The 114,209-nt window shown below is 73.1% G+C and carries 100 protein-coding genes and 2 pseudogenes (1 of these 102 running past the window's edge); 41 read left to right on the top strand and 61 right to left on the bottom strand.

Annotated features, from left to right (window positions below):
• Together ABGB21_RS22530 and ABGB21_RS22525 are read right to left on the bottom strand one after the other, a co-directional pair.
• Positions 1 to 1,164 carry the 5' portion of an aspartate aminotransferase family protein gene (locus tag ABGB21_RS22530; protein WP_347679387.1) on the bottom strand. It extends 321 nt beyond the left edge of the window, so the window shows 1,164 of its 1,485 coding nt (coding positions 1-1,164); it begins with the start codon at positions 1,162 to 1,164; its stop codon lies off the left edge, out of view.
• An 80-nt stretch (positions 1,165 to 1,244) separates the two neighbouring features.
• Positions 1,245 to 2,693 carry an MFS transporter gene (locus tag ABGB21_RS22525; protein ID WP_347654196.1) on the bottom strand — a complete coding sequence of 483 codons (1,449 nt, stop codon included), beginning with the start codon at positions 2,691 to 2,693 and terminating at the stop codon, positions 1,245 to 1,247.
• Between the two features lie 226 nt (positions 2,694 to 2,919).
• On the opposite strand from ABGB21_RS22525, the gene ABGB21_RS22520 reads away from it, so the two are divergent.
• Together ABGB21_RS22520 and ABGB21_RS22515 are read left to right on the top strand one after the other, a co-directional pair.
• Positions 2,920 to 3,576 (top strand): response regulator transcription factor, encoded by a 657-nt coding sequence (locus tag ABGB21_RS22520; protein ID WP_347679385.1) that lies wholly within the window; start codon positions 2,920 to 2,922, stop codon positions 3,574 to 3,576.
• A gap of 12 nt (positions 3,577 to 3,588) precedes the next feature.
• On the top strand, positions 3,589 to 4,953 hold the full coding sequence (locus ABGB21_RS22515) for a HAMP domain-containing sensor histidine kinase (protein ID WP_347679383.1): 1,365 nt from the start codon (positions 3,589 to 3,591) through the stop codon (positions 4,951 to 4,953).
• 12 nt (positions 4,954 to 4,965) lie between these two features.
• Here the strand turns inward: ABGB21_RS22515 and ABGB21_RS22510 are convergent, their stop codons facing one another.
• Entirely contained in the window at positions 4,966 to 5,898 is a 933-nt protein-coding gene (locus ABGB21_RS22510; RefSeq protein ID WP_347654199.1) for a TAXI family TRAP transporter solute-binding subunit, read from the bottom strand.
• 218 nt (positions 5,899 to 6,116) lie between these two features.
• Here ABGB21_RS22510 and ABGB21_RS22505 point away from each other — a divergent pair, with 218 nt between their 5' ends.
• The gene (locus ABGB21_RS22505) at positions 6,117 to 6,722 is read left to right on the top strand and encodes a hypothetical protein (RefSeq protein WP_347654200.1); all 606 of its coding nucleotides are present in this window, start codon (positions 6,117 to 6,119) and stop codon (positions 6,720 to 6,722) included.
• A 41-nt stretch (positions 6,723 to 6,763) separates the two neighbouring features.
• Here the strand turns inward: ABGB21_RS22505 and ABGB21_RS22500 are convergent, their stop codons facing one another.
• Entirely contained in the window at positions 6,764 to 7,072 is a 309-nt protein-coding gene (locus tag ABGB21_RS22500) for an MGMT family protein (protein WP_347654201.1), read from the bottom strand.
• 71 nt (positions 7,073 to 7,143) lie between these two features.
• On the opposite strand from ABGB21_RS22500, the gene proB reads away from it, so the two are divergent.
• Both proB and ABGB21_RS22490 read left to right on the top strand, forming a co-directional pair.
• Positions 7,144 to 8,319, top strand: a complete 1,176-nt coding sequence (gene proB / locus ABGB21_RS22495; RefSeq protein ID WP_347654202.1) for a glutamate 5-kinase — start codon at positions 7,144 to 7,146, stop codon at positions 8,317 to 8,319.
• Positions 8,320 to 8,419: 100 nt separating this feature from the next.
• Positions 8,420 to 9,688, top strand: a complete 1,269-nt coding sequence (locus ABGB21_RS22490) for a glutamate-5-semialdehyde dehydrogenase (RefSeq protein WP_347654203.1) — start codon at positions 8,420 to 8,422, stop codon at positions 9,686 to 9,688.
• A 42-nt stretch (positions 9,689 to 9,730) separates the two neighbouring features.
• On the opposite strand, the gene ABGB21_RS22485 is transcribed toward ABGB21_RS22490, so the two are convergent.
• The 3 genes from ABGB21_RS22485 to ABGB21_RS22475 all read right to left on the bottom strand — a co-directional run bounded on the left by ABGB21_RS22485 (position 9,731) and on the right by ABGB21_RS22475 (position 11,765).
• Complete coding sequence (locus ABGB21_RS22485) at positions 9,731 to 10,075, bottom strand: hypothetical protein (RefSeq protein ID WP_347654204.1); 345 nt, start codon at positions 10,073 to 10,075, stop codon at positions 9,731 to 9,733.
• Entirely contained in the window at positions 10,062 to 10,874 is an 813-nt protein-coding gene (locus ABGB21_RS22480; protein WP_347654296.1) for a prenyltransferase/squalene oxidase repeat-containing protein, read from the bottom strand. Before ABGB21_RS22480 ends, ABGB21_RS22485 begins: the two co-directional genes overlap by 14 nt.
• Before the next feature lie 129 nt (positions 10,875 to 11,003).
• Positions 11,004 to 11,765 (bottom strand): SDR family oxidoreductase, encoded by a 762-nt coding sequence (locus ABGB21_RS22475; RefSeq protein ID WP_347654205.1) that lies wholly within the window; start codon positions 11,763 to 11,765, stop codon positions 11,004 to 11,006.
• Between the two features lie 161 nt (positions 11,766 to 11,926).
• Between ABGB21_RS22475 and ABGB21_RS22470 the strand changes: the two genes are divergently transcribed.
• Positions 11,927 to 12,835, top strand: a complete 909-nt coding sequence (locus tag ABGB21_RS22470) for an AraC family transcriptional regulator (RefSeq protein WP_347654206.1) — start codon at positions 11,927 to 11,929, stop codon at positions 12,833 to 12,835.
• Positions 12,836 to 12,872: 37 nt separating this feature from the next.
• Here ABGB21_RS22470 and ABGB21_RS22465 read toward each other — a convergent pair whose 3' ends face one another.
• The 8 genes from ABGB21_RS22465 to ABGB21_RS22430 form a co-directional block, all read right to left on the bottom strand.
• Positions 12,873 to 13,118 (bottom strand): helix-turn-helix transcriptional regulator, encoded by a 246-nt coding sequence (locus ABGB21_RS22465; protein ID WP_347654207.1) that lies wholly within the window; start codon positions 13,116 to 13,118, stop codon positions 12,873 to 12,875.
• Positions 13,118 to 13,969, bottom strand: a complete 852-nt coding sequence (locus ABGB21_RS22460) for an ABC transporter permease (protein ID WP_347654208.1) — start codon at positions 13,967 to 13,969, stop codon at positions 13,118 to 13,120. The genes ABGB21_RS22465 and ABGB21_RS22460 overlap by 1 nt, the downstream gene beginning before the upstream one ends.
• Complete coding sequence (locus tag ABGB21_RS22455) at positions 13,966 to 14,850, bottom strand: ABC transporter ATP-binding protein (RefSeq protein ID WP_347654297.1); 885 nt, start codon at positions 14,848 to 14,850, stop codon at positions 13,966 to 13,968. Before ABGB21_RS22455 ends, ABGB21_RS22460 begins: the two co-directional genes overlap by 4 nt.
• A gap of 305 nt (positions 14,851 to 15,155) precedes the next feature.
• Positions 15,156 to 16,337, bottom strand: coding sequence for an adenylyltransferase/sulfurtransferase MoeZ (moeZ, locus tag ABGB21_RS22450; RefSeq protein ID WP_347654209.1), 1,182 nt, complete (start codon positions 16,335 to 16,337; stop codon positions 15,156 to 15,158).
• A 164-nt stretch (positions 16,338 to 16,501) separates the two neighbouring features.
• Positions 16,502 to 17,530: a DUF3152 domain-containing protein gene (locus ABGB21_RS22445; protein WP_347654210.1), complete on the bottom strand. Its 1,029-nt coding sequence runs from the start codon at positions 17,528 to 17,530 to the stop codon at positions 16,502 to 16,504.
• A 102-nt stretch (positions 17,531 to 17,632) separates the two neighbouring features.
• Positions 17,633 to 18,598, bottom strand: a complete 966-nt coding sequence (locus tag ABGB21_RS22440; protein WP_347654211.1) for a DUF3152 domain-containing protein — start codon at positions 18,596 to 18,598, stop codon at positions 17,633 to 17,635.
• 14 nt (positions 18,599 to 18,612) lie between these two features.
• Positions 18,613 to 19,728: an alpha/beta hydrolase gene (locus ABGB21_RS22435; RefSeq protein WP_347654212.1), complete on the bottom strand. Its 1,116-nt coding sequence runs from the start codon at positions 19,726 to 19,728 to the stop codon at positions 18,613 to 18,615.
• Between the two features lie 135 nt (positions 19,729 to 19,863).
• A complete protein-coding gene (locus tag ABGB21_RS22430; protein ID WP_347679380.1) occupies positions 19,864 to 22,857 on the bottom strand; it encodes a hypothetical protein in 2,994 nt (997 codons plus the stop codon).
• A 161-nt stretch (positions 22,858 to 23,018) separates the two neighbouring features.
• On the opposite strand from ABGB21_RS22430, the gene ABGB21_RS22425 reads away from it, so the two are divergent.
• Complete coding sequence (locus ABGB21_RS22425) at positions 23,019 to 23,657, top strand: TetR/AcrR family transcriptional regulator (protein ID WP_347654298.1); 639 nt, start codon at positions 23,019 to 23,021, stop codon at positions 23,655 to 23,657.
• A 66-nt stretch (positions 23,658 to 23,723) separates the two neighbouring features.
• Positions 23,724 to 23,954 carry a DUF3107 domain-containing protein gene (locus tag ABGB21_RS22420; RefSeq protein ID WP_347654214.1) on the top strand — a complete coding sequence of 77 codons (231 nt, stop codon included), beginning with the start codon at positions 23,724 to 23,726 and terminating at the stop codon, positions 23,952 to 23,954.
• Between the two features lie 87 nt (positions 23,955 to 24,041).
• Here the strand turns inward: ABGB21_RS22420 and ABGB21_RS22415 are convergent, their stop codons facing one another.
• On the bottom strand, positions 24,042 to 24,791 hold the full coding sequence (locus tag ABGB21_RS22415; RefSeq protein WP_347654215.1) for a ferritin-like fold-containing protein: 750 nt from the start codon (positions 24,789 to 24,791) through the stop codon (positions 24,042 to 24,044).
• A gap of 463 nt (positions 24,792 to 25,254) precedes the next feature.
• Between ABGB21_RS22415 and ABGB21_RS22410 the strand changes: the two genes are divergently transcribed.
• The 3 genes from ABGB21_RS22410 (at position 25,255) to ABGB21_RS22400 (ending at position 29,004) form a co-directional block, all read left to right on the top strand.
• Positions 25,255 to 27,003: a DEAD/DEAH box helicase gene (locus ABGB21_RS22410; RefSeq protein WP_347679378.1), complete on the top strand. Its 1,749-nt coding sequence runs from the start codon at positions 25,255 to 25,257 to the stop codon at positions 27,001 to 27,003.
• A gap of 185 nt (positions 27,004 to 27,188) precedes the next feature.
• Positions 27,189 to 28,448: an SAM-dependent methyltransferase gene (locus ABGB21_RS22405; RefSeq protein WP_347679376.1), complete on the top strand. Its 1,260-nt coding sequence runs from the start codon at positions 27,189 to 27,191 to the stop codon at positions 28,446 to 28,448.
• Between the two features lie 130 nt (positions 28,449 to 28,578).
• On the top strand, positions 28,579 to 29,004 hold the full coding sequence (locus ABGB21_RS22400) for a helix-turn-helix domain-containing protein (protein WP_347654299.1): 426 nt from the start codon (positions 28,579 to 28,581) through the stop codon (positions 29,002 to 29,004).
• An 18-nt stretch (positions 29,005 to 29,022) separates the two neighbouring features.
• Here ABGB21_RS22400 and ABGB21_RS22395 read toward each other — a convergent pair whose 3' ends face one another.
• Entirely contained in the window at positions 29,023 to 30,057 is a 1,035-nt protein-coding gene (locus ABGB21_RS22395; protein WP_347679374.1) for a hypothetical protein, read from the bottom strand.
• A 115-nt stretch (positions 30,058 to 30,172) separates the two neighbouring features.
• On the opposite strand from ABGB21_RS22395, the gene ABGB21_RS22390 reads away from it, so the two are divergent.
• A complete protein-coding gene (locus ABGB21_RS22390) occupies positions 30,173 to 31,129 on the top strand; it encodes an NlpC/P60 family protein (RefSeq protein ID WP_347679372.1) in 957 nt (318 codons plus the stop codon).
• 25 nt (positions 31,130 to 31,154) lie between these two features.
• On the opposite strand, the gene ABGB21_RS22385 is transcribed toward ABGB21_RS22390, so the two are convergent.
• Positions 31,155 to 33,320, bottom strand: a complete 2,166-nt coding sequence (locus tag ABGB21_RS22385; protein ID WP_347679370.1) for a DEAD/DEAH box helicase — start codon at positions 33,318 to 33,320, stop codon at positions 31,155 to 31,157.
• A gap of 34 nt (positions 33,321 to 33,354) precedes the next feature.
• The gene (locus ABGB21_RS22380; protein WP_347679368.1) at positions 33,355 to 35,217 is read right to left on the bottom strand and encodes a BTAD domain-containing putative transcriptional regulator; all 1,863 of its coding nucleotides are present in this window, start codon (positions 35,215 to 35,217) and stop codon (positions 33,355 to 33,357) included.
• 196 nt (positions 35,218 to 35,413) lie between these two features.
• Between ABGB21_RS22380 and ABGB21_RS22375 the strand changes: the two genes are divergently transcribed.
• A complete protein-coding gene (locus ABGB21_RS22375; RefSeq protein WP_347679366.1) occupies positions 35,414 to 36,211 on the top strand; it encodes a hypothetical protein in 798 nt (265 codons plus the stop codon).
• A gap of 84 nt (positions 36,212 to 36,295) precedes the next feature.
• On the opposite strand, the gene ABGB21_RS22370 is transcribed toward ABGB21_RS22375, so the two are convergent.
• Together ABGB21_RS22370 and ABGB21_RS22365 are read right to left on the bottom strand one after the other, a co-directional pair.
• Positions 36,296 to 37,042 carry an SDR family oxidoreductase gene (locus tag ABGB21_RS22370; protein ID WP_347679364.1) on the bottom strand — a complete coding sequence of 249 codons (747 nt, stop codon included), beginning with the start codon at positions 37,040 to 37,042 and terminating at the stop codon, positions 36,296 to 36,298.
• 88 nt (positions 37,043 to 37,130) lie between these two features.
• Positions 37,131 to 37,703, bottom strand: coding sequence for a TetR/AcrR family transcriptional regulator (locus tag ABGB21_RS22365; RefSeq protein WP_347654224.1), 573 nt, complete (start codon positions 37,701 to 37,703; stop codon positions 37,131 to 37,133).
• A gap of 97 nt (positions 37,704 to 37,800) precedes the next feature.
• Between ABGB21_RS22365 and ABGB21_RS22360 the strand changes: the two genes are divergently transcribed.
• On the top strand, positions 37,801 to 39,261 hold the full coding sequence (locus ABGB21_RS22360; RefSeq protein ID WP_347679362.1) for a DHA2 family efflux MFS transporter permease subunit: 1,461 nt from the start codon (positions 37,801 to 37,803) through the stop codon (positions 39,259 to 39,261).
• 89 nt (positions 39,262 to 39,350) lie between these two features.
• Entirely contained in the window at positions 39,351 to 42,167 is a 2,817-nt protein-coding gene (locus ABGB21_RS22355) for a hypothetical protein (protein WP_347679360.1), read from the top strand.
• Between the two features lie 76 nt (positions 42,168 to 42,243).
• On the opposite strand, the gene ABGB21_RS22350 is transcribed toward ABGB21_RS22355, so the two are convergent.
• From ABGB21_RS22350 to ABGB21_RS22290, 13 genes are all read right to left on the bottom strand, one after another.
• Positions 42,244 to 43,245, bottom strand: coding sequence for a type IV toxin-antitoxin system AbiEi family antitoxin domain-containing protein (locus tag ABGB21_RS22350; RefSeq protein ID WP_347654227.1), 1,002 nt, complete (start codon positions 43,243 to 43,245; stop codon positions 42,244 to 42,246).
• Between the two features lie 179 nt (positions 43,246 to 43,424).
• Positions 43,425 to 44,468, bottom strand: coding sequence for a branched-chain amino acid ABC transporter permease (locus tag ABGB21_RS22345; protein ID WP_347679407.1), 1,044 nt, complete (start codon positions 44,466 to 44,468; stop codon positions 43,425 to 43,427).
• Between the two features lie 200 nt (positions 44,469 to 44,668).
• Complete coding sequence (locus tag ABGB21_RS22340; protein ID WP_347654228.1) at positions 44,669 to 45,559, bottom strand: branched-chain amino acid ABC transporter permease; 891 nt, start codon at positions 45,557 to 45,559, stop codon at positions 44,669 to 44,671.
• A complete protein-coding gene (locus ABGB21_RS22335; RefSeq protein ID WP_347654229.1) occupies positions 45,556 to 46,314 on the bottom strand; it encodes an ATP-binding cassette domain-containing protein in 759 nt (252 codons plus the stop codon). The genes ABGB21_RS22340 and ABGB21_RS22335 overlap by 4 nt, the downstream gene beginning before the upstream one ends.
• Positions 46,311 to 47,054, bottom strand: coding sequence for an ABC transporter ATP-binding protein (locus tag ABGB21_RS22330; RefSeq protein ID WP_347654230.1), 744 nt, complete (start codon positions 47,052 to 47,054; stop codon positions 46,311 to 46,313). The genes ABGB21_RS22335 and ABGB21_RS22330 overlap by 4 nt, the downstream gene beginning before the upstream one ends.
• A gap of 4 nt (positions 47,055 to 47,058) precedes the next feature.
• Complete coding sequence (locus tag ABGB21_RS22325) at positions 47,059 to 48,264, bottom strand: substrate-binding domain-containing protein (RefSeq protein WP_347654231.1); 1,206 nt, start codon at positions 48,262 to 48,264, stop codon at positions 47,059 to 47,061.
• Between the two features lie 208 nt (positions 48,265 to 48,472).
• A complete protein-coding gene (locus tag ABGB21_RS22320; protein ID WP_347654232.1) occupies positions 48,473 to 50,065 on the bottom strand; it encodes a fused MFS/spermidine synthase in 1,593 nt (530 codons plus the stop codon).
• Positions 50,066 to 50,101: 36 nt separating this feature from the next.
• Positions 50,102 to 51,055, bottom strand: coding sequence for a hypothetical protein (locus tag ABGB21_RS22315; RefSeq protein WP_347654301.1), 954 nt, complete (start codon positions 51,053 to 51,055; stop codon positions 50,102 to 50,104).
• Positions 51,056 to 51,391: 336 nt separating this feature from the next.
• Positions 51,392 to 52,201, bottom strand: coding sequence for an inositol monophosphatase family protein (locus tag ABGB21_RS22310; protein WP_347654233.1), 810 nt, complete (start codon positions 52,199 to 52,201; stop codon positions 51,392 to 51,394).
• Complete coding sequence (locus tag ABGB21_RS22305) at positions 52,194 to 52,646, bottom strand: response regulator (RefSeq protein ID WP_347654234.1); 453 nt, start codon at positions 52,644 to 52,646, stop codon at positions 52,194 to 52,196. Before ABGB21_RS22305 ends, ABGB21_RS22310 begins: the two co-directional genes overlap by 8 nt.
• A gap of 28 nt (positions 52,647 to 52,674) precedes the next feature.
• Positions 52,675 to 54,471: a CHASE3 domain-containing protein gene (locus ABGB21_RS22300; protein WP_347679358.1), complete on the bottom strand. Its 1,797-nt coding sequence runs from the start codon at positions 54,469 to 54,471 to the stop codon at positions 52,675 to 52,677.
• Entirely contained in the window at positions 54,468 to 55,676 is a 1,209-nt protein-coding gene (locus ABGB21_RS22295; RefSeq protein WP_347654302.1) for a SpoIIE family protein phosphatase, read from the bottom strand. Before ABGB21_RS22295 ends, ABGB21_RS22300 begins: the two co-directional genes overlap by 4 nt.
• Before the next feature lie 210 nt (positions 55,677 to 55,886).
• Positions 55,887 to 56,243, bottom strand: a complete 357-nt coding sequence (locus tag ABGB21_RS22290; RefSeq protein ID WP_347679356.1) for a hypothetical protein — start codon at positions 56,241 to 56,243, stop codon at positions 55,887 to 55,889.
• 256 nt (positions 56,244 to 56,499) lie between these two features.
• On the opposite strand from ABGB21_RS22290, the gene ABGB21_RS22285 reads away from it, so the two are divergent.
• The 4 genes from ABGB21_RS22285 to ABGB21_RS22270 all read left to right on the top strand — a co-directional run bounded on the left by ABGB21_RS22285 (position 56,500) and on the right by ABGB21_RS22270 (position 62,800).
• Complete coding sequence (locus ABGB21_RS22285) at positions 56,500 to 58,872, top strand: M28 family peptidase (protein WP_347679405.1); 2,373 nt, start codon at positions 56,500 to 56,502, stop codon at positions 58,870 to 58,872.
• Between the two features lie 146 nt (positions 58,873 to 59,018).
• Positions 59,019 to 60,044 (top strand): hypothetical protein, encoded by a 1,026-nt coding sequence (locus ABGB21_RS22280; protein WP_347679354.1) that lies wholly within the window; start codon positions 59,019 to 59,021, stop codon positions 60,042 to 60,044.
• Between the two features lie 60 nt (positions 60,045 to 60,104).
• Positions 60,105 to 60,512, top strand: coding sequence for a hypothetical protein (locus ABGB21_RS22275; protein ID WP_347679352.1), 408 nt, complete (start codon positions 60,105 to 60,107; stop codon positions 60,510 to 60,512).
• Positions 60,513 to 60,517: 5 nt separating this feature from the next.
• Positions 60,518 to 62,800, top strand: a complete 2,283-nt coding sequence (locus tag ABGB21_RS22270; protein ID WP_347679350.1) for a bifunctional polysaccharide deacetylase/glycosyltransferase family 2 protein — start codon at positions 60,518 to 60,520, stop codon at positions 62,798 to 62,800.
• 54 nt (positions 62,801 to 62,854) lie between these two features.
• On the opposite strand, the gene ABGB21_RS22265 is transcribed toward ABGB21_RS22270, so the two are convergent.
• Positions 62,855 to 65,305: a glycoside hydrolase family 9 protein gene (locus ABGB21_RS22265; protein WP_347679348.1), complete on the bottom strand. Its 2,451-nt coding sequence runs from the start codon at positions 65,303 to 65,305 to the stop codon at positions 62,855 to 62,857.
• Between the two features lie 197 nt (positions 65,306 to 65,502).
• Here ABGB21_RS22265 and ABGB21_RS22260 point away from each other — a divergent pair, with 197 nt between their 5' ends.
• Positions 65,503 to 65,898, top strand: a complete 396-nt coding sequence (locus ABGB21_RS22260) for a hypothetical protein (protein ID WP_347654242.1) — start codon at positions 65,503 to 65,505, stop codon at positions 65,896 to 65,898.
• Positions 65,899 to 65,933: 35 nt separating this feature from the next.
• Here the strand turns inward: ABGB21_RS22260 and ABGB21_RS22255 are convergent, their stop codons facing one another.
• The 3 genes from ABGB21_RS22255 to ABGB21_RS22245 form a co-directional block, all read right to left on the bottom strand.
• Entirely contained in the window at positions 65,934 to 66,188 is a 255-nt protein-coding gene (locus ABGB21_RS22255; RefSeq protein WP_275032160.1) for a Smr/MutS family protein, read from the bottom strand.
• Between the two features lie 118 nt (positions 66,189 to 66,306).
• Complete coding sequence (locus tag ABGB21_RS22250; protein WP_347679346.1) at positions 66,307 to 66,675, bottom strand: tetratricopeptide repeat protein; 369 nt, start codon at positions 66,673 to 66,675, stop codon at positions 66,307 to 66,309.
• A gap of 125 nt (positions 66,676 to 66,800) precedes the next feature.
• Positions 66,801 to 67,553, bottom strand: coding sequence for an ROK family protein (locus ABGB21_RS22245; RefSeq protein WP_347679344.1), 753 nt, complete (start codon positions 67,551 to 67,553; stop codon positions 66,801 to 66,803).
• A gap of 107 nt (positions 67,554 to 67,660) precedes the next feature.
• Between ABGB21_RS22245 and ABGB21_RS22240 the strand changes: the two genes are divergently transcribed.
• From ABGB21_RS22240 to ABGB21_RS22225, 4 genes and pseudogenes are all read left to right on the top strand, one after another.
• A complete protein-coding gene (locus ABGB21_RS22240) occupies positions 67,661 to 69,298 on the top strand; it encodes an ABC-F family ATP-binding cassette domain-containing protein (protein ID WP_347679342.1) in 1,638 nt (545 codons plus the stop codon).
• Positions 69,299 to 69,409: 111 nt separating this feature from the next.
• A pseudogene (locus ABGB21_RS22235) lies at positions 69,410 to 69,661 on the top strand (hypothetical protein); the annotation flags it as partial.
• Between the two features lie 213 nt (positions 69,662 to 69,874).
• Positions 69,875 to 70,597, top strand: coding sequence for a BON domain-containing class I SAM-dependent methyltransferase (locus ABGB21_RS22230; RefSeq protein WP_347654246.1), 723 nt, complete (start codon positions 69,875 to 69,877; stop codon positions 70,595 to 70,597).
• 107 nt (positions 70,598 to 70,704) lie between these two features.
• Positions 70,705 to 71,640 carry an NADP-dependent oxidoreductase gene (locus ABGB21_RS22225; protein ID WP_347654247.1) on the top strand — a complete coding sequence of 312 codons (936 nt, stop codon included), beginning with the start codon at positions 70,705 to 70,707 and terminating at the stop codon, positions 71,638 to 71,640.
• Between the two features lie 115 nt (positions 71,641 to 71,755).
• On the opposite strand, the gene ABGB21_RS22220 is transcribed toward ABGB21_RS22225, so the two are convergent.
• Positions 71,756 to 72,433 (bottom strand): Crp/Fnr family transcriptional regulator, encoded by a 678-nt coding sequence (locus ABGB21_RS22220; protein WP_347679340.1) that lies wholly within the window; start codon positions 72,431 to 72,433, stop codon positions 71,756 to 71,758.
• A gap of 116 nt (positions 72,434 to 72,549) precedes the next feature.
• On the opposite strand from ABGB21_RS22220, the gene ABGB21_RS22215 reads away from it, so the two are divergent.
• On the top strand, positions 72,550 to 72,828 hold the full coding sequence (locus tag ABGB21_RS22215) for a YciI family protein (RefSeq protein WP_347679338.1): 279 nt from the start codon (positions 72,550 to 72,552) through the stop codon (positions 72,826 to 72,828).
• Between the two features lie 16 nt (positions 72,829 to 72,844).
• Here the strand turns inward: ABGB21_RS22215 and ABGB21_RS22210 are convergent, their stop codons facing one another.
• The 3 genes from ABGB21_RS22210 to ABGB21_RS22200 all read right to left on the bottom strand — a co-directional run bounded on the left by ABGB21_RS22210 (position 72,845) and on the right by ABGB21_RS22200 (position 75,746).
• On the bottom strand, positions 72,845 to 73,690 hold the full coding sequence (locus tag ABGB21_RS22210) for an alpha/beta hydrolase (RefSeq protein ID WP_347679336.1): 846 nt from the start codon (positions 73,688 to 73,690) through the stop codon (positions 72,845 to 72,847).
• A 125-nt stretch (positions 73,691 to 73,815) separates the two neighbouring features.
• Positions 73,816 to 74,643: an ABC transporter permease gene (locus ABGB21_RS22205; protein WP_347679334.1), complete on the bottom strand. Its 828-nt coding sequence runs from the start codon at positions 74,641 to 74,643 to the stop codon at positions 73,816 to 73,818.
• Positions 74,640 to 75,746 (bottom strand): ATP-binding cassette domain-containing protein, encoded by a 1,107-nt coding sequence (locus tag ABGB21_RS22200; protein ID WP_347679332.1) that lies wholly within the window; start codon positions 75,744 to 75,746, stop codon positions 74,640 to 74,642. The genes ABGB21_RS22205 and ABGB21_RS22200 overlap by 4 nt, the downstream gene beginning before the upstream one ends.
• A 97-nt stretch (positions 75,747 to 75,843) precedes the next feature.
• On the opposite strand from ABGB21_RS22200, the gene ABGB21_RS22195 reads away from it, so the two are divergent.
• The 5 genes from ABGB21_RS22195 (at position 75,844) to ABGB21_RS22175 (ending at position 80,785) form a co-directional block, all read left to right on the top strand.
• Complete coding sequence (locus ABGB21_RS22195; protein WP_347679330.1) at positions 75,844 to 76,638, top strand: TetR/AcrR family transcriptional regulator; 795 nt, start codon at positions 75,844 to 75,846, stop codon at positions 76,636 to 76,638.
• Between the two features lie 144 nt (positions 76,639 to 76,782).
• A complete protein-coding gene (locus tag ABGB21_RS22190) occupies positions 76,783 to 77,550 on the top strand; it encodes a DUF6071 family protein (RefSeq protein WP_347679328.1) in 768 nt (255 codons plus the stop codon).
• Positions 77,547 to 78,467, top strand: coding sequence for a glycosyltransferase family A protein (locus ABGB21_RS22185; protein WP_347654255.1), 921 nt, complete (start codon positions 77,547 to 77,549; stop codon positions 78,465 to 78,467). Before ABGB21_RS22190 ends, ABGB21_RS22185 begins: the two co-directional genes overlap by 4 nt.
• A gap of 84 nt (positions 78,468 to 78,551) precedes the next feature.
• Complete coding sequence (locus tag ABGB21_RS22180) at positions 78,552 to 79,598, top strand: hypothetical protein (protein WP_347679326.1); 1,047 nt, start codon at positions 78,552 to 78,554, stop codon at positions 79,596 to 79,598.
• On the top strand, positions 79,595 to 80,785 hold the full coding sequence (locus tag ABGB21_RS22175; protein ID WP_347679324.1) for an amidohydrolase family protein: 1,191 nt from the start codon (positions 79,595 to 79,597) through the stop codon (positions 80,783 to 80,785). The genes ABGB21_RS22180 and ABGB21_RS22175 overlap by 4 nt, the downstream gene beginning before the upstream one ends.
• A 58-nt stretch (positions 80,786 to 80,843) precedes the next feature.
• On the opposite strand, the gene ABGB21_RS22170 is transcribed toward ABGB21_RS22175, so the two are convergent.
• From ABGB21_RS22170 to ABGB21_RS22145, 6 genes are read right to left on the bottom strand one after another with little or no spacing between them, the layout of a single operon-like run.
• A complete protein-coding gene (locus tag ABGB21_RS22170; protein WP_347679322.1) occupies positions 80,844 to 81,863 on the bottom strand; it encodes a Gfo/Idh/MocA family oxidoreductase in 1,020 nt (339 codons plus the stop codon).
• Complete coding sequence (locus ABGB21_RS22165; RefSeq protein ID WP_347679320.1) at positions 81,860 to 82,861, bottom strand: sugar phosphate isomerase/epimerase family protein; 1,002 nt, start codon at positions 82,859 to 82,861, stop codon at positions 81,860 to 81,862. Before ABGB21_RS22165 ends, ABGB21_RS22170 begins: the two co-directional genes overlap by 4 nt.
• Positions 82,858 to 83,868, bottom strand: coding sequence for a Gfo/Idh/MocA family oxidoreductase (locus ABGB21_RS22160; RefSeq protein WP_347679318.1), 1,011 nt, complete (start codon positions 83,866 to 83,868; stop codon positions 82,858 to 82,860). Before ABGB21_RS22160 ends, ABGB21_RS22165 begins: the two co-directional genes overlap by 4 nt.
• On the bottom strand, positions 83,865 to 85,511 hold the full coding sequence (locus ABGB21_RS22155) for a hypothetical protein (protein WP_347679316.1): 1,647 nt from the start codon (positions 85,509 to 85,511) through the stop codon (positions 83,865 to 83,867). The genes ABGB21_RS22160 and ABGB21_RS22155 overlap by 4 nt, the downstream gene beginning before the upstream one ends.
• Positions 85,508 to 87,898 carry an ROK family protein gene (locus tag ABGB21_RS22150; RefSeq protein WP_347679314.1) on the bottom strand — a complete coding sequence of 797 codons (2,391 nt, stop codon included), beginning with the start codon at positions 87,896 to 87,898 and terminating at the stop codon, positions 85,508 to 85,510. Before ABGB21_RS22150 ends, ABGB21_RS22155 begins: the two co-directional genes overlap by 4 nt.
• Positions 87,899 to 87,903: 5 nt before the next feature.
• Positions 87,904 to 89,265, bottom strand: coding sequence for a cellulase family glycosylhydrolase (locus ABGB21_RS22145; protein WP_347679312.1), 1,362 nt, complete (start codon positions 89,263 to 89,265; stop codon positions 87,904 to 87,906).
• 922 nt (positions 89,266 to 90,187) lie between these two features.
• On the opposite strand from ABGB21_RS22145, the gene ABGB21_RS22140 reads away from it, so the two are divergent.
• Positions 90,188 to 90,871 carry a sigma-70 family RNA polymerase sigma factor gene (locus tag ABGB21_RS22140; protein ID WP_347679310.1) on the top strand — a complete coding sequence of 228 codons (684 nt, stop codon included), beginning with the start codon at positions 90,188 to 90,190 and terminating at the stop codon, positions 90,869 to 90,871.
• A 76-nt stretch (positions 90,872 to 90,947) separates the two neighbouring features.
• Positions 90,948 to 91,778, top strand: coding sequence for a hypothetical protein (locus ABGB21_RS22135; protein ID WP_347679308.1), 831 nt, complete (start codon positions 90,948 to 90,950; stop codon positions 91,776 to 91,778).
• A gap of 54 nt (positions 91,779 to 91,832) precedes the next feature.
• Here ABGB21_RS22135 and ABGB21_RS22130 read toward each other — a convergent pair whose 3' ends face one another.
• Positions 91,833 to 92,492, bottom strand: a complete 660-nt coding sequence (locus ABGB21_RS22130; RefSeq protein WP_347679306.1) for a hypothetical protein — start codon at positions 92,490 to 92,492, stop codon at positions 91,833 to 91,835.
• Positions 92,493 to 93,092: 600 nt separating this feature from the next.
• On the opposite strand from ABGB21_RS22130, the gene ABGB21_RS22125 reads away from it, so the two are divergent.
• Positions 93,093 to 93,584: an Hsp20/alpha crystallin family protein gene (locus tag ABGB21_RS22125; RefSeq protein ID WP_347679304.1), complete on the top strand. Its 492-nt coding sequence runs from the start codon at positions 93,093 to 93,095 to the stop codon at positions 93,582 to 93,584.
• A 477-nt stretch (positions 93,585 to 94,061) separates the two neighbouring features.
• Here ABGB21_RS22125 and ABGB21_RS22120 read toward each other — a convergent pair whose 3' ends face one another.
• Both ABGB21_RS22120 and ABGB21_RS22115 read right to left on the bottom strand, forming a co-directional pair.
• The gene (locus ABGB21_RS22120; RefSeq protein WP_347679302.1) at positions 94,062 to 95,114 is read right to left on the bottom strand and encodes an amidohydrolase family protein; all 1,053 of its coding nucleotides are present in this window, start codon (positions 95,112 to 95,114) and stop codon (positions 94,062 to 94,064) included.
• Positions 95,115 to 95,160: 46 nt separating this feature from the next.
• On the bottom strand, positions 95,161 to 96,453 hold the full coding sequence (locus tag ABGB21_RS22115) for a helix-turn-helix transcriptional regulator (protein ID WP_347679300.1): 1,293 nt from the start codon (positions 96,451 to 96,453) through the stop codon (positions 95,161 to 95,163).
• 251 nt (positions 96,454 to 96,704) lie between these two features.
• On the opposite strand from ABGB21_RS22115, the gene ABGB21_RS22110 reads away from it, so the two are divergent.
• A complete protein-coding gene (locus ABGB21_RS22110; protein ID WP_347679298.1) occupies positions 96,705 to 96,962 on the top strand; it encodes a DivIVA domain-containing protein in 258 nt (85 codons plus the stop codon).
• Positions 96,959 to 97,177: a hypothetical protein gene (locus ABGB21_RS22105; RefSeq protein WP_347654270.1), complete on the top strand. Its 219-nt coding sequence runs from the start codon at positions 96,959 to 96,961 to the stop codon at positions 97,175 to 97,177. Before ABGB21_RS22110 ends, ABGB21_RS22105 begins: the two co-directional genes overlap by 4 nt.
• Positions 97,178 to 97,507: 330 nt before the next feature.
• On the opposite strand, the gene ABGB21_RS22100 is transcribed toward ABGB21_RS22105, so the two are convergent.
• Positions 97,508 to 97,738 carry a hypothetical protein gene (locus ABGB21_RS22100; protein ID WP_347654305.1) on the bottom strand — a complete coding sequence of 77 codons (231 nt, stop codon included), beginning with the start codon at positions 97,736 to 97,738 and terminating at the stop codon, positions 97,508 to 97,510.
• A gap of 66 nt (positions 97,739 to 97,804) precedes the next feature.
• Here ABGB21_RS22100 and ABGB21_RS22095 point away from each other — a divergent pair, with 66 nt between their 5' ends.
• Complete coding sequence (locus ABGB21_RS22095; protein ID WP_347679296.1) at positions 97,805 to 98,530, top strand: helix-turn-helix domain-containing protein; 726 nt, start codon at positions 97,805 to 97,807, stop codon at positions 98,528 to 98,530.
• A gap of 16 nt (positions 98,531 to 98,546) precedes the next feature.
• Here ABGB21_RS22095 and ABGB21_RS22090 read toward each other — a convergent pair whose 3' ends face one another.
• Entirely contained in the window at positions 98,547 to 99,188 is a 642-nt protein-coding gene (locus tag ABGB21_RS22090) for an ABATE domain-containing protein (protein WP_347679294.1), read from the bottom strand.
• Between the two features lie 64 nt (positions 99,189 to 99,252).
• Between ABGB21_RS22090 and ABGB21_RS22085 the strand changes: the two genes are divergently transcribed.
• On the top strand, positions 99,253 to 100,032 hold the full coding sequence (locus ABGB21_RS22085; RefSeq protein ID WP_347679292.1) for a metallophosphoesterase: 780 nt from the start codon (positions 99,253 to 99,255) through the stop codon (positions 100,030 to 100,032).
• Positions 100,032 to 100,679 (top strand): LysE family translocator, encoded by a 648-nt coding sequence (locus ABGB21_RS22080; protein WP_347654274.1) that lies wholly within the window; start codon positions 100,032 to 100,034, stop codon positions 100,677 to 100,679. The genes ABGB21_RS22085 and ABGB21_RS22080 overlap by 1 nt, the downstream gene beginning before the upstream one ends.
• 62 nt (positions 100,680 to 100,741) lie before the next feature.
• Here ABGB21_RS22080 and ABGB21_RS22075 read toward each other — a convergent pair whose 3' ends face one another.
• The 6 genes from ABGB21_RS22075 to ABGB21_RS22050 all read right to left on the bottom strand — a co-directional run bounded on the left by ABGB21_RS22075 (position 100,742) and on the right by ABGB21_RS22050 (position 108,240).
• Positions 100,742 to 101,728 carry an ADP-ribosylglycohydrolase family protein gene (locus ABGB21_RS22075; protein ID WP_347679290.1) on the bottom strand — a complete coding sequence of 329 codons (987 nt, stop codon included), beginning with the start codon at positions 101,726 to 101,728 and terminating at the stop codon, positions 100,742 to 100,744.
• Between the two features lie 52 nt (positions 101,729 to 101,780).
• Positions 101,781 to 102,440, bottom strand: coding sequence for a M15 family metallopeptidase (locus ABGB21_RS22070; protein ID WP_347679288.1), 660 nt, complete (start codon positions 102,438 to 102,440; stop codon positions 101,781 to 101,783).
• Positions 102,437 to 104,647, bottom strand: coding sequence for a pyridoxal-phosphate dependent enzyme (locus tag ABGB21_RS22065; protein ID WP_347679286.1), 2,211 nt, complete (start codon positions 104,645 to 104,647; stop codon positions 102,437 to 102,439). Before ABGB21_RS22065 ends, ABGB21_RS22070 begins: the two co-directional genes overlap by 4 nt.
• A 137-nt stretch (positions 104,648 to 104,784) precedes the next feature.
• Entirely contained in the window at positions 104,785 to 105,852 is a 1,068-nt protein-coding gene (locus tag ABGB21_RS22060) for a HAMP domain-containing sensor histidine kinase (protein WP_347679284.1), read from the bottom strand.
• A gap of 3 nt (positions 105,853 to 105,855) precedes the next feature.
• Positions 105,856 to 106,515, bottom strand: coding sequence for a response regulator transcription factor (locus ABGB21_RS22055; RefSeq protein WP_347679403.1), 660 nt, complete (start codon positions 106,513 to 106,515; stop codon positions 105,856 to 105,858).
• A 309-nt stretch (positions 106,516 to 106,824) separates the two neighbouring features.
• On the bottom strand, positions 106,825 to 108,240 hold the full coding sequence (locus ABGB21_RS22050; protein WP_347679282.1) for a PLP-dependent aminotransferase family protein: 1,416 nt from the start codon (positions 108,238 to 108,240) through the stop codon (positions 106,825 to 106,827).
• Positions 108,241 to 108,287: 47 nt separating this feature from the next.
• Here ABGB21_RS22050 and ABGB21_RS22045 point away from each other — a divergent pair, with 47 nt between their 5' ends.
• Entirely contained in the window at positions 108,288 to 109,229 is a 942-nt protein-coding gene (locus ABGB21_RS22045; protein WP_347679280.1) for an aldo/keto reductase, read from the top strand.
• Positions 109,230 to 109,307: 78 nt separating this feature from the next.
• Here the strand turns inward: ABGB21_RS22045 and ABGB21_RS22040 are convergent.
• Positions 109,308 to 109,535, bottom strand: a pseudogene (locus ABGB21_RS22040) (two-component sensor histidine kinase); the annotation flags it as partial.
• Between ABGB21_RS22040 and ABGB21_RS22035 the strand changes: the two are divergent.
• The gene (locus ABGB21_RS22035; protein ID WP_347679409.1) at positions 109,503 to 109,811 is read left to right on the top strand and encodes a hypothetical protein; all 309 of its coding nucleotides are present in this window, start codon (positions 109,503 to 109,505) and stop codon (positions 109,809 to 109,811) included. The pseudogene ABGB21_RS22040 and the gene ABGB21_RS22035 overlap by 33 nt on opposite strands.
• A 154-nt stretch (positions 109,812 to 109,965) precedes the next feature.
• Here ABGB21_RS22035 and ABGB21_RS22030 read toward each other — a convergent pair whose 3' ends face one another.
• Entirely contained in the window at positions 109,966 to 113,295 is a 3,330-nt protein-coding gene (locus ABGB21_RS22030) for a S8 family serine peptidase (protein ID WP_347679278.1), read from the bottom strand.
• 209 nt (positions 113,296 to 113,504) lie between these two features.
• Here ABGB21_RS22030 and ABGB21_RS22025 point away from each other — a divergent pair, with 209 nt between their 5' ends.
• Positions 113,505 to 113,912, top strand: a complete 408-nt coding sequence (locus tag ABGB21_RS22025; protein ID WP_347679276.1) for a hypothetical protein — start codon at positions 113,505 to 113,507, stop codon at positions 113,910 to 113,912.
• Positions 113,913 to 114,209: the final 297 nt, after the last annotated feature.

Here is a 114,209-nt window from a genome sequence, read left to right as displayed (position 1 = left end):
CGCGGCCACCGACAGGTGGATGCTGGCCGGCAGGCCGGCGTACGACAACTGGGGCTGGCAGTGCCAACCACGCACGGCCAACTCGTCGGCGAGGACAAAAAGGTCCGGCCCGGACCCGGTGCTGGTGAAGCAGACCACCGTCGACTCCGGTTCGGCGAGCAGCCGCAGACCGTCCACCTCGGACACCGCGGCGGCGAGTCCGCGTACCCCGGCCAGGACCTGCTCGGCCAGCCGGAGGTATCCGTCGTCGCCGACGTGCCGCAGGGTGGCGTACGCGGCGGCGATCGGGCCACCGGAGCGGGTGGAGGAGATCACCGGGTTCACCATGGTGTAGCCCGGCCAGCCGGCGAACGCGAAGTACTGCGGCCGGCGCAGGTCCGCGTCCCGGTGCAGCAGCACCGAGACACCCTTCGGGGTGTACGCGTACTTGTGCAGGTCGACCGAGATCGAGGTGACCCCGGGGACGGTGAGGTCGAACGGCGGCACCGGTACGCCGAGCCGACGCAGGTACGGCAGGGTCCAGCCGCCGAAACAGGCGTCCACGTGGCACCGTACCCCGGCCGACGCCGCCACCTCGGCGATCTGTGCCACCGGGTCCACCACCCCGTGCGCGTACGACGGAGCGGAGCAGGCGACCAGCACCGTCTCCGGCCCGATCGCGGCCCGGACGTCGTCGACCGACGGCCGCAACGTCTCCGCCGACACCGGCACCTGGTCGAGGGCGACCCCCAGGTAGTGCGCCGCCTTGGCGAACGCGGCGTGCCCGGTGGCCGGCACCACCAGCCGGGGCCGCGTCACCTCGGGCCGGGCGTCCCGGGCCGCCTTCACCGCCAGGATCAGCGACTCGGTGCCGCCGCCGGTGACACTGCCGACCACGTCCGGCGCGGCGGTGCCGGGACCACCGCCGAGCAGTCGGGCCGCCGCCCCGACCAGGGCGTTCTCCATCGTCAGCAGGGACGGGAACGCGGTCGGGTCGAGCCCGTTGACGTGCGCCGACCGGGCGTACGCGGTCGTCGCCAACTCGTCCAGACCGGGTATCGCCGGGTCGTAGACGTAGGCGAAGAGCCGGCCACCGTGCGTCGGCAGATCCGCCGCCCGCAGGTCACCCAACTCGGCCAGGATCTGATCCGCGGGTACGCCCTTCGCCGGCAGCGCCTCGACCATGGCGGCCACCGTAGGCGCCGATCCGGGGCACGGTCAACGTCGCGGCCGGCGCCCCGTCGTCCGTCGTGCCGCCCCGCTGGTCACCGCCCGGCCCCGTCCCGCCCGTCGGCCGGCGCACCGACGGCGGCCAGCCGCTGCGGGGTGAGGTCGTAGCCGCGTACCGTCAGCAGCGCCAGCCCGATCAGCAACGCCGGCAGCACCGTGAACCCGAGCAGCACCCCGAGCCGGGCGCTGTCCGGCTGCGCCGCCGCCGTACCGGTCGACGAGGAGACGTAGCCGGACACCTGCAGGACCAGGCCGTAGATGCCGGGCCCGAGCGCCAACCCGAACGTCTCGCCCGCCGTCCAGAGCCCGGTGAAGACCCCGGCCTGCCGCCGCCCGGTCCGCGCGGTGTCGTACGCGATGCAGTCCGGCAGCATCGCCAGCGCGAACACCTGCTGACCGGCGTAGCCGCCGCCGATCACCGCCACCACCAGGTAGACCAGCCAGGCCGGCAGCACCGGCGCGGCGACCAGCAGCAGCGTGCCCAGCGCCAGCAGCAGCGACGCGAGGCCGAACGCCCGGATCTTGCCCAGCCGGGCGCCGGCCCGACTCCACAGTGGCATCACCAGCAGGGCCGGGCCGACAAAACAGGCGAAGAGCAGCGTCGGGCCGGTCCCCGGATCCCGCAGGATCTGCTCGGCGAAGTAGTTCACCCCGGCCAACACCGTCGCGACGCCGGCCGACTGGACGACAAAACAGCTCAGCAGCAGCCGGAACGGCCGGTTCCCGGCCGCGACCGCGAGCTGCGCCCGCAGGGTCGGTTCACTCGCCGCCACGGCGTCCGCCGGCGCCGAGCGGGTGCCGAGGAACGCCCCGACCGCACCGGCCACGATCAGCACCGCAACGAAGAGTCCCAGCCAACGGTGCCCGGCGACACCGTCACCACCGGCGTCGACCACCAGCGGCGCGGCCGCGCCGGAGACCAGGATCGCCACCGCCAGTACGGCGACCCGCCAGGTCATCAGCCGGGTCCGCTCCTGGTAGTCCGAGGTCAGCTCGGCCGGCATCGCCACGTACGGGACCTGGAAGAAGGCGTACGCGGTCGCGGTGAGCAGGAACGCCACCGCGACGTACCCGGCGGCGGCCGGACCGGGGGTGGCGCCGCCGGCCGGGTCGGCGGAGAACGGGGCGGCGAAGATGGCCGCGAAGAGCACCGCCAGGGCGAGCCCGCCGAACAGCAGGTACGGCCGCCGGGCACCCCACCGGGAACGGGTCCGGTCGGAGATCCGGCCGGCGACCGGGTTCACCAGCACGTCCCACGCCTTCGGCAGCAGCACGAGCAGGGCCGCCACCCCGGCGGCCACCCCCAGGGTGTCGGTCAGGTACGGCAGCAGCACCAGGCCGGGCACCGTACCGAAGGCGCCGGTGGCCAACGAGCCGAGCGCGTAGCCGGCGTGCACCCGCCGGGGCAGACCGGCCAGCGAGGACGGACCGGACCGGGAGACCGGGCGGATGGTCGATCGGCTACCGGTGCGCGGGGCATCCATGCGCCGGAATGTTATCCGCCGCGATCTTGGATCCGGTCTCCCGCGAACGTGCCGACCTGCCGGCCGATCGGCGTACCCGACCCGGGACCACCGTCGCACCGGAATTGAGCCAAAATTGAGGATCGGGCTCCTTACACCCCGGTGCGCCCGGCGTGTCGGATGCGCGATGATCGCAGGGCCGCGACCCGCGGCACGAGGGTACCCACCCGGACGAGGAGCGAGCCGGATGCGCATCCTGTTGGTCGAGGACGACGCCCTGGTCGCCGGTGCGATGGCCTCCGCGCTGTCCCGACGCGGGTACGACGTGGAACGTGCCGGCACCGCCGCCGCCGCGCTCGCCGCCGCCCCGTGTGACCTGGTGCTGCTCGACCTCACCCTGCCCGACGGCGACGGGGTGGAGGTCTGCCGGGCCCTGCGGCAGCGCAGCGCCCAGCTCGGCATCATCGCGGTCACCGCCCGGGGCGAGGAACGGGACCGGGTCCTGGGCCTGCGGATGGGCGCCGACGACTACGTGGTGAAGCCGTTCTCCATGGCCGAACTGGAGGCCCGGATCGTCGCCGTACTCCGCCGGTCCAGTTCCGGCACCCCCCGCGCCGAGATCATCGAGGTCGGCCCGGTCTGGGTCGACGTGGCCGCCCGGCTGGTCACCGTACGCGGCCAGTCCGTCGCGTTGACCCGCAAGGAGTTCGACATCCTGGTGTCGCTGGCCCGGCAGCCGGGTGCGGTGGTGCCGCACGAGCGCATCCTGCTGGACGTCTGGCCGACCACCGGTGCCGCCCGGCACACCGTGGAGGTGCACGTCGGCTCGCTGCGCGCCAAGCTCGGCGACCCCGACCTGGTCCGGACGGTACGCGGCGTCGGGTACCGGCTCTGCGCCGAGTAGACCGGAACCGACATGCGCCGCCGTCTGGTCTTCAGCTACTCCCTGCTGATGATCCTGGTCCTGCTCGCTCTGGAGACCCCGCTCGCGGTCACCCTGGCGAACCGGGAGACCGAGCGGATCCGCGCGGACCGGCTGGCCGACGCGAACCGGTTCGCCTCCCTCTCCGGTCCCGCGCTGCGCAGCGGCGCGGTCGGCGCCGTCGACGACGAGTTCCAGCACTACCACGAGCTGTACGGAATCACCGCCGCCCTGATCGACCGGGAACGCCGGCCGGTGGTGGCGACCGAGGACTTCGTCAGCTCGGAGCCGATCGGGACCGCGGTCTTCGGTGCCCTGGCCGGCCGGCAGATGACCATCCCGGAGGTGATCTGGCCCTGGCAGGCGGCGCCGCTGGTGGTGGCCGTACCGGTCAGCGACGGCGGGGAGGTGATCGGCACCGTCGTCACGGTCTCCACCACCGACCGGGTACGCCGCAGCGTCACCGTCTGGTGGACCGCGCTCGCCGCGATCGGGCTGTTGGCGGTCTCCGCCGGGGTGATGACCGCATTCCGGCTGGCCGGCTGGGTACTGCGGCCGGTGACCGTACTCGACGTGGTGACCCATGACATCGCGGCCGGCGACGGTACCGCCCGGGTGCCGACCCAGCAGGGTCCACCCGAGCTGCGCCGACTCGCCACCAGCTTCAACGAGATGGCGGACGCGGTCGCCGACGCCCTGGAACGGCAGCGGGCGTTCGTCGCGCACGCCAGCCACCAACTGCGCAACCCGTTGACCGCGCTGCGGCTGCGGGTCGAGGAACTCGGTCCGAGCCTGACCGACGAGTACGGCCGTGCCGAGCACCGGCTCGCCCTGGAGGAGACCGACCGGCTGGCCCAGGTCCTCGACGGGCTGCTCACCCTGGCCCGGACCGAACGGGCTGAGCACACCATGGTGGTGGTCGACGCGGCCGCGGTCGCCGCCTCCCGGGTCGCCGCCTGGCAGCCACTCGCCACCCACCGGGGCGTCACGCTGCACCTGCGGCCGACCGACGGGCCACATCCGGCCCGGGCGGTACGCACCGCGATCGACCAGGTCCTCGACGCGCTGATCGACAACGCGGTCAAGTTCAACCACCCCGGCGGCCGTGTCGAGGTCTCCGTCTCCCGCCGCGACGACGGGATCGTCGTCCAGGTCACCGACGACGGCCCCGGCATGACCGCACCCCAGCTCGAATCGTCCACCGAGCGCTTCTGGCGGGCGCCGGACACCCAGAACATCGACGGCGCCGGCCTGGGCCTGACCATCGTGGCGGTCCTCGTCGACGCCTCCGGCGGCCGGCTCAGCATGCGCCCCGCCGAACCGACCGGCCTCACCGCCGAAGCCTGGTTCCGGGTGTGAGGCCGGGCCCGCTCAGGGCTTGTGGGACTGGTAGTAGCGGGCCGCTCCCGGGTGCAGGACGAGCGGGGTGGTGGTGATCGCCGACTGGGGGTTCAGCCGGGCGGCCGCCGGATGGGCGGCGCTGAGCTCGTCCCGCCGCTGCATCAGCAGCCGGGTGATGTCGTAGACGAGTTGCTCGGGCAGGTCCGAGGCGACCACCAGGTAGTTCGGCACCGCCACCGTGGTCACCGGTTCCGTTCCGTACGCCGAGGTGGGAATGTCGCGTCCGACGTACACCTCCCGATAGGACTTCCGCAGTGGCTCGACCCACGCGCCGAGGTCGACGAACCGGGCCGGGGTCTCGGCGGCGAAGTCGGCGACGGCCTTGACCGGCAGCCCGCCGGAGAAGAAGAACGCGTCGATCTGGCCGGCCCGCATCGCGGCCACCGCGTCGTCGATGCCGAGCGCCAGCGTCTCCGCCAGTCCACTCCGTACGTTGGCGACGTTGAGCAGCCGGTTCGCGGTGACCGCCGTACCGGAGCCCGGTGCGCCGACCGCCACCCGGCGGCCCCGCAGGTCCTCCAAACGGTGGATCGGTCCCTGTGCCCGGGTGACCAGGTGCAGCAGGTCGTCGTAGACCCGGGCGACGGCACTCAGCCCGGATCCGGCGGGCGGCTGCGTCGGCAGGATGTCGGCCTGGGTGAAGCCGAGTTCGGCCCGCCCGCCGGAGACGAGTTTGACGTTCTCCTCGGACGCGGCGGTGACCAGCACGGTGGCGGCCATGTCGGGCAGTTCCCGGTTGAGGATGGTGGCCAGGGACTGACCGACCGCGTAGTAGACAGCGGTCGCGCTGCCGGTGGCGATCCGGAGCCGACGGGTCTCCGACTTCGGCGACGTGCAGGCGCCGACCGGCATCGACGTGGTGACCAGCAGCAGCACCGTGGCAAGAGTGGTGACCCGTCGCACGGTCGGCCTGCCGCCCGCACGCCGGCCCGCACCTGTCCCGGCCACCCCACCACCACCCCGGCGACGCTCCCGCTCAGCGCAAATTTTGCTCAAGCCTTCAACCGATGTCTACCGTCCGACCGTTTCAAAGGCCACCGTTGAGGTAGCTGTTCGTCGCGAGTACGGGGGGCGACCGAATGATCTGGGGCACCGCGACCTACCCCGCAAGGCGGCCGTCCGTGCGGCCCACCGCCGGTACCAAGCCACTGGACCGGGTTTCGCTGGCGGACGCCTTCGAGGCGGCATGCCTGGTCCGGTGCACCCGCGCGGGGAGCGTGCGGCAGTCGACGAACCTCTTGGCCGAATTCAGTTCGGAGGCTGCCGCCGCCCGCCTGGCGGCACTGCTGACCCGGCTCGGCAGTGCACCCCGGCCGGAGCGGATCACCGCCGGGGTCCGCCGCCGCTACGAACTGCACCGGCTGCACGTCGTCGAGCCGGGCCAGCCGACCCTGCTGGCCACCGGTTGGCAACAGGGCCGGACCGCGCTGCTGGACCCGTCGGTGATCGGTGCCTCGACCCCCCGGCACGCCCGTCGGCAGGCGTTGGCCGCCGCCGCGTGGCGGGCCGCGCTGCTGGCCGCCGGCCGGCACGTCCGGACCACCATCCTCGGGGTACGGATCGCCGACACGGAACTCGCGGCGGTGCTGGTACGCAGCGCCCACCTGCTCGGCTCGACCGCCACCGTGGCCCGCCGCTCGGGCTGTCTGCTGGTGACCGTGCCCGGCGGCGCGGAGAAGGACCGCATCCTGCGCCACAGCGCCCGCCCGATCTCGCTGGCCAGCTGACCCGCCCGGGGCCGACCGACCCGCCCCACACCGTCGCCGAATCAGTCCTCCGGCCACCAGGCGGCCGACCTCAGGTCGACCCCGGCACCCCGCAGCGGTGTCCCCTCGGCGACCAGCCGCTCCCGGGCCGTCCGCTCGTGGCCCGGCGGCAGCCGGCCGGCGGCGTTCACCACCCGGTGCCAGGGCACGCCACCGCCGTGTCGGGCCAGTACCGAGCCGACCAGCCGGGCCGAGGCGCGACCGGACCGGTCGGCCAGGTAGTCGGCGATCGCCCCGTACGACATCACCCGTCCCGGCGGGATCCGCTCGACCACCGACAGCACCTCTTCGACGTACTCCTCCGGGGTCACAAGCTGCCACGATATGGGAGTACGGGGAGACCGGTCCGGCCGGCCCGGAGCAGCACCGGGAGAATGGGCGGGTGCGGGAAGCAGTTACCTCAGCACGCCGGATCGTGGTGAAGGTCGGCTCGTCGTCGCTGACCACCGCCGCCGGCGGGTTGGACGCGGATCGGGTCGACGCCCTCGCCGACGTACTCGCCGGTTGGCTGGCCAACGGCGGGCCCGGCCCGGACGGCCGACCGACTGGGCCGGCCGCCGACGGGCGCCGCCGCTCCGCCGACCGTCGGGAGCTGGTCCTGGTCTCCTCCGGGGCGATCGCCGCCGGCCTGGCCCCGCTCGGCCTGTCCCGCCGTCCCCGCGACCTGGCCACCCAGCAGGCTGCGGCGAGCGTCGGCCAGGGACTGCTGATCGCCCACTACACCAGCGGTTTCGCCCGGCACGGCCGGACCGTCGGGCAGGTGCTGCTCACCGTCGACGACGTGACCCGGCGGGCCCACTACCGCAACGCCTACCGCACCCTGCGCAAGCTACTCGACCTCGGTGCGGTGCCGATCGTCAACGAGAACGACACGGTCGCCACCGACGAGATCCGGTTCGGTGACAACGACCGGCTGGCCGCGCTGGTGGCCGCGCTGGTCGACGCCGACCTGCTGGTCCTGCTCTCCGACGTCGACGCCCTCTACACCGGCGACCCGGCCCGCCCGGGCACGGTCCGGATCGCCGAGGTCCGTGACGAGCGGGACCTGGCCGAGGTGGTGGTCGGCCGGGCCGGCCGGGCCGGGGTCGGCACCGGCGGCATGGTCACCAAGGTCGAGGCGGCCCGGATCGCCACCGGCTTCGGTATCCCGGTGGTGCTGACCGCCACCGGACTGGCCACCGGCGCACTCGCCGGCGAGTCGGTGGGCACGCTCTTCCACCGGGTACGCCAGCGGCCGGCGGCCCGGCTCTTCTGGCTGGCCCACGCCACCTCGCCCCGGGGGCGGCTGCACCTGGACCCGGGTGCGGTGCAGGCCGTGGTGGCCCGCCGCAAGTCGCTGCTGCCGGCCGGGATCACCGCGGTGGACGGCACGTTCACCGCCGGCGACCCGGTCGACCTGGTCGACGACGCGGGGGCGGCGGTCGCCCGGGGGCTGGTCAACTACGACGCGGTGGAGTTGCCCGGCCTGCTCGGCCGCTCCACCTCCGAACTCGCCGCCGCGCTCGGCCCGGGCTACGAGCGCGAGGTCGTGCACCGCGACGATCTGGTGCTGCTCTGATCTGACCGGACGGGCCGGTCCAAGGCCGCTGCGGCGGCCGGCCGTCTCGCTGGGCGAACAGCACACCGGGCGACGCCTCCCGGGTGGTTACAGTGTGCAGATGTCGACCCAGAACTCCCCTGCCACCGGGACCGTGGAGGCGGCGAAGCGTGCCCGCGTCGCAGCGGCCACCCTGGCCACCGTCAACCGGGCGACCAAGGACGCGGCCCTGCACGCGATGGCGGACGCGCTGGTCGCCCGTACGCCGGAGATCCTGGCCGCGAACGAGGCCGACCTGACCGCCGGGCGCGACAACGGTCTCTCGGCGGCGATCCTGGACCGGCTCGCCCTCACCAGCGAGCGGGTCGCGGCGATCGCCGACGCGTTGCGCCAGATGGCCGCGCTCGCCGACCCGGTCGGCGAGGTCGTCCGCGGCGGCACCCTGCCGAACGGGCTGGAGTTGCGGCAGATCCGGGTCCCGTTCGGGGTGGTCGGGATCATCTACGAGGGCCGCCCGAACGTCACCGTGGACGCGGCCGGCATCTGCCTCAAGTCCGGCAACGCCGCGCTGCTGCGCGGCTCGTCGTCGGCGATCCACTCGAACACCGCTCTGGTCGCGGTGCTGCGGGACGCGGTGGCCGGTGCCGGGCTGCCGGCGGACGCGCTCCAACTGCTGGACGCCTCCTCCCGCGACTCGGTCAAGGAGCTGATGCGGGCCCGTGGCCTGGTCGACGTGTTGATCCCGCGCGGCGGGGCGTCACTGATCCGGGCGGTGGTCGAGGAGTCGACCGTACCGGTGATCGAGACCGGGGTGGGCAACTGCCACGTGTACGTCGACGCCGCCGCCGACCTCGACAAGGCGCTGGCGATCGTGCTCAACTCCAAGACCCAGCGGCTGTCGACCTGCAACACCGCCGAGTCGCTGCTGGTGCACGCCGACGTCGCGGAGGCGTTCCTGCCGCGGGTGCTGGCCGCGTTGCACGAGGCCGGGGTCACCGTGCACGGCTCGCCGGAGGTGGCGGCGTACTCGGCGGAGGTGGTGCCGGCCACCGACGAGGACTTCGGCACCGAGTACCTCTCCGCGGACATCTCGGCCGCCGTCGTCGACTCGCTCGACGCCGCGGTCGCGCACATCACCCGGTACGGCACCCAGCACACCGAGGCGATCGTCACCGAGTCGGTGGCGGCGGCCCGGGAGTTCGTGGCCCGGGTCGACTCGGCGGCGGTGATGGTGAACGCCTCCACCCGGTTCACCGACGGCGGCGAGTTCGGTTTCGGGGCCGAGATCGGCATCTCGACCCAGAAGCTGCACGCCCGGGGCCCGATGGGCCTGCCCGAGCTGACCTCCACCAAGTACGTCGTCACCGGTGACGGCCACCTGCGCGGCTGACTCCCCGGCGGTCTCCGGAGGGCTGGGCCGCCCGAACCCTGGTCACTTCCGGCGTCGGCGTCGTGACCGCCGCGCGCGTGGGCGGGACCGGGCCGGGCGGTGGGACTCGCGCTCGCCGCGCGACCGGCGCCGGCCCCGGCGACCGCCGTGCGGGGGCAGCGCACCCTCGGCCCAGTAGAACAGGGCCAGGATGCCGATGCTGGCCACGAGGATCAGCGCGCCCTGCACCAGGCTGTTCTCCAGCCACCACAGGTCCCAGCGGTGCCAGGCGGCGATCCCGCCGCCACCGAGCCCGACGAACAGGGCGGTGCCCACCAGTCCCTGGTGCCGTCCGATGAAGGCGCGGACCGGCTGGCGGCGCGGCTCCGGTGGCTCAGCGGCAGGCACGGATCGCCGCCAGGGTCGTGTGCACCTCGAACATCGCACCGTCGTCGCTGGGCCAGCCGCCGTCGCTGCGTTGGGTCTCGGCGAGCCGACGCCGGGCGGCGGCCAGCAGCCAGCCGGCGGCCGCGACCCCGACCCGGCGCAGCGCCGACGCCATCCAGGCCACGTCGGCCGGGGACATCTCCGGCAGTCGGACGGCGAGTACGGACTGGATCCGGGCGGATTCGCCGAACAACCCCCGCCCGTGCAGCACCGCCGCCGCCAACCAACCGGTGGCCAGGTACGACGGCCAGGTCCCGTCGGGTCGCAGTTGGCCCGCCAGCGCCTGCGCGGCGGCCTGCACCACACCCGCGTACGCCCCGCCGACCCGGGTGTCCAGCGGGCCGGCGGGGCGGGCGTCCAGGCCGGCGACGGTGAGCCAGTAGCCGGCGTTGGCGGTGAGGTAGAGGGTCGCCTCCGGGTCACCGGGGCGGGCCCACGGCGGTGCCTCGGCGGCGAGCGACGGATCCTCCTCCCAGGTGCCGTCCGCCCGTTGCCGGCTGACCAGCCAGTCCAGCGCTCTGCGGGCGGCGTCCCGGCCGAGCGCCCCCAGGTCGTCGAGTTCGGCGAGTCGGAAGCAGGTGGCGTCGACCGAGCCGACCTCGGCCGCCCAGCTCGCCGGCCAGCCGCCGTCCGGAGCCGGTCCGACCTCCGCCTCGGCGAGCAGTTCCGGCGCCGGTGCCGTCCCGGTCCGTAGTCGCTGCAGCCGGGCGCGGTCCACCGCGTCCCCGTGCGCGACCACGAACCCGATCGCGGCGTCCATGTCGACCACGGCGCAGAACGCTACCGGTGGGAACGTGGTTCCACCTCGGTAGGTCGGCCGGGGTCGGGCCACCGGTCGATCGATGGCGGACCGGCGCGGATGGCGCTGCGCTCCGGGGGACGGGGTCGGTCAGAGGTTCTGGCCGCCGGAGACCTCGATGTTCTGTGCGGTGATCCAGCGGCCCTCCTCGCCGAGCAGGGCGCTGATCACCAGGCCGACGTCGTCGGGCTCACCGATCCGGCCGAGCGCGATCGTCGCGGCGGCGGCCGGGATCGCCTCCGGGAACCGTTCGAAGGCGTTGTCGGCGATCCGGGTACGGGTGGTGCCGGGCGCGACGGAGTTGACCCGGATGCCGCGGATGCTGAACTCCTTGGCCATGTACCGGGTCAGGACGGTGAGTCCGCCCTTCATCGTGCCGTAGGCGGAGTAGCCGGGGGTCAGCCCGGACGCCTGCGCCGAGTTGCTGGTCACGTTGACGATGGCGCCGCCGTCGACGATCAGCGGCAGCAGGGACTGGGTCAGGAAGTACGGCCCCTTGAGCAGGACCCGCATCAGCCGGTCGAAGAACTCCTCGGAGGTTTCCTCGAACCTGGTCGCCTCGTGCCCGAACCCGGCGTTGTTGACCAGGTGGTCGAAGGTGTCCCGCTGCCAGGTGTCGCGCAGCGCCGCGACGACGGAGTCGCGGAAGGCCGGGAAGGTCTCGCTCCGGCCGACGTCGAGCGGCAGCGCGACCGCCGTGCCGCCCTCCCGCTCGATGCCCGCGACCGTCTCCAGTGCGCCGGCATGGTTGCGGCCGTAGGTGAGGATCACTCCCGCGCCGCGCCGGGCGAGCTGGACGGCTGTGCTCTGCCCGATGCCGGAGCTGGCACCGGTGACGATAGCGACCCGCATGGTCGGTCCACCTGTTCAATCATGGAGGCTGTCTGCGCTCCCCGCGAATCTGATCCTCCTATCGAAGCATCGGAACCTGCTCAAACTTTAGAACGGATCTCCTGAATGCTTGCCTGATCCTCTCGTTGTACGGAGCATCGGCCAGGTGGTTCAATCGCCACATGCACCGCCTGGAGGAACTGCGCGACCTGGTGGCCCGGCACGCCCGGCCGGACACGACCACCGCCATCGACGACGTCCTGGTCTCCCGGGTGGACCACACCGAGCCGCCCTCGACCTCGATGTCCGGTACGGTCTTCGCGCTCATCGCCCAGGGGGCGAAACGGCTGGCGCTCGGCGACCGCGTCTACGAGTACCGCGCCGGGCAGTATCTCGTCGCCTCGGTCGACCTGCCGGTCACCGGGCATTTCACCGAGGCCGAGCCGGAGCGGCCGGCACTGGGACTCGGCCTGGTCCTGCGCCCGGCCGAGGTCGCGGAACTGCTGCTGCACGCCGCCCCCGGTGACATCCCGCCCAGCACCGGCGGTACACCCTCCGGACTGGCGGTCAGCGACGCACCCGAGGAACTGCTCGACGCGGCGATCCGGCTGTTGCGTCTGCTCGACCGGCCGCGTGACGTCACCGTGCTGGCGCCACTGGTCAAACGGGAGATCCTCTGGCGGATCATCACCGGCGACCAGGGCGCCGTCGTACGCCAACTCGGCCTCGCGGACAGCAGCCTGACCCACATCGCCCGCGCCGTCCGCTGGATCCGCGACAACTACGCCCAGGCCTTCCGGGTGGAGGACGTGGCCCGGCTGTCCGGGATGAGTGTCTCCGCCTTCTACCGCAACTTCCAGGCGGTCACCGCGATGAGCCCGATCCAGTTCCAGAAGCAGATCCGGCTCCAGGAGGCCCGGCTGCTGCTCGCCACCCACCCCGGCGACGTCACCGGCGTCGGGCACCGGGTCGGCTACGACAGCCCGTCACAGTTCAGCCGCGAGTACCGCCGCCAGTTCGGCGCGCCGCCGAGCCAGGACGCCGCCCGGCTCCGCGCCCCGGTGGGCGACGTCGCCCCGGCCCTGCCGTGACCGGAGACTGGACCGGTGCGGCCCGCACCGACCGGGTTCAGGCAACCACCCGGTCGGGGGCGCCGATCCGGGGGAAGGGCTCGGTGGAGAAGACCACCTCCACCGGCACCTCGAAGAACCGGGCGATCCGCAGCGCCAGGTGCAGGCTCGGGTTGTACTCCCCCCGTTCCAGGTAGCCGACCGTCTGGTAGTGCACCCCGAGCGCGTCGGCGAGGTCCCGGCGCGAGATCCCCCGCTCCGCCCGCAGGACCGCGATGCGGTTGTAGATGGACTCGCTACTCATCAGGTGGTCCTCTGCATCGCCTTCACCCTGCGGGCAGCCACGCTGGAGCCCGACTCCCGCCGGGCCATCCGGCGCAACACCACCGGCGCGACCAGCAGCCCGACCACGGCCCAGGCACCGAGCATCCCGAACGTCTCCAGGTGCCGCCAGGAGCCGCCGAGTTCCGCCGCCGCCAACTCGTCCGGCAGCAGTGCCGAGCGGGTGCCCAGCCCGAGCCAGTAGATCGGGAACGCCTGGCCGATCCACTGCAGGAAGACCGGGTAGTTGTTGATCGGGTAGAAGATGCTGGAGGTGCCGACCAGCCCCATGATAGGCAGCATGATCACCCCGGCGTTACGCGGATTGTCGAACAGCGATCCGAAGATCGCGCCGAGCGGCAGACAGGCGACCAGGCCGAGCAGCACCACGCCGGCCAGCATCAGCCAGCGGCCGGGCCCCCCGGGCGCGAGCCCGTCCACCAGCAGCAGTCCCGGGACCACCAGGATGAGCGCGCTGACCGCACTCATCCCGGCCACCTGCACCACCTTGCCGACCAGGTAACCGAGCATGCCGTGCGGGATCGCCTTGGCCCGCAGCAGGGTGCCGTCCTCCCGCTCGATGATGAGCGTCATCATCATCGTCACCATGGCGCCGAAGGCCAGCCCGCCGCCGATCATGCTCGGCAGGTTGCGGGCGCCGAGCGAGAAATCCGTGCCGGGCACCGTCGAGTTCCGCATGAAGAACAGGACCACCGTGAAGACGACGTTGGGGAATATGTAGTTCCACAGGTCCTGACCGTTGGTCAGGGTGTGCCGGACCTCGATCCCGCCCCGCACCAGCCCGGCCCGCGCCGCCATCAGCATCGGACTCACCGATCCACCTCCTGGAAGTTGCGCAGGGCGGCGCCGCTGCGCCCGGACTCGAACTCACGGACCAGTGCCATGTAGGTGTCCTCCAGGCTGGCCCGGCGGATCTCCAGATCGGTGACGCTGTCGCCGTACTGCCCGAACAGTTCGCGGACGAACCGGGTGGCGTCGGCGGCGACGTGGACGAACCGCTCGCCGTCCCGGCTCCACTTCACCTCCGCGTCCGACGGCATCCGCCGGGCGAGCTGCTCCGCCGAGCCGTTCGCGATGATCGAACCACCGGCCAGGATCAGGATCCGGTCGGCGAGTTTCTCCGCCTCGTCCAGGTCGTGGGTGGTCAGCAGGATGGTGGTCTGCTCCAGGTCGGCCAGCCGGTGTACCAGGTCGTGGAACTCCCGCCGGGCCTCCGGGTCGAACCCGGCCGTCGGCTCGTCGAGGAAGAGCAGCTCGGGACGGCCGACGATGCCGATCGCGACGTCCAGTCGGCGCCGCTGCCCGCCGGAGAGCTGGCTGACCCGCTTGTGGGCGTGCGGGTTGAGCCCGACCGCGTCCACCAGCTCGTCGATGTCCCACGGTCGCCGTACCTGGTCGGTGGCGTACGACGTGTAGTACGACCCGAGGTGCTGGAGCAGCTCACGTACCCGCCACTTGGCGTGGTCGCGCCAGGACTGGAGCACCACGCCCAGCCGGGCCCGCCACCGCTCGTCGCCGTGCGCCGGGTCCACGCCGAGCACCGAAACGTCGCCGGCCGACCGCATCCGGAACCCCTCGAGGATCTCGATGGTCGTGGTCTTGCCCGCGCCGTTCGGGCCGAGCAGCGCCACCACCTCGCCGGGCTGGGCGGTGAAGGTGACCCCGGTGAGCACGTCGGTCCGGCCGTAGCGCATCCGCAGGTCACGTACGTCGATCACGGGCGGCGGGCCCGGCTCGCCGACCGGCTTCGGCGGCCGGCCCGCCTCCTCGACCAGGCCCGATCCCTCAACCAGGCCCGATCCCTCGGTCATAGTCATAGACCTGCCCCCTATCATCCAAGGTCTACGAGCGACGATAGTACATGTACTACATGTCGGCGGGGGACTCCTCGGACAGAAAACCGACGGGGCGGCTCCGGAAACCGGAGCCGCCCCGTCGTGGCGAACTGGGTGGATCAGCCGTGGCGGACTGGGTGGACCAGCCTTGGCGGACTGGCGGATCAGTAGCTGGGCAGCGAGGGGTCGACCGTCTTGACCCAGGAGAGCACCCCACCCTGGACGTGCACCGCGTCCCGGAACCCGGCGGCCTTCACCGCGGCGAGCGCCTCGGCGGACCGTACGCCGGACTTGCAGTGCAGCACGATCTGCCGGTCCTGCGGCAGCTGGGCGAGTGCCGCGCCGGAGAGAATGTCGCCCTTCGGGATCAGCGTGGCGCCGGGGATCCGGACGATCTCGTACTCGGCCGGCTCCCGGACGTCGACCAGGAAGACGTCCTTGCCGGCGTCCTGCCACTCCTTCAGCTCCCGGGCGGTGATGGTCGAGTCGACCACCGCCTCCTCCGCCTCCGCCGACACCGCGCCGCAGAAGTCCTCGTAGTCCTCCAGCAGCGCGGTGACGGTCGGGTTCTCGCCGCAGAGCGCGCAGTTCGGGTCCTTGCGGACCTTGATCTTCCGGTACGACATCTCCAGCGCGTCGTAGACCATCAGCCGGCCGACCAGCGGCTCGCCGATCCCGGTCAACAGCTTGATCGCCTCGGTCACCTGGATCGAGCCGATCGACGCGCAGAGCACACCGAGCACCCCGCCCTCGGCGCAGGACGGCACCATTCCGGGCGGCGGCGGCTCCGGGTAGAGGCAGCGGTAGCAGGGGCCGTGCTCGGCCCAGAAGACCGACGCCTGGCCGTCGAACCGGTAGATCGACCCCCAGACGTACGGCTTGCCGAGCAGCACCGCCGCGTCGTTGACCATGTACCGGGTGGCGAAGTTGTCGGTCCCGTCGACGATCAGGTCGTACTGGCCGAAGATCTCCAGCACGTTGTCCCGGTCCAGGGCGGTGTTGTGGATCACCACGTTGACCAGCGGGTTGATCTCCCGGATGCTGGCCGCGGCGGACTCCGCCTTCGGCCGGCCGACGTCGGAGACGCCGTGGATGACCTGCCGCTGCAGGTTGGACTCGTCGACGACGTCGAAGTCGATGATCCCGAGCGTGCCGACCCCGGCGGCGGCCAGGTACAGCAGCGCGGGCGAGCCGAGACCGCCGGCCCCGACACAGAGCACCCGGGCGTTCTTCAGCCGCTTCTGCCCCTCGACCCCGACGTCCGGGATGATCAGGTGGCGCGAGTAGCGACGGATCTCGTCAACGGTCAGCTCGGCGGCGGGTTCGACGAGCGGGGGCAGTGACACGATGGACTCCCCGGTTCCGATCCTCGCTCAGCGGACGGCTGAGCGCATCGACAGTGGCATGTCGGGCCATTGTCGCTCGCCGGGGCCGATATCGGCCATGAGGTGGAACACCTGCCCGGAATCCGGGAGCGGGAATAACCGGGCACCGGGTGACCACCGGCACGCTACGGCAGCACCGGGCCGACGTGGCGGCGCCCGTCGACGTACGGCCAGCCGTTCGGCGCGCAGCCGCGCAGCCCGTACGTCTGCAGCTGCATGACCGGAGCCGGGGCGCCCGTCCGGGGACACGCCTGGTGCCGCTCCCCCAACTCGTGCCCGACCTCGTGGTTGAGCGCGTACGCCTGGTAGACGTCGAGCGGGGCGCCGTAGTCCGGTACCGCGGTCAGCCAGCGGGCGATGTTCAGGACCACCTCGCCGGGGACGTGGCACGAGCCGTACCGCTCGGTGTGCAGGCCAGCCTCGGCACACATCCGTTCCGACGTTCCCGGAGTGGCGAGGAAGACGGTGAACTGGGCCTTCGCCGTCCGGCCGACCCGTTGGAAGCGGACCTTCCCCGAGGCCGTCCAGCCGCGTGGATCGCCGAGGACCGTGTCGACGGCGCGGGCGAAGCCGTTGGTGTCCTGCCCCATCCCCTGCTCCACCGCGACCCGGAAACGACGCAGGTCACCGGTGGTGCCGACGACGTCACCGCCGCCGGCGTACCCGAAGGTGCCGGGACCGGTGGTCGGATAGTCGGCGGGCTGCCCGTCGGACCGCCCGGAGGCCGTGCCGTCCGGCGCTCCGGCGGCGTCTCCGGACGGGCCGGCACCGCGCGCCGGGCCACCGGCGACCACTCCGTCGGCACTCCCGGCCGCCACCGGCGCACCGTCCGGCGGGCCACCGTGCACCAGCCCGACCAGCACCAGGCCGGCGGTGGTCGACAGCAGCGCGAGCGCGACGGCACGTCGGCGACGGCGGCGGGCCCGGGCCATCGCCAGCCGGTGCCGGCCGCGCCGGCCGCCCGGCGGTGCCGCGTCGACCGGGTCGTCGGTACGGGCATCGTCAGGTCGAGCATCGCCAGGTCGGACTCGGTCGGCCCGGTCGTCGGTACGGTCCTCCGGCCACATCTCGCCCGCCGGGTCGCCGGTACGGTCGCCCGGAGTCGACAGCTCCGGGAGACGGACGGGATCGGTGTGCGCGGCCGGCCCTTGCATGGCGGGCCCACTGTGCCACGCGGCGGCCGGCCCGCACCAGCCGCCGCACCGACGCCCGGCCGGACCGGCGGACCGTCAGCGCGGCGGACCGTCAGCCGCCGGTCAGAGCGGCGGTCCGGTGTACCGCTCCCCGTCCAGGTACGGCCACGGGTTCGCCTTGCAGCCGTTGAGGAAGAGCGTCTGCTGCATCATCACCGGGGCGGGCCGCCCGTCGCGGGGACAGCGCTCGTGCCGGTGGCCCAGCTCGTGCCCCACCTCGTGGTTGACCACGTAACTGCGGTACGTCTCCAACGGCACCTTGGCCCGGACGAAGTGCGGCACCGAGAGCCGCCAGCGGTCCAGGTTGAGGATGACCCGCCCGGCGCCCCGGCACGAGGTGTACGGCCTGCCGTCGACCCGGATGTCCACACCGGACTCGGCGCACATCCGCCGGGCGGTACCGGCGGTGACCAGGTAGACGGTGAAGTCGTGGCCGGCGTTGTCCGGCACCCGTTGCAACCGCAGCCGTCCGCTGCCGATCCAGCTGCGGCGGTCGGCCAGCGCGGCGTCCACCTTCGCGGCGAACTCGTCGAGGTCCTCGTCGGTGCCGCGTTCCAGCGCCACCCGGTACTTCCGCAGCGTCCCCGCCCGGCCGAGCACCTCGCCGCGTCCCTTGGCGTAGCTGAACGTCCCCGGCCCGGTGGACGGCCCCGGACCGTCGAGCTTCAACACCGGCGGTGGTGGTGGCGCCGACGGCGTGGCACTCGCGGTCGGGCTCGGTGTCGCGGGCCCGGTCGGTCCGGCCGCCCCGGTCGGGGCGCCGGCCGGGCCGTCGTCGGCCACCAGCCGGTCCGCCGGCGGCACCAGGATCCCGACCACGGCGACCGCACCCGCCACCGCCAGCAGGCCCACCGCCAGCCAGCCGGACCGGCGGACCGGCGGACGACGTGCCCGTCCCCGGTAGGCGCCCCGGCCGTCCGGGCGCGGCCGGGCGGTGTCCCGGCCCTCCCGAGGCGGCCGACCGGACGACAGGGCCGGCCCGGGTTCGACACGCTCGGACGGGGGCTGGGGGCGCCGACTTTTCCGCACGCCTACATCAGACGTCAGCGGAGCGAATTCTGCTGCCCCGTGAGATCAACTCCGACCGGCCGGCCGGTGCCGGACTCCGCCAGCCGGCCAGAACCGATACCGGACTCCGCCAGCCGGCCAGAACCGATACCGGACTCCGCCAGCCGGCCAGAACCGGTACCGGGCTCGGACAGCCGGCCAGAACCGGTACCGGGCTCGGACAGCAGGGCGAGGGCGGCCCGGGCGACCGTACGCGGCACCTCCAGCTGCGGCACGTGTCCCACCCCGTCCAGCATCAGCAGCCGGCTGTCCGGGATCAGCCGGGCCACCTGGGCCGGCACCCGTACGTCGACCAGCCGGTCCTGCCAGCCGCCGATGACCAGGGTCGGCGCGGTGATCGTGGCGGCGAGCCGCCACAGCGACCCGGCACCGGGCAGGTACGCCCGCAGGAAACTCCCCACCAGGCCACGCAGCGTACGAAGATAGGCGCTCGCGTAGTGCTCCGCCGTGTAGCGGATCCTGATCTCCTCGATCGCCTCCTGCCGCCGCTGGTCGCAGATCCGGCTGGTGTCGGCGACGCAGGCCTCCATCACCTGGCGGGCCATCTCCTCCGGCGGCAGCTGGGTCAGCAGGCGGGCGGCTAGCCGCTCCGCGCCGGGTACCGCCAGCAGCGGCACCATCCTGCCCTGCAGCGAGCGCCGTGGGTCGAGGAACGGCATCGCCGGCGAGACCAGCGTCAGGGTGCGGACCAGGTCGGGGCGGAGCCCGGCGACCCGTACCGAGATCGCCCCGCCGAGCGAGTTGCCGAACAGGTGCACCGGACCCCGGCCGGAGTGTTCGAGGTAGCGGATCACCCGGTCGGCCAGGGCCGGGACGGTGTACCGCGGGGCCGGGCCGCTCAGCCCGAAGCCGGGCAGGTCGATCGCCTGCCCGTCGAGCCGGTGCGCGAGCAGGCCGGCAAGGTCCGTCCAGTTCTGCGCGGATCCGCCCAGTCCGTGCACATAGAGCGCCGGTTCGGCGTCCGGGGAGGTGGCCGGGGTGTCCCGGACGTGGGTGAGCAGACCGTCGATCCGTACCGTCCGGCCGGGCCACGGCGGCGGCACCTCGTCGCGGACGACCAGCTCGTCCGCCTCCAGCAACGCGCGCTTCATCAGTCAAGTGTGTCGCTGTCCGTCGGCTCGCGCCCACGCTCCGTGCAGGACGGCCGCCGGCGGCCCGACCGGGGCGGGGACGTCTGCCCCGTCCCCTCCCCGGTCGTCACGCTCTGCCGGATTCCGGTGGCCGGGTCAGGTGAGCAACGCCTCAAGCCGCCGGTTGACCGCGGACAGGGTGGCCCGGACAACGGCCTGGCGTGGATCACCGGCGACCAGTGCCGAGCCGGCGAGCTGCTCCACCCAGCCGTCGCAGACCAGCAGGACCACCACGGTCGCCACCTCACAGCTGCCGAACGGCACCACGGCGGCGTGTTCGACAAAACACCGGCCGCGCTCGGTGACCCGGGTGGAGGAGCTGAGCAGCTCGTCGATCGCGGCGGCCGCCGCGACGGCGCAGAGCCGCAGCACGTACCCGTCGACCGCCGGCCCGGTGGCCAGCCCGGCCGCCGGCTGGTCGCCGGCGGCCAGCCGGACCTCGACCGTGGCGTCCAGCCCGAAGGTGCTCACCTGCACGTGGTCGATGATCACCCGTGGTCCCGGCGGTGAGCCCGGGTTGAGCGGCCGGGACGGCGCGCTCTCCGTGGTGGTGACCGGGCTGCCGGAGTACGAGGTGCCGACGGTCGTGGCGCCGAGCCCGCCACTCCGGCCGGTCTCCGTCGGGGTGGCCCCCTCCGGCTGTTCCGCGCTGGCCCGTCCCCGGGCCGGGGCCGGGCGGCGCCGACGGGCCCCCTCCGTCGCGGTGCCGTACGTGCCCGGGCCGGTCGGCCCGCCGAACGCCCCGGGTGCGGGTGTGGGCGCGGGCGCGCCGTACGTGCCCGGCTGCCGGGGCGCGGCGGTCGGCACCTGCCGGGGCGGTGCCCCCGGGGCGGACGCCCCGGAGCCGGGCCACCCCGGACGGGTCGGGTCGACCGGTGCGGTGTCGGGCAGGTTCTGCGGGGCCGCCGCGAGCCCCATCCGTTCCTGGAGCAGCCGGGCCACCTGCCGGCTGACCTCGGCCGGGTCGGCACCGTCGGCGAGGTCCAGCCGCAGGCTGTGGGCTCCGGCCGGGGTGGTCCGGACGGAGGCGTCCCGAACCCCGGGTACACCCTGTACCGCCGCCACGATCGCCTCGACGTCGAACCCGTCCGGCCGCTCGCGTGGCTGCACCGGTCCGTCCTCCCGACGCAGGTGGGTCGCGATTCGGGCGAGTTCCGGCGTCTCGGCGGGGGGCTCCACGGCTGGCGGCTCCGGCACGGTGGGCACGTCTGGCTCAGCGGGAATGCGTTGGGGTAGCGCGTCCAAACCCTGCTCGGCGGGGCGGGGCACGGATCCGGGTTCGGCCGCCGACAGCGACGGAGGCTGGTGCGGGTACGCCGGACCGGCGACGCTGGACGAGGTCGGCAGGGCGAGCGCCTCGCGGTGCGGTGGATGACCGGTCGGCTCGCCGGCCCGGGCGGAGCGCAGGCCACCCGGCCCGGGCAGGTAACCCGGCGCCTCGGGATGCTGGGCCGGCACCGGTCCGACCGGACCGTGCTGCCCGGGATCTTCCGGCCCCACGCGGTGGCTGCCCGGATCGGCGCCCGAGGGCCCCGCCGGGCCGACCGGGTGTCCCACCCGCTGGGCGTGCTCGTCGTACGCCGTCCGGAAACGCTGGCCGTGCTCGTCGTAGCCGCGCGGCTCGCCGCGGTCGTCGTACCCGGAACGCTGGCCCTGGTCGTCGTATCCGCCGGACTGGCCGCGGTCGTCGTAGCCCGCCGGCTGGGGTTGGTCGTCCCGGTGGCCGACCTCGCGGACGGCGGTCAGCGGGGACTCGGCGGGCGGCCGCTGCACGGGCAGCCGCTGCACCCGCTGGTTCGCCCAGCCCGGCGGGGACCAGCCCTGGTCCGGGGCGGGCTCGACGTCGCGGCGGTGTCCGCCGTCCCGGAACTCGCCCGCCGGCTCGGCCTGGTCGCCCCCGTGGCCAAGGCCGGCGGCGTGCGGCGCGGCGGCGGGACCGCCGACGCCGGGCCCGGCCGGGGCGGAGGTGGCGGGCGGACCGACCGGCCCGGGTCCTTCCGGATGCGGGTCGAGGGACGCGGGACCGGCGGTGTGCGGGCCGACCGGTCCATGACCGGCGGGCTGGGGGTCGAGCACGCCGTGACCGGCGGGCTGCGGGTCGACCGGATTCGCGCTGGTCGGCGTGGGGCTCGGCGCCGCCCACGGCGGTGCCCACCCGGACGACCAGGCACCGTCCGGCTCACCGGCACCGCCCTGCGGCGTACCGGGCTCACCGGGTGGATATCCCGGGCCGGCCGGCGCGGCGCCCGGGCCGCTCGGCAGCGCGCCACGGTCGACCGGATGTGCCGCCGGCCAGGCGCCCGACGGCGTTCCGGTCTGACCGTGCCCCGACGGGCCGCCCTGGCCCGGGACACGGTCGGCCGGTCGGGGTACGGCGGGCATCAACGCGGTCCGCTCCCGCACCATCCGGTCGGGGTTGGCCGGCGGTACGGAGATCTGGGCCGGCGGCCCGGAGACCTGCATCGGCGGCGCCGAGGCCGGCACCGGCGGCCCGGAGACGGCGGCGGCCGGCGGCCCGGAGATCGGTCCGGGGTGGCCGGGATAGCCGGACTCCCCCCACCGTGGCGGTTGCCCCGCCGGCAGGGTGCCACCCGGTTCCCGTTCGGAGTACGCGTGCCGGGCCGGTTCAGCCGGTGCCGCCCCGTCGGGCGACTGCGCGGTCAGCGGGCCGGTCGGGTACTCCTCCGGCGGCCCCGCCGGCAGTTCCGGTACCGGCGACCGTCGCACGTACGGGTCGGTCGGCTCCGGCCCGTACGGGTAGCCCGGCTCGCCACGTCCACCGGCCCAGCCCCGCTCCGCCTCGGCCGCCTCGCCCAGGTGTACGCCGTTGACCGGCTGCCGGTGCTCCGCCGCAGTGCCCGGGAACGGCTGCGTCGGGTACGACGTCGACCGGTCTCCCCAGCCCTGGCTCAGCACCGGCTCCGCCGGCTGCCGCCACTGCCGCCCGGACGCGTCGCCGCCGTTCTCGGCGCCGGGCCAGCCCGCGTCGGCCGCCCAGCCGTTGATCGGGCGGGCCTGGTCGCCCTGCGGACCTGCCCCGTTACCGTTGTCTCCCGGTGTGGGGGCTCCGGGTTGCCCTGTTTCGTCCACCGTGCGCTCCTTGGTCGCCCCCGCTGAGGCTACCGTGTGGTGGCAGTGCCGATAAGTTACAGCGGCAGGCTAATTGTGCGGTCGGGCGAGGAGGATGGACCCGACCCGGGACGAGGATCGGATCGAGGATCGGTGACGTGCGAGGCGAAGCGGAGGTGACCGTGTCCCAGCTGGGCAACGGCGCGCAGACTGCCGGCCGACCAACGCGGCTACCGCGCTCGGCCCGGCGCAAACAGCTGCTGGCGGCGGCCCAGGAGGTTTTTGTCGCGCAGGGCTACCACGCCGCGGCGATGGACGACATCGCCGAGCGGGCAGGGGTCTCCAAGCCGGTCCTGTACCAGCACTTCCCCGGCAAACTGGAGCTGTACCTGGCACTGCTGGACACCCACTGCGACGCGATCGTGGCGAAGGTCCGGGAGGCGATGGCGGCGACCACCGACAACCGGGAACGGGTCAGCGGCGCGGTCCGGGCGTACTTCGACTTCGTCGACCACGAGAGTGGCGCGTTCCGGTTGGTCTTCGAGTCTGACCTGCGTAACGAGCCGGCCGTCCGGGACCGGGTGGAGCGGGTCGAGCAGGGCTGCATCGCCGCCCTCACCGACACCATCATCTCGGATACCGGGGTGAGCCGGGCCCGCGCCGAACTGCTCGCCTCCGGGCTGGTCGGCGCGGCCGAGACGGCGGCGCAGTTCTGGCTGGCCAACGGACGCCAGGTGCCGAAGGAGGAGGCCGAGGCGCTGCTGACCAATCTCACCTGGCGGGGGATCGCAAGCTTCCCGCTCCAGGGCGAGTCGGCCTGACTCTCGCCCGCGGCAATCGGATAGCCTTTCCGACGGCGGATCTTTCGCCCTGAACGAGGAGGTCCTGTGGAGGTCAAGATCGGCGTGCAGTACGCGCCCCGCGAGCTGGTCCTGGAGAGCGCGCAGACGCCGGCCGAGATCGAGCAGATCGTGACGGACGCCCTCGGCAGCAACGGCGGCGGCACCCTGTCACTGACTGACGAGAAGGGCCGGCGGGTCATCGTCCCCACCGACAAGGTGGCGTACGTCGAGATCGCCGAGGCGTCGCCGCGCGCCGTCGGATTCGTCGCCCGCTGACCCTGTCCCGCCGTACCCGGCGACGGCCGAACGTGCCGTCGACGGGTGGCCGGACAACGTCCGGGAAGTCCCGTACCGACCGCCGGCTCAGTTGTTCAGACCGACCGCGGTCATCCGGGCGCTGTGCGTCACGGTCAGCCGTTTGAACAGCGCCGGGACACCGGTCTGCTCGTCCGGGTCGGTGCCGATCAGCGCGGCCAGCGCACTGCGCTCGCCGGCCACCCGGACGGCCTGCGAGACGCCCTCCCCGACCAGCCGCCGGGCCCACATCGAGAGCCGGCTCGCCAGCTTCGGTTCCGCCGCGATCGCCAGCCGGATCTCCCGGCCGGCGAACTCGTCGTAACGGGAGTCGTGCAGCACGTCGAGGACCAGCCGTCGGTCCGGCTCGTCGAGAAAGGCCGCCATCTCGCGGAAGAAGTCGTCCGCGATGCCGTCTCCGACGTACGCCTTGGTCAGCGCCTCCCACCAGTCCTTCGGCTCGGTCGAGTCGTGGTACGACTGCAGCGCGGGCACGAACGGCGCCATCGCCTCGCCGGGGGTGGCACCGAGTGCGGTCAGCCGGTCGGCGAGCCGCCGGTAGTTCTGGATCTCCACCGCCGCCATCTCACAGAGCACGGCCCGCCGGGTCAGGTCGGGCGCCAGTCGGGCGTCCGCGGCCATCCGGTCGAAGGCGAGCAGTTCCCCGTACGCGACCAGGCCGAGCAGGTCCACCAACGCGGCCCGGGGTACGGGACCGGGCCGGGCACCGGGGCTCGGACCGTCCCCGACACCGGCCGGAACCGGGGCGGGAGAGGCGGCGGACGGGCCGGCGGGAACGGGCTCTGCGGGGGCGGACACGCCCGCAGGTTACCGCCCGGGGACCGGCGGGCGGGTGGGATGACGACAACCCGCTCCTTCGGCGATCCACGGCGGAAACCGGGCGTTCCGACCGGTCGCGCCCCTTCCGGTCTCCAACTTCGGAGTTAGCAAGCTCACATCTGGCCACCCCGCGCGTCGGCGTTCCGGGCGGAGTGGAGACGCCGTATGCCGGGCTCAGGTAGCATGGATCAGTTGCCGCAGCCGGCAGAGTTCCGCTGGTCGGCAGAGTTCCACGGGTACCGACGGTTTACCCGCCGGCCCACGGGGGCCCGACGTCCCGGAAACGGGCGCTGACGTTCCTCGGAAATTCTGCCTCGCGGCGCGCGTGCGGCCCGGTCTCTTCCTCGGCGATTCGCCGTCGACCGTGTGGCCCGCGCCATTTACCGACATCGCGCCCTTTGGACAGACGGGGCGCACCACGAGAGGGCACCCCCACAACCACATGAGCGATCACACCGAGAACATCCCGGCCGGCGAAGCGCTGGCCGCCGACGCGCCGGTACGTCCCGAGGCTCCCACCTTCGCGGAGCTGGGCGCGCGCGAGGAGACCGTGGCCGCACTCGCCGCGGTCGGCATCACCCGGGCCTTCGCGATCCAGGAGTACGCCCTGCCGATCGCACTGCGCGGTTCCGACCTCATCGGCCAGGCGCCGACCGGCACCGGCAAGACCCTCGGCTTCGGCGTACCACTGCTGGAGCGGGTCTTCGCCCCGGCCGAGGGCGGCGACGGGCTGCCGCAGGCGCTTGTTGTCGTACCGACCCGGGAGCTGGGTCTGCAGGTCGCGAAGGATCTCGCGGCGGCCGGTAGCACCCGGGGCGTACGCGTCCTGCCGATCTACGGCGGCGTGGCGTACGAGCCGCAGGTCGACGCGTTGCGCAAGGGCGTCGAGATCCTGGTCGGTACGCCCGGCCGGCTGCTCGACCTGGCAAAGCAGAAGCAGCTGCGGCTGGACCGGGTCCGGGCGCTCGTCCTGGACGAGGCGGACCGGATGCTCGACCTGGGCTTCCTCGACGACGTCGAGCGGATCCTGGCGATGCTGCCGGAGGACCGGCAGACGATGCTCTTCTCGGCCACCATGCCGGATCCGATCGTGGCCCTGTCCCGACGGTTCCTCCGGCAGCCGGTGACCATCCACGCCGGGCACACCGCCGAGACCGGGCCGTCGCCGCTGACCCGGCAACTGGTCTACCGGACCCACTCGATGAACAAGATCGAGATCGTCGCCCGGATCATGCAGGCCGAGGGCCGGGGCCTCACGATGATCTTCACCCGGACCAAGCGTGCCGCCGACCGGGTGGCCGAGGACCTCGACTTCCGCGGGTTCGCGGTGGCCGCCGTCCACGGCGACCTGGGCCAGGGCGCCCGGGAGCGGGCGCTGCGGGCGTTCCGGGCCGGCAAAATCGACATTCTGGTCGCCACCGACGTGGCGGCGCGCGGACTCGACGTCACCGGCGTCACCCACGTGATCAACTACGACTGCCCGGAGGACCAGGACACCTACACGCACCGGATCGGCCGGACCGGCCGGGCCGGCGCCACCGGTGTCGCGGTGACCTTCGTCGACTGGGACGACATGCCCCGCTGGCGGATCATCGACAAGACCCTCGGGCTGGACATGCCGGAGCCGCCGGAGACGTACCACACCTCCGCGCACCTCTACACCGACCTGGAGATCCCGGCCGGCACGCCGGGCACCCTGCCGTCCGCGGAGCGGACCCGGGCCGGGCTGGCGGCCGAGGTCGAGGAGGACCTCGGTGGCCGGTCCCGGAGCGCCGGTGGCCGGCGCGGCCCCGGCCGCACCGAGGGCGGCGGCGCGGGCCGGTCCCGCGGCCGACGGCGCGGTGGCCGGGACTCCGCGACAGCCGACCAGACCGGTCCGACCGGGCCGACCGGGCCCGAGACCGAGGCCACCGGCCAGGAGGAGCCCCGTCGCCGGCAGCGCCGGCGGCGCCGGGCGGGCGAGATCGTCACCGGGACCCCGGAGAACACCGCGCCGGGAGGCGCCGCATCGACGGACACCGCGTCGGACGCTCCCGGCCGGGAGACCGGCGCGGGCGGCACCTCCACGATGGTCGAGACGACCGACGGGGCGGCCAAGCCGAGGCGGCGGCGTCGCCGCCGGGCCGGCTCCGGCGGTGCCGGCCAGACCGGCGACGTGACCCCGGGCGGCGAGCCGTCCACCGAGGACTGACCGGACGGATTCGTACCCCCGTCAACACCCGCCGCCGGCACCCGCCGGCGGCGGTTCTGTCGAACCGGCCGGCGGACCGGTCCGGGTCCGCCCGGACCCCGCCGGAGGTCGACCGGCGGCCCGGACTCCGCCGGCGGGACTGGTCGGGCCGGCGTGACAACGCCGCCGGCGGAAAGTGGAGAGAGATGCCACAGGATCTCGGCGGCGCGCTCGCCGAAGTACGGGCGCTGCTGCTCGACCCCGGGCTGGCCCGCGCGGTCGCCGCCGGGCGGCGCCGTGGGACGGCCCCGGCGGTGGTACGCGCCGAACTGCGCCCGGTGGCGCTCAAGGCGGGTCCCCGGCTGCAGATCGTCACCGACGACGGCGCCCGCCCCCACACCCGGAACGTCTCCTTCGGACCGGAGGCGGACGCGGCGGTGGACGCCCTGCTGGCCGAGCCGTTCGGCAACTGGCACGTCGAGACGGCCACCACCACCCTGCAGGTACGGGTCACCAAGCGCGGCGAGGCGCAACTGCACCGCGCCCCGGCCCCGCACCCCGGGGTCCGGCCGCAGCCCGACCACCGCACGACGGCCGGAGACGGTGCGACAGCAGGCGCCGGTGCGACAGCCGGCGCCGATTCGGCCCCGGTCGCGCCGGTCAACGGGCACGACCGGGTCAGGGAACACCTGCTCGACCCGGACGACCCGTTCTTCGCCGCGATCGGCGCCAGCGCGGCGAAGCGGCGTCAGGTCGACGCGTTCCTGCGGGCGTTGGCGGCCACCCTGCCCGCCGACCTGACCGGTCCACTGCGGGTCGTCGACCTGGGCTGCGGAAACGCGTACCTGACCTTCGCCGCCCACCGGTACCTGACCGGCCGGGGCGTCGCCGTCGAGGTGGTCGGTGTCGACGTCCGCGAGGACCAACGGCGCCGCAACACCGCGCTGGCCGAGCAGCTCGGCTGCGCCGACCAGGTCCGGTTCGTCGCCGGCACCATCCTGGACGCGACGGTCGACCCGGCCCCCGATCTGGTGCTCGCGCTGCACGCCTGCGACACCGCCACCGACGAGGCGCTGGCCCGGGCGGTCCGGTGGGAGGCCCGCTGGGTGCTCGCCGCCCCCTGCTGCCACCACGACCTGGCCGCGCAACTGCGGGCCAACCCGGCTCCGACGCCGTACGAGCCACTGGTCCGGCACGGCATCCTGCGGGAACGCTTCGCCGACGTACTCACCGACGCGCTGCGGGCGGCCCTGCTCCGGCTGCACGGCTACCGGGTCGAGGTGGTGGAGTTCGTCGACTCCCGGCACACCCCGCGCAATCTGCTGCTGCGGGCCCGACGCACCGGGGCCGCGCCCACCGACCAACACCGGGCCGAGTACGCCGGACTGGTCGAACAGTGGCAGGTCACACCCTGTCTGAAGACCCTGTTCGACCGGCCGGCCGGCGGGTCCGACGCCACCCGGTAGCCGGAGGCGGGAGGGCAGTTCTGGCCGAGGGTACCGGCGGGATGGGGTCAATCAGGCGGCACTGTCGACCTTCACGTCGCACTACTCTCAGCAGAGTCACCCGCTCCGGGCGAAAGGGATTCCGCTGAGTATTGGTGCCACTCAGGACTCGCCGCAGGCGGCCTTCGCCCGCTTCGTGCGCCGAGCCATCGACGACGCCAAACGCGACCGCGGCTGGACCGTCAGCGAGCTGGCCGCCCACACCGGTGTCGGCCGGTCCACCGTCTTCCGGTGGCTCGCCGGCGACTGGCAGGACTATCCGGAGCTGGCCAAGGTCCGTGGCTTCTGCGCCGCACTGGGCGTACCGGTCGGTGCCGCGTTCCGGGCCCTCGGACTGCCCGACGCCGAACCGGGCCCGCCGGCTGCCCGCCGGCTCGTGGTCGAGTCGCCGGTCGACGCCGACCTACGGATGATCATGTCCCGGCTCGCCGATCCCGCCGTACCGGCCGAGGAGAAGAAGCTGATCCGGGACACCCTGCGCCAGCTCGCCCACCGGCCGATCCGCCGGGCCGGCTGAGGGCCGGCCGGGCAGCCGTCAGGCGACGGTGACGGTGAACTCGGCGGTCCGGACCACGCCCCCGACCTGGAAGTCGAGGTAGAGGCGGTAGCGTCCCGGGCTCGGCACGGTCAGCCAGAACTTCACCGCCCCGCCGACCAGCTCGGGCTCCGGGTGTACGTGCAGGTAGCCCAGGTCACCCTCGCGCAACGCCACCAGGTGCCCGTACGCGCCGAGGTAGGGCTGCAGGTCGGTGACCGGGTTTCCGTCGGCGAAGACCCGGAACAGCAGTGGTGTGCTCGCCCCGACCTGCCCGGTCCCCTCGTACGTCACGGTGAACCCGTCGACGGTCGCCTCCCGGGCTGGCCCCGGCAGCGGGTGTGGCGTGTACGCCCCGGCGACGACCAGGTCGACGCCGAGCGTCACCGGCACCTCGGCGCCGGCACCGTCCCGCGCGGTGAAGTCGGCGTACGCCCGCCAGATCCCCGGCTCGGCCAGGGTGAGCGGCACCCGCCACGTGCCGTCCGGCCCCATCGTCGGGTGCAGGTGCTGGTAGCCGGTGAGATCCCGACGGACCACGATCAGGTGCAGCGGCTTCTCGTGCACCACCGCGAAGTCGGTCACCACCCGCCGGTCCGCACCCCGGACCTGGAAGGTGAAATCGGTACGGCGACCGGCGGTGAACGACGTACCCGTCGGCACCAGGGTGAAGCCGGCGGCGCTGACCGCCAGACCGGCCGCCTCGGCGGCACCGGCCGGGCCGGCGCCGGTCGGGTGCTCGTGCGGGCCGGTACCCGGCGGGTGGGTGTGGTCGGCGGACGTCGTACCGGCGGCCGGGCCGCCGACCGGTGTCGCGCCCGGGGCCGGGTTCAGCCGACCGAGGGTGAAGCCGCCGAGCAGGGCGAGGACCAGACCGGCGATGGTGAGCGCGAGGCGGACCGTGCCCCGGTCGGGTACCGCCGACCCGACCGGCTCGTCGGCGTCGGCACGCGACCCGACCACCTTGTCGGCGTCGGCGCGCGGCGGGGAACCGACGGACCGGGTCCGTCGATCGACCGACCGCTGTTGGCTCATACCGGGCAGGTTACCCGCTGGTCAGCTCCCCTGGACCGCCGGTCACCCCGGGCTCCCCGGGCGACGCCGACCGGCACCACGTCGCCTCGGCCGGGCATCGATCGTTGAAGAGATCGTGCCGACCACCGCATGGCCACGTCGCGCCGCCGCGCTCGCCGCCGGGATGACCGTGGCGCTGGCGCTCGCCCCGCTCCCCGGCCGGGCCGACCCGACCGCCGAGCCGGGCCCCGGCACCGCGGCGGAGCAGTTGGAGATCGTCGTCGAGCAGTACAACAACCTGCGGGAGGAACTGCGGGAGACCCAGGCCCGGGCTGCGGCGATCCACGCCGAGATGGTGCAGTTGCAGCGTGCGGTCGACACGCACCGGGCCGAGATCAGTCAGCTGGCGGCGCGGGCGTACCGGGTCGGCGACGTCCGCTCGCTGGGCTTCCTGGGTGCCCTGATCAGCATGCGGAACCGGGACGACCTGGTCGATCCGCTGATCATCCTGGACCGGCTCACCCGGGAGCGGCAGCGGGTCGTCACGGGGCTCACCGAGACGTACGCCCGGCTGGCCGCCGCCCGCGACACGGTGCGGACACTCGCCGCCCGGCAGCGGAGTCAGGAGCGTCAACTCGCCGCCCGCCGGCTCGCGATCGAGAGCGAACTGACCCGGCTGGGCCGGTCACCGCGGGGCGACGACCGCCCCGCCGAGACCGCACCACCGCCCGCCGCCTCCGCCCCGGGCGCCGCCAACCAGGCCGTACGGTTCGCGTACGCACAGCTCGGCACGTGGTACCGGTGGGGCGGCGAGGGCCCCGACGGGTACGACTGCTCGGGTCTGACCATGGCCGCCTGGGCGACCGCCGGGATACGCCTGCCGCACAACGCGGCCCGGCAGTGGCGGGCGGTGACCCGGGTCAGCCCGGCCGCCCGGATCCCCGGCGACCTGGTCTTCTACTACCGTGACCTGCACCACGTGGCGATCTACGTCGGACACGGGAAGATCATCCACGCGCCCGGGACCGGCCGCCGCGTCCGGATCGACCGGGTCGACTACCAGCCCGTCCACAGCTACGGCCGACCCGGCTGAGCGGACCCGGTCCGGATCCGGAGCCTCAGCCGGCGACCGCGAGGACGAACGGCAGCACGGCCGGCACGCCGGCCTGACGCAGCAGCCGGGCGGCCATCGTCATCGTCCAGCCCGAGTCGACCAGGTCGTCGACCAGCAGGACCGGGCCGGTCAGGCCGGCGAGTTCCGCCGCCATCGGCCCGGGCAGGGTGAAGGCGTCGTGCAGGGCTCGTACCCGCTGGGCGCTGTTGCCGCGCGGCCCGGCACCGTCCGGATCGCCGGACCGGGCCGGGACCTCGCCGAGCAGCGGCAGTCGCCCCACCGTGGCGATCCGTTCGGCCAGGGTACGGACCAGCCGTGGCCGACGCCGCGACCCGACCGCCACCACCCCGACCGGGCGGGCCGGCCACCGGTCGTCACCGTGCGCCCACACCTTGAGCACGTCGACCACCGCGCCCGCCAGGTCCTCCGGAAGGTCGGTGTCGACCCCCTCCGGGCCGACCAGGGACCGCAGCCGAGCACCCCAGCCGAGGTCGGAGAGGCGTCCGACAGCCCGCCCGGGCAGCGCCTGCTCGGCCGGACCGAGCCGCCCCCGCAGCGGTACGTCGACCGCCTCCAGACCGGTCGGCCAGAGCTTCTTCGGCGGTATCTCCACCCCGGGGCGGCCCAGGAACGCCTGCGCCGCCGCGAGCCCGGGCGCCGACACCTCGGCCGGATGCCGGGGGCCGACGCACCTGTCGCAGCGTCCACAGGCGGTCGCCCCCGGGTCGTCGAGGCAACGGCGGAGGAACTCCATCCGGCAACCGCTGGTGGCCGCGTACTCCAGCATCGAGCGCTGCTCGACGGCGCGGGCCTCGGCGACCCGACGCAACCGGCCGGCGTCGTAGTGCCACGGCTCGCCGGTGGCCAGCCAGCCGCCCCGGACCCGGCGGACCGCGCCGTCGACGTCGAGGACCTTGAGCATCAGCTCCAGCCGGGCCCGACGCAGGTCCACCATCGGCTCCAGCGCCGGGGTCGAGAGCGGACGGTCCGGCCGCAGCACCCCGAGCACCGCCCTGACCTGCTCCTCCGGCGGAAACGCCAACGAGGCGAAGTACCGCCAGATCGCGGTGTCCTCGGCGCCCGGCAGCAGCAGCACCTCGGCCTCGCCGACCGCCCGGCCGGCCCGCCCGACCTGCTGGTAGTAGGCGATCGGCGACGGCGGGGCGCCCAGGTGCACGACAAAACCCAGGTCCGGCTTGTCGAACCCCATCCCGAGCGCGGAGGTGGCGACCAGCGCCTTCAGCTTGTTGTCCAGCAGGTCCCGTTCGGCCGCGCGCCGCTGCGCGTCGTCGGACTGCCCGGTGTACGCGGCGACGGTGTAACCACGGGTACGGAGGAACTCGGCGGTCTCGCCGGCCGCCGCCACGGTGAGGGTGTAGATGATCCCCGAACCGGGCAGCCGGTCGAGGTGGTCGGCGAGCCAGCCGAGCCGGTACGCCGGGCTCGGCAACTCCAGTACGGCCAGCCGCAGCGACTCCCGGTCGAGTGGCCCCCGCAGCACCAGGGCGTCGCCGAGCTGCTCCGCCACGTCCTCGGTGACCCGGGCGTTCGCGGTGGCGGTGGTGGCCAGCACCGGCGTACCGGCGGGCAGCCCGGCCAGGAAGGTCCGCAGCCGGCGGTAGTCGGGCCGGAAGTCGTGCCCCCAGTCGGAGACGCAGTGTGCCTCGTCGACCACCAGCAGTCCGGTGGTGGCGGCGAGCCGGGGCAGCACCCCGTCCCGGAAGTCCGGATTGTTGAGCCGTTCCGGGCTGATCAGCAGGACGTCGACCGTACCGGCGGCGATCTCGGCGGCGATCTCGTCCCATTCGTCCAGGTTCGCCGAGTTGATCGTGCGGGCCCGGATCCCGGCCCGGGCCGCCGCCTCGACCTGGTTGCGCATCAGCGCCAGCAGCGGCGAGACGATCACCGTCGGCCCGGTCTCCCGGGCCGCGCCCGCTCCGGGCTCGCCCGCTCCAGGCTCGCCCGACACCTGCCGGAGCAGGGCGGTGGCCACGAAGTAGACCGCCGACTTGCCCCATCCGGTGCGCTGTACGCAGAGCACCCGCCGCTTGTCGACCACCAGCGCCTCAATCGCCCGCCACTGGTCGTCCCGCAGCCGCGCCCGCTCGCCGGCCAGCCGGCGCAGCACCGCCTCGGCCCGCTCGCGTACCTCTGCCCGATCGTCACCCATCCGGCATTTCTACCAGCGGATGCCGACGGACGACTCACCGCGCGTGCGGCGGTGCGTCCACTGCCGGCCGGGCGTACGGCGACGGCTCGGGCAACGGGACGGCGGCCGACCATCCGGACACCGGCCCGGCCGACTGCCCGGGAACCGGCACGTTCGGCAGGTCGAACGGCGTCCCGGCCGCCGGTACGGGAGGTAGGAAGAGCAGGATCTCCCGGAGCGGTTCCGTGGCGGTCAGCGGAAGCGCACAGCGGGAGACGAGTTCCTCCATCGACCCGTACGGGCCGCGGAGGCCGCGGTCCGCGACAACCCGCCGCCACTGCGCCTCGGCGAGCCCGGGCAGCCGGAGCACGATCTGCTCGGAAACCGCGTTCAGGTCGACCAGCCCGCCGTCGTCGAAGCGGCGGGGCAGGTCCGGGCGGCCGATCCGCAGCTCGGTCCGGGCCGCCGGGTAGTGGTAGAGCAGATACCTGGCCTGCTCCCGCCGCAGCCGTCGCTCCCCGTCGTGGCGTTTCCCGGCCCATCCGCCGCCCATCGCCGCCCGGAGGCCCCGGTTGAGCAGAACCACGTGGATCACGCCACCGACCCAGCCGGCGGCCATGATGACGATCATCACGAAGTCGAACGGCTTCGGCTCGTCCGGATCGCCGCTGCCCATGGTGACGCTGAAGACCAGGCTGACCAGCAGGTAGCCGACCGCCGACAGGGCGAGTGGCCAACTGCGTCGCCGGATCGCGAAGACGGCCATCACCAGCCAGGTCAGGACGCCGAACGAGACGAGCACGATCAGGGCGCCCAACCCGGTGCCGACGTGGCTGACCCAGAGCGGGGACCGGTGATCGCGGTCCCGCCGCCAGACACCGCCCAGGTCGGGGCCCAGTTCCACCGGCAACCCGCCCGGCGTCACCGCGCCGGTCGGGAACGGCGGCTGCTCGGGTACGTACACCGGCCGGGCCTCGGCCACGGTCGGCCCGGCGCCCTCCGAACCACCGGCACCCTCCGAACCACCGGCGACGGCCGCACCCTCGGCAACCGGACGCCCGGCCGTCACGTGCCCGGCCGTCACATGCCCGGCCGCCACAGCCCCGAGCCCGGGATCCGGTTCCGGGGCTGTGGCGGCCGGGGCCGGGGTGGGAAGTGTGAGACCCGGATCGGACCGCAGGATCCGCCGGTGCAGTTCCTGGAGCTGCTCACCCGGCTCCACGCCGTACTCGTCGCGCAGCAGTGACCGGGTCTCCCGGAACGCGGCCAGCGCCTCGGCCTGCCGCCCGTCCCGGTAGAGCGCCAGCATCTGCAGGTAGCGCAGCCGTTCCCGGACCGGGAACCGCACCACCAGCCGGCTCAGCTCGGCGACCAGCTCCTGGTGGCGCCCCAGCTCCAGCCCCCACTCCGACCAGGTCTCCAGGGCGGACGTACGCAACTCCACCAACCGGTTGCGGGCGGCCTCGAAGAACGGCGTGTCGAGGCCCGGGAACGGCTCGCCCCGCCAGAGTTCGAGCGCGGTCCGCAGCAGCTCCACCGCCTCGGCGACCCGGCCGTCCGCCCGGGCCGCCTGGGCCTGCCGGATCAACCGTTCGAAGCGTGCCGCGTCGACCGCGTCCAACGGCACCCGCAGCAGGTAACCGGCGTCGGTGAGAGTGAGCACCTGGGCCGGGGTACGCGGCGAACGCTCCGGCTCCAGAATCCGGCGCAGCCCGGCGATGTACTTCTGCACCACGTTGGGGCCGTTCGCGGGCGGATCCCCGGCCCAGACCGCGTCCACGATCCGCGCCGTCGACACCGGCCGTCCGACGTGCAGCAGCAACACGGCCAGAACCGCCCGCTGCTTGCCGGGACCCAGATCGAGCTCCTGGTCGCCGTACCAGGCCCGCTGCGGGCCGAGGATCTCAAATCCCACCATCGGCGACCAGACGACCTTTCCGGACCCTGCGTCAGGACTCAACTCCGCCGCTCACGGCCGCACCGCGGCGGACAGCAGTGCCACGGCATTCCGACGGCAGTGCCACGGCATTCCGACCGCAGCATAACGGCAGTACGACGACAGTAGGTCCAGGCAGCATCTCCCTGCGGAAGCACAGACGTTCGAAGGGAAGACAATGAACAGAACCATCGGGGCGACCCGTGCCGTACGCCTGACCGGCGGTCTGTTCGCCGTGGCACTCGCGGCGGCGGCGCTCGTCGGGTGCGGCTCCGAGCTGAACCCGCTGGCCGAACCGACCGCCAAGGAGAAGCTGCTGGCCACGGTGCCGGACGGCACGGAGGGCCCGTTCCGCTTCACCCACAAGGACAGCACCGGCGAACTGACCGGCTCGGTGGACGGGGCGGCGAAAGCGGCCGAGCTGGCGATCTCGACCAAGGACCCGGAGCACGGTTTCACCACCAAGGTGGCATTCCTGGTCATCGGCGACGACGTGTGGTCCAAAATCACCTTCTCCGACACGGAGGGCCTGACCGGGCTGCCGAAACTGCCGAAGACGTGGATGGCGATCGACCGCGCCAAGCTCGACGACGGCGAGAGCGTGCCGCGCTACGAGGGCGTGGACATCGGCAACACCGGCCCGCTGATCCAGGCCGCGACGTCGGTCGAGGACCAGGGGTCCGGAAAGTACTCCGGCAGCATCGACCTCACCTCGGGTGAGGCGGCCGAAGTCCTGGAGGCGGACCAGATGACTGCGCTCGGCGAGGCGGCGAAGCAGGTTCCGTTCACCGCGACCGTCGACGGCGACGGCAACCTGACCTCGCTCACCCTCGAGGTGCCCGCCGCCGGCGACGCGAAGGCGTACACGTACGTCGTGACGTACGAGGACTACGGCAACGCGCCGAAACTGACCGCGCCGGAAGGCGACGAGGCCCAGCCGGCGCCGGCGGCCGCGTACGAGATGTTCAACGCATAGTCGGAACGTGGGGGGCGGCGGCTGCACGGGGAGCCGCCGCCCGATCCGGTCAGTTGCCGGCGCGGATGCCCCGGCCAGGCGATGTCAGCGGCCGAAGACCGAGCCGCCGTTGACCCCGAGCACCTGTCCGGTGACGTAGCCGGCGGACGGGCCGGCCAGGTAGCGGACCGCCGCCGCGATCTCGGCCGGCTCACCGGCCCGGCCGACCAGGGTGGCGTCGACCCGCCGCTGGTGCCCCTCCGGGGTCATCCGGTCGCCGAAGAACTCGGTGTCGACGACATAGCCGGGAGCCACCACGTTGACCGTGATCTGCTCCGGTCCGAGCTGCTGCGCCAGGTCGTACGCCCAGCCGTGCAGTGCCGCCTTCGCCGCCGAGTACGGCCCACCGCCGCCTCGCAGCGCGGCGATCGAGCTGAGCAGGATCACCCGTCCGCCCGGTCGACGCAGCGCCGGCCGCAGCGCCTCGGTCAGGAGTACGGCGGTGAGCACGTTGCTGTCGAGGTTCGCCCGCCACTGCGCGGCGACACCCTCCAGGGTGGATCCGTCCCCGCCGAGGTAGCCACCGGCGTTGTTCACCACCACGTCGACCTGCCGGTCCCCGACCGCCGCCACGACCGGAGCCAGCTGTGCCGGATCCGTCAGGTCGGCCGCCACCGCCCGGACCGCGTCCGGTCGGCCACATCCGGCCCCGATCCGGTCCGCCGTCTCCCTGAGCAGTTCGGCCCGACGGCCGACGACGAGGATGTCGTACCCGTCCTCGGCCAGGCCCGCCGCGATCGCCGCGCCGATCCCGGTCGCGCCGCCGCTGACCACCGCCAGACGTTCCGTCATCAGTTCCCCCATGTGCTGGTCGTTTCCGGACATCCTGCCCAGCCGCGGGCGCGATGATCAAATTCGGGGACGGGCGGTGGGACGGCGCTCAGCAGCCATGGTCGCCCGACTTGGCGCCGGGGCGGTCGAAGGTGTCAAGAAGTTCGGCCGCCCAGGTGTCCGGGGTGACCGCGTCGGGGCCGGTGACCCGCATCGCACCGAGTACGGTGAGCAGCATTCCGGCGGCCAGGAAGTCCCGGGTCTGCCGGGGGTCCGCGCCGGTCAGTTCGCGGACCAGGGTGTAGATCCGGCCGAAACGGTCGCGGACCCGGGCCCCGATCTCCGGATCGGCGCTGGCCGCGAAGCCGTGCATCAGGATGGCGAGCAGGTCGGGTTCGGCGAGTAGCCGATCGTAGCCGTCGCCCAGGGCTTCCAGGTCGGCCCGTTCCGACGCCGCGTCCCGGAAGATTTGCTCGATCCGGCCGGTTGCGTGCTCGACGGCGGCGATGAAGAGCCGCTGTTTCGACCCGAAGAGCCGGATGACGTACGGCTGGGAGACGCCGGCCAACCGGGCCACGTCGTCGGTGCTGGTGCCGGCGTACCCGGCCCGGGCGAATGCCCGTACCGCGGCCTCCACGAGTTGCTCACCTCGTTCGGCGGCGGTCAACCGGGTCCTGGTCATCGTGCCTCCTTCAGCCCGTCGGTTGACATGTTATCAGTTGATAGCTACTTTCGCTCCCGTGAAGTTATCAGTCGATAACAACTAAGGAGCTGTCCCGATGAGCCGATCCGTGGTCACCACCGAACCGGCTGACACCGCCGGACCCCGTCCGGCCCCACCGTCGGCACCGGCCGGACCCACCGGCCGGTCCGGCAGCGGACCACTGGCCGCCGTGCTCGCCGCGGTCGGCGTACCGATGTTCATGGTCACCCTCGACAACCTGGTGGTGACCACGGCGCTGCCGGTGATCAGGACCGAACTCGGCGCGTCCCTCACCGACCTGCAGTGGTTCGTCAACGGCTACACGCTGCCGTTCGCGGCGCTGCTGCTCACCGCCGCCGCACTCGGCGACCGGATCGGGCGACGCCGGCTGTTCCTGGCCGGCATCACCCTGTTCACGATCGCCTCCGCCGCCTGCGCGCTGGCCACCGAACCCTGGATACTCACCGCGGCCCGGGCCGTCCAGGGCGCGGCCGGAGCCGCCGTCATGCCGCTCTCCCTCACCCTGCTCGCCGCCGCCGTGCCGGACCGACTGCGCAACGCCGCCGTGGGCATCTGGGGCGGAATCAGCGGTCTCGGGGTCGCGGTCGGGCCGCTGGTCGGCGGCGCGGTGACCGAGGGACTGGACTGGAGCTGGATCTTCTGGCTGAATGTCCCGGTCGGGCTGGTGGCTGTCCTGCTGGTAACCACCGTGCTGCGCGAATCCCGGGGGCCGGCCGGCCGGCTGGACCCGTTGGGACTGGTCCTCTCCGCCGCCGGCATGCTCGCGCTGATCTGGGGCGTCGTGAACGGCGAGGACCGCGGTTGGACGTCCACGGCCGTGACCGGCACGATCCTCGGTGGGCTTGTCCTGCTGGCCGCCTTCGTGCTCTGGGAGCACCGCACCCCGACCCCGATGTTGCCGCCACACCTGTTCCGCTCGCGCGGATTCAGCCTGGTCAACGCGGTGGCGTTCACCTTCTCGCTCGGCGTGTTCGGCTCGGTCTTCCTGCTCGCGCAGTACTTCCAGGTGGCACAGGGGCTGAGTCCCATCGCCGCCGGCATCCGGACGATGCCCTGGACCATGGCGCCGATGCTGGTCGCACCCCTGGCCGGCCTGGTGGTCGGCAGACTCGGCCCACGCGTCCTGATCGTCACCGGGCAGATGCTGCTCGCGATCGCCCTCGGTTGGCTCGCCCTGGTCAGCACCGTCGAAGCCGGATACGGCGCCCTCGCGGTACCGCTGGCCCTGGCCGGCGTCGGCATGGGCCTGACCTTCGCCCCGATGAGCACCGCCACGCTCGCCAGCGTGCCGTCCGAGGCCCAGGGCATCGCCTCCGGCACGTACAACACCATCCGGGAGCTCGGCGTCGCGGTCGGGGTGGCGGTGCTCGCCTCGGTCTTCGCCGGCCAGGGCGACTACACCACCCCGGCGTCGTTCGTGGACGGCCTGCGACCGGCGGTGGCCGTCGGCGCGCTCGTGGTGGCCGTCGGGGCTGTCCTGGCCCTGCTGCTACCCGGTCCCCATCGCACCCGGTGAGGATCGGCTGACGTCAAAACTCCCCTTGTCCGCGCTCGCGACACTGTGGTCATCTTTAAACGACCCAGGGTCACAGTCGGAGGTGCGGGATGCGAGGGCTGACGGAGCAGAAGCAGTCCGCCTCCGGACGGGAACGACTCCCGTCGGGCGGCTCGGAATTCCTCGGCCTGCTCGCCGACCTGCTCCGGCGACCCCGGCGAGGCGAACGCAAACTGCCGCTGATCTGGCTGGTCCGGGCCGACGGCGCGCCCGACCTGATCAGCCTGCTCCGCCGGATCCTGGGCCGGGGACAACGACGCCGGATCCCGCACGCCGTCCTCGAGGCGTCCGCCCGCTCGGCCCGGCAGCCCGACCCCGTGCCGCTGCGGTCCAGCCCCACCGCCCGGCAGCCCGCGCACACCACCCGGGACGGCGGCCCGCCACCGTCGGCCGACAGCCCGCCGACCGGCGGCGGGCCGACCGCCGGAACCGACCTCGCGATCGCACTGCGTCAGGTGTACCGGCAACTGTCCCTGGAGGCGTTCGGCGGTGAACGCCTCCGGTTCCGGCACTACCCGCTCGCCGACTGGCTGCTGCACCAGACGCCGACCGACGAATCCGACACCGGCGAGCACCGCCGCGACCTGGTCCGGCGGCTGCGCGACCGACGTGGACGGCGGCCCGCCGACGAGACGACCGACGGCGGACCCGCCGGCGGCGACGACGCCGGCGCCACCGTCTACCAGTTCGTCTTCTGGCTGGTCCGTCGCGCGATCCCGAGCATCGTCTTCCGGGTCGCGATCTCCGGACGGGTCCCGCTGCTCGGTTCGCACTACCGGTGGTTCATGCGCCAGCAGTATCTCGCGCCCCGGCAGTCGGTGAGCTTCCTCGGTTTCGCCGAGCGGCTCACCGCCGGCTGGCGGGACGCCGAACAACCCGACCAGGTACACAAGCTGCTGGTACACGCCTTCCTGGAGGACCTGCGGCAGGCGTACCGGCGGCGGTTCTGGCGACCGGGAAGCTGGCGGCGTACCGCGTACCCGATCCTGCTGGTCGACGGGGTGCGCCCCGGCGACCCCGGGCACACCCTGGTCCGCCTGGTCAACGACGTCCGCAACGAGACGGGACGCAACGACCCGCTGCTGGTCCTCGTCGCGGCCACCGCCGCACCAGCCGAACTGCCCGAGGCGTATCCGCTGGTCGACGCGGAGGAGGCGTACGACGAGTGGGCCGACGTGCTGCCCGAGACGCGTCGGCTGCGCCGGGCCGGGGCCTGGCTCATCGTGCTGGCGCTGGGCGACCCGAGCGACGGATCCGAGCCACGGGGCGGTACGCACCACTTCAGCCCGCCGCCCCCGCCGTGGTGGTCCCGTCGCTTCCTGCCCGCCGCGATCAGCCTGCTGCTCCTCGCCGGCGCCGTGACCTGGGTCGACAGCCGGTGGTCGGTGGACTGCCACCCGGCGGCCGTACCCGGGGTCGCGGTGTCCGTCGAGATGGTCGACGGCGAGTGTGTCGGCTACAGCGACTCGGCCCGACACGTCTTCAACCGGGACCCGGGACAGGACCGGCTCCGGGCGATCCAGCGACGGATCTTCGCCCAGAACACCGCCGCCGAACAGGTCTGGGAACGCAGCGACCGGCGGCGGCCCTTCCTCACTCTGGTCTACCTCGGCACCCTCACCGGCAACCGGACCCGGGCCGACGAGGAGTCGTACGTCTCGGAGCGGGAGGAACTGGAGGGGATGGCGACCGCCCAGTACGCGCTGCTGCAGGAGTCGGCCGGTGCCGACGGGGCGGCGCTGCTCCGGGTCGTGGTCGCCAACGGCGGCCACCAGATGCGGCACGCCGGACGTGCGGTGGCGATGCTGGCCGACCTCGCCCGGGACGACCCGACGGTGCTCGGCGTGGTCGGCCTGGTGGACAGCCGGACCAGCACCGCCCTCGCGCTGCGCGAACTCAACCGGATCGGCCTGCCGGCGATCGCGCCGACCCTCTCGGCCGACGGTATGGACGCCAACTCCGACCTCTACCTGCAGATCTCCGCGCCCAACCGGGACCAGGTGGCGATGATCGACGAGTACGCCCGGCAGGTGCTCCGGGTCGACGAGGCACGGGTGTACTACACCACGGGTGAGTACAGCTCCCTGACCGAGGACCTGTACGTCGGCACCATGCTGACCGGGCTCCGGCAGCGCTTCGGTGACCGGCTCGCCCGGGCCGAGGAGTGGCGCACCGGACAGCGGTTGACCGACAACTGTGGATATTCCGGCCTGCTGCTCTTCACCGGCCGCTGGTCCGAGTTCGACGGGTTCCTCCGGGCGTTGAAGGAGTGTGGCGCCAACCCGCCCCGTCACCTGGTCGCCAACGACTCGGCCAACCGGTACATGGCCAATCCCGGCCTCCGGGCCAGCGCCCCCGGCAACCTTCCGGTCACGTACGTCTCCAAGGCCGGTCTGGCCAGCTGTGCGAGTCTGCACGCCGCCCGGGATCGTCGGGACGACGTGCGTGGCGGCTTCCTGACCTGGATCCAGGCCGACGGTCTGCTCGACGTGCCACGCTGCCGGGACGGCGTCAACGCCCCGGTCGGCGAGCGGGTCAGCCTGGCGTACGACGCGGCGACCATGATGGTCCGCGCGGTGGAGGGCCTGGCGGCGCGGCTGCGGCACGCCGACCCCCGGCAGCGCTGGAACCCCCGGGCGGTCAATCCGATCGGGGTGCACACCGAGGTGCTGCGGCAGAACGCGGCACAGGGTTTCCCGGGGGTGGCCGGGCCGATCCGGTTCGCCCCCGACTCCGGCGAGCCGGTGGCGAAACGGATCTCGTTGCTGCGGGTGGCCCGGGTGCCCGACGTGGCCACCGCACCGGTCGAGGTGTTCCACTGCGGGCTCGACGGCGTCTCCCCGGACCAGCGCTGCCGTCCGGTCTGACAGGCCCCGCCGTTCAACCAGCGAAGCAGTGATCACGTAATCGCCGGCCTACCCCAGCCGGCCGGCGATTACGTGATCACGGGATGGACGCCGCCGTACAGGCGGGACCGCACGGGCGCGGTGGGCCGGCCCAGCCGTTGCGGCGGAGCACCGCCCCGACCTGGGCCGCCACGCCGCACGGAGCCTCGACCACGTCGGCCCAGCCGTATCGCAGCGTGGTGTCGCCCAGTACCGCCGCCGCGTTGTCCCGGTGGGCGTCCCGCCACCGGCGATCGGCGGGGTGCGCAACCCGGCCGTCGAGTTCGACCCGGGTCCGGTAGCCCAGGTAGTACACGTCGTCGTACCAGTGGCCGCCCTGACGGGCCCGAGCCGCCTGCCGATGTCCGGTCGGCAGATGATGGGCCCGTTCGACGTCCCGGAGGTAGTGAAGTTCCAGTGGTGAGTGGCAGCCGTCCGCCACGTCAGCCAGAGCCGCCCCCAGTTCGGCCCGCCAGCGCAGCTTCGCCCGCCGGTCCATCGCCGCGCCGATCCGCTCCGCCGTGCTGAGCCGGCGGCCGACCGCCCGGGTCAGCCAGCCGATCGCCTCGTCCAGTGTGCCGGCCTGCTGGGTCAGGTCGAGCACCGTCTCCTCGACCCGGGTCTGCGGCGGCAGCCGGCTCGGGTGCCGGGCCGCCCCGATCCCCGTACGCAGGTGTAGGACAACCCCGGGCAGGCGGTGTACCCGGCGGTTTCCGGGCACGGTGACGTGGACGTCCGGCCAAGGATCGTCGACGAGTCCCTGCAACTCGGCGGCGGTGTGGTGACTGAGTACGGCACCTCGGCCGGCACGCAGCAGACTCGCCCAGAGCAGCGCCGGACGCGTCGGCGGTCCGGTGAATACGGCGAAGACCCGTCCGGCGGGCAGCCGCCGCCACCGCCCGGTCTGCACCCGGTGTTCGAGCTGCGCCTTGGTCAGTCCGGCCGCGTACGCCTGCTGGCGGGTGAGCACTCCGTGCTGCCGCCGGAGCAGTTCGGGCAGGGTGGGATGGCCGGCCGGATCGCCGCGACCCGGGCGGTGCGATGCGGGCTGCTCGGACATGCGGCCGAGGGTGCCGAACGGCGGTGGGCACCGCCACCCCAAGCCGCGGGCCTGTGGACAACCGGTCGGGTTGTGCACAGGCCCGACCCGTCCCCTGGTTACATCAGCGAAGCAGTGATCCCGTAATCGCCGGCCTACCCCAGCCGGCCGACGATTACGTGATCACCGAGGAGGCCGGGTCAGTCGGGACGGCGGCGGCCGACGCCGAGGGCCGCGCGCAGCGGGCCGAGTCGACCGGCGAGGCCGGCGAGCCCACCCGGGAAGAAGTACACCGCCAGGATGAAGACGGTGCCGAGGACAAAAAGCGGCTGGGAGAGCGGCCCGCTCAGGAAGCCGGGCAGCGAGTCCACCGCGGAGGAGGAGCCGAAGGCGGTGAGCCGGTGGTCCAGGTACATGTAGAGCACTCCGCCGAGCACCGGACCCCAGCGGGTCCCCGGTCCACCCAGTACCACCATGACCAGCAGGGACAGGGTCAGTTCGGAGGAGGTGACGTGTGGTGAGGCACCGCCGACCAGCAGGCAGTAGATCACCCCGCCACCGACCGCCAGCCCGCCGGAGAGGGTGAACGCGACCAGCTTGAACCGGTACGGGTCGAGCCCGAGCACCCCGATCCGCCGTTCGTCGTCGCGGAGGCCGGCGAGGACCCGACCGGCCGGCGAACCGGCGACCCGGTGCACCACCAGTACCACGACCGCCAGGTACACCAGCGCCAGCCAGTACAGGTTGACCGTGTTGGCGACGCCGACCAGCATCGTCGGCAGTCCGGAGACGTCCAGCGGCAGACCTTCCTCGCCACCGGTCAGCCCGCCGAAGTCCCGGGCCACCAGGATCGCGCCCACCTGGGCGAACGCCAGGGTCACCATGGCGAACGCGATGCCGGCGGTACGCAGCGCGACCGCGCCGAGCAGTGCGGCGAGGATGGTGCCGCCGGTGAGGGTCAGCAGGGCCGCCTGCCACAGCGGCAGTCCGCCCTTCGTGATCAGGATGTCGGTGCCGTAGACCCCGGCCGCGAAGTACAGGGCGTGGCCGAAGGAGAGCATCCCGGTGCGGCCGAAGAGCAGGTCGTAGCCGGCGGCGAGGCCGCCGAAAACAAGGCAGATGGCGAGCAGTTGCAGGGTGCCGGGGGCGTTGAGCGGTCCGTCGAAGATGCCCGGCACGGAGACCGTCGAGTACGGCAGCACCGCGAAGACCAGCAGCACCAGCAGGGGCGACCAGGTCCGCAGGAGGGGCCGCCAGCCCCGACCGGCCGCCGGGGCCGCCCCAGCGGCCGGAGCTGACGCCGAAGCCGAGGTCGGGCCCGAAGCCTGCGCCGAAGCCGGAGCCGGGCCCGAAGCCTGCGCCGGAGCCGGGGCCGAAGCCTGCGCGGGAGCCGGGGCCGGGGCCGGCGCGGGAGCCGGTCCGGCGGACGAGGTGCCTGTCTCCGTCATGCCGCCGCCGCCCTTCCCGCGATGCCCTGCGGGCGGAGCAGCAGCACGATCGCGAGCAACGCGACCACACAGATGTCCCCCGCACCCGAGGTGCCGTAGTAGTTGACGAACTGCTGCAGCAGCCCGACCGCGACCGCCGCGTACGCCGATCCGACGACCGAACCCATGCCGCCGATCACCACCACGATGAAGGCGAAGATCAGCAGTGACCCGCCCTGGCTCGGCGAGACCGATCCGAAGTAGACGCCGCCGAGTGCCCCGGCCAGCGCCGCTGCGGCCCCGCCGATGGCGAAGACCAGGGTGAACGCCTTGCGTACGTCGATGCCGAGCGCGGTCACCATCTCCCGGTTCTCCACTCCGGCCCGGATGATCAGGCCGTACCGGGTGTAGCGGAGGAAGCCGAGCAGCGCGGCCAGCACCAGCAGCGCCGCGAGGATGAGCAGGATGCCCGAATTCGGCACCTTGGCGCCGAGCACCGGGGTCACCTGCTGGGTCCACGCCGGGCGGGGGAACGGGCGCGGATCGGCACCCCAGGTGGCCTGGAGCAGCGCGACACCGGCCAGCGAGAGGCCGACGGTGACCAGCACCTGTTCGATGGTGCGGGAGTAGAGCGGCCGGATCATGACCAGTTCGACGGCCATCCCGACCACCGCCCCGGCGACCACCCCGAAGGCGACCGCGAGCACAAAACCGAGGCCGGACGGGCCGGCACCCGGCAGGTTCCCCGCCGCCCACCAGGTGGCGTACGCCCCGACGGAGAGGAACAGCCCGTGCGCGAAGTTGAGGACGTCGGCGAGCCCGAACACCAGGGAGAGTCCGGAGGCGACCAGGAAGTACAGTGCCGCCAACCCGAGCCCGGTCAGCGTCAACAACACGATGGTGCTCACAACGAATCCGCCTTCCCGATGGCACCGGCAGCGTGCTCGCCGGCGACGCCGACGCCGAGCAGCGACCTGGTCAGCTCCGGCTCCCGCAGCAGGTCGTCGGCGGCACCGCTCCAGGCGACCCGGCCGGCGGCCAGCACCACCGCGTCGCGGGCGAGCCGGCGTACCACGGCCAGGTTCTGTTCGACAAGCAGCACCGGTACCGCGACCGCGACCCGTTCCAGCACCTCGGCGACCTCGGTGACGACCTTCGGGGCGAGTCCCTTGGTCGGTTCGTCGACCAGCAGCAGCCGGTTGGTGTTGAGCAGCACCCGGCCGATCGCCAGCATCTGCTGCTGTCCGCCGGAGAGCGAGCCGGCCCGCTGCCGGCCACGCCGCTTCAGCTCCGGGAACAGTTCGTAGACCCGGTCGTACGCGGGGGTGCCGGAACGCTGCTCGGCGAGCCGGAGGTTCTCCGCGACGGTGAGGCCGGCGAAGACACAGCGGTCCTCCGGCACATAGCCGAGACCGCCACGGACCAGCCGGTGCGTCGGTTCGCCGCCGAGGTCCCGGTCGCCGGTCCGGACGGTGCCGCGTACCTCACCGCCGCGTGGGGTGAGGCCGAGGATCGCCCGCAGGGTGGTGGTCTTGCCGACCCCGTTGCGGCCGAGCAGCACGGTCACCCCGCTGCGCGCCACGTCGAACGAGACCCCCTGCAGGATGTGCAGGCCGGCGATCCGTACCGACAGGTCGGTGACGGTGAGGACGGGCCCGGTCACAGCTCCTCCCCCAGGTACGCCTCCTGCACGACCGGGTTCGCCATCACCGTCTCCGGTACGTCGCAGGCGAGCAGCGCGCCGTGGTGCATCACCGCGATCCGGTCGGCCAGGCCGAGGATGACGTCCATGTGGTGTTCCACCATCAGTACCGCCCGTCCGCTGTCGCCGGTCAGCGACCGGATCACCGCGACCAGCTCCGGCACGTCCTCGGCGCTGACCCCGGCCATCGGTTCGTCGAGCAGCATCACCGTCGGCTCGCCGGCCAGCAGCAGCGCGATCTCCAGTTTCCGTTTCTCCCCGTGGGCGAGCGTGCCGGCCAGGGCCTCCGCCCGGTGGGCCAGCCCGACCCGGTCCAGTGCCGCGTCGGCGGCGGCGACCACCTCCCGGTCGGCCGCCGCCCGCCGCCACAGCCGCATCGAGCCACCCCGGTGCGCCTGTACGGCCAGCCGCACGTTCTCCCGCACGCTGAGCGAGCCGAAGACCGACGAGGACTGGAAGGTCCGGCCGAGGCCGAGCCGGGCCCGCCGGTACGGCGGCAGGGCGCTGATGTCCGTACCGTTGAGCAGCACCTGGCCGGCGGTGGGCCGGCGCAGGCCGGAGACCAGGTTGAACAGTGAGGTCTTGCCGGCGCCGTTGGGCCCGATCACGCCGAGGAACTCCCCGGGTGCCAGGTCGAGGTCGACGCCGTCGACGATGGCGACCTCACCGATCCGCCAGGTCAGGGCACGGGTGGCGAGCACCTGCTCAGCCCTTCATCGCCACGGCCGGCGGCGCGGTCTCCTCCGGCGTCAGCACCTTCTGCGCCGTCGCCGTGATCGCGTCACCGCTGCCGGCGAGCTTCGCCTGGAACATCGGCTGGAGCAGGGCGTGATCCTCGGCGCGTACGGTGAGCTTGCCCTTGACCCCGTCGAAGCTCCAGCCTTCGAGCGCGGTGACCATCTTGTCGACGTCGTCGCCGCCTTCCTGGGCCGCCCGGACCACCATCTGGGCGGCGGTGAAACCGTCCGGGTGGAACAGGTCCAGCACGCCGCCGGGGACCGCCTTCTTCGCCGCCTGCGCGGCCGGGTTGTCGGCGGCGCCGTCGAAGAAGTGCGACAGGAACGAGATCTTGGTGCCGGCCGCGCCGAAGGTCGGCCAGGAGGCGCGGATGTCCAGCCCGGTGACCACGGTGGTGGAGCCGAGCACGCCCTGCTGGTCCAGGGTCTGCCACATGGCCGGGGCGGTGGTGCCGGCCCAGGCGACGAAGAGCAGGTCCGGCTTGGCGGCGGTGAGCTGGCTGGCGAACGGGGTGAAGTCGGTGGCGCTGGCCGGGGCGAGCACGCTGGTCACGGTGGCACCGGCGCCGCCGATCACCGCCTTGACCGCGTCCTCGTTGCTCTTGCCGAACGCGCTGTCCTGGGCGAAGACCACGACCTTCTTGCCGGTGGCGTCGCCGATGAACGACTTCGCGGTCAGCACGTCCTGGTACGACTGCCGCCCGGACCGGAAGGTGTACCTGTTGACCCCGGTCGCGGCGTCGGTGGCGGCCGGTCCGGAGATGAAGAGCACCTTGTTCTGGGCGGCGATCGGGGCGACCTGCAGCGCCACCCCGGAGGCGGTCGAGCCGGCCAGGATCTTGTATCCCTTGCCGATCAGGTCTTTGGCGGCGGAGACCGCCTTGGCCGGGTCACCCGCGTCGTCGACCTCGGTCACCTCGACGGTACGGTCACCGATCTTGTTGGTGCCACCCGTCGCGTACGCCAGACCGGCACGGAAGCCTTCGATGTACTGCTTGCCGTAGCTGGCCAACGCCCCCGACTGGGAGTAGACCAGGCCTACCTTGACCGGGGCGGTGCCGTCGCCGCCTCCGGTCGCGGTCTCCTGCGGGCTGCCGCAGGCCGTCGCGGCGAGCGCCGCGGCCAGCAGCGTGGTGGCGGTGACAAACACCCGCCGCGTCGTCCGGACCGTCATCTTCGCTCCACATGAGGGGGAGTTGGGAGAAGCATCGTCGGCTCACGGTAGGAGTGACGTCACGCACGGGCTATGTGGCTGAAACCCACAAGTAACACCGAGGAGATGGCCGGCACAGACAAGGGCCGACCGCGACGGCGTCCCGGTGACCACCGTCCGGCGTACCCCTTCCCGGCCGACCGACCGGGCACGGTTCTGGACGACCGGCTCAGGCGGTGGCGAGCAGCTGGTCGACCGGCGCGTACTCGTCGGTCAGCACCATCGCGTCGTCGACGAAGTCGTCCAACTCGGCACCGGAGAGCAGGGCCACCGGCGAGTCGGCGCTGGTGGTGAGCCGTTCGCGCAGCACCTCCACCGGCAGCGCCGCGTCCGAGGCGACGATGACGAAGTTCGCGCCCTGCTCACCGGCGATCGCGGCCGGCGGGGCGATCAGTGCCACGTGCGGGAACTCCGCCGCGACGGTGGCCACCTCGGCCCGGATGAACCGCAGCGGCGGATGGTCGATGACGTTCTGCGCGTAGATGCCGCCGGGGCGGACGATCCGGCGTACCTCGGCCGCCATCTCCCGGGTGGCCAGGTGCCACGGCACCACCAGGTGACCGAAGGCGTCCCCGACCACCAGGTCGGCGCTGCGGTCCGGCCGTTCGCCGATCAGCATCCGGGCGTCGCCGACCCGGGCCCGCAGTTCCGGCCCGAGTCGTACGTCGAGTTCCCGGCGGCCGAGTTCGACCAGCTCACCGTCGATCTCGTAGACCTCGTTACGGGTGCCGGGCCGGGTCGCGGTCAGATAGCGCGGCATGGTGAAGCCACCACCACCGAGGTGTACGGCGTCCAGTGCCTGCCCGGCCGGCGCCGCCACGTCCGCCACCGCCCCGATCCACTGGGTGTACGCGAACTCGAGGTGCGCCGGGTCGTTCAGGTCCACGTAGGAGTGCCAGGCCGAGTTCAGCACCAGCAGCCGGCCGGTCGAGTTCACCGGATCCGGCTCCACCGACGCGCAGTGGTAGGCGGTCTCCACGTCGCACGGGGTCGGGGCGACCGCGGAGAACGAGGCACCGGCCAGCCCCAGCACCGCCAGCGCGGCGGTGGCCCGGGACGGCCGGGGCAGGGTGGTCCGGGTCCGCCGGTGCAGCCACCGGCCGAGCCCGAGACCGGTCAGCCCGAGCAGCACCGCGAGGCTGATGATGATGGCGGAGCTCGGCAGGGCGGCGACCAGCACGAACCCGGTGCCCAGGGTGGCGGTGATCGCGCCGAGGGTGCCGATGCTGGACAGCCGTCCCACCACCTGGCCGGTCCGGCGCAGGTCGGCGAGCTGCAGTTTGACCACCAGCGGGGTGATCGACGAGAGCAGCGCCGCCGGCAGGAAGATGGCCAGCGCGGTGAGCAGCAGGATGCCGACGGCGGCTCCGCCGCGCAGCACCTCGCCGGCGTACCGGACGATCGGCAGGGTCAGTGCGGTGGTGATGCCGGCCAGCACCAACGCCGGCGCCAGCAGGGTACGCGGGTCGCGGCGGTCGGCGAGCCAGCCACCGATCCAGGCCCCGTACGCGATCGCGGCCAGCGCCACCCCGATCACCGAGCTGGTGACCTGGAGGGTCACTCCGACGTACGGGCCGACCAGGCGCAGCGACGCGGTCTCCAGGACCAGGACCGCGCCGCTGGAGAGGAAGACCAGGGTGGCGGCGAGTCCCGGCGGCAGGGCACGCCGTTCCGGTTCCGGCGCCGGCTGCCCGGGCCGGTTACCGGCGTCGGTGTCAGTGCCGGCGTCAGCGTCGGCGACCTCAGGTGGTGAAGAGTCCATCGCTGCGATGCTATGCGGTGGTCGGGGAGATTCGGGCTACAACATGGACAGATGAACGTGGTTCGTGTGCTCGGAGGCGGGATCGCCACCACCGTTGTACGCCCGCCACCCGGTGCCGGGCATCCAGATCTGCCGGTACCAGATCACGTACATCACGCCGAGCCGGCTGGCGTTCTTGACGTAGAACGCCGCGACGGTGTCGCCGTAACTCCGGTCGCCGCCGGTCGCGTGCACGTTCTCGAAGCCGCCGGCCGCGGCGGAGAAGTCGCAGGCCCGTCCCTTCGGATGTTCACCGCCGCCACCGCTGCGGAAACACGAGACGTGCCGGCGGTAGCCGTTCGCCTTCGCCTGGTTCAGCGCGTGCAGGGTGCGCGGGGTGATGCAGCCGGAGGTGGTCGGGTCGTCGACGTTGCAGGACTCCCTGGGCCAGGAGCCGTCGGAGTTCTTCGGCGCCGGCTTGGCCAGCGGCGAGTTGGCGCTGACCAGGCCGCCGGCCGCGCCGCCGCCGACGGCGGCGAGGGCGCGTTCGGCGTCCCGCTTCTTCTTGGCGATGATCTCGACCTGGCGCTTCTGTTCCGTGACCTCGGCGTCGATCGCCTGCTTGGCCCGGCCCGCCTCGTCCAGCGCCTCGGTGAGCTGGCGGAGCTGCTTGTCGTTGCGCTGCGCGATCATGTCGAGCCGGTTGGCCCGCTCCAGGAAGGCCTCCGGCGAGGCGCTGCTGAGCAACGCCGAGACCGGGCTGAGCCGGCCCTGCCGGTACGACTGGGCGGCGATCACCCCCACCTCCTCGGTGAGGGTGGCAATGTCGGTCTCCAGCTGCTTCAACCGCTCACCGAGCTGCTTCTGCCGCTTCTTCGAGTTCTCCAGCTTGTTGGTCGCCTCGACGTGCCCCTTGGCGGCGTCCTCCAGGGCGTCCCGCAGCTTCTTGGTGCCCCCCTCGTTGCCGGGCCCGCTCGGCGCGGCGAGGGCCGGGGCGTCGGGACTGATCAGGAGAGTGGGTGTCACGGCGAGGAGTACGGCGGCGACCAGCAACGCCGTGATCCGGCGCGGCCCGTGTAGCCGCGCGATGGCCGTTATACGCACGAAAGCCAATCCTTCCGCGTCGGCCGCCGACCCCGCAGGATCCACCGTCACCGCAATCCACCGGCACCGTTCGGCGGCGGCCACCGCCGGCGCCCAAGGCGGCGCCACTCGGCGGAGACCGCCGGTCAGCCTACCGGAATCCGCAACCGCTGTCGGCCCGCGTCGGCGCGGTGTCCCGAGCCCGGTCGCCGGGTTGTCCGTGGCCGCCGCCCCGTGGCGCGAGCGCGCTGGTCGAGGCCGGGATCAGGAGGCGAACAGTGCGGCGTGGACGGTGTCCCAGATCTGCTCGGTGGCGGCGGCCAGCAACCCGGGCCGGCTGTCCGTCGGGTCGTACGCGCTGCCGTCGAGCCGGCGGACAACCCCGCCCGCCTCCTCGACCAGGAGCGTGCCCGGTACGTGGTCCCAGGGTAGGGTCCGCCAGAAGAGGGCGAAGTGCTGCCGCCCGGCGACGATGTCGGCGTACTCCTGACCCGCGCAGTGCAGACCGGGCAGCAGCTCGCCGAGCTGGCGTCCACCGGCCAGGATGCGTTCCCGCAGGTCGGGTGGGAGGAACCGGGTCGGCGCGGCGCCGCGCAGCGCGGCCGGCTCCAGCTCCCCGGGCGCCAACCGCACCGCGACGCCGTCCCGGTACGCCCCCTCGCCGGCCCGCCCCACCAGCAGGGTGTCGCCGACCGGGTCGAGGATCCAGCTGCTCCGGGTGACCCCGGCCTCCCGCAGTGCCACCATCACCGCGAACGGCTGCCGTCCGGCGGCGAAGTTGGCCGTCCCGTCCACCGGGTCGACCAGCCACACCGGTCCGGGACCCTTGAGCCGGTCGAGTACGTCGGGGTCGGCCGCGACCCCCTCCTCGCCGACCACCTCGGAGTCGGGCAGGATCCGGCGCAGCCCGGCGTCCAGGATCTCCTCGGCCCGACGGTCGGCGACGGTGACCAGTTCGCCGGGGGCCTTCTCGGTCACGTCGGCGGCGTCGAGCCGACGGAACATCGGCAGGATGGCGGTGGCCGCGGCCTCGCGCAGCAACGCGCCGACCCGGTCGACGATCGGGTCAGCCACGCGGCGGCAGCTTCACGACGCTGACGAAGAACTCGTCGATCTGCCGGACCACCGAGATGAATCTGTCGAAATCGACCGGTTTGGTGACGTACGCGTTCGCGTGCAGCTGGTAGCTGCGCAGGATGTCCTCGTCGGCCTGGGAGGTGGTCAGCACCACGACCGGGATCCGGCAGAGCTGCTCGTCCCGCTTGATCTCGGCCAGCACCTCCCGGCCGTCGCGACGGGGCAGGTTCAGGTCGAGCAGGATCAGGTCCGGCGCGACGGCGTCCGCGTACTCGCCCTCCCGGCGCAGGTACGCCAGGGCGGCCGCGCCGTCGGAGACGACGGTCAGCCGGTTCCGCAGCTTGTGCTCCTCGAACGCCTCCTGCGTCATGAGCACGTCGCCCGGGTCGTCCTCGACCAGCAGCACCTCGATCGGGCTCTTACCGTCGGCGGGTGCCGTCATCGGCCCTCCTCGTCGATCAGTTCGGCCGTCACACAGTCTCCTTCATCCCGTCGGCCGGACGCGCCGACTCACCGGTGGCGAGATCCGGGTCACGCCGCGACCCGCCGGCCCCGGCGGGCGTGGCCTCGTCGGCCCCGGACGCCTCGGATGACCCGGACGCCCCGGTCCCCGTCGTCTCGGCCGGGGTGGCGGCGTCGTCCCCGGACCCGTCGACCTCGTCAGCTCCGTCGGCGCCGACCGCGGTCGGTTCGGCCGGCTCGGCGGCATCCCGCAGCTCCGGCGGCACCGGCAGGGTGAACCGGATCAGGGCACCCTCGCGGTTCTCGACGTCGACCCAGACCCGGCCGCCGTGGTACTCGACGATCTTCTTCACGATCGCCAGGCCGATGCCGGTGCCCGGGTAGGCGTCCTTCGCGTGCAGCCGCTGGAAGATCACGAAGATCTTGTCGGCGAACTCGGGCTCGATGCCGATCCCGTTGTCCTGGCAGCTGATCTCCCACTCGTCGCCGACCCGACGGGCCGAGACGTGCACCTTCGGCGGCAGGTCCGGCCGGCGGAACTTGAGCGAGTTGCTGACCAGGTTGGCCAGCAGGTTGGTCAGCAGGGTCTCCTCGCCCCGGATCACCGGCAGGTCCGACCAGGTGAGTTCGCCGTCGACGTACCGGCGGCTGTTCTCGGTCTGGGCCGCCACCTCGGTCATCACCTGGTTCAGGTCGACCTCGGTGAAACCGGTGGTCAACCGCCCGATCCGGGAGAACGCGAGCAGGTCGTTGATCAGGCGCTGCATCCGCTGCGCGCCGTCCACCGCGAACGCGATGTACTGGTCGGCCCGCTCGTCGAGCTGGCCCGCGTACCGGCGCTGCAGCAGCTGGCAGAAGCTCGCCACCTTCCGCAGCGGCTCCTGCAGGTCGTGCGAGGCGACGTAGGCGAACTGCTCCAGGTCCCGGTTGGAGCGCACCAGCTCCTCGGCCTGCTTCTCCAGCTGGCTGTTGACCCACTCGATCCGCTCCCGGGCCTGGCGTACCTCGCTCAGGTCGGCGGCGATCCGCCGACGCATCGCGTCGACGTCCGTGGCGAGCTGGGCCAGCTCCGGCGGCCCGGACGGCTCGATGTGGCGCTGGTAGTCACCGTCGGCGATTCTCCGCACCTGGCCCGCCAGGCTGGTCACCGGTCCGATCACCAGCCGGTTCAGCGAGGTCACCAGCGCCACCCCGGCGAGCACCACCACGATCGCGGCCAGGATCAAAAGCAGCACCAGGGCGCTTCCGGTCCGCCGCGCCTTGTCCGCGACGTCGTTGCGCAGCGCGAGGACGGACTCCTGCAGCGTCGCCACCTCGGCGCGGAGGTTGTCGAACCGGTCGCCGGCCTGCGCGGCGAGCAGCGTCTGGGCCGCCGCCGTGCCGTCGGTCCGGACCGCCTCGATGACCGGCTCGGCGACCGCCTCCCGCCACTGCCGGGCGTGGTCCCGCACGGTGTGCAGGTCCCGCCGGATCTCCGGCTGGTCACCGAGCAGGGCGTCCATCTCGGCGATAAGCTTCGTCTCCTGCTCCAGACCGGCGCGGTACGGCGCCAGGTCCGCGTCCCGCCCGGTGACCGCGTAGCCGCGTACCCCGGTCTGCTGGTCGACCAGCGCGCTGAGCAGCGCCTCCCCGTTGGTCCGCAGCGGCCCGGTCTTGGTGAGCAGGGTGTCCAGGTGCTGACGGTTGTTCGCGGCGACCACCGCCGCGCCGGCGGCGAGCAGCGCCAGCAGCGCGCCGACCACCACGCAGAGCGTGGTGACCCGGCGCCGCAGGGTCCAGTTCGGCGCGGCAGCCCGGGTCCTCATCGGCCCGCACCCCGGCTGAGCAGCAGCATCGCCACGTCGTCGGCGAGTGGCCCGCCGTTGCCCTCCTCGGCCCGTTCGACCAGCCAGCCGGGCAGCCGCGGCAATGGCACGTCCCGGGTGCGGGGCTGCGCCACCAGGTCGGTGAGCCCCGGTACCTCAAGCCTGTCGTCGCCCTCGCCGACCCGTCCCTCGATCAGTCCGTCGGTGTACATCAGCAGCGACCAGTCCTCGGTCTCGAATTGCAGTTCGTAGGCGACCGGCGGCCGGGGGCGTACCCCGAGCAGCAGCCCGTACGGCGCCGGTACCGGCTCGACCCGCCCGCCGGCGAGCAGCAGCGGCGGCGGATGGCCGGCGAGCCGGACCAGGGCCCGGTTGTTGGCGAGGTCGAGCCGGACGGCGGCGACCGTGGCGAAGGTCTCCCGCAGCGGCCGTTCGCTTATCAGCACCTGCTCCATCGCGGGCAGCACCTGGTCGTCCGGCACCCCGGCGAGCACCAGGGCCCGCCAGGCGACCCGCAGCTCGACGCCGAGCGCCGCCTCGTCCGCCCCGTGTCCGCAGACGTCGCCGATGATCAGGTCGATCCGGTCGGGTCGGGTCTGCACCACGTCGTAGAAGTCGCCGCCGATCAGCGCGGCGTGCCGGCCGGGTCGGTAGAAGGTGTGCACCCGTACCTGGTCGGTGTCCATCAGCGGCTGCGGCAGCAGTCCCCGCTCCAGTCGGGCCGACTCGGCCTGACGCAGTTCCACCTCGCGCAGCCGGCGGGCGTTCTCGTCGGCCCGCTTGCGCTCCACCGCGTAGCGCAGCGCCCGGGCCAGCAGAACCCCGTCGACCTGGCCCTTGACCAGGTAGTCCTGGGCGCCCTCGGCCACCGCACCGATGCCCAGGTGCTCGTCGGAGCGGCCGGTGAGCACACAGACCGCCGCCCCGCTGACGGCGTCCAACACCTGACGCAACCCCTCGAGTCCCTGGGCGTCGGGCAGCCCGAGGTCGAGCAGTACGCAGTCGACGCCGGCCATCCGGGCGCGGGCCTCGTTCAGGCTACGGGCGACCAGCAGGTCGACCGCCGCGTCGCTCTCCGCGAGCAGTTCCGAGACCAGGAAGGCGTCTGCCTCGTCGTCCTCGACGAGCAGCACCCGCAGCCGCTCCCGGGGCGGCAGCTTCGCGTGCCGGCCGAGCCCGCCGTGCGGGTACGCCGGCGCCGGCACCAGGGATGACCCGGTCACCGCCCCGCTCCCGCACGCGGGGACCGTCCGCTGGCGACGCAACGACGCGTCACTGGTCCCTCCTCGCTCCGATCAGTCGCCAGCCGTGACCGTCGGCACCCGCCCCGGGCCGCCCGATCGAGGCCGATCCTTTACACCCCACGCTGCCACACAACACCGCCGGCACCGAAATCGCCGGCGCCGCGCCGCCGCTCACGGCACGGTGCCCGGCCGGCCCTCGGCGGCCTGTTCCCGTACCCGGGCCGCCTGTCGTGAAATCACCTCACCAAGGATGCCGTGCAACCGACCGCAGTCGACGCAGTGCAGATTGTCGTCAAGCCGGCGGCCACCGCAACCCGCGCAGCTACCCCGATCGGCCGGATCCCGGTAGGCGGACAGCGCCTGCGCCAGAGCCCGGGCCAGATGCGGGGTGATCGGCACCGTTTCCGTGTCCGATCCGGCGGAAACCGTGACGGAGGCAACCGGCACCGCACCCGGATCCGGGTCGTACGGGGTGACCCGCGCGACAAATTCCCGCAGTACGGCGATCGGGTCAACAGACACAGACATATGGAGCACGCTATGCGACGGGCGGCGGTTCAGCCGCCCCGGGAGGCCGGCGGCGGATCGAGGCGCGATGATGACACCCCCTCTGCCGTTTTCCCTGGAGGCACCCGTGCCCACCCCCAACGGGCCGTCCCCGGCCATCCCCGACGAGTCCGCTTCCCCGGCACCCGCCGCCGCTGCCGCTTCCGGGCCTGCCTCCACCCCCGATGCCGGCACGGCCGGTGGACCGGCGGCCGGACCGACCGGTGGACCGGCGCGGCTGCTGCCGGCCGCTGACCGGGCGCTGGCCCGGCCCCGTCGGCGCGTACCGGCGGCGCTGGCCTCGCTCGCCGCGCTGCTGGTGGTGGGCGTGATCACCCTGGCCGGGTTGCGCACGCCCGCCCCACTCGGCACCGGGGCGCCGGCGGACCAGTTCAGCGCGGAACGGGCGTACGGGCATCTTCGGACGATCGCGGCGGAAACCCACGTCGCCGGTAGCCCGGCCGCCGAACGGGTCCGGGTCCACCTGGAGACGACCCTGCGCGGCCTCGGCCTGGAAACCGAGACCCAGGACACCGTCGGCCCGGAGGCCGGGCAGCTCAGCGGCGGGGCCGGCGGGGTCACCCTGGCCCGGGTACGCAACGTGGTGGCCCGGATCCCCGGTACCGACCCCACCGGACGGGTCTTCCTGGTCGCCCACTACGACTCGGTGCAGTCCGGGCCGGGTGGCAACGACGACGGCGCCGGGACGTCGGCGTTGCTGGAGGTGGCCCGGGCGCTGACCACCGGCCCCCGCCCCCGCAACGACGTCGTCCTGGTCTTCACCGACGCCGAGGAGGCGTGCCTCTGCGGGGCGGCGGCGTTCGCGTCCAGCCATCCGCTGGCCGCCGACGGCGGGGTGGTGCTCAACCTGGAGGCCCGGGGCAGCACCGGACCGGTGATCATGTTCGAGACCTCGGTCCGGAACGCCGGGCTGGTCGAGGTCTTCGGCCGGGCCGCGCCGTACCCGGTCGGCACCTCGTTCGCGGTCGAGGTCTACCGGCTGCTGCCGAACGACACCGACTTCACGGCCTTCCTCGACCAGGGCTTCGTCGGTCTGAACGCCGCCTACATCGACGGTGCGGCGGTCTACCACACCCCGCTGGACACCCCGGACCGGGTGGACCGGGGCACCCTGCAGCAACACGGCGCGAACGCGCTGGCGCTGGCCCGGGAGTTCGGCGCGATCGACCTGGCCGGGGTGACCGCCGACGGGGACGCCAGCTACTTCCCGCTGCCCGGCGGGCTGGCCCGGTACCCGGGCTGGCTCACCCTGCCGCTCGCCCTGCTCGCCCTGGCGGGGGTCGGTCTACTCGGTTGGCTGGCCCGGCGACGTGGCCGGACCTCGTGGCCGCGGCTCGCCGCCGGGTTCGGCCTGGCCCTGGTGCCGATCGTGGTCGCGCCGGTCGGGGCCCAGTTGCTCTGGGCGGGGATCACCGCGATCCGACCCGGTTACGCGACGCTGCTCGACCCGTACCGTCCACTGTGGTATCGCCTGGCGGTGCTGGCGCTCGCCGGCACGGTCCTCTGCGCCTGGTACGCGCTCACCCGACGCCGGGTCGGGCCGGCCGCCCTGGCCGTCGGCGGCTTCGGCTGGCTGGCCGTACTCGGGGTGGCGCTCGCCTTCCTGGCGCCCGGCGGGTCGTACCTGACGACGCTACCCGCGTTGGCCGGCACCCTCGGCGGGCTGCTGGCGCTGGTCGGCCGCCGCGACGGTGTCTGGCCGGTGGTCGCGGTGACCGCCGGCGCGACCGTCGGGGTACTGATCCTGCTGCCGACCGTGGTCCTGCTCTTCCCCGCGCTCGGCCTGGCGATGGGCGGCGTCGCGGCGCTCTTCGCGGCGCTGCTCGGCCTCGCCGCACTCCCGGTCGTCGACCTGCTGCACCCGGCCGCCGGCGGACAGCGGGCGATGGCCGCGCTCCGGGCCCGCCGCGCCGGTGGGGTACCCGCGCTGGCCACGGCGCTGACCACCGTCGTCCTCGCCGGGGTCGGGCTGGCGGTGGACCGGTTCGACGCCACCCATCCGGTGCCGACCCAGCTGATGTACGCCCTGGACGCCGAGACCGGTACGGCCCGCTGGCTGAGCACCGAGACGGACCCGCAGCCGTGGACGGCGCGGTACGTCACCGGCACCGACCGGGCCGGGGACGCCTTCCCGGCCCTCGGCGACGAGGAGTTCCGGGTCGGTCCGGCACAGCCGGCGGCCCTGCCCGCGCCCCGGCTCGACGTGCTCGCCGACCAGACCGACGCCGGGGTACGCACCCTGCGGCTGCGGCTGGTCCCCCAACGGCCGGTACGACTCGTCTCGCTGCACGTCGACCCGGCGACCGCCACCGTCGTCGGGGCCCGGGTCGCCGGCCACCCGGTCGAGGCCGAGCCGGTTTCCGGGGCGGCCGAACCGTTCGGGGTGGTGTTCCACGCGCCGCCGCCGGAGGGCATCGAGGTCGAACTGCGGCTGCGTACCACCGGTGGGCCGGTGTCGCTGCGGGTCATGGACGGCAGTGACGGTCTGGCCGGGTTGCCCGGGTTCCGGCCCCGTCCGCCCGGGGTGGGAGTCGTCGGATCGCACGAGTCGGAACTCGTCGCCGTCGCCCGCCGCTATTCCCTCCCGTGAGCCGCCGTCCGGGACGGGTCCGGTGAGCCGCCGTCCGGGACGGGTCCGGTGAGCCGCCGTCCGGGACGGGTCCGGTGAGCCGCCGTCCGGGACGGGTCCGGTTCTGAGGTAACACCCGCGGCAGGCACGGCGCTCTAGTGCCTGAGATGAACAATCAGCACCTCAGCCGGCTCGACACCCGCGTCGCCGACCGGCTGCTCGATCAGGACGGTCGGCCCCCGCCCGGGCTGGACGGGCTCGTCCGGCTGCTCGTCGCCGCCTCGGCACCGGCCCGGCCCGGTGAACTCGTGGGCGAGCCGGACGCGGCGGCGGCGTACCGGGCTGTCCGACTCGGCCGGCCGGACCCGCTGCCGGACCGACGGCGGCCCCTGCGTACCCGGATCTCGGCACCCCGGTGGCTGCGGACCGGCGGGCCGGTCCGGGCCGGTGTGCTGGCCGCCGTGGTGGTCGCGGTCGGCGGTGGGGCCACCCTGGCGGCCACGTCCGGGGCGCTCCGGGAGCCGTCGACCACCACGGCCCGGCCCCGGCCCGACGTCGCCGTGCCCGCCGCCCCGGTGACCCCGTCCGGTACCGCACCGGGCACCGCCGCCCCGCCGGCCGCCCACCTCGACCTCTGCCGGGCGTACGCCGGCGTTCCCCGACCGGATGCGCCGCCGTCCGGTGCCGGCCCGACCAGCGGGCCCGGCGGCGACCCGGGCGGCGGACCCGCTGGCGGCCGGCCATCCGGCACCGGACAGACCGACAACCGCGACGCTGGACAGACCGACGACGACCGCGACACCGGACCAGCCGACGACGACCGGGACCCCGGTGGGCGCCGGGCCGGTGCCACCGGCACGACCGCCCCGGCGCCGGCCGCCGACCTGGTCGCGGCGGCCGGTGGGGTGGACCGGGTCGCGGCCTACTGCGCCGCCGTCCTGGCCGCCGCCGACTCCGCCACCTCGCGGGTCGTCCCGCCGCCAGCCGCCCGAACACCCGTCGACCGGCCATCCGGAACCCCGGCACACCCGACCCGGCGACCGGAACAGCCACCGGGCCCGGACCGGGCCCCCGGCACGACGCCGGCCGGCCGGCCCTCCATGCCACCCCGGTCCACCAACCAGCCCGGCAGCCGGCCGGGTGACCAACCCGGTGTCGGCGATCCCGGCACCGGATCCAGGAGAGAGCGATAGATGCTGGACAGCCGCCATCCCGCCACGCGAACGCGCCATCGCCCGGCACGGCCCCAGCCGGTGTTCGTCGACCGGACCGGTCGACGCCGCCGGCTCGCCGTCCTGGCCGGTTCCGGCCTCGGCGCCGGCCTGCTGGTCAGCCTCGGTGCCATCGCACTCGGGCTGTTCGCGGGCGGTTCCGTTCCGGTACCGGGCTGGCCGGACCCGCAGGACGGAACCGGACGGGAGAGGGCGGGCGTCGGCCAACTGGTCGACGCCCCTGGGCCGGGCACCACCCCGACGGGGCAGGGCGGGCCGGCGGAGGGGCCGGCCCGCCCACCCGCCGAGACGCCCCGTACGACGCCCGCACCGTCAGCATCGACCACCCGCGCCAACCCTGGTGACCCGCACCGGAACCCGTCGCCGGGCAAACCCGGCGGGCCGGACCGGACGGGCCGGCCGGACCGGTCGGCCGGGACGCCGGGGTGACGCGGATGGCTCTGCACGTCGCGCGGAAGGACCCCCGCGCCCACTGGTTCCTGCTCTTCCTCGCCCTGACCGTGCTGCTCGCCGCGTTGTTCCTGCACGGGTACGCGACCGTCGGATCGGGCGGCTCGGGCCACGCCGCGGACCGGGCGGGCACCGCCGACGGTGACCCGACTCCGCCCGGCGGGCCGTCGACGGACGACGACCTGAGCCGGGGCGGGCCGGTGATCCGACTCGACGGCCCGAAGCCGGTGACCCGGTCGATGCCCGCCCGGACCATCGCGCTGACCTTCGACGACGGTCCCGATCCGCGCTGGACCCCGGCGATCCTGGACGTCCTGCGTCGGCACCACGCCAAGGCCACGTTCTTCGTGGTCGGCGCCCGGGTAAACGAGCACCCGGAACTGACCCGCCGGATCCTCGCCGAGGGCCACGAGATCGGCTCGCACACCTTCACCCACGCCGAGCTGGCTGCCGTGCCCGACTGGCGCCGGGAGCTGGAGCTCAGCCTCACCCGTACCGCGGTCGCCGGGGCCACCGGCCGCTACCCCACCCTCTTCCGACCACCGTTCTCGTCCTCGCCGGGCGCGCTGACCACCGACGACCAGTCGGTGCTGCGGGCGGCGGCCCGGAGCGGGCACATCGCGGTGCTGGCCGACCGGGACACCCGGGACTGGCAGCGGCCCGGCGTCGACGCCGTCGTCGCCGCCACCCTCGGTGTGGACGACGGCACCGGCGACCAGGACACCGGGGACAGCGACCGGGGTGCGGTGGTGCTGATGCACGACGGCGGCGGCGACCGGTCCCAGACCGTCGCCGCGCTCGACCGGCTGCTGCCGGCGCTGACCGGGCAGGGCTACCGGTTCACCACCGTCTCCGGGGGACTCGCCGCGCCGTCGTCGAATCCGCCGGCCTCCCGGACCGACCGGCTGGGCGGTGACACCCTGCGGTACGCCCAGACCGCTGCCGGCTGGCTCGCCGCCGCGATGACCTGGCTGCTCGGCCTGGCGCTGCTGCTCGGCCTGGCCCGGCTCTCCGTCCAGGTGGTCTGCGCCGAACGGCACCGCCGGCGGGTGGGTGCCCGGTCCGGCACCGGGCCCCGGTTCCTCGAACCGGTCACCGTCGTCGTGCCGGCGTACAACGAGTCGGCGAACATCGCGGCGACGGTACGGTCCCTGGTGGCCAGCGACTATCCCGCCCTCGACGTCATCGTCGTCGACGACGGCTCCACCGACGGCACCGCCGACATCGTGGAACGGATGCGGCTGCCCGGGGTACGGGTGGTCCGGCAGGCGAACGCCGGCAAGCCGGCCGCGCTCAACACCGGCATCCGGTACGCCCGTACCGAGTTCCTGGTCCTGGTGGACGGGGACACCGTCTTCCAGCCCGACACCGTGTACCGGCTCGTCCAGGGCTTCGTCGACCCGTCGGTCGGGGCGATCTCCGGCAACACCAAGGTGGCGAACCGGCGCCGGCTGCTCGGCCGGTGGCAGCACCTCGAGTACGTCATCGGCTTCAACCTCGACCGCCGGATGTACGACGTCCTGCGGTGCATGCCGACCATCCCCGGAGCCATCGGCGCGTTCCGCCGGGAGGCGCTACGGGACGCGGGCGGGGTACCGGCGGACACCCTCGCCGAGGACACCGACCTGACCATGGCGGTGCTGCGCGCCGGTTGGCGGGTGCCGTACGAGGGACGGGCGATCGCCTGGACCGAGGCGCCGGCGACGCTGCGCCAGCTGTGGCGACAGCGGTACCGCTGGTGCTACGGCACCCTCCAGGCGATGTGGAAGCACCGCCGGTCGGTACAGGAACGGGGTGCCGGCGGACGACTGGGCCGACGGGCGCTGCCGTACCTCACCGTCTTCCAGGTGCTGCTGCCGCTCACCGCGCCGGCGGTCGACGTCTTCGCCGTCTACGGGCTGTTCTTCCTGCCCTGGAGTCAGCTCGTGCTGGCCTGGCTGGGGTTGCTCGCCCTGCAGACGCTGACCGCCGGGTACGCGCTGCGACTCGACGGGGAACGACTCGGACCGCTCTGGGCACTGCCGCTGCAGCAGCTCGTCCACCGCCAGTTGATGTACCTGGTGGTGGTGCAGTCGGTGGTCACCGCCCTGCTCGGCGGCCGGCTGCGCTGGCACCGGATGGTCCGGACCGGCGAGGCGGCGGCCCTGGTCGATCCGCCCGTCGGTCAACGTCCGCCGACCGGTGTCCAGGGCGCCGGAACCCGCTGGCCGACGAACCGCACGGACTATCCGGACCGGCCCCGGGTACGGATCCACCGCGACGCCTGAGGTGTGCGGGAGGGGCCCTCCTTTGCGGAGGGGCCCCTCCCGGCTGAGCGCGGGTCAGTGCCGGTGACCCCGGGCGTCACCGTTGTCCTGGTCGGCGACGAAGGCCGCGATCCAGGCCAGCGGGGCGTTCCAGTTGATGGTCAGTTCGTTCGTCGACCACGACTCGATGTCGTCGATGTAGCAGAACTGCGGCGCGCAGCCCCGCAGCTTCTGCTGCGCCACCGGGTCCTGGATCGCCGAGTTCGGGCCGCCGGAGAGGGTGCCCCGGGGCGGGTTCGGCAGGTCGGGGTTGAGCTGGCGGGCGTACCAGCGGCTGTGCTGGTTACGGGACGCCACCTCGCCGTAACCGGTGACGTACGACTGGTTCAGGGCGTTGCGGCCGAGGATGTAGTCCATCGTCTGCAGCACCCCGTCGCGGTACCGGTCCTTGCCGCTGATGTCGTACGCGACCGCCATCACGATCGCGTTGTTGACGATCAGGTTGTTGGAACCCCAGTCGAAGAGATTGTCCGACGGGTTGTACGGGATGCCGTACGGGTGGGCCTTGAGCGTGGCCAGGTAGCGGTCGGCGCCGGCCAGCACCGAGGCGCGTACCCGGTTGCGGTCCGGGAGCCGGCTGGGCAGCGTCGCCAGCTGGAGCCGGCCGAGCGCGGCGGTGTTGCCCCAGTCCATGCCCCGCTCCCGCCACACGTCGCCGGTGTGGTGCGGCGAGGCGAGCAGGAAGTCCCGGTACGTCTTCGCCCCGGTGGTCAGGTACAGCTCGGCGGCGGCCCAGTAGAACTCGTCGCTGACGTCGGGGTCGCTGTAGGCGCCGCCGCCGTTGCCGTCGTTCGGGTCGGCGTAGATCGCCGGGTTGGCCCTGGCCGCCGCCCAGGCCCGCTCGGCCGCGACCAGGTTGCGCTGCGCGAACGTCCGGTCGTACGGGGTGAAGACCCGGGCCGCCTGCGCGGCGGTGGCGGCCAGGTTGAGGGTGGCGGCGGTGGACGGCGGGTGCAGTTCGCGGCGCTTGTCGTCGAGGTGCGGCAGCAGCGGCAGGCCGGTCCACGAGTCGTCGTGGATCTTGTGGTGGGCCATCCCGGCGAGCGGCTGACCGGCCGGGACCTGCATCTTGAGCAGGAACTCCTGCTCCCAGCGGGCCTCGTCGAGGATGTCCGGCACCCGGTTGCCGCTCTCGGGCAGGGTCAGGGTCCGGTCGCCGATCCGCCACGGTTCACCGGTGTCGGCCCGTACCGCGCGCTCGTACTCGCTCATCAGCTGGTGCACCGAGATGCCGCCGTTGACCACGTACTTGCCGTGGTCGCCGGCGTCGTACCAGCCGCCGGAGACGTCCAGGGTGTAGTCGCAGACGCCGGGCTGGCAGGGCACCACGGTGTCGCCCTGGTTCGGCGCCACCCCGGCGTGTCCGGCCGGCCGGCCGTAGCCGGGGCGCAGCGTCTCGGAGATCTCGGTCCCGCTGCGCTGGGTGTAGTAGAACTTCAGCGCGTCGGTACGGAGTTGCTCGTAGAAGCCGGAGTCGATGTCGAACGGCCGGCTGGTCTCACCGTCGGCGGTCAGCGTGTATCCGGTGCCGGCGCGGGTGAACCGTCCGAAGTCGATGGTGTGCACGCTCTGCCCGGAGGACCGGTCGAGGCCGCGCGGGGTGGTGTGGCCGTGTGCCACGACCCGGCCGGCGCGGTCCCGCAGCTGCCACGGCAGCCGCCCGGTGGCGTCGGTGACCACCGTGGCGTTCTTCGGCCCCTTCGGCAGGTAGCCGACCATGTTGACCCGGACCCGGGGGCCGGTGTCCGGGACGTACACCTCGGGTTCGGCGCCACCGGTCAGCGAGATGTCGTCGAGGCAGATGGTCCACGGTTCGGCGCTGCCGCCGATCTGGAACGCGACCTGGGCGTTCGGCAGGTCGACCGGGGAGGTGAAGGTGTACCGGTAGTTGTTGCCGGAGACGCTCAGCTCGGGGTTGGCCGCCAGGTACTGGGTGTACGGGTCGACCGGGAGCTGGACCAGGGCCTTGCCGACCCGGGCCGGGGTCGCCTGGCCGAAGAACCGGAACTCGTACGTCTCACCGGCGACCAGGTTGATGTTGTCCTGGCCGATGATCACGTCCCACGGGTTGACCGTGCCGCCGGGGACGTTGGCGCAGAGCTGGCCGGTGCTGGAGTCGAGGGTCAGGTTGGCGGTGCCCCACCAGGGGGCGTGGCCGTTGTCGAAGCTGCCGTTGACGATCTGTTCCGGCGCGTCGGCGGCGACCGTCGTGGTCCCGTCGGTCGGGGCGTACGCGACGGCGGGCGCGCTCAGTGCGGTGGCGGCCAGCGCCGTGGCGGTCACGGCGGCGAGGGGGACGGCTCGCTGCCAGCGGGGTCTGGGCACGGGAGTCCTTCCGGTGGGCACGCGGTGACCGGGGGGCCGGCACCGCCGGTTGGGTGTCAGGTGCGGACGGACCAGTCTGGTGGACGCGGACCAGGATCGATGGAAGCGCTCCCAGACCGATGGATACCGGGAGATTGACATCGAGTTTCATGCGTGTCAACAGCCCGTTCGGAGGACCGCAACCCGTTGATCGCGATAAATCCGACTAAGGTCGGCAAGATCTTGGACTGACATCCCGCGCCTGGTCAGACAGCATCGTGCTGTCCGCCCGCGTTCAGCCCAGCCGGCGCCACCTGGGAGGTCCTCCCGGCGCCGCCGGATCCGAGGGGAGCCCACCGATGATCCGCAAGTACGGCAAGGCCCTCGCCGCGATCGCCGGAGCCGCGCTCACCGTCGCCTACGGCGCGCTCTCCGGTGACCAACGCATCGAGGCCGACGAGGCGGTGCAGATCGCCATCGCCGCCGCGACCGCGATCGGCGTCTACCTCGTACCGCTGACCCCGCAGTACCGGTGGGCCAAGACCGCCGTCGCCGTGGTCCTCAGTGTCCTCCAGGTCCTCGCCACGGTGATCCTCGGCGGCCTGGACTCCAACGAGTGGATCGCACTGCTGCTGGCCGCGCTGACCGTGGCCGGCGTCGGCGCCGCCCCGGCGGTCTCCAGCAACGGCGTCAGCAACCAGACCCCACGCGCCGCAGCCGGTACCGGCCAGCCCACCGAACACACCCCGGCCTGACCGGCGGCCACGTCGGCGGCCCGCCGACGTGGCCGCTACTTCCAGCGGAAGTGCACGAACAGGCGACCGAAGTTCTTGGAGTCCTTCTCCACCCGGTGGTAGAGCTGCTTGATCTCCTTCTGGTCGAGAAACCGCAGCACCCGCTTCTTGAGCTGACCGGAACCCTTGCCGGGGATGATCTCGACCAGGGTCGCCTTCTTCGCCACCGCCTCGTCCATGATCCCGCGCAGCGCCCGGTCGATGTCCTGCCCACGGTTGAAGATGTCGTGCAGGTCGAGCTTGAGCTTCATCGGGCGGCCACCGTCGGCGCAGGGTCCATGGCACCCCATCCTAGGCACGCCGACGGCGGCCGGGCCGACCTCGCCAGCGCCTGCCGGGCCGACCTCACCGCCACCCGCCGGCCCGGACTCACCGACGCCCGCCGACCCGGGTCTGCACCCGCTCCATGGCGATCCGATAGTCGTCGTTGCCGGCGTACATCGCGGCCGCGATCCGCAGGTGCCGCAGCGCCTCCACCGGCCGACCGACCCGTTCCAACGTACGGCCCAGCACGTGGTGGGCGTAGTGGTCACTGGGGTCACGGTTGACCAGGGTGCGCAGCTGCTCCTCGGCCCGGCCGAGCTGGGCGGTCTGGAAGTAGGCCCGGGCCAGCAGCTGCCGTACGGCGGCGTTGTCGGGCTCCGCCTCGACGATGGGCTCCAGCAAACGGGCCGCCTCGGACGGGTCCCCGGTCTCGAAGTACATGGTCGCCCGCCGGTAGTCCGCCAGAAGATCCATTCGACCCACCTCCCACTGTCGCCGCCACTTGCCTCGACGCTGGCACAACACCGCCACTCGCGCGACTGTTCCGCCCCCTACCGCAGTACGACCGAAAGATGCCTGTTCAGTCCGGAATATCCGGCTCAACCGGGCCGAATCGCCCAGGCCCGTACCCCACCGACGATGCCGGCGGTGTTCGGCACCACGACGACGTCGTCCCCCATCCGGGCCAACTGCTCCGGCCGGACCAGTCGGGAGTTCCCGCCACCGAGATAGAGCCGGTCCCACTGGAAGACCGGACGCAGCCCGTCGACGACGGTACGGACCCGCCGGGACCAGAACGCGTCACCGAGCCGGCGCCGCTCGTGCTCCCCGACGTAGGTGTCGTAGCTCATCCCCCACCGCACCGGGGCCTGCGACAGTTCCAGATGCGGGGCGAGCACCCCGCCGTCGAAGAGCGCGCAGCCCAGCCCGGTGCCGAGGGTCAACACCAGTTCCAGGCCGGTCCCGGCGACCACCCCGGCACCGTGCACCTCGGCGTCGTTGAGCACCAGCACCGGCAGGCCGAACGCCTCGGCGAGCGCGCTCTGCGCGTCGTACCCGGACCACTCGGTGACCAGCGCGGGCTCCGGCTTCGTCCGCGGCCCGGCCCGGGTCACGTAGTGCGGGGTCGCCACCACCACGCCGTGCCGGATCATCCCGGGCATGCCGACGGTGACCCGGTCGGCGCCCGGCAGCCGGGACCCGAGGTCGACAAGCGTCTTGACGAACAGGCTGGTCGGCAGCGGGTACGGCGTCGGCACCCGCAGCGGCCGGGCCCGCATGGTGCCGGCCTCGTCGAGTACGGAGGCCTTGATCCCGCCGCCACCGCAGTCGATCGCCAACGTGGTCCTCACCGTCCCAGTCTGCCGCCCCGACCGACGGTCCGCCCGCTCCGGTCGCCTTCGCGTCCGCCCCGCTGCCGGCCGGTCATCGGATCACGGCAGATAGCATCGGAGTCCTCATGAGCGCCACACTGATCGCCAAGGACCTCGCCGCCGGCCACGGGGAGCGGATCCTCTTCGCCGACCTGGAACTGGTCGTCGCCCCCGGTGACGTCGTCGGTGTGGTCGGGGTCAACGGCGCCGGGAAGTCGACGCTGCTGCGTACCCTCGCCGGCTGGCAGGCCGTCGAGCAGGGCACCGTCAGTCTCAGCCCGCCCACCGCGACCGTCGGCTACCTGCCGCAGGAGCCGGAGCGCCGACCCGGCGAGAGCGTCCGCGACTTCCTCGGCCGGCGGACCGGGGTGACCGCCGCGCAGGCCGAACTGGACGCGGCGACCGAGGCGCTGACCACCGGGGCGGACGGCGCCGACGACCGGTACGCGGCCGCGCTGGAGCGCTGGCTCGCCCTCGGCGGGGCGGACCTGGCCGAACGGGCCGACCAGGTCGCCGCCGAACTCGGCCTCACCGTCGACCTGGACCAGCCGATGACCGCGCTCTCCGGCGGCCAGGCGGCCCGGGCCGGGCTGGCGTCGCTGCTGCTCAGCCGCTACGACATCTTCCTGCTCGACGAGCCGACCAACGACCTCGACCTGGCCGGGCTGGAACGGCTGGAGGAGTTCGTCACCGGGTTGCGGGCCGGCACGGTGCTGGTCAGCCACGACCGGGAGTTCCTCACCCGCACGGTCACCCGGGTCCTGGAACTGGACCTGACGCAGCAGCAGGTCCGGCACTACGGTGGCGGCTACGCGGCCTACCTGGAGGAGCGGGAGGTGGCCCGCCGGCACGCCCGCGCCGACTACGAGGAGTACGCCGACACGAGGGCCGGGCTGGAGGCGCGGGCCCGGTCCCAGCGCGCCTGGATGGAGAAGGGCGTCAAGAACGCCCGTCGGAAGGCGACCGACAACGACAAGATCGGCCGGAAGTTCCGGACCGAGGCGACCGAGAAGCAGGCGGCGAAGGCCCGGCAGACCGAACGGCTGATCGAACGGCTGGAGGTGGTCGAGGAGCCGCGCAAGGAGTGGCAGCTCCGGATGGAGATCGCCGCCGCGCCCCGGGCCGGTGCGGTGGTCGCGGCGCTGCGTGGCGCGGTGGTACGCCGGGGCGGGTTCACCCTCGGCCCGGTCGACCTGCAGGTGGACTGGGCCGACCGGATGGTCATCACCGGGGCCAACGGTTCCGGCAAGACCACCCTGCTGGCGGCGCTGCTCGGGCGACTGCCGCTGGACGACGGCACCTCGTCGCTCGGACCCGGGGTGGTGGTCGGCGAGGTGGACCAGGCACGCGGGCTCTTCCTCGGCGAGCAGGCCCTGCTGGACGCCTTCGGTGCCGCCGTACCGACGATGAACCCGGCGGACGTGCGGACCCTGCTGGCCAAGTTCGGGCTGCGGGCGGCACACGTGCTCCGCCCCGCCACCACCCTGTCGCCCGGGGAACGGACCCGGGCGGCGCTGGCCCTGCTCCAGGCCCGGGGCGTCAACCTGCTGGTGCTGGACGAGCCGACGAACCACCTCGACCTGCCGGCGATCGAGCAGTTGGAGTCGGCGCTGGAGTCGTACCCGGGAACTCTGCTGCTGGTCACCCACGACCGACGAATGCTGGAGACGATCCGGACCACCCGGCACATCCGGGTCGACGCCGGCCGGGTGACCGAACGCTGAGTCCGAGCGCCCTGATCCGCCCCTGACCTCGCCGCCCCTCCGCACTACGGACGGCAGCGACATCGGCACTCCCCTGTTTGCCTACCCGACCGACTGGGCAAAGCTCCCGCCATGCCCAAGTGGGAGTACGCCCTGCTGGTCCGCCGGCGGCAGCCCCGGCTCGACGAAGCCGGCTGGGAGCTGGCATACACCTGGTACGGCCCCGACGGTGCCGTGCTCGACGTCTCCGCGTACGGGGACACCGCCCTGACCCACCTCAACCGCGCCGGAGCCCAGGGCTGGGAACTGGTCTCGGTCACCGAGGACAGCAACATGCAGGGCAGCGCCGAACTGCACCGCTACCACATGAAACGGCCGATCGCGGTCGCCCCGACCCGGCCCCGGATCCGCAACGTCAGTCGGTCCGCCCGTCGCGCCGTCGGCTGACACCCCGCGCAGCGCCGGAGTGTGCGCAAGGCCCCTTCCGCGCCACCGGCTGCCGCCCCGGCGACAGAAAGGGGCGTCCCCGCGACAGGAAGGGGCGTCCCCACACGCATGGCGGGGTGGAAACCGGGTAGGCACGACCCGGAGGTGGGCATGGTCGCGCAACTGCACAGGGCGCCCTCCGGAGACCGGTTGCGGGCGATCGACGAGTTTCTCGGCATGGCGTACGCCGACCTGGTCAGGCACGACGACCGGCTGCGCGGCACCGCGGTCGAGGCCCGGTTCGACCGGGGGGTCGCGCACCTGACCGGTGACGTGGCGGACGCCGCCGAGCTGCGGATGGTGCGGGACCTGGTCGGACGGCTGGACGGCGTACTCGCCGTCTGGTCGCGGGTCCGGGTGGCCGGTCGGGAGCCGGTCGTCGTCGACCTGGGTTGTGGTGCGGCGAAGCAGTATCCCGGCAACCTCGGCCTGGACCTGCGGCTGGCACCGGGGGTCGACGCCCAGGCGGACCTCTCCACCTCGCTGCCGCTGGCCGGCGACTCGGTCGACGTGGTCTTCACGGTGCACATCCTGGAACACCTGATCGACTTCCTGACCCTGGTCGACGAGATCCACCGGGTGCTCCGGCCGGGCGGTGTCCTGCATGTGATGAGCCCCTGGTGGGGGCATGTCAACGCGGTCGCCGACCCGACCCACGTACGACTGCTGGACGTCCAGACGATCAAGCACATGTGCGACCGTCATCCAGGGGCCCGGCGCTGGTATCCGCTGCACGCCGGCTGCGACGGGGCGTCGATCTTCGCCGACCTGACCCCGCTGGGCCCGGACGATCCCGGCCCGGACCGTGCCCACCTGGCCCGGTTCTTCGACTGACCGGCACAGCCGACGCCCCGCCGGGATGCCGGGGGAAGGCATGCCGGTGGCCCGGACGGGAACCCGACCGTGTCGGAAACGGTCGAGTCTGCTGGGGAGGTCGGCGCATGCGCGCGGTGATGGCGGAGTCGTACGGGGCGATGCCGGAGGTCCGGGAGATGCCCGAACCGTCGCCCGTCGGCGGCGATGTGAAGATCGAGGTCCAGGCGTCGTCGCTGAACGGGTACGACGCGAAACTCGTCGACGGATACCTGGGCGGCGACATCGAACACCAGTTCCCGGTCGTGCTGGGGCGGGACTTCGCCGGCATCATCACCGAGGTCGGTCCCGGAGTGGCCGGTTTCATGCCGGGTGAGAAGGTCTTCGGGGTCGTCGCCAAGCCGCGACTCGGCGACGGCTCGTTCAGCGAGTACGTCGTCGTACCGGAGGACATCGGGCTGGCCCCGCTGCCGGCCGGGGTCGACTACCGCGCCGCCGGGGTGCTGGGGCTGGCCGGGGTGGCCGCGCTGGCCAGCGTGGACGCGGTGGCGCCGGGGCACGGCGAGCTGGTGCTGATCTGCGGTGCGACCGGCGGGGTCGGGCACTACGCCGTGCAGCTCGCCGCCGCCCGGGGCGCCTCGGTGATCGCGACCGCCGAGCCGGGGCCGCAGGCCGACCTGATGTTCGAGTTGGGCGCCGCGCACACCGTGGACCACCGGGGTGACCTGGCCGCCCAGGTACGACGGTTGGCGCCGGCCGGGGTCGACTGCGTGGTGCACCTGGCCGGGGATCCGAACGTGCTCGCCGACCTGCTGGTGCCGGGCGGGCGCTTCTCGTCCAGTCTCGGGGTGGGCCCGGAGCAGTTCGGTGGCCGGGACCTGTCGGTGACCGCGATCGAGGCGGTCCCGGACCGGATCGTGCTGGAGCACCTGGCGACGGAGGTGGCCGCCGGCCGGCTGCGCCCGTCGATCGCCCGGACCTACCTGCTGGACGAGGTGCCGCAGGCGTTCGCCGACTTCAACAGCAGCGGCACGGTTGGCAAGATCGCCGTCGCGATCGGCTGACCGGCGTCACTCGGTGGCCCCGACGTCAGTGCGCCCCGGCGGACCGACGTCGGTCGGCTCCGGCCGCCCGGCCGACCTGGCGTCAGTCAGCTCCGGCCGCCCGGCGGGGCGGAAGTCAGTCGGCTCCGGCCGCCCGGCGGGCGAGGAGCTCGGGGGCGAGTACCGTCACCGCCCCCGGCTCGACCCGGATCAGATCCGCGTCGGCCAGGGTCCGCAGCGCCCGGTTGACGGAGACGCGGGTCAGGCCGAGCGTCTCGGCCAGCCCCTGCTGGGCGCCGGGCAGCGGGACCCGTCGGCCGGTCTGTGCGGCCGCCGTCACCAGCCAGGACGCGACCCGGGTGGGGGCGTCCGCGAACGCGGTGCGGACCAGGTCGCGTTGCCGGTGCCGTAGTTCGCGGGCCAGGTGGGCCAGGACGTGCCGACGGACCGCGGGGACGTCGTCGACGAGCCGCAGCAGTTCCGGGGCGGGCAGCATCCGGCAGTGGACGGTGGTGGCGGCCAGCCAGGTGGCGGTGTGGCGGCCACCGTCCAGAACCGCGCTCTTGTCCACCGCGCAGGGCGCGGTGAATTCGCCGAGTCGCAGCCGCCGGCCGCCGGCCGTCTCGTGTACGGCGGTCAGCGCTCCGGCCTCCAGCACCAGCAGGTGTCCCGCCGGCTCACCCCGGACGGCGAGGACCGTGCCGGCGGGTACGACCCGGGGCGGTGACCGGTCGAGCAGGTGGTGGAGCCGCTCCGGGTCGAGCCCGGCGAACAGCGGTACGGCGGCCAGTCGGCTCAGCTCCGTTGCCTCCATCCGGCAATTGTGCCGCCCGGCCCTGGTCGCTTCTGCCGGTTGCCGGCTGATGTTCCCTGGCCGGGCTGTATCGGCTGATACAGCCGGGGCCGGGTCGGTGGCCGTACGATCCCGACATGATCGTTGTGGAACTGCGCTTCTCCTCGGACGCGGCGGAGCGGTTGGCGGCCCGTCCGGCACACCGTGACCTGCTGGCCCGCTGGCACGCCGAGGGGTTTGTGGTGGCCGCCGGGCCCTGGCCGGACGAATCGGGAGCGTTGCTGCTCTTCGACGCGGACGAGGCGACGGTCCGGCAGCGGATGACGGAGGACCCCTACTACCGGACCCCGGGCGTGACCGTGCACCAGGTCCGGGAGTGGCATCCGGTGGTCGGCGGCCCGGCGTCGGTCAACTGACTCCCGACCGAACGCGTCACCTGTTGGTGGAGAGCGGGCGGCGGGACTTCGCCGCCTCGACCGCCCAGTTCAGGGCGTAGTCGGCGACCTCCTCCCAGCCGGGCTGGCCGAGGCTGTAGTGCGGCCGACCCGGGAACTCCTTGTAGCCGGTGATCGCGGTCGACTTCCGGTAGCGCCCCGCCGTCGCCTGGCTGACCGTCGGCGGGGCGACCCGGTCGGCCCCGTCGGCGATCAGCAGCAGGGGCGCCCGCCGTTCGTTGCCGAAGTCGACCCGCAGCGCCGTACGGGGGTTGACGTTCGCCACCGCCGCCTCGAACAGCAGGTTTCCGGCCGCCGGTACCGCGTACCGCTGGTAGAGCCGCTCCGCCTCGGCCCGGGACATGGTGTTGGTCAGGGTCTGGTGGAACTGGTCGAGGGTCAGCGGTACGGCCCGGTGCCGGTTCGTCGGGTTGCGCAGTACCGGCAGGCCCGCCTTCACGGTCGACACCGGCAACCGGAGCACCCCCTTGACCGGCGCCGAGTCGATCGCCACCCCGGCCGCGCCGAGCCCCCGGTCCAGCAGCATCTGGGTGAACGCCCCGCCGAAGCAGTGACCGATCAGGATCGGCGCCCGGTCCAGGCTCCGGATGATCCCCTCGTAGTGGTCGACGATCTGCGCCACGCTCTGGTCGGCGAGGGCGGCCGGGTCCCGGCGGATCTCCTCGACGGTCTCCTCCATGCCCGGCCAGGCGGGCGTCAGCACCCGGTAGCCGGCGGCCCGGTAGCGGTCCGCCCACTGCTCCCAGCTGAGCGGGGTCAACCACATGCCGTGGATCAGCACGATGCTGTCGGGTGTGGTGGGTACGGCAGGGATGAGGGGCATGGTGTCCTCTTCCGAACGGTCGCGGCCCGAACGGGCGTGCCGAGGTGACAACGGTCGCCCGCCCCGGATACCCGGGCCCGGCCGCCCCAATCCGGTCCGGCGGAGACGGTCCGGCCCGGTCCGGGCTACCGGTCGAGTCGCCGGTAGCGGCGTACCGAGAGGGGCAGGAAAATCGCGGTCAGCAGCACGGGCCAGCCGGTCGCCAGGGGCAGCGCGTTGCGGGCGAGCCAGGAGTCCCCACCCCAGCCGGGATTGCCGAACAGCTCCCGTACCGCGGCGATCGTCGCGGACAACGGGTTCGCCTCGGCGAGTACGCCGAGCCAGCCCGGCATCGTCTCGGGTGACACCACGGCGTTGGAGAGGAAAAGCACCGGCCAGACCAGGATCTGGAGGGCGACCACCGACTCGGGCTGCCGGAGCAGCAGTGCGAGGTAGATACCGACCCAGAGCAGGGCGAAACGCAGCATGAGCAGCAGCCCGAATCCGGCCAGCGCGGCGCCGGCGCCGGCGTGCCAGCGCCAGCCGACCGCCAGTCCGCAACCGATCATCACCAGCAGTCCGAGCACCGAGTTGAGCATGTCGGCCATGCTGCGGCCGAGCACCACCGCCGAGGAGGCCATCGGCATCGCCCGGAACCGGTCCGTGACGCCCCGGGCCGCGTCGGTGGCGATCGCGGTGTAGGTGGCCTCTATGCCGAACAGCATCGTCATCGCGAACATGCCGGGCATCAGGAACTCCCGGTAGTTCCCGCCGCCGGTGATCAGCATCCCGCCGCCGAACAGGTAGCCGAACATCAGCACGACCATGATCGGAAAGAACAGTTCGATGGCGACCTGCAGCGGCTGGCGCGCCCGGTGCGCCAGGTCCCGCCGGGTGATCGTCCACCCGTCCTGCAGCGCCCAGCGCAGTCGCTGCGGGCCGGTACGCGGCGGGGCCGGGATCACGAGGCTCATCGGGCCCCCTCCGGCGCGCGCCACCGGTTCGCCGGGTCGGGTGCGACCCGTTCCCCGGCGGCGGTCGTACCGGAGGCGCTGTCGACGCTGTCGGCACCGGACGCACTGTCGGCACGGGCGGCAGTGCCGACACGGGCGGCAGTGCCGGCGCCGGAGGCACTGCCGGCACCTGCGGTGAGGTGCAGGAACACCTCGTCCAGGGTGGGTCGGCGCAGCGCGATGTCCTCGACCACGACACCCTGCTCGTCGAGGGCGCGGACCAGCTCGGTGAGGGCGTGGATGCGGTCCCGGACGGCGACGCCGGCCCGACGGTTCTCCCGGTCGACGCTGACGTCGCCGGCGCCGAGCCGGCCGAGCAGGGCGGCGGCGGCCGGCAGGTCGTCGGCCTCGCGCACCACGACGTCGAGCCGGTCGCCGCCCCGCAGGGCCTTGAGCCGCTCCGGGGTGTCGTCGGCGATGACCCGGCCGGCGTCGACCACACAGATCCGGTCGGCGAGCTGGTCGGCCTCGTCGAGGTACTGGGTGGTGAGCAGGACCGTCGTACCGGCGCCGACCAGGGCACGGACGGCTGCCCAGACCTCGTTTCGTCCGTGCGGGTCGAGCCCGGTGGTCGGCTCGTCGAGGAAGAGCACCGGTGGCGTCAGGATGAGACTGGCGGCCAGGTCGAGCCGGCGCCGCATCCCACCCGAATAGGTCTGGACCGGCCGGTCACCGCTGTCGGTGAGCCCGAACCTGGCCAGCAGCTCGTCCGCCCGCTGGTCGGCCACCCGGCCGGGCAGGTGGTGGAGCCGGCCGAACATCGCCAGGTTCCGCCGGCCGGAGAGCACCTCGTCCAGGGCCGCGTGCTGCCCGACCAACCCGATCCGGTGGCGGACCTGGTCGGCCTGGCGGGCCACGTCGAAACCGGCCACCTCGGCCCGTCCGCCGTCGCCGCGCAGCAGGGTGGTGAGGATCCGCACCACCGTGGTCTTGCCCGCACCGTTGCGCCCGAGCAGGCCGTGCACCGTACCGGTGGGCACGGCAAGGTCGAATCCGTCGAGTGCGAGCCGGTCGCCGTACCGCTTGCGCAGTCCGTCTGCCCGGATCGCCAGCGCCTCGGTCATCACACCCCTAATCCCGTACGTCGTAAAGAGTTATTCGGCAAATATAGCGTACGCCGTAAAGAGTTCAAGCCTGTCCGCGAACCGGGAGAATGGCGGGGTGACCACGGAGTACAGCGGCACCGGCGACCCCAAGCGGAGCATGGAACTGCTCTGGGGCGTACCGGACCGACCCCGGCGCGGGCCGAAGCCGAAGCTGACCGTGGCGCGGATCGTGCAGGCGGCGATCGGGATCGCGGACGCGGACGGCCTGGCCGGACTCTCCATGCGCCGGGTCGCCGAACAGCTCGGGGTCACCGCGATGTCCCTCTACACCTACGTCCCCGGCAAGGGCGAACTGCTCGACGTCATGCTCGACACGGTGTACGGCGAGGACCTCACCCCGGACCCACCCCCGGCCGACGGGGGCGCCGCCGACTGGCGGGCCAGGCTCGAACGGCTGACCCGGCAGAACTACGAGCGCTACCGGCGCCACCCCTGGTTGCTGCAGGTGGCGTCCAGCCGCCCGGTGCTCGGCCCGAACCTGATGGCCCGCTGGAACCAGGAACTCGTCGCGGTCGAGGGACTCGACCTCACCGACGTCGAGATGGACCTGGTGATCACCCTGCTCGCCGACTACGTGCACGGCGCGGTACGCGGCGCGGTCGAGGCGGCCCAGGCCGAGCAGCGGACCGGGATGACCGACGAGCAGTGGTGGAGCTCGTACGCACCCCTGCTGGAGCAGGTCTTCGACGCCGAACGGTTCCCGGTCGCGGCCCGGGTCGGCCAGACGACGGGCGAGGAGTACCAGGCCGCAACCGACCCGGCCCGGTCCTTCGAGTTCGGCCTGCAGCGGGTCCTGGACGGAATCGGAGTGCTCATCCAGACCCGGGTCGGGTCGGCGGACCGGACCTGACCCGTAGGCTCCGGCCCCGTCGGGTCGCGGAACCGACGGCGTTGCCTCTCCCACCCGAGCCTGGATATATTCACTCCCATCATCGAATGGGAGCGTTCCCACAGGCACTCGTCCCCTCGGACGTGACGGAGAGGGTCGACCTGCATGAGCACGATCCGGCTGTTGGTGGCGAACGGGTGCAGCTTCGCCCGGGGCGCCGAACTCGCCGCACCGGAGCGGGACGCCTGGCCGGCCCTGCTCGGCGCCGACCTCGGCGTCCGGGTCGCCAACCTCGGCTGTGACGGCGGATCCAACCGGCGGGTCGTCCGCAGTACCGTCGCCCACCTGGATGCCGTCCGGCGGGCGCACCGGGTGACGTACGACCAGATCCTCTTCTTCGGCATGTGGACCGCGCTCTGCCGCGACGAGTACTACGACAGCCGGATCGAGGACGGCCCGGTCCGGCCCGACCTCGGAGTCCGCCCCGACCTGCCGGAGGAGCCGCACTGGCAGCGGGTCGCCGACTGGAAGGCCGCCGAGGGGGACCGGCCGTCCCGGGCGTACCTGAAGCACCTGTTCAGCACCACCGGCGGGACCGTCAACTTCTTCGTGGACTGGCTGCTGCTGGAACACCATCTCACCCAGCTCGGCGTGCCCAGCCGGTACGCGTTCGCCTGGGAGGTCCTGCCCGACCCGATCCCGGCCGAGGCGGTACCGGTGATGCGCGCCCTCCGCGCCGACCTGGTCTTCGGCCAACTGCCGCCGCGACCACAGGACACCTTCCGGGAGATGGTCGTCGGCCGGGTCCCGTTCGGACACTGGGACCACCCACTGCGCGAGGGACACCGGCACTTCGCCAACGCGCTGCTGCGCTGGCTGCGTACGGACGAACGGCTCCACTTTCCCCGCGCGGTCGGGACGGCCTCGGCATGACCACCGTGACCCACCGCCCGGCCACCGCGCCCCGGACCCGGCCAGCCACCGGGCCGGAACTCGTGTCGGTGGTCATCCCGACCCGTAACGGCGCGGCGACGATCGGCGCCCAGCTGGCGGCGCTGGGCCGGCAGACGTACCCGGGGCGGTGGGAGGTCATCGTCGTGGACAACGGCTCCACCGACCGGACCGTCGAGGTGGTCGCCGGCTTCCGCGACCGGCTGCCGGACCTGCGCCTGCACCGGGCCACCGCGCGGGCCGGCACCAGCTACGCCCGCAACGAGGGCTGCCGGGTCAGCCGGGGGCAGCTGCTGCTCTTCTGCGACCAGGACGACGTCGTCGGCCCGGACTGGGTGGCCGAGATGGTACGCGGACTCGCGGTCTTCGCCGCCGTCGGCGGACACGTCGAGCGGCACCTGCTCAACGACGAGGTCTCCCTGGCCACCCGCCCCGAGAAGCCACCCGGTTCACTGCAGGGCGGCTTCGACTTCCTGCCGTACGCCCTCGGCGCGAACTGCGGGGTACGGCGCACCGTCTACCAGGAACTCGGCGGCTTCGACCCCGACTACCGGTACGGCTCCGACGAGGTGAGCTTCTTCTGGCGGCTGCAACTCGCCGGCCACCGCCTCGGCGCACTGCCCGACGCCGTCGTGCACTACCGGCTGCGCCGCGACCTGCGGTCGATGGCCCGGCAGTACTACGCGTACGGCCTCAGCCATCCCCGGCTCTACCGGGACTTCGCCGCCGCCGGGCTGCCCTGCTCGATCCGGGCGGCGGCCCGGGAGTGGGGTTGGCTGCTGTGGCACCTGCCCGACCTGGTCCGGTCGCGGAAGTCCCGGGCGGTCTGGGTGACCCGGTGCGCGATGCGCTGTGGGCGGCTGGTCGGCAGTCTCCGCAACCGGGTCGTCTTCCCCTGAACCCACCGGTCCTGAGCGTTGTCTCAGGTTCTCTCAGCGCCGGCAAAGGTGGGGCCGGGAGGATCTTGCCATGGTGACGCTGTCATGAGCGCCGATGTGCTGGGCCGGCCCACCGGTGCCGTCGGCGGATCGGTGCGCGGGTTCGGGCTCTTCGCGGTGGTCTGGCTGGCCGCCTACGTGCTGGTCCACCTGTGGTGGGCCGTCGACGGTGCGCCGCGCTTCCTGGCGGGCCGGGAGTCCTACTTCCCCGGCGGCTGGGTTCCGGTGGTCATCGCCGCGGTCGCCCTGCTCGGCTGCGCGGCCGCCGTGGCGGGCGCTCGTCGACAGTGGAGCGACCGCCGTCACCACCTGCTCGCCGGTCTCCACGCCGCCGCCGGCGTCGCCCTGTGCGTCTACTCGTTCCTGTTCCCGGTCGTCGTCGTGTCACTGCTGTTCGAGGGCGGTGGCACCGACACGGTGGTCAGCCTGCTGGCCACCGGCAGCGGCGCCGCCGGCGGCGTCTTCTGTCTGGTCATCGCCGCGCGCGAACGGCGCCTAGCGGTGCGGCCCTGCGAGTCCTGCGGGCGGGTCCACGGCAGGTCGCCGGAGCGTCGGGACGAGTTGTCCCCCCGCTGGGCCTACGTCGGCGCCTATCTGGCCGTCGGCGGGTTCCTGGCCCGGATGGGCGTGTGGACGTACGACACGGTCACCGGCCAGTGGCCGTCGGCGGCGAGCCGGGCGATCGGACTCTCCTGGACCGCGATGCTGGTCTTCCTCGCGCTGATGAGCCTGGCCGGCACGGTGCTGCCGCTCGCCCTGGTGCACCGCTGGGGCCGGCTCTGGCCGGCGTGGCTGGGCCCGCTGGGCGGGCGTCCGGTGCCCCGGTGGCTGGTACTCGGTGTCGGCCTGTTCGTCGGGGCGAGCCTGACCGCGTACTTCGGCATCGCCGGCATGACCGCCTGGATCCGTGGTGAGTTCGGTGGCCCGTTCCTGCCGTTGCTGTTGGAGATGGGGGGCTACACGCTCTGGGGCGTCGGACTGCTGGTGGCGTCCGCGTCGTACTTCACACTGACCAGAGCTCCGTGTCCACGGAACGCGGTCAGCACGGACGTCCGACCGGGACGGTCGATCTCGACGGAGGAGAGCCGATGACGAGGCACGCTGTCCGGGCGGCACGGATGTTCGACGGCGAACGGCTGGTGGGCGGCGGGGTGCTGGTCCTGCTGGACGGCGGGCGCATCGCCGACGTGCACCAGGGTCGGGCCGAGGCGCCGGAGGGCTGGCCGGTCCGCGACGAACCGGACGGCACCGTGCTGCCCGGCCTGGTCGACGCGCACGTGCACCTGTGTGCCGATGCCGGGCCCGACGCACTCGGCCGGCTCGCCGAACGTCCCGAGTCGGACCTCGACGCGGTCGTCGAGGAGTCGCTGCGCACACACCTGGCGGCCGGCGTCACCACCGTCCGGGACCTGGGCGACCGGCGCGGCGCCGTACTCCGGTGGCGGGACCGGACGGTGCGCGACGACCTGCCGACGGTGCTGGCGGCGGGCGCACCGGTCACCAGCGTCGGTGGGCACTGCTGGGCGCTGGGGGGTGAGGCGAGCGGCGTCGACGGGATCCGCGAGGCCGTGCGGCTGCGGGCGGCGGCCGGCGCCGACCTGGTGAAGGTCATGGCCAGCGGCGGAGTCTTCACCCCCGGCACCGACACCACCCGGCCGCAGTTCACCGACCGGGAACTGGCCGCCGCGGTGACCCGGGCGCACGAGCTGGGCCTGCCGGTGACCGCGCACGCGCACGCGCTCAACGCGGTCGAGCAGGCGCTGCACGTCGGTGTCGACGGCATCGAACACTGCACGTGCGTGACCGCGACCGGCGCCCACGTCCCCGACCGGCTCGCGGACCGCCTCGCCGCGTCCGGGGTGGCGGTCTGTGCCACGCTCGGCACCGACCCGGGCGTGGTCACCCCGCCGGAGGTGGTGGCGATGGCGGCGGCGGCCGGGCTCAGCGAGGCCGCGCTGCGCGACGGCGTCGCCACCCTGCACCGGGCCGGAGTCCGCCTGGTGGCCGGGTCGGACGCGGGCCTCGGCCCGGCGAAGCCGCACGGGGTCCTGCCGGAGACGGTCGTCGAGTACGTCGCCTGCGGCATCCCCGCCACCGCCGCCCTCGCCGCGGCCACCTCGGTCGGCGCCGAGGTGTGTGGCCTGGGGCGGCGCAAGGGCCGCGTCCGCCCCGGATTCGACGCCGACCTGCTGGTCGTGGACGGCGACCCGACGAGCGACATCACCGCACTGCGCCGCCCGCTCGCCGTGTACCGCGCCGGCCACCCGGTGCGCGGATGACCGGTTCCACGGCGCCGCCGACAAACTGCTGCGGGAGCCGGAGGTGCGGGTCAGCGGGTCAGCCCGGCCACGGCTGCTCGTCCTGCCACCGGTCGTCGGCCGGATACCGGACGCCGATCCGGGACCGGACCGCGTCCAGGATCCGTAACACCGCCACCGTGTCGGCGAGCGTGACCAGCGGACTCTCGGTCAGGCCCGCGCGCAGGCAGCGCATCACCTCCACCGCCTCGTGGACAAAGCCCTCCCCGGCGTACGGCACCTCGACGGTCTGTGCCACGACACCGTCGCGGTGCACCGTGAACGTCGACGGCCGAAAGAAGCCCCGACCCAGTTCGATCCGTCCGGCGCTGCCGCAGACCGCCGCCGTCCACGGGGTGTCGGCGACGATCGAGCAGTTCAGGCTGGCCAGGGCGCCGTCCGGATAGCCGAGCAGCATTCCGGTGCTCTCGTCGACGCCGTACGGGGTCAGGGTGCCGAGCGCGCCGATCGACGTCGGTTCGCCGAACAGCAGGTGGGCCAGGGTGACCGGATAGACGCCGAGGTCGAGCAGGGCGCCGCCGCCCAGCGCCGGGTCACGCAGCCGATGGGCCGGGTCGACCGGCCCGACCAGTCCGAAGTCCGCCTGCACCATCCGGGGTACGCCGATCGCCCCGTCCCCGACCAGCTCCACCAGCCGGCGGATCGCCGGTACGCAGCGCAGCCACATCGCCTCCATCAGGAACAGGTTGTCGGCCCGGGCCCGGCTCACCAGGTCGACGGCCTGCCCCGCGTTGAGCGTGAACGGCTTCTCGCAGAGCACCGCCCGTCCGGCGTCCAGCGCCAGCCGGACCGCGTCGTGGTGGGTCGCGTGCGGGGTGGCGACGTACACGACGTCGACCCGGTCGTCGGCGACCAGGTTCGCCCAGCTCTCGTGGGCGTACGGGACGGCGTACCGGGTGGCGAACCGGTCGGCGCCGGCCGGGGTCCGCGACCCGACCGCCACCACCTCGGCGTCCGGCAGGGTGGCCAGGTCCTCGACGAACCGTCCCGCCATCCAGCCGGTGCCGAGGATGCCCCAGCGGATCGGACGCCCGGTCACCGGCCGGTGCCCGACCCGGCCGCCCCGACCGCCACCGGCTCCGACTCCACCGCCACCTGCTCCGACTCCACCGCCAACGGCAGACCGGCGGGAGCCGGCAGGGACTCGGCGGCTGGCAGTGTCTCGGGGACCGGCAGGGCCTCGGCCGCCGCGTGGCGCCGTTCCAGGTCGTCGCGGAGCGCCAGACAGTCGCGGACGTAGCCGACGGCCCGGGAGATCGGCGGGTGCGGGTCGCCGTCGCCGCAGTACTCGACACAGATCGCCGGCACGCCGAGTGCGGCGGCCCGGGTGATCCAGGCGTAGTTGTCCAGCACCCCCTCGGCGGTGTCGACGTTGAAGTCGGCCCGGCCGCCGTCCGGGTGCAGGTTCTTCAGGTGGAAGTAGCCGAGCCGGCCGGCGAGCTGGTCGAGCACCGCCGGGTCCCGGTCCGGCTCGCTGACGACGTACGCGTTGCCGGGGTCGGCGGTGGCGACCACGGCCGGATGGTCCACCATGGCCAGCAGCCGGGCGGTGTTCGCGACCGTGTCGTGCACCGAGCCGGGATAAACCTCGACCCCGACCCGGACGCCGAGCCGGGCGGCGTGGTCACCGAGCCGGCGGTAGCCCTCGGCGGCCCGGGCGTAGTGCCGCTCCTCGGCGACCGCGCTGCCGTTGCGCCGCCAGTCGTCCGGATGCCGTTCCAGGGTGCCGGACCAGCCGTTGACCAGCTCGACGCCGTTGCGGGCGGCGGCGGTGACGGTCCGTTCGGCCAGGGCCAGCGAGGCGGCCCGGCTCCGCGGGTCGTCGGAGACGAAGTCCCCGGTGTAGCCGACGCAGTGCACCCCGACCCCGTACCGGCGGCCGAGCGCGACCGCGGCGGCGACCTCGTCCTCCACCCGGGCCGGGTCGAAGTGGAAGTGGACCAGTTCGATGCCGTCCCAGCCGAACCGCCGGGCCACCGCGAAGACGTGTCGCAGGGGGTACCGGCGGAAGGTGTAGCTGTGCAGGACCAGCTTCATGTGTTCTGCCCTCCGCTCAACGCCAACCGCACTCCGCCGTTGGCGACACTCCGGTCAAGTGCGTGCAGCACCCGCAGGTCCCGCAGCCCGCGCGCGATGCTGACCTCGGTGGGTACCGGTTCGCCGACCACGCAGGCGGCCAGCGCCCGGTACTGGGCCAGGTACGGATCCACCGGCTCCGGCCAGAGCCACCGTCGGCCGCGTTCGTCGCAGACCAGGACGGAGCCGCCGGGGCCCATCGCCCACGAGTCGCGGACGACGACCAGTCCGCGCTCGCAGATGACGGTGTACCGCGAGACGCCGACGCCGGGCGCCTCGGTGAACGAGGCCTCCAACTGCAACTGCCGTTCGTCGCCGTACCAGACGGTCGCCTCGACGTGGATGTCGGTGCGGTCCGGATCCCCGCTCGGATAGCCGGTGGCCCGGCAGGCGGTCGGGCCCGAGCCGAAGACGTCGGACGCGGTCAGCAGCGGATAGATGGCCAGGTCGGCGAGGCAGCCGAGACCGCTGTCGGCCCGGCGGTTGCGCCAGTCGCCGTCCCGGTGGCCCAGGTGGGTGGCGGTCATCGACCGGACCGCACCGAGTTCGCCGGACCGGAGCAGGGCGACCACCGCCCGGTTGTAGGCGTTGTACCGGGACATGTAGCCGACCATCGCCGGCGCACCGGACGCCGTCGCGGCCCGGAAGATCCACTGCCCGGCGTCGACGGTGTCCGCCAACGGCTTCTCGACCAGCGTCGGAAGTCCCCGGGCCAGCGCCTGGCAGGCGAACTCGGCGTGCCGCCGGTTCGGGGTGGCGATGTGCACCGCGTCGAGCGGGGCACGGAGGAAGGAGCGGGTGTCGGCCCCGCACCAGGTCCCCGGGGATCGGGCCGCCACCGCGCCCAGCGCCACCGGGTCGGTGTCCAGCACCGCCGCCAGGCAGAGGTCGTCCGCGGTGGCGATCGCCGGCAGCAGCGACCGCTGGGTCAGGAATCCGGCTCCCACGATCCCGATCCGGAAGGTCACCGGTCGTCACTCCCTCCGCTGTCCACCAACCCGCCCGCCATCGAGCCACCGCGCACCGGCCCGCCCGTCACCGGCCCGCCCTCGACCGGTGCGCCCCTCACCGGTCCGCCCTGGATCGGCCCGCCCGGCGGGGCCGGACACCAGCGCAGCAGCAGGCAGCGCGGGGCGAGCGAGAGGTACGTGGCGCCGGCCAGTGCGTCCACCATGGACCGCATGGCGGCGAGGGTACGGCCGCACAGCGGCCCGGCGGCGGCGACCGGCCGGTCCGGGGCGAGCACCACCGCGACCCCGACCGAGCGGGTGTGCCAGACGAGCTGGTACGAGTGGTGGTTCCAGGCGCTTCCCTCGTGCACCTCGACCGGGCGGCCGAGCCGTTCGGTGAGTCCACGGTCGCCGCCCACCAGATCGCCGAGTCGTATCCCGTACCCGACGACGTGCAGGGTCGTCAGGTCCGGTCGGGTCGCCAGCCAGGCGGCCAGTACGCCGGTCAACTCGCCGACACCGGTCACCGGTCGACCGCCGGCCGGACGGTGCGCGGCGGACGGTACGGTGGGCAGCAGTCGTTTGTAGTGCTCGACGGCGTCGTGGGTGGCGAAACGCAGCCCGTGTCGTACCGCCACGCAGGCGACCAGGGCGGCGACCGCGTAACTGGCGGCCATCGCCCCGGCCACCGCCCCCGCTCCACCGTCGAGCCGGGGCAGCCCGGCCAGCGCCTCGGCGACGTCGACCACGACCTCCCCGGGAGCCGTCGGTGGGCCGGCGCCCGGCTCCGTCGACCGTCCCGCGCCCGGCTCCGCCGACCGTCCCGCGCCCGGCTCCGTCGTACCCGGGATCACCGCGTCCGGCCAGGGGCGGAACCGCTCCGACTTGCCGCCCCAGCCCTGCCGGGCGGCCTGCAGGGTCCAGAGCCGCAGGTCGGCACCGGCTCCCGCCGGCAGCCGGAACACCACCCGGGGCGTACCGTGCGGCGGCAGTCGTCGGGACTGCTCACCGGCCCACTCACCGATCGCCGGCAGCGCCTCGGCGAAGGCCCGGTACACCTCGACGAACCGGGGCCAGCTCAGCATCCGCGCGGCGAGCAGTGCCGGCACCGACAGCGGTACGCCGTAGAGGGCCACCTGGTCCCGGGCTCCGGCCAGCGACAACCCGCCGTCGTGGTCGGACAGTCGCAGCGGTGCGGCGCCGCCGGTCCGGTGCCAGAGCAGCGCCAGCGTGTCGGCGAGCAGCCGGGTCTCCCGGGTACGCCCCGAGGCGCTGACCACCACACACGCCGTTCCGGCCGACTCGCCCAGCTCGCCGAGCACCCGGCGCAGCACGTCCGGGTCCGGGGAGTCCAGCACCCGTACCCGGGACTGGTCGGGCACCGCCGCGCAGAGTGCCCGCAGCCCGAACGCCCAGCCGCCGGTGCCGACGAACAGCAGACGTCGACAGCTGCGCAGCGGTTCGTTGGCGCTGCGGGCGGCGAGCACCCGGGCGACCCGTGACCAGGGCGGCGCCTCCACCCAGCCGAGTCGGGGTACGCCGTCCAGGCTGGCGAGCGCCGCGACGGTGCCGGCCGGCCCGTGCCGTTCGCCCCGGGCCGCCGCGCGGACGTACGTCCAGAGTTCGGCGCCGCTCGGCTCGGGCCGCCGGTCGCCGATCACGACGTACCGCCGGGGTCCGCGGCGTCGTCGGGCCCGCCGACCGGGTGGACCACGGTCCCGTCCAGCCGGAGGTCGACCACCACCCGCAGCGGCGGCTGCCCGGCCACCGTGCCGGCGGTCAGGAGTTCCGCCGCCACGGCCGGCAGCGCCGGCAGCGAGACGAGGTGACTGACCAGCGGCGTCAGGTCGAGCGGGGTCCGACCGGGAGCGGCGGTGAGCAGCTCGCGGGCGGCGACGAGGTCGACGTTGCGGCCGCCCCGGCTGCCGACCAGGGTGCAGGACCCGCCGGCCGGATTGTCGACCCGCTGGCACCGGCCGGCGGCCCGCAGCGGTCCGGGGTCGACCGTCGTACCGCCCACCGGCAGTGGCCGGCCGGCGGGAAAGCCGCCGAACAGATGCAGCACGGACCGGTCGGCCAGGGCCGGCCAGGTCAGTTCGGCCGCCGCCGGTCCGGCGTCGCCGGCGACCGCGACCACGGCCAGGGCGGCGCCCCGGCCGGCGGTGACGGTACGGACTCCGCCGGCCAGACCGGAGTCCAGCGGCAGGACCGCGTCCGGGGCCGGCAGGCCGCGTCGGAGTGCGGCCCGCAGCCGCCGGTCGCTCCGGGCCGCCACCGTGACGGTCCGGGCACCGCAGAGCCGGGCGAGGGTGAGGTGCAGCAGCGCCAACACCCCGCCGCCGACCACGAGTACGTCCCGTCCCGCCCACTCTCCGGCCATCAACCGCTGGGCCCGGAGCACCGCCGCCAGCGGCTCGACCAGCACCCACTCCGGTCCGCAGTCGTCGGGCAGGCCGCCGACCACCTGCCCCTGGGCGAGCGTGCCCCGGTCGACGACAACCACGTCCCGGAAGACGCCCGGGATGTTGTGCCCGAGTTTCAGGTAGTCGTCGGTCGGATGGTTCGGGTTGATCGTCACCAGCTCGCCGGGGCGTGGCCCGTCCGGTACGTCGGAGCCGACCTCGACCACCTCGGCGACGCACTCGTGGCCGGGCACCCCCGGTTCCAGACCCCGGTCGCCCCGGAGGATCTGCAGGTCGGTGCCGCAGAGTCCGGCGTACCGGGGGCGGAGCAGCAGTTGCTCGCGTCCGCACCGGGGCCGACGGCCGACCCGCAGCAGCAGCCGTGCCTCGCCGACCGGCTTGACCACCTCCCGGGCCTGGTCCCGGCGGTGGGCCAGGTAGCCGGCCATCCCGGCCAGGGTGGCCGACTCGGCGTCGTCCGGGACGTGCAGCAGGCCGGTGCGCTCGGCCGTGGTCCAGCCCTGGAACCAGCCGGCGTCGACCGCGAGTTCGGCGAGCCAGCCGCGCAGCGCGGCGAACCACGGTCCGCCGACGCCGTGCGCGAAGCCGCCGACCACCACCACGGTCCGGAGTCCGAGCTGGGCGCAGACCTGCAGCAGTACGGCGGCGAGGGGTCGGGTGGCGGTGCGCAGCAGGTCGAGGGTGAACGGGTCGTTGTGCCGGGCGGCCTCGGCGAGCGTCCGGGTGGTGACCCGGTCCGGTTCGCCGCCGACCAGGCGGTGCAGCACCGAGCCGGCGAAGCCGTGCTCCGGTCGCCGCGCCCGCCGGATCGCGGCCCGCCGTACCGCCGGGCCGGAGGCGTACGCGCAGAGGTCGGCGACGGCTCCGCAGTCGCACCACGGCAGGTCGAGCCGGTCCAGTTCCTGCCGGGCGGCCCGGTCCCCGGCGGCGGCGGCCCGACCCAGCCCGGCGGCGCCGACCGGGCCACCCGGCATCGCGTCGAGCCGGCCCGGTTCGACCGGTACGTGGCCGATCTCGCCGCCCAGCCCGGCCGGGTCGACCAGGACCTTGGCGGTGTCGGGCAGGCTGTTGTCGAAGACCTTGACCGCGACTCCGGTGCTCACCGTGACCAGGGCGAACCGGCCGAGCCGCCGGTAGTGCCAGGCGGCCGCGGCGACGTCGTTGAGTACGGTGACCCGGGCCCAGGGCAGTCGTCGCGCCAACCCGGCCGGTACGTCGAAACCTGCCGACTGCGCCTGCCAGAGCACGCTCGCGTCCCGGACGATCCCGTCGACGGTGACCACCGCGCCGAAGCCGACCCCGAGGTCCCGGTACGGCTGCGCCCCGGCGGCCCGGTGCAGCCGCTCCGCCTCGGCGGCGATCCGGTCGAGCAGGTCGGCCCGGACCTGGTCGAGGCCGACTCCGGGGTGGTCGCGCCGGCTGGGCGTGTCGAACCGGACCACCTCGCCGACCAGCCGCCCCTGCTCGGCCAGCGCGAGCCGGGTCCGGGTGCCGCCGACGTCGACCACGATCCCCGGCCCGCCGGCCAACGCCCACGCCCCACCGACCAACACATCCGGCCCGGCGGCTTGTGCACACAACCCAGGACCCGGCCCGGCGGCGGTGACGTCTGGTGGGGCCGGCATCGCTGTCACGCCCGGGTCGGCTGGGCGCAGGCCCGGCGAAGCAGGTCGACCAGGGGCTGGCGGGGCCGGCACCGGTCGAACCGGAACGAGGCCATCAGGTCGTCGATCTCCTCCTCGTCCATGCCCCGGAACAGCTCGCCGAACTCCGGCAGCAGCGCCTCGGCGAAGAGGATCTGCGGCACCAGCCGTCCGATCAGGAACTCGCTGCCGAACGGGAACGGCAGGTAGTCCGGGAACTCCCGGGCGAAGAGTTCCTTCAACGGCCGCATGACGTCCTGGATCTGGTCGTGGCGACCGCCCCACAGGTCGACGCCGAGCCGGGCCTTCTTCTCCAGCACCGGCCGGACCAGGCGCAGCCACGGGCTGTCCGGGTCGACGGTGAGCGGCGCGGCCACCCCGATGTCCTTGTACGGCCAGAACGCCCAGTTGGCCCGGTGCCTCGTGTAGATCTCGAACTGGTCGGCGAGCAGGTGCAGCCGCATCCGGTCGGTCTGCGGGTCGCCGGTGAAGACCACGTTGAACTCGCCGACGTAGACCGGGGTGCCGGTGCGGTGCATGTACTCGCTGCGTTTGAGGAAGGTCCGTTCCAGCACGTCGGCGTCGAAGTACTGGTCCCGGGAGTCCTCGGGCAGCAGGATGCCGTGCTGGTAGGAGACCCCGTCCGGGGACTCCCAGACGTGGGTGAGGTGGGCGGTTCCGGGGTAGTGGCCGTCCGGGACGTACCCGGGCGGGGCGTAGTCGTGGTGGGAGTAGACGACGTTCGGCAGCGGCTCGTCGCCGTACACGTCGAAGTCGTTGGAGTAGCGGTTGCCCTCCAGGATCACGATGTGCCGGGGATCGACGTCCCGGATCGCCGCGACCAGCCGCCGCGAGTACGGCCCGACCACCTCGCCGCTCGGGTCGGCGGGCTCGTTGACCGGGTTGTACGCCGCCACCCACGGCTCGTCCCGGTAGCGGGCGGCGATCTGACGCCACAGGTGCACGACCCGGTCCTGGAAGTGCGGGTGCCGCCAGAACTGCGCGACGTGGGTCGGGTTGTCGCTGTGCCAGTCCTGGTTCTGCCAGCCGGGCAGGGCGTGCAGGTCGATGATGGTCCGTACGCCGTTGCGGGCGAGCAGTTCGATGGCCCGGTCCAGGTGGCGGAAGCCGGACTCGATGATCTCGAACGGCCGCCGGTCGTCCTCCAGGTGCCGGTAGTTGACCGGGATCCGGACCACGGTGCAGCCGAGTTCGCCGATGAACCGGGCGTCGTCGGCGGTGAAGAAGTGCTCCAGGAACCGGTCGAAGAAGAAGTCGGCCCGCTCGGCGCCGAGTACGTCCCGGACGGCGTCCCGCATCCCCTGCTCGTACGCGGGGAATCCGGTCATCCAGTTCTCGAGGTTGAGCCACCCGGCGAGACCGATACCGCGCCAGATAACCGGCTGGCCAGCGTCGTCGACTATCTGGTCACCATTGATCCGGAGAAATCCTCCGGGGCATGGCACAGCAAACCGGGACACGGACACGCCATCCCCTGCCTTCCCCTCGCCGGGTGCAATGCCCGTACGGACAGACATTGACTCAATACGATTTACTGACGACCGTCAAGAGGGCAGACAAGATCAGATGGATGCGCTCCCACAACAGGTGGGAGCACAGAGGGCCGATTGCCACATGGTGACGTGCGACGATATCTTGCGGGTACTCTGACCCTCCCACCACCGGTCCTGGACCCGAGCATGCGGGGTGGAAATGGTTTCGTCGCGCCCGTTCAGATCAGTTCTGTCCGCCGTACGCCGCCTGCTGTGGCGTCTGCGGCGAGGCAAACCCCGTGATCCATTCCTCTACAAATGAACGTCACCCACAGGGGCCAGGAAACGGCAGCATGGCGACCGCGAGCCGGTGACCCGCGACCAAGGGTGCACGACCAGCCCTCGCTCGACACGCACCCAGCCGTCCCTGATCAGTCGCGCCCGTCCCGTCGGGTGGCGGGCGCGCAGCCGCGGCCATGGCACCAAGAAGGACGAAGGTCAGCCAGGCCAGGTTGATCTACGGATCCCGATCACTGACCTGGTTTGCCCCGGTCAGCCGACAAGCGAGACCAGGGCACAACCCCGATGTCCGGACCAGCAGGCGCAAACTCACAAAGCGGAGTCGGTCGGCTACCTTCTGCGGTATCCGGGCTCACCCGAAGCCGGGTGGAGCGGGTCGGTGCAAGCGATCTCAAATTCTTGGGCCGAGGGCGTAACGCCACGGTCGCGTACGACACAAGCAGGGGTAGTGGATCCGGCGCGTAGATCGGGAGGTCGCATGGGGCTTTCGGGTGAGCGTGGCGAGGACTGGTTCACCAGCCTGTACGCCACCCACTACCCCGACGTGGTCAGGTATGGGATGCGCCGGACCGCAGACATGGACCGTTCGGTCGAACTTGCCCAGGAAGTGTTCGTAGTGGCGTGGCAGCGCCGCGGTGACGTTCCTCAGCAGGAGCTGCCGTGGTTGTACGGGGTAGCCCGAAAGCTTCTCGCCAACTGGTGGCGGCGACAACACCGTCAGCCGACCGTCACAACGCTCGTTGAGCTCACGCAACTTACGGCGGCCGCAAACCATCCGATGTCGCCAGATCCCCCGGAATCCGCGGTGGAACTGGTCGACCTGCTCGCCGCGCTGCTGTCCCTGCCCGAGACAGATCAGGAGATCCTCCGACTCGTCGCTTGGGAAGAACTGACGGCGGCAGAGGTGGCTTCCGTGCTCGGCTGCAGCCAACCGACCGCTCGTATCCGCCTGCATCGCGCCCGCCGCCGCCTCAGAGTCGCGATGGGACAGAAACTGGACACCGACCGCGTGGAGAATCCGGCGAGAATCTTGGAGAAGGGCGACAATGAATTCACGCCAGCAACTACGGGAACTTCTCGGCCCGGCAGACCCGGCCCGGTTCGTGGAGACGACTCCGCCGCTACCCGCCGAGCACATCATCCTCAGGGCAGAATCCGCTGACCGATCGGCACCCCGCTCATCGTTCGCGCCGCGCCGGCGACTCCGCACATGGACGGTCGCGCCCGCCCTCGCCGCCATGATCATCGCCGGGTTCACTGTCGTCACGCTGCGATCTCCCGGGGACACCGCAGTCCCGCCATTCCAGCAAGCCGAGACCACAAACGGCGACGTTGTCCTCAGGCCGATCGCGTACGAGATCCCGGATGGGGCACCGGCAGCGGGGCAGGCGCTTCGCGATCTTGCCAGCACGATCGGTAGCACCAGCTACGACGGAAACCGCGGGACATACGCCTACCACCATTTGCGTTCTTGGGGGTCGACTCGGGCACTGGGGCCCGGCGACCGAAACATGAGCCTGGCCCAGGAAATGTGGACATGGTCGGATGCCAACGGGGTGGGTGAGAGCAGGGTCCGGGAGCTCCAGCCCGAATTCCCGGATGAGGAATCACGGCAGTACTGGCAGGAAATCCTCGGCAAGAACGGCGTGCAGCCGGCCGCGACCACCTCCGTCGTCACCTCATCCGGAACCGTCGGCCCCACAAAGCCCGTCGACCCCGCGGCTCTGCCGATCACACTGCAGGTGGAGGCAGGGGCCCCCGAGGTAGCCAAGGCAGTCAACGGCTTGTACCGCAGCCATGTAGTGCCACTGGAGACCCGAAAGAAGATTATCCAGACGATCGCGGCCGTCCCGGGATTTCAGTGGCGGGGCACAGTAACCGACCGGTCGGGACGGACGGGAGTCGCCGTCACCACGGATGACGAAGAGCATGACGTGCAGTTGGTCCTGGTTTTTGACCGGAGGACCGGAGAGTTGTTGGCACACGAAAACGTAAGGCTCAGCGGCCCCCGCCAGGTACTCGCCTACAACCTTTTTCTGGAATACGGATACCGCTCCTCGACGGACTGACGAAGAAATGAGCCGAACGGGCCCCGCGAAGCCGGAAGCCCGTTCGGCTTATTTCTAGCTGGTACAGACGTGAACCGCATCGATGATGTCGTTGACGTTCCCGCGCACCGTGTACCGAAGGTTGCTCACCCGATCGAAGGCATAACTGTCGAGAACGTTGGTCCAGCTACCGGTCCAGTTGTAGAACGAGGTTGCCGTTCCAGGCGTCTGGTTGTTCTCGAAGGAACTGATGCGGTCGTTCCACTTCGGCCCGGAGGCTCCGGTTCCCACGCTGGCACCGTCTGGGTACCGCATTGCTCCGAGGTTGACGACCACTCCAGAGGGCTGACAGTCGTAGAATCCAAGGCCCACACCGAAGCCGTCCGCGATCGAATGCTCCCACACACAGAGGTGGTAGTAGTCGCAGAGCTCCGCCTCAGCGAGAGTGGACGCGTCGCCGTCAGCCGGGGGAAGGATCACGTCGATTCCCGGGGAAATGTTGACCGCGTTGGTCCGCACCCGCCTTGCATCTGGATTGGCTCGCAGAATGTCCTCTACGGTCATTTTTTCGGCCCGCGTGGCCAGGGACGTAGAATCCGAACTAGGCGTAGAAGGATCCGGGCTCGGCGCCGCAGACGCCCCGGATGCTGTCGCCGATATTCCGAACAGCGAGCCGGCGACGATTGCGGCAGCGAGGCCGGCAAACCGGCGCAGCACAACGTTCTGACTTCTCAAGTCCGCCTCCCGTGGTGGTATGCCGAGGGCGTGGTCGACGTGCGACGCCCTCAAACAACTACACGAGATTGTTTCGACGGATGTCGATGACGTCAAGCGACGATGGCGCTACTCTCCGAATTTTCCGTCGACCGGTACGCACCCTTCGCAAGCCCTGTCAGGGATTCGGCGAAACGAATTCGTCACTCACAGTGAAGTAGACGTTGTCGTGATGTCGATCACAGGCCGGAGTTCGCTCCGACCGCTTCTCCTCTCGGTCGAGCCCGCGCCCTTCTCAACGCCCCGGTGGTTCTGGGCGAGGTCGTCGCCCAGAACCGGACCGCCATCCTGCTGGCCGGAGGATCAGCGGCAGCAGTGCCCCAACTCGTCGCCGGGTTGCAGGCCACCGCCGGCCGCCGCGCCAACGACCCCGCCGCAGGCGCTCGTCGAGCGGTTGGAGTCCGCGAGCGCCAACTTCCGCCACCTCTGGGTCGCGTCTGACCAGCAGCGATGTCCGGAATCGTCATCGGCGTCACAGCTGGGAATTGAGTCTGGTCGACTCAAGTTGTTATGGATGCCGGTCGAGGCAGGCCGGCAGGATGGCAACTGAGGAGAAGCATCATGAGCACTCTGTCGCTGTGGACCCGACGGGACCCGTTCGCGGAGTTCGACGCGCTGATCCGGGATGCCTTCGGCGCGGCCGCGACCCGACCGACCGCCCGGCTCACCGGCTTCACCCCGGCGGCCGAGGTCGTCCGGGACGGCGACGACGCCCTGGTCCGGCTCGAACTACCCGGACTCGACGTCGGGAACGACGTGACGGTCGAGGTCGACCGAGGTCGCCTGGTCGTCCGGGGCGAACGCCGCGACGAACGCGCCGAGGAGCGGGACGGCCGCAGCCTGCGCGAGGTCCGGTACGGCACCTTCCAGCGCTCGTTCGCGCTGCCGACCCACGTCACGGCGGACGCGGTCAGCGCCACGTACGACGCGGGCGTGCTGCAGGTCCGGGTGACCGACGCGTACGCGGGTAGCGAGGTCCGACGGATCGCCGTCACCTCCGGCGCCCCGACCGCCCCCGCCCTGGAAGCGGGCGAGGAGGAGTCGGCCGCCTGAGGTCCGGAGACTCCACCGGACGCCAAACGACACCACTGAGCCCGCGGGCCCGGCCGCTTCCCCCCTCGGCCGGGCCCGCGCCCCTTCTCCTGGACAGGCTGGCGCAACCCGCCAATCGTCAGCGGTCACGCCGGCCGTGGTTCGGCAGCGGGTGTACGGGCGAAGACCAGGCGCCAGGTACGTCAGCTTTCGCCGCCGGCCCCGGGGGCGTAGTGCTGCCCGGCAAAGGCGATGGCGGCGGCGATGTTGTCGTCACCGGTTCCCGAGGCGGCCTGGATCGCGGCTCCCCCAGGCGTGGCAGTTACGGACGGCGAGGTCCTTTGCCTCGGGCGTCTCCCCCCAGGTGGCGGGGTCGAACTCCACCCCGCGCAGGAAGAGGTCGAGGCCGAGCAGCGCGAGGTCCCAGCCGCACCCGATGCCCCGACGCCGAGCGCTCGGCCGCAGCCGAGGCCGGTCGGGCCGGTCGGGCCCGCGCCGCTACTCAGACCCGGACAGCAGCCGCCCGAGCAGCACCACCGCCGACGGATGGTCCAGCATCCGCAGGTCGGTACGCGGATCTTCCGGGTAGACGACCACGTCGGCCGGGGCACCGACCCGCAACCCGGGCAGTCCGAGATAGTCCCGGGCCGCCCAGGACGCCGCCCCGAGCGCGTCGTGCGGCGTCATCCCGGCCGCAGCCAGGGCACGTACCTCGTCGGCGACCCGGCCGTGCGGTGGCGCGTCGGTCCCGGCCAGCACGCGTACGCCGGCCTCGGCGGCTGCCGCGACCAGGGTGCCGTGCCGACCGGCGCCCTCGACGTACCAGCGGCGGCTTGGACTGTCCGGGGTGGCCAGCCGGCGCGCGAGGCTGGCGGTGATCACGTCCAGGGTCGGGGTGAGCGCGGTCTGCTGCCGGGCCATCTGGTGCAGCAGCGCCGGGTCGAGGCACATGCCGTGCTCCAGCGAGTCGACGCCGGCCGCCACCGCCGCGGCCCCGCCGGCCGCGTGCTGGGAATGGACGGCGACCCGGCCGCCGACCGTATGCACCGCCTCGACCACCGCCCGCAGGACGTCCACCGGCAGCGGCTCGTCGTCGAGTCGCCAGTCCGCGATGATCTTGACCCAGCCGCTACGCCGGGCCTGCGCGACCGCGACCTGCGACAGTTCGGCGTGCTCGGCCCGACGCCCCCAGCCGTCGAAGAACTGGCCGTGCTGGGCGATCCACGGTCCGGCGTAGACGGCCCGGGGCAGTTCGGGGTCGACGCCGAACCAGTCCGGCGGGTCACCGGCGAGCCCGGGTGAGCGGATCATCGTCACCCCGGCGGCGGCGTGCGCCCGCAGGTCGGCGCGGAGCAGGTCATGATCCAGCGGCTCACCCGGCGTCGACGCCCCCGGATGGGTGTGCGCGTCGACCAGTCCCGGAATCAACCAGCCCTCGGCGACCAGGTCCGCGTTTGGCACCGGATCGGTGGTCCACCGGTCGCCGTCGGCGTAGAGGTCGACGGGTTCGCCGTCCGGCAGCGCCCGTCCCCGTACCCGCAGTACCGCCATCACGCACCTCCCCAAGCTGGTGCGATGGTCGTCGTTCCCGGGACGACTATCGCACCGGCTCGCGGGTGGCCCGGTCGTACTCCTCGACAAAGGCGCGGACCTTGGGGCTGCGGGTGCGCTCCCGGCCCAGTCCGGTCCGCACCTGACCGAGCCGGGCGGCGGTACGCCGGGACTGGAGCCCGACAACGGTCGGCAGCGCGGCGTACGCGATCTCGGCCGCCTCGACCACGTCCCCCTGCCGCCGGGTCGCCTCGGCGAGCAGCACCCGGTCCCGGACATCGTTCCGCTCGTAGCCGGGGGTGACCGGGGCACTGACGATGCCCTGAAAGAGGGTGGTGGCCCGGTCGGGGCGTCCGAGGGTCAGATAGGCCAACGCCTGCGAGGTGCCCACCTCGCGCTCGGTGACAAAACCGAGGAAGGGCAGGTCGTCGGCGTGGCTGCCCCGGTCGAACTGGGTCAACGCCTTGCTCAGTTCCCGACCGAAGGCGACCTCGTCCCGCTGCTGGGCATACGCCTGGGCAGCCCGCAGGTGCAGCAGCGTGCGCAGCCGGGGCGTGGCCCAGCCGGCCGAGACCCGCTGGGCGGCCTCGGCGCACTGCAACGACTCCTTCGGCGTCTTCTCCTTCGTGAGCAGCGACAGTGAGACGAGGGCGAGGAGTTCCTGCCGGGGGTCGTCGACCACCCGGGCCCGGCTGATCGCCTCGTGCAGATAGCGCCGGGACTCGGCCCGGCGTTCCGCGTCGATGGTCAACCAGCCGACCTCATTGGCCAGGTCGGCGAGCGCGGTCTGCAGGGCCTCGGCGACCTCCCGGCCGTACGAGGAATGGTCGGCCAGCGTCGACAGCCGGTGGTGGACGCCGATCGCGACGTCGCAGAGCTGGTTGGCCCCGACCACCGCGTCCGCCGCGCGGAGCCGTTCGACCAGGGAGGCGGCGAGTTGCACCTGCTCCAGGCCGATCGACCGGGGGACCTCGGTGGCGGCGAGCGCCTCCCGGGCCGGCCCGACGATGCCGAGCGCGGTCAGCGCCGCGCCGATCGTGAAAGTCCGGCGGTCCGTGGGATCACCTCCCTCATCGACACCTGTCGCCACGGTAGCCCCGCCGGGTGGGGGGTTGTCCAGGGTGGCCGGGACGATTTCGCAGATCAGGTCGTCCAGTTCGGCCAGCGAGACGTCGAGGGCGGCGGCCAGCGGTTTGCGTACCCACGGCAGCGGCTGGCTCTCCCCGCGCTCCCAGCGGACGATCGTGGTCCGGTCCACCCCGAGGGTCTCGGCCAGCGACTCCTGGGTGTAGCCGAGCGCCTTCCGCCGCTGGACGAACCGGATTCGTTTCAAGGCCACCCGGCGCCCCCTCGTCGCTGGTGGTGATGAATCGGCTCTACACAGTTAGCAGCTCATGAAGATCAATGCAACAGCATCACCACCACGGTCCGTCACGGCGGCGCTGTCTGAGCCCGTGCGGAACCGCGAGGCTGGTGAGCACGGCCCGGGGTGGGTGCCGTGGTCACCGGTCTCCCGCCATGCCGGCGTGGCGGGAGGACGCCCCCGCCCACCCCGGCGCCGATCCAGTGGACGTCACAAGGAGGTGTGCGGTGGTGGGGGCGCTCTATCCGAGACTCGACCCGAGCCGGATCCGGTCGGTCCGGTTCAGTCGCCGGGCGTGGCGACGTGGTCTCGACCCGGACGAGGTGTACGCCTTCCTGGCCCGGATGGCCGACGAGGTCGAGTTGCTGCGCCGGGACATCCGGGTCGCCCGCGACGACGCCGACCGGGTGAAGAACGCGCTGCGTAACTGGCAGACCCGCAACGCCCGGGCGGTCGACAACCGGTGGCGGGGCGGCCGGCGATGACCGACACCCCGCGACGCGGCGTCAGCGCGGCGGTCGAGGTCACCGACGAGATGGCGGCACACTTCCGGGAAACCCTGGTGACGCACGCCAACGACCCGGAGACCGGAGTCTGCGTACGCTGCGGCGAGAGCCGGTGCGCCGAGTGGCGGTGGGCGTACGAGCGGCTGGTCCTCGCCGGCCGGCACGGCGACCTGCGACCGCCGCAGAACCGATGACAGAAGGCGGACGATCAACCACCACAGCGGCAGGTACGGCTCCCGTACCGTGACGGTCGCGAGTGGAGTGGGCGTGCGACTCGGCATCGACTCCGGGACGTACCATCCCGACAAAGGCCGCCACCGCCACCTCACCGGCCGGCACCGGAGCGGTCGCCACCCCACCGGCCGGCACCGGAGCGTCAGCCGGCGACCCGGCCACCACCGGACCGGGAACTGCGAAGCAGGGCACCGGTCAGGCATCCCGGAGCGCCTGGTGGCGGTCCCGACGGGCCCGGGTGGTGGCCGCGGTCGCGGCGGCGGTCGTCGGAGTGCTCGGCGCGGTCACCCTCACCGCGTCGCCGACCACGACGAGCAGACCCCCGACCAGCTCACAAAACTCGTCGGCGCCCCGGACCCGAGTGCCCAGGCCGAGGAGATCGGGGCGAGGTTGGCGGTGCCGTCGGCGTTCTCGGTGCTCACCAGCACCACGGGGGTGCCGAAGTACCAGATCCGGGGTCGGATGGTCAGGTGGGTTCCCGACGGCTCGGGTACCGGATCCTCGCAGGTCACCAGGGTCATGCCGGGGACCGTAGCCACCGGACGTTTTGTTGCCGGCCGAAGTGTCCGGCGGGCACCATGGCCACGATGAGCAGCTTCGACCGTCAGGTTCCCGAGGGCGCGACCGGGCTGGCCGCACTGGCCGGCCTGCTCGCCGACCGCACCCGGGCAGCGTTCTGCCTGGCGCTGCTGGACGGTCGTGCCTGGACCGCCACCGAGCTGGCCCGGCACGCCGGGGTCGCGCCGTCGACCGCAACCGGTCACCTGCACCAGCTCGTCGACGGCGGACTGCTGGTCGAGGAACGCCAGGGACGCCACCGGTACGTCCGGCTGGCCGGCCCGGACACCGCGGAACTGATCGAGACGCTGACCGCCGCCGTACCGGTCGGGGCGGCGCCGGTCCGGTCGCTGGCCGTTGCCAGCCGGCGCCGGGCGCTCGCGCACGCCCGAACCTGCTACGACCACCTCGCCGGAACGCTCGGGGTGGCGATCACCGACGCGATGACCGGGTACGGCTACCTGGCGTGGGAACGCGGGTTGAGCCTGACCGACCGGGGTACGAGCTGGCTGGCCGGGCTCGGGATCGAGGCGGAATGCGCCCGGCGGGTCCTGGTCCGGTCCTGCCTCGACTGGACCGAGCGTCGTCCGCATCTCGGTGGCGCGGTGGGCGCCGCCCTCTGCCGGCACGCCTTCGAGGCGGGCTGGATCGGCCGGATCGGCACCGGACGGGCGGTCGCGGTCACGGCGGCGGGCCAGCGCGCGTTCCGGGAGCAACTGGCCCTGCCCGACGAGGTGCTCACTCCGGCACGCTGACCCACGGCTCGGCCCGTCAGCCGACCGGCTCCGCCGGGTTGGCCCGGTGCCGCTCGTAGTGTCGGGCCGCCCGGGCCCGGTTGGCGCAGGACGTCTTGCAGAACTCCTGGCGTCCGTGCTCCTTGAGGAAGTAGCGCACGCATCGGGGTGCGGTACAGGCCCGCAGGTCCGGGCGGCGCGGACCGGACAGCAGGTTCATGGTGTCCCGGGCGACGGCGGCGACCAGCCGGGCGGCCGCGTCGGTCACGGTGAAGGGGTTGTCGACCAGAGGCTCGCCGCCGCTCGGCCAGTCGAGCCGGGGGGTGACCGGGGCCCGGGCCGCCGCCGCGTTGAGTCGGTCAAGGGCCTGGTCGAGCGGGAGCAGCCGGTGTGCGTCGGCCGGACTCGGCGGGCCGGGGCGGACCGCGTACGCGAAGAGGGCCCGGACCGCCTGGCGCAGCGCGACCACCTCCGACCAGGCCGCCTCGTCGGCGGTGAAGCCGGCCGCCCACCTGCCGTGGAGCGACGCGCCGGCTGTCGGCGTGGCCCGGTCGAGCAGGTCGGCGTGGTCGTGGACCCAGCTGGTCAGCCCGTCGATCTCGGCCAGGTCGTCGGCGACCCCGCCGTGGCCGTCGTGCCGGATCGTGCTCGCCAGCGCCAGTCCCAGGTCCTTGTGCACAGGCCAGAGCTTACGTTAGCGTCCTAACGCTTGCCATTCATTTTAGCGTTAGAACGGGGAATCCATGCTGCTCCTGGCCCAGATCAGCGACCTGCACCTCGACGGCACGGAACGCGCCTCCACCCGGGCCCGTCGGGTGGTGGACCACCTGCGTGCCCTGCCCCGCCCGGTCGACGCGCTCCTGGTCACCGGCGACATCGCCGACCACGGCGCCCCGACCGAGTACGAGGAGGCCGCCGCGCTGCTCGACCTCCCGTTCCCGGTGCTGACCTGCCCGGGCAACCACGACGAGCGGGCCGCCTACCGGAAGGTGCTGCTCGGCGAGAGCGGCGGAAACGACGGCGGGGGCGACCACGCCGACAGCAACACCACCGGCACCGGGCCGATCAACCGACTGCACACCGTCGGCGACACCGCGATCCTGATGTGCGACGCCACCATCCCCGGCCAGGACGAGGGCCTGCTCGACCCCGAGACGGTCAGCTGGCTCGGCCGTACGCTCGACGAGGTCCGGCAGCTGCCGACGCTGATCGCCTTCCACCAGCCGCCGGTGACCCTGCACCACCCGCTGCCCGACCAGCACCGGCTGCGCAACCACGACGAGTTCGCCGCCCTGCTCGCCGACCGGCCGAACGTGGTCGCGGTCCTCACCGGGCACGCGCACACCGCGGCCAGCACCTGGTTCGCCGGGCGTCCCCTGGTGGTCGGCCCGGCGATCACCTGGACCCTCCGGATGCCCTGGGAGGGCGACAGCGCCGCCGACCGGGACGCCCCGCCCGCACTCGCGTACCACGTTCTCGACGACGAGGGCCAGCTCACCACCCACTTCCGCGTCGTGGCCTGATGCCGCCGGCCCACGCCATCGCCGGGTTCCTGGTGGCGATCCTGCCGCTGATCGCCACCCCCGGCGCCAGTCTCACCCTGCTCACCAACCAGGTGCTGCCAAACGGACCGGCCGGCGGGCTGCCGGTCATCCTCGGCACCGCCACCGGCCTGTACGTCCACGCCGGACTCGCCGCCGCCGGACTCTCCGCCCTGGTGATGCACTCCAGTGAGGCGTTCACCGCCGTCCGGCTCGCCGGCGCGGCTTACCTGGTCATCCTCGGGCTCTGGACCTGGCGTACCGCCCGGGACGACAGCGGCGCCGCCGGTACGCGGCACCGGCATGCCCGGACCCGCCGGCCGTCGAGCCGGGCCGGGCGCTCGGCGTACGGGCAGGCGCTGCTCGGCAACGTGCTGAACCCGAAGGCGGCGTCGATCTTCCTCACCCTGGTGCCGCAGTTCGTCGACCCCCGGGGACCGGTGGTGACCCAGATCCTCGTCCTCGCCACCGCCCAGGTGCTGCTCATCACCGCCTGGCTGCTCGGCTGGACCGTACTGCTCGTCCGGGCCGGCCGCGTGGTCCGCTCGCGCGGCTTCGTACGGGCCAGCCGCCGGGTCACCGGCGCGGTCCTCGTCGCCCTCGGCATCCGGGCCGCCGTCGCCCGCTGACCCTGGCGTCGCGCCCGGGCCGCCGTGCGGGGTGGCCCGGGCGCCGGACGGATCGGCTGGTACTACCGGCCGCTGAAGGTGTCCGCCGCCGCCAGGAACTCGTCGGCGAACTGGAGCTTCGAACGCCACCGCTCCGGAATCGCGGAGACGCCTTCCCGGATGCCGAGCAGCCCGCCGGCGATCGCGGCGTTGGTGTCGGTGTCGCCGCCGAGGTGCGCGATGTCGATCACCACGTCCGGCAGTGGCCGGAAATCGAGCACGGCCGCCACCCCCAGACTGAGCGAGTCGAGGACGTAACCCCGGCCCGCGTTGGCCAGGTACGTCTCCCCGGTGAGCACCGCCTTGTCGGGCTTCAACTGCCGCCCGTACGCGATCGCGTCCGCCACGTCGTTGCCGCCGAGCCGGACGGCGACCTCGTGCCCCACCGCGACAGCCTCCTCCGGGGTGGCGTCGTCGAGCAGCGCGGCGGCGATCTCGTTGTACGCCGCACACGAGATGGTGCACCGCGAGTCGTCGTGGGTGATCGCGGAAATCTCCATCGACTCCCGGATCCGCCGCTCCTGGTCGGGCACCACCAGCGCGGTCGGCAGGCACCGCATCAGCGAACCGTTGCCGGCCTGCCCCTCCCCGGCGCCGGCCCGCCGCGGATCCTCCAGCTGCTGGTAGCGGCGCAGCCCGGTGAAGGTGGCCCCGCCGAAGTCGCGCGGACGGCTGCCCGGCTCCCGGCCCGGCCACTCGCCCACCCACCACTTCACCATCTGGTCGGCCGCCGCCCGCACCACGTCGTCGCCCGGGTCGAGGTACGCCAGCACCACCGCCCGCATCAGGTCCGTGTCGTCGGTGGCATGCCCGGCCGGCCAGTTCAGCTTGCCGCCGCCGACGATCTCCCGGATGCCGTCCGGATACCGCTCCCGGATCTCGGCCCAGGACAAGAACTCGGCGGTCGCGCCGAGCGAGTCACCGGCGTGCACCCCGAGCAGTCCCCCGGCGATCCGGTCCCATCGCCGCCGCAGCCCCAGGTCCTCGGTTGCCGTCGAGTATTCGCCCATCCGGCCATCATGCCGAACCACGCACGTCGCCCGCTGCCCCGGCAACCGTCACTCAGCCGGCCGCCGGGGTGACCTCGCGCAGCGGGCCGTACCGGGTGGACCGGGCACCGGTCACCAACGCCCAGTAGCGGTCGCCGTACGACCAGTGCCACCACTCGGTCGGATAGTTCACCAGACCGGCCCCGGTCAGCACGTCCACCATGATCTGCCGGTTCCGCCGGGCCCGGTCCGGGATCGTGTCGGCGGCGGTGAAGCAGGCGTTGCCACTCGCCTCCGGCGTCGCGTCGATCTCGGTACCCATGTCCAGCTCGACACCGTCCGACGTGCACAGTGTCAGATCCACGGCACCGCCGGTGCTGTGCGGCGCCACCTCGACCGGCGAGACGAACTTGCTGGTCTCCCGGTGCAGCCGCTCATCCGACCAGGACGGGTGCAGCCGCCGCAACTCGTCCCGGTAGCCGGTGAAGATGCCGAGCTGGGCGGCGTACGGCCGGTAGCCCTCGACCACCAGCAGCCGCAGCCCGTCCGGCAGGGTCGCCTGGGCGGCCAGCAGCCGGTCCGCCAGCGCCCGCCGCACCCGGGCGTACGCGCCGGCCGGGTCGGCCGCCCGGCTGTCCAGCCGCAGCCCGGCCACGGTCCGCAGGTCGACCAGCGGGTCCCCGTCGTCGGTGGACGGTATGGCCGCGATCCGGGGATCGGAGAGCAGGATCATGCCGCCCTCCCGCCCGCGTACTCGACCTCGCGCAGCCCCTCGGCGGTCAACCGGGCGACCACGTCCGGCTCGGCGTTGCCGCCGGTCAGCACGATGCCGATGGTCCGGTGCGCGCCGCTGGCGCCGATCCGCAGCGCACCGGCGAGCGAGGCCGCCCCGGACGGCTCGGCCAGCACCTTCAGGTGCCGCAGGACAAGCCGGAACGCCTCGCCGATCGCCTCGTCGTCGACCCGTACCACCTCGGTGAGCCCGGTCCGCAGGATGTCGAAGGGCAGTTCGCCGACACAGGACGGACGCAGGCCGTCGGCGATGGTCGGTTCCGGGGTGACAGGCACCCGTCGACCGGCCGCCAGGCTCTGCGCCAGCGAGTCGTTGCCGACCGGCTCGACGCCGTACACCTCGATCGGGCGACCGGCGGCGGCCAGGCAGGCGCCGGCCGCGCCACCACCCCCGCCGACCGGCAGGACCAGCGCGTCCAGCGGGGTGCCGAGGCGCTCCGCCTCCTCGATCAGTTCCCGGCTCGCGCTGCCCTGACCGGCGATGACGTCCGGGTGGTCGTACGCGTCGACGACCGGGTGTCCGGTCGCGTCGCTGATCCGGCGGGCCACCGCGATCCGCTGCTCGACGGTGGTGCCGACCAGGACCACCCGGGCGCCGGCCTGCTCGGCCCGGGAGATCTTGCCGGGGGCCGCGTCCACCGGCAGCACCACGGTGGCGGCGAATCCGTGCCGCCGGGCGGCGATCGCCACCGCCACCGCGTGGTTCCCGGTGCTCTGCGCGATCACCCCGGTGTGTCCGCCGGCCGCCGCGATCCGGCCGACCGCCAGCAGCGCGCCCCGGAGCTTGTACGAGCCGCCTTCCTGCAGGTTCTCCGCCTTCACCAGCACCCGGGCGCCGACCAGCCGGTCGAGTTCCGGCGAGTGCAGCACCGGGGTCCGGACCACCTGCCCGGACAGCCAGCGGGTCGCCGCCTCGACGTCGGCGGAGGTGGGCGCGGTACGCGCCGCACCGGTCTCCGGTGTCATCCGTTCTCCCCCGTTCCTGTTCCTGTTGTTGTCGTCGCTCTGCGGCCCGGTTCCGCCCCCGACGCGGCGCTCCGGCGTCGCCTTCCGGCGTCGCGGCAGCGCGAAGAGCCAGCCCGCGCGGGCCGCGGTCAGTCCCCTGTGTACGGCCAGGCAGGCCGCCAGCAGCACCACGGTGAGCACGATCGGGTACTCGATCGCCACCACGACCTGACCTGCCGTGCCGAGTTCGGAGAGCGGCCCGACGAGAAGGCGGTGCACCACGGCCAGCAGCGGCATGTGGATGAGATAGATCGGCAGGGTCTGTCGGCCGAGCGCGCTGAGCGGCCCGGAGATCCTCGGCCACCGGGTCACCCGGACGGCGGCGGTGATGCCGAAGGCCACCGCCAGGACCGACACCACGAACCAGAGCCCGAACCAGCGCTGCGCACCCGCCACCGCCATCACGGCAGCCGCACCGGCGTACCCGGCGAAGGTCCACAGCAGCCGGCGGTCCGTCGCGGTGGCCGCCCACCGCTGGACGTACGGCTTGAGGTAGAGGCCGCCGAGGAAGAAGACCAGGTTCTGGTAGAAGCCGCCCCGGTTGCCGGGGGTGTCCAGCAGTCCGGCGGCGGTGACCATCGAGAGGAGCGCGGCGGCGGCCAGCACCGCCGGCCACGGAATCCGGCGTACGGCCTTCGCGAACGCGAAGTAGAGCGCGAGGGCGTACAGGTACCACAGGTTGGACGGGGTGATGGTTAACTGCTCCAGCAGCCCGAGCGGGGACGTCGCCCGCTCGGTCGGCAGGCCCGGCGCGGCGGCGAAGACCGTGGTGTGGATCAGCAGCCAGATCGCGTACAGGTAGAGGAAGCCGGCGATCCGGGAGCGGGCCGAGACCCGCCACGGCCGGGTCAGGGCGTTCGCCGCGAAAACGCCGGAGATGGTGAAGAAAAGCGGCATCCGCAACGGCAGGAGCTGCTCCCCGAACGTGCCCCAGACCCCCGGCAGCGGTACGCCGAGATGCCAGTCGACCTGCAGGTAGTGCTTGACCACGACGTGCCAGAGCACCACCAGGATGATGCAGACGCCCTTGGCCACGTCCGCCCACTCGGCGCGCTGCCCGGCCGCCGGTGCCGCCGCGGCGTCGGTGCCGCCACGGTCGGCGCCGTGCGGAACGGCCGCAGGACGGATGTGGATCAAAGTCACAATTCTCCCTAGAAGAGTGCGCGGTACGTCAGGTCAGTCGGTTTCCGGTGTGGGATCCGGCTGGTCGGTCGTGCCGTCCCGGCTACCGGATCGGCCCGGGCGGTCGCGCCGTCCCGGCTACGGCACCGGGTAGCCCGTCAGGTCGGACCCGGTAGCCGGACCTCCACCCGCAGTCCCTCCGGGCCGGCGGGGACCGCCGAGATGACCCCGTCGTGTGCCTGGGTGATCGACCGGGCGATGGTGAGCCCGAGCCCGGCGCCGCCACCGTGGGCGAGCCGGTCCCCGCTGAGTCGGCGGAACGGCTCGAAGAGTCCGGCCACCGCCTCGGCCGGCACCGGCGGACCGGTGTTGACCACGGTCAGCGCCGGCACCGCCGCGACCGTGACGTGGACCGTCCCGCCCGGCCGGTTGTACTTGATGGCGTTCTCCACCAGGTTCGTCACCAGCCGCTCCAGCAGCACCCGCTCCCCGACGACCACCCGGGGCACCAGCTGCCCGGTGAGGGTCACCTCGGCGGCCCGGGCCCGCTCCTGGTACGCGGCGACCACCTCGGCGGCGATCTCGTCGAGCCGTTCCGGATTGCGGGCCCGCAGACCCTGGTCACTCTCGCTCAGCGCGAGCAGCCCCTCGATCAGCCGCTCGTTGCGCTCGTTCGTCTGGAGCAGTTGGGCGGTGAGCAGCTCCACCTGGTCGTTGGTCAGTGGCTGCGCCATGCCGACCTCGATCAACGTACGCTGCACCGCCAACGGGGTACGCAGTTCGTGCGAGGCGTTCGCGGCGAACCGGCGCTGTCCCTCGTACCCGGCGGCGATCCGCTCCATCATCTGGTCGATGGCGCCGGAGAGTTGCCCCAGCTCGTCCCGGCCGGTCGCCCGGACCCGGTAGCCGAGGTTCTGCGGGCCGACGTGCGAGATCGACTCGGTGAGTACCCGGACCGGGCGCAGCGCCCACCGGGCCGCGAACGCGGCGACCAGCAGCGCGAGCAGGACCACCCCGACCAGCAGCCCGGTCCCGACGAGGTAGAAGTTGTCCGCCAACTGGTGGCAGACCGGCTGTACGCCGGTGATCTCCACGTCGCAGATCCCGCGCAACGGCCACAGCCAACCGAACGCCCACTTGATCAGCAGGGGCAGGTGGTAACCGACGAACAGCGCCACCGTGCAGAGCAGCACGATCCGCCACCGTGGGACCGAGAGCCAGCGCACCGGTCAGACCCCGATCCGGTAGCCGGCCCGGGGCACAGTCTGGATCACCTGTGGCGGACCGAGCTTCTTGCGCAGCGTCATCACGGTCACCCGGACCACGTTGGTGAACGGGTCGGCGAACTCGTCCCAGGCCTGCTCCAACAGGTCCTCCGCGCTGACCACCCGGCCGCCGGCCCGCATCAGCACGTGCAGTACGGCGAACTCCTTCGGGCTGAGCTGCACCGGCCGGCCGTCCCGGGTCACCTCGTGCCGGGCCTCGTCCAGCCGGATGCCGTGCTGCTCCAGCACCGGCGGTACCGCCGGCGCCGACCGGCGGCCCAGCGCCTGCACCCGGGCGACCAGTTCGGCGAAGGCGAACGGCTTGGTGAGGTAGTCGTCGGCACCGAGGCCGAGCCCCTCGACCCGGTCCCGGATCCCGGCCGCCGCGGTCAGCATCAGCACCCGGGTCCCGGCGTCGGAGCCGGCGATCGCCCGGCAGACGTCGTCACCGGTCCGGCCCGGCATGTCCCGGTCGAGGACGGCGACGTCGTACCGGTTGACGGTGACCCGCTCCCACGCGGCGTCGCCGTCGTAGCAGACGTCGACCGCCATCGCGAGCCGACGCAGCCCCTGGGCGACCATGTCCGCCAGGAGCCGCTCGTCGTCGGCGACCAGCACCCGCACTGCCTCCCCCTTCACCGTCCCGTCCCTGTGTCCCGCCACCGTGCCAGCCCGGACCTAAGGGTTGTGTAAGAGGCGTACGACCGGGCCGGAGCCACCGTGCCGGCCGGTTGCCCCGGACGTCAGCCATCCAGTGTGGCCGCATCTGCGGCGACCTGCCCGTTGTGTGCATTCGGTCACGCACAGCCAAGGCCGGACCGGGAGAGAACGGGACATACAGGAATACTTCCCGTGCGAACGACCGGCACACCACGCCGTCCGGACAGCCGTCGAACCGACACCTGTGGCAACCGTCACAGGCAGCCGGCCAGGTCACCCGGGGCCCGACAGTGTGCTGCGGAGCAGCGCCACCGCCGGAGCGATCTCGGCGTCGCCGATGTTGCCGTAACCGAGGACAAGCGCGGGCGGACCGGCCCGCCCCGAGCGGTACGCGTCCACGTCCGCCAGCCGCAGCCCGGCCGCCGCCGCGTCCGCGACCACCCTGGCCGCGTCGGTGCCGTCCGGCAGGTGCAGCAGGATGTGCAGGCCGGCGGCGGTGCCGGCGACCCGACCGGCCGGCAGTCGGGCGGCGAGTTCCCGGACGAGAAGATCACGCCGGGTCCGGAACCGACGCCGGGCCGCCCGCAGGTGCGTGTCGTACCAGCCACGGTCGATGAACGTGGCCAGGGCGAGCTGGTCCAGCACCGGCGGCGGCGCCGCGACGACGTTCGCCGCCCGGAGCGCCCGGATCAGCGGCGGCGGCACGACCAGCCAGCCGAGGCCCAGCGCGGGCGACAGCGTCTTGCTGACCGAGCCGAGCAGGAACACCCGCCCGGGATCCATCCCCTGCACCACCCCGATCGGGCGGCGGTCGTACCGGAACTCGGAGTCGTAGTCGTCCTCGACGACGTACCCGTCCACCGACCGTGCCCAGCGCAGCAGTTCGGCCCGCCGCTGTGGGGAGAGCATCGCACCGGTCGGGAACTGGTGTGCCGCGCCGACCACCACGGCCCGGACCGCCGGATGGCGCGACAGCAGATCGACCCGGAGGCCGTCGTCGTTCACCGGCACCGGACACACCCGCAGGCCGGCACTCGTCACCGCGTCCCGCAGCCGCGGCCACCCCGGGTCCTCCACCGCCACCTCGGTGACCCCCTCGGCCCGCAGCGCCCGAGCCGTCCGGAACAGGCCGTCGGTGATGCCCGCGCACACGGTCACCGCCTCGGGTGACGTCTCGGCGCCACGGGACCGCCGCAGGTATTCGGCCATCGTCCGGCGCAGCGTCGGATGACCGGACGGGCGGGGCGGACCGAGGTCGTACCGGACCGCCGAACCGGCGACCGCGTGGACCGCCTCCGACCAGCGCCGACGGGGAAAGGCCCCGAGGTCGGGCAGCCCGGGCCCCAGGTCGTACCGGATCGTGGCCCGCTTCGGACCGGTCGCGGCACGGCGACGTGCCGGCGTGACCTCCGGTGACCACGAGACCCGGGTCGCCGACCCGACCCGGGCGGAGAGATACCCCTCGGCGAGGAGCTTGCCGTACGCCTCCGTCACCACCCACCGGGAGCAGGCCAGCTCCTCGGCGAGCGCCCGGCTCGGCGGTACGGCCGCCCCGGTGGCCAGCCGCCCGCTGCGGATCGCCGCCCGCAACGCCTGCGCAAGCCGCTCGTGCCGGGGCAGCCGCCCCGGCTGTCGGGGGTCGATGTCCAGCAGGGTCGCCCAGGCGAAATTGGTCTGGGAATCAGCCACGGAATTGGAGCGTAACGACCGTCCGATGGCGCCCTAGGGTCACGTCCATGACGGACAACATCGCGCTCGGCGCCATGCTCTTCGGCACGGTCATCGACCAGCAGCGGTCGTTCGAGATCCTGGACCGGTTCGTCGGCGCCGGCGGCACCTGGATCGACACCGCCAACTGCTACGCCTTCTGGGAACATCCCAGCGGCTTCGGCGGGCAGAGCGAGGAACTGCTCGGCCGCTGGTTGGCCCGCCGTCCAGGGGTACGCGACCGGGTGAGGATCAGCACGAAGGTGGGCTGTGAACCGCTGGAGGCCGGCCGGTTCCCGGAAACGGCGGAGGGGCTCTCGGCGACCGCGATCAAAAACGGCATCGAGGGCAGCCTGCGCCGGCTCGGCACCGACCACATCGAGCTGTACTGGGCCCACAAGGAGGACCGAGGCACCCCGTTGGCGGAGACGGTGGGCGCCCTCGACGAACTCGTCCGCACCGGTACGGTCGGCGCCCTCGGCTGCTCGAACTACGCGATCTGGCAGGTGGAACGGGCCCGGAACATCGCCCGGACGAACGGCTGGACCGGGTTCACCGTGCTGCAGCAGCACCACACCTACCTGCGGCCCCGGCCCGGGACCCGACCCACCGTGGTGCACCGGTTCGGCGCGGTCAGCGACGAGGTGGTCGACTACCTGGAGTGCCACCCCGAGATGGGCCTCTGGGCGTACACCCCGCTGCTGAGCGGGCAGTACACCCGGAGCGACAAGCCCCTCCCGAGCGAGTACGCGCACCCCGGCACCGAGCGGCGGCTCGCGGTTCTCGACGAGATCGCCGCCGAGACGGGTACGACCCGCAACCATGTGGTGCTCGCCTGGCTCACCGGCGGCCACCCCGCCGCCACCCCGATCGTCGGGGTGAGCAGCGTGGCGCAACTCGACGAGGCGCTCGCCGGGGTGGCGCTGGTGCTCACCCCCGACCAGCGCCGCCGGCTCGACGCGGCGGCCTGACCCGACGGCGGCGAACCGGTGGCCTGGTGGCCTGACCCGACGGCGTCGGCGTGGCGGTCCGCCCACCGTCCGGGCCGGTCACGACCGACTCCCGTCGGGGATCCGGGCCCGCACCACAAAGCCTCCCCCGACCTCCCGGTCCGCGCTGAACTCGCCGCCCAGCACGTCGACCCGTTCCCGGAGCCCGGCCAGCCCACGCCCGCTCCCGCCGGGGGCGGCGCTGCGCGTACCGGGACCGTCGGTGCTGACCTCCACGGTCGTCTCCTTCTCGCCGTGCCGCACGCGCACCCGGGTACGGCTGCCGAACAGGCCAAAGATGGGAATCCCTTCGACGACCCGTCGGAAGCCGACGGGTCGGCGACCGACCCGATCCCCCCGTACAGCTACCTGGGCGGCAGGATCCACCTGTGGCAGCCGCCCCTCCCACAGCTGACCGGCGACTGGCGGTTCTTCTTCCAGTTGGACGGCGGCGAGGGGCAGGGCCCCGACGACCCGTACGCGCTCAACCTCGGCGGCGGCACCGGCTACGCCCTCCTCAGCCCCGACCGCCGCGAGGGCCGGTTCTTCTGGGACTGCGCCTGAGCACCGGCCGCCCGCTGTTCCCGACCCAGGCAGGAGATACCGGTCGGCGCCGCGCGCCGACGGCGTACCCCCTGACCATCCGGCCGGACGCGGCCCGGACGGGCGACGACCACCGGTGGGCGGCGCGAACGCCGCCCACCGGTGGCGCCGACGGTCAGTTCGCCAGGCGGTACGCCCGGATGATCGTCTGCTGAACGGTGTTGCCGGCGGTGTCGGTCGCGGCGGCCCGCAACGAGACGAAGCCGGCACCGGTCGGGTGGGTGAGGACCGCGACCCGGTCGGCGCCGGTGCCGACCAGCCGGACCGGCCGCCAGGTCCGACCGTCGTCGTAGGAGACGTCGACGGTCAGGCTGGCACAACCGGCCGGATCCGCTCCGGCCTGGCGCTGCACCCGGACCGGCATCCGGAACTCCCGGCCGGCCGGGGCCGCGTTCCGCCCGTCGAGGTCGGGGGCGAACCGCACCGCCTGCACCGGCAGGTGCTGGATGCGGCCGTCAGCCGGACGCCCGGACCGAAACGTCCAGCTGGCGCTGACCCGGGTGGAGAGCTGGGCGGCCGCCGGGCGTTCCGCCTCGACCGTGAAGCGGTAGTTCGCCGCCGCCGCCGGTACCTCGTAGTCGCCGTCGGCGTTCGGCAGGACCTCCCGGCCGTCCCGGAGCAGGACCCGGCGCTGCGCGGCCAGGTCGGCGAAGCCGGCGTGCCCGAGCGTCTGATCACTGAACATCGGCGGGACCAGCCAGAACCGGTCCCCGGTCCGGGACATCCACAGGTCCTCGTACCCGGCGGGGGCGGGGAAACCGGGCCCGAACGGCGCCTGCTGCCACCGCTGCACCACCGGTCCGGCCGGGTACGCCGTCGGCTCCGACTGCTGCCCGGGATCGTCGTTGCCGTAGACGGACGCCGACCACCGCACCCCGGTTTCGGTGCTGTAGTACTCGGTCCGCTCCGCCGGCACCGCGACGGAGGTGCCGAGCGCCCAGGCGTCGACGTACCCCGGCACCGACGAGCTGATGATCTTGTCCAGCCGGGTGCCGGGATACTCGGTCACATGCCGGGCCTGGACCACCGCCAGGTCGGACTCCCGGACCTGACGTTCGAAGCCGCTCGGCAGCCGCCCCGGCGGGTACCAGGCCAGGTGGTAGAGGTGTGCCCCGTCCCCCAGGTCCCCCGCCGATCCGTTCTCTCCCCACCAGCTCAGCACCCGGCCCCGCATCTCGGCCGCCGGCAGTGCCGCCCCCAGATGGGCGGTGAACAGCCCGGTGAAGCCGGCGAAGGAGGTCACCGAAGTGGACAGCTCGGTCCCGTCCGACAGTTCGCGGAAGAACCCGACAACCGAACCCATCGGCTGGGCGCCCGTCCTCGGCACCGTCACACTCGCCGCCGGCCGGGCCACCCGGGCGTCGAGGGTCAGGGTGGTGTCGGCGGTCAGCGCCAACTCCGGACGGGTCAACAGACTGACACTGCCGTCGCCGCCGGTACGGATGGTGCTGGTCAGGTGGTAACGGCCCCGGGGCAGCCGTACGGTGACCGTGCCGTCTTCGTCGTAGAGCATCGTCGACGTCGACACGTCCACTCCGTCCAGCGAGGACGTGTAGTCGACCGGAACGTCGCCGGCCCGGTCCAGATGGCTCAGCGTCAGGTTGTAGCTCTCCGGCTCCCGCTCGACCGTGACCAGGGTCCGCAGCGTCTGTCCGGCGCCGGCGGCCACGACACTGCCGACGTACACCCCGTCCGAGGCCGATCGGCGGGTGTCCGCGCTGAGGATGGCGGTGGCCGAGCCACCGGCCGGAACGGTGAGCTGGCTCGGCCGTACCTCGAACATGCCGGCCGGGGCCGGGACGCCGCCCGGACCGTCGGCCTGGACCGTCAGGGACAGGGTAAGCGGCTCCGAACCGCTGTTGTGGTACGCCAACTCGCTGGTCGTCGGAGCATCGTCGGTGTGCGGCCACGCCGGCCGGCCGAGGTCCACGACCGCCGGCACCACCCGGAGCGGACGCGTCGCGGCGGCCGCCACGTCGAGCCGGCCGGCGCCCTGGGCGTAGACGCCCAGATCCGGGTTCGGTACCGCAGCACCGACCAGCGTCGCCTTCAACTCGGCCGCCCGCCAGTCCGGGTGCTGGCCGGCCAGCAGCGCCGCCGCACCGGCGACGTGCGGAGTCGCCTGCGACGTGCCGGAAATCGTGGTGTACGACTCGTCGACCGGTTCCAGCGGCTCGGAACGGGCCGCCCGGGCGGCGACGATGCCCACCCCGGGGGCGGTGATCTCGGGCTTGATCGCCCCGCCACCGGTCCGGGGCCCCTGGCTGGAGAAGTCGGCGAGCCGGTCGTCCCGGTCGACCGCACCGACGGCGAGGGCCGCATCCGCGCTCGCCGGCGAGCTGACCGTACCCGGCAGGCCGTCGTTGCCGGCCGCCGCCACGAACAGGGTGCCGTGCGCGGCGGTCAGCCGGTTGACCGCCGCCTCCATCGGATCCAGGTCGTAACCGTCCAGACCACCCAGGCTGAGGTTGACCACCGCGGCCCCGTGCGAGGTCGCCCACTCCATGCCGGCGATGACCGCGGAGTCCGGGCAGCCGGCCGTCCCGCACACCTTGCCGACCAGCAGGGTCGCCTCCGGGGCGACACCCCGGTACCGGCCCTGCGACGCCGCACCGGACCCGGCGACGATCGACGCCACGTGCGTACCGTGCCCGTCGACGTCGTCGACGTCCGGGTCATCGGTGAAGTTCTGCACCTCGGCGATCCGCCCGGCAAAGTCGGGGTGCGTCGCGTCGATGCCGGTGTCGAGTACGGCGACCCGCACACCCCGGCCGGTCTGCCCGGACTGCCACACCGACGGAGCACCGACCTGCGCCACACTCTGGTCCAGGCTCGGGGTACGCCGACCGTCGAGCCAGATCCTCGGCAGCTCGGCCCCGGGCTGCGCCGACCGCAGGTTCGCGCCCGCCGTGACCGACGCCCAGAACCGGCCGCTGGTCGACTTCGGCACCCGGACCGCCCGCGCGCCGAGACTCGGCAACTCCCGCACCGTCGCCCCGGCCACCTCGGACGACCGGACGGCGTCCCGGGACTCGTCGCCGGCGACGATCAGGGGCAGGTCACGGGTGGCCGCGTCGTCGTACCGCATCCGGAGCAGGGTCGGTACGTCGAACAGGCGACTGTCGACCCGGCCCGAACCGACCAGCCCGAGCGCGTCGGCGGGAATGACAAGATCCTGGTTCCGGGACCGCTGCTGGTGGAAGACCATGCCCTGGCGTCCGGGCCCGGGCTCCACCGTGTAGGTCCCGCCGTCGTGGACCCGTACCCGGTCGCCGGTCACCAGGGTGAGAATCCGGTCGCTGGCTTCCCTGGCGGCGGGAGCCCTCCTGGAGTCGACGGGTGCCGCAGCGGCGTCACCCTGGCCCACGCCCACGTCGACCGCCACCATGGCCAGGCACAACGCGAGGGTTGCGCCTCGGCGCGCCGCCGATTTCCACCTGCTCATACGCTCTCCGATCCACATTTGCGGTTCGGAAGTAGAACGCGGCGGTCAGCCGGGGCGCTGCCTACGGGCGGAACCAAGATTCACTGTCGGGCCACGGGAGCGTCCGGGCGGCGGCGCGGCTCCCGCCCGCTCCAGCCCAGAGCCAGGACATGGGCTGTCCACCAGGCAGCAGGTCAACAGCGGTGCGGTTCGGCCCCTACGATCCAGCCGTGCGGTACTTGACGCGATCATTCGCGCTGGGGGCCCTGTGGCAAGGCAGGGCCATCGGGCAGTTCCTTGGCGAAACCCAGATCGCGGGCACGGCGGCGATCCGATGGGTGTCAGTGGACCCATGGGGTGACCGGTACAGGGTCTCGGTGCACACCGCCGAGGATCCCGACGACGAGAACTTCGGCGACCTGGACAACCTGCCGCCCCTGGACCCGCCGGACGAGGACTACGTCGGACAGGGTCGCGAACTGGCCCTGGTCGCCGACGCGTCAGAGGCCATCCACCAGGCGGCGAGACTTACCGGTGCTCGGTCAGACCGCTGGGTGAACCACGGCGTTGCGGGTGAGGAGTACGCAGACCTCGTACGCTTGCGGCGCGGCGAGGGCCGCGCTCGGTACCTGCAGTAAGGTGCCGGATGCTCGCGCTTCCGTCCGTCGGGGTGCGAGCCGCTGCACAGCGCGACAGCGCCGCCCGCCCTCGACGGCGGGCCCGACCCAGGCCCTGACCTATCGCCACCCCTACACCAGCCGAAAGCAGGTAACCATCCGCTCCGCCAACGCGGGCACCTCACTCCGACCTAGGCCGTGTGTCATAAGTGCCGTTCGAGTCTCCGAAGCCAGGTGTCGATCATGCTGATGGTGGCGGTGGCTTCGTAGCGCACGGCGAGTTTGTCGTAGCGGGTGGCCACGGCGCGGTGTTGTTTG

This window comes from Plantactinospora sp. B24E8 (assembly GCF_039871735.1).
GTDB lineage: Bacteria > Actinomycetota > Actinomycetes > Mycobacteriales > Micromonosporaceae > Plantactinospora.
Note: the sequence above shows the minus strand (reverse complement) of the source record. Positions and strands in the feature narration are given on the sequence as shown.

What these genes read in the sequence shown, in the direction of transcription:
- ABGB21_RS22085 (WP_347679292.1), top strand. Translation starts at nt 99,253, where the DNA reads ATGCTGCTCCTGGCCCAGATCAGCGACCTGCACCTCGACGGCACGGAA.
- ABGB21_RS22365 (WP_347654224.1), bottom strand. Translation starts at nt 37,703, where the DNA reads ATGACCAGGACCCGGTTGACCGCCGCCGAACGAGGTGAGCAACTCGTG.
- ABGB21_RS22490 (WP_347654203.1), top strand. Translation starts at nt 8,420, where the DNA reads ATGTCGACCCAGAACTCCCCTGCCACCGGGACCGTGGAGGCGGCGAAG.
- ABGB21_RS22480 (WP_347654296.1), bottom strand. Translation starts at nt 10,874, where the DNA reads ATGGACGCCGCGATCGGGTTCGTGGTCGCGCACGGGGACGCGGTGGAC.
- ABGB21_RS22355 (WP_347679360.1), top strand. Translation starts at nt 39,351, where the DNA reads ATGCGAGGGCTGACGGAGCAGAAGCAGTCCGCCTCCGGACGGGAACGA.
- ABGB21_RS22215 (WP_347679338.1), top strand. Translation starts at nt 72,550, where the DNA reads ATGATCGTTGTGGAACTGCGCTTCTCCTCGGACGCGGCGGAGCGGTTG.
- ABGB21_RS22260 (WP_347654242.1), top strand. Translation starts at nt 65,503, where the DNA reads ATGATCCGCAAGTACGGCAAGGCCCTCGCCGCGATCGCCGGAGCCGCG.
- ABGB21_RS22475 (WP_347654205.1), bottom strand. Translation starts at nt 11,765, where the DNA reads ATGCGGGTCGCTATCGTCACCGGTGCCAGCTCCGGCATCGGGCAGAGC.
- ABGB21_RS22230 (WP_347654246.1), top strand. Translation starts at nt 69,875, where the DNA reads ATGGTCGCGCAACTGCACAGGGCGCCCTCCGGAGACCGGTTGCGGGCG.
- ABGB21_RS22520 (WP_347679385.1), top strand. Translation starts at nt 2,920, where the DNA reads ATGCGCATCCTGTTGGTCGAGGACGACGCCCTGGTCGCCGGTGCGATG.
- ABGB21_RS22290 (WP_347679356.1), bottom strand. Translation starts at nt 56,243, where the DNA reads ATGTCTGTGTCTGTTGACCCGATCGCCGTACTGCGGGAATTTGTCGCG.
- ABGB21_RS22175 (WP_347679324.1), top strand. Translation starts at nt 79,595, where the DNA reads ATGACGAGGCACGCTGTCCGGGCGGCACGGATGTTCGACGGCGAACGG.
- ABGB21_RS22250 (WP_347679346.1), bottom strand. Translation starts at nt 66,675, where the DNA reads ATGGATCTTCTGGCGGACTACCGGCGGGCGACCATGTACTTCGAGACC.
- ABGB21_RS22135 (WP_347679308.1), top strand. Translation starts at nt 90,948, where the DNA reads ATGATCATCGCCGGGTTCACTGTCGTCACGCTGCGATCTCCCGGGGAC.
- ABGB21_RS22410 (WP_347679378.1), top strand. Translation starts at nt 25,255, where the DNA reads ATGAGCGATCACACCGAGAACATCCCGGCCGGCGAAGCGCTGGCCGCC.
- ABGB21_RS22100 (WP_347654305.1), bottom strand. Translation starts at nt 97,738, where the DNA reads ATGACCCTGGTGACCTGCGAGGATCCGGTACCCGAGCCGTCGGGAACC.
- ABGB21_RS22385 (WP_347679370.1), bottom strand. Translation starts at nt 33,320, where the DNA reads ATGGGTGACGATCGGGCAGAGGTACGCGAGCGGGCCGAGGCGGTGCTG.
- ABGB21_RS22220 (WP_347679340.1), bottom strand. Translation starts at nt 72,433, where the DNA reads ATGGAGGCAACGGAGCTGAGCCGACTGGCCGCCGTACCGCTGTTCGCC.
- ABGB21_RS22210 (WP_347679336.1), bottom strand. Translation starts at nt 73,690, where the DNA reads ATGCCCCTCATCCCTGCCGTACCCACCACACCCGACAGCATCGTGCTG.
- ABGB21_RS22125 (WP_347679304.1), top strand. Translation starts at nt 93,093, where the DNA reads ATGAGCACTCTGTCGCTGTGGACCCGACGGGACCCGTTCGCGGAGTTC.
- ABGB21_RS22325 (WP_347654231.1), bottom strand. Translation starts at nt 48,264, where the DNA reads ATGACGGTCCGGACGACGCGGCGGGTGTTTGTCACCGCCACCACGCTG.
- ABGB21_RS22140 (WP_347679310.1), top strand. Translation starts at nt 90,188, where the DNA reads ATGGGGCTTTCGGGTGAGCGTGGCGAGGACTGGTTCACCAGCCTGTAC.
- ABGB21_RS22080 (WP_347654274.1), top strand. Translation starts at nt 100,032, where the DNA reads ATGCCGCCGGCCCACGCCATCGCCGGGTTCCTGGTGGCGATCCTGCCG.
- ABGB21_RS22165 (WP_347679320.1), bottom strand. Translation starts at nt 82,861, where the DNA reads ATGAAGCTGGTCCTGCACAGCTACACCTTCCGCCGGTACCCCCTGCGA.
- ABGB21_RS22225 (WP_347654247.1), top strand. Translation starts at nt 70,705, where the DNA reads ATGCGCGCGGTGATGGCGGAGTCGTACGGGGCGATGCCGGAGGTCCGG.
- ABGB21_RS22145 (WP_347679312.1), bottom strand. Translation starts at nt 89,265, where the DNA reads ATGACCGGATTCCCCGCGTACGAGCAGGGGATGCGGGACGCCGTCCGG.
- ABGB21_RS22375 (WP_347679366.1), top strand. Translation starts at nt 35,414, where the DNA reads ATGAACAGAACCATCGGGGCGACCCGTGCCGTACGCCTGACCGGCGGT.
- ABGB21_RS22300 (WP_347679358.1), bottom strand. Translation starts at nt 54,471, where the DNA reads ATGAGGACCCGGGCTGCCGCGCCGAACTGGACCCTGCGGCGCCGGGTC.
- ABGB21_RS22360 (WP_347679362.1), top strand. Translation starts at nt 37,801, where the DNA reads ATGAGCCGATCCGTGGTCACCACCGAACCGGCTGACACCGCCGGACCC.
- ABGB21_RS22185 (WP_347654255.1), top strand. Translation starts at nt 77,547, where the DNA reads ATGACCACCGTGACCCACCGCCCGGCCACCGCGCCCCGGACCCGGCCA.
- ABGB21_RS22445 (WP_347654210.1), bottom strand. Translation starts at nt 17,530, where the DNA reads ATGCAAGGGCCGGCCGCGCACACCGATCCCGTCCGTCTCCCGGAGCTG.
- ABGB21_RS22350 (WP_347654227.1), bottom strand. Translation starts at nt 43,245, where the DNA reads ATGTCCGAGCAGCCCGCATCGCACCGCCCGGGTCGCGGCGATCCGGCC.
- ABGB21_RS22305 (WP_347654234.1), bottom strand. Translation starts at nt 52,646, where the DNA reads ATGACGGCACCCGCCGACGGTAAGAGCCCGATCGAGGTGCTGCTGGTC.
- ABGB21_RS22465 (WP_347654207.1), bottom strand. Translation starts at nt 13,118, where the DNA reads ATGAGTAGCGAGTCCATCTACAACCGCATCGCGGTCCTGCGGGCGGAG.
- ABGB21_RS22105 (WP_347654270.1), top strand. Translation starts at nt 96,959, where the DNA reads ATGACCGACACCCCGCGACGCGGCGTCAGCGCGGCGGTCGAGGTCACC.
- ABGB21_RS22265 (WP_347679348.1), bottom strand. Translation starts at nt 65,305, where the DNA reads ATGTCAATCTCCCGGTATCCATCGGTCTGGGAGCGCTTCCATCGATCC.
- ABGB21_RS22190 (WP_347679328.1), top strand. Translation starts at nt 76,783, where the DNA reads ATGAGCACGATCCGGCTGTTGGTGGCGAACGGGTGCAGCTTCGCCCGG.
- ABGB21_RS22045 (WP_347679280.1), top strand. Translation starts at nt 108,288, where the DNA reads ATGACGGACAACATCGCGCTCGGCGCCATGCTCTTCGGCACGGTCATC.
- ABGB21_RS22395 (WP_347679374.1), bottom strand. Translation starts at nt 30,057, where the DNA reads ATGAGCCAACAGCGGTCGGTCGATCGACGGACCCGGTCCGTCGGTTCC.
- ABGB21_RS22470 (WP_347654206.1), top strand. Translation starts at nt 11,927, where the DNA reads ATGCACCGCCTGGAGGAACTGCGCGACCTGGTGGCCCGGCACGCCCGG.
- ABGB21_RS22180 (WP_347679326.1), top strand. Translation starts at nt 78,552, where the DNA reads ATGAGCGCCGATGTGCTGGGCCGGCCCACCGGTGCCGTCGGCGGATCG.
- ABGB21_RS22240 (WP_347679342.1), top strand. Translation starts at nt 67,661, where the DNA reads ATGAGCGCCACACTGATCGCCAAGGACCTCGCCGCCGGCCACGGGGAG.
- ABGB21_RS22320 (WP_347654232.1), bottom strand. Translation starts at nt 50,065, where the DNA reads ATGGACTCTTCACCACCTGAGGTCGCCGACGCTGACGCCGGCACTGAC.
- ABGB21_RS22255 (WP_275032160.1), bottom strand. Translation starts at nt 66,188, where the DNA reads ATGAAGCTCAAGCTCGACCTGCACGACATCTTCAACCGTGGGCAGGAC.
- ABGB21_RS22270 (WP_347679350.1), top strand. Translation starts at nt 60,518, where the DNA reads ATGGCTCTGCACGTCGCGCGGAAGGACCCCCGCGCCCACTGGTTCCTG.
- ABGB21_RS22200 (WP_347679332.1), bottom strand. Translation starts at nt 75,746, where the DNA reads ATGACCGAGGCGCTGGCGATCCGGGCAGACGGACTGCGCAAGCGGTAC.
- ABGB21_RS22370 (WP_347679364.1), bottom strand. Translation starts at nt 37,042, where the DNA reads ATGACGGAACGTCTGGCGGTGGTCAGCGGCGGCGCGACCGGGATCGGC.
- ABGB21_RS22030 (WP_347679278.1), bottom strand. Translation starts at nt 113,295, where the DNA reads ATGAGCAGGTGGAAATCGGCGGCGCGCCGAGGCGCAACCCTCGCGTTG.
- ABGB21_RS22525 (WP_347654196.1), bottom strand. Translation starts at nt 2,693, where the DNA reads ATGGATGCCCCGCGCACCGGTAGCCGATCGACCATCCGCCCGGTCTCC.
- ABGB21_RS22380 (WP_347679368.1), bottom strand. Translation starts at nt 35,217, where the DNA reads ATGGTGGGATTTGAGATCCTCGGCCCGCAGCGGGCCTGGTACGGCGAC.
- ABGB21_RS22095 (WP_347679296.1), top strand. Translation starts at nt 97,805, where the DNA reads ATGAGCAGCTTCGACCGTCAGGTTCCCGAGGGCGCGACCGGGCTGGCC.
- ABGB21_RS22150 (WP_347679314.1), bottom strand. Translation starts at nt 87,898, where the DNA reads ATGCCGGCCCCACCAGACGTCACCGCCGCCGGGCCGGGTCCTGGGTTG.
- ABGB21_RS22070 (WP_347679288.1), bottom strand. Translation starts at nt 102,440, where the DNA reads ATGATCCTGCTCTCCGATCCCCGGATCGCGGCCATACCGTCCACCGAC.
- ABGB21_RS22075 (WP_347679290.1), bottom strand. Translation starts at nt 101,728, where the DNA reads ATGGGCGAATACTCGACGGCAACCGAGGACCTGGGGCTGCGGCGGCGA.
- ABGB21_RS22120 (WP_347679302.1), bottom strand. Translation starts at nt 95,114, where the DNA reads ATGGCGGTACTGCGGGTACGGGGACGGGCGCTGCCGGACGGCGAACCC.
- ABGB21_RS22435 (WP_347654212.1), bottom strand. Translation starts at nt 19,728, where the DNA reads ATGAAGCGCGCGTTGCTGGAGGCGGACGAGCTGGTCGTCCGCGACGAG.
- ABGB21_RS22280 (WP_347679354.1), top strand. Translation starts at nt 59,019, where the DNA reads ATGAACAATCAGCACCTCAGCCGGCTCGACACCCGCGTCGCCGACCGG.
- ABGB21_RS22405 (WP_347679376.1), top strand. Translation starts at nt 27,189, where the DNA reads ATGCCACAGGATCTCGGCGGCGCGCTCGCCGAAGTACGGGCGCTGCTG.
- ABGB21_RS22455 (WP_347654297.1), bottom strand. Translation starts at nt 14,850, where the DNA reads ATGCGCTACGGCCGGACCGACGTGCTCACCGGGGTCACCTTCACCGCC.
- ABGB21_RS22515 (WP_347679383.1), top strand. Translation starts at nt 3,589, where the DNA reads ATGCGCCGCCGTCTGGTCTTCAGCTACTCCCTGCTGATGATCCTGGTC.
- ABGB21_RS22205 (WP_347679334.1), bottom strand. Translation starts at nt 74,643, where the DNA reads ATGAGCCTCGTGATCCCGGCCCCGCCGCGTACCGGCCCGCAGCGACTG.